Origin of the sequence: Corallococcus exercitus (assembly GCF_042231735.1) — a bacterium.
In the GTDB taxonomy this organism is placed as follows: Bacteria; Myxococcota; Myxococcia; order Myxococcales; family Myxococcaceae; genus Corallococcus; species Corallococcus exercitus_B.
Genome location: NZ_CP102577.1, coordinates 6,288,254 through 6,402,391 on the forward strand (window position 1 = coordinate 6,288,254; position 114,138 = coordinate 6,402,391).

At 70.6% G+C, this 114,138-nt stretch carries 96 protein-coding genes (2 of these 96 only partly in view); 39 read left to right on the forward strand and 57 right to left on the reverse strand.

What is annotated here, in order from left to right; genetic code table 11:
• Positions 1-1,443, forward strand: partial view of a hypothetical protein gene (locus NR792_RS24910; RefSeq protein ID WP_375755174.1) — the 3' portion only. The gene continues 927 nt to the left of window position 1, outside the view; 1,443 of the gene's 2,370 nt are visible here — the last part of the coding sequence; the start codon falls outside the window, past its left edge; the stop codon is at positions 1,441-1,443.
• A 56-nt stretch (positions 1,444-1,499) separates the two neighbouring features.
• Here the strand turns inward: NR792_RS24910 and ileS are convergent, their stop codons facing one another.
• From ileS to NR792_RS24950, 8 genes are all read right to left on the reverse strand, one after another.
• A complete protein-coding gene (gene ileS, locus NR792_RS24915) occupies positions 1,500-4,394 on the reverse strand; it encodes an isoleucine--tRNA ligase (protein ID WP_375755175.1) in 2,895 nt (964 codons plus the stop codon).
• 53 nt (positions 4,395-4,447) lie between these two features.
• A complete protein-coding gene (locus tag NR792_RS24920) occupies positions 4,448-4,744 on the reverse strand; it encodes a hypothetical protein (protein ID WP_375755176.1) in 297 nt (98 codons plus the stop codon).
• A gap of 29 nt (positions 4,745-4,773) precedes the next feature.
• Positions 4,774-5,463 (reverse strand): hypothetical protein, encoded by a 690-nt coding sequence (locus tag NR792_RS24925; RefSeq protein ID WP_375755177.1) that lies wholly within the window; start codon positions 5,461-5,463, stop codon positions 4,774-4,776.
• Positions 5,464-5,477: 14 nt separating this feature from the next.
• Positions 5,478-5,813 carry a hypothetical protein gene (locus tag NR792_RS24930; protein ID WP_375755178.1) on the reverse strand — a complete coding sequence of 112 codons (336 nt, stop codon included), beginning with the start codon at positions 5,811-5,813 and terminating at the stop codon, positions 5,478-5,480.
• A gap of 2 nt (positions 5,814-5,815) precedes the next feature.
• Complete coding sequence (locus NR792_RS24935) at positions 5,816-6,820, reverse strand: pilus assembly protein (protein ID WP_375755179.1); 1,005 nt, start codon at positions 6,818-6,820, stop codon at positions 5,816-5,818.
• Positions 6,820-8,499 (reverse strand): pilus assembly protein TadG-related protein, encoded by a 1,680-nt coding sequence (locus tag NR792_RS24940; protein WP_375755180.1) that lies wholly within the window; start codon positions 8,497-8,499, stop codon positions 6,820-6,822. Before NR792_RS24940 ends, NR792_RS24935 begins: the two co-directional genes overlap by 1 nt.
• Before the next feature lie 5 nt (positions 8,500-8,504).
• On the reverse strand, positions 8,505-9,314 hold the full coding sequence (locus NR792_RS24945) for a TadE/TadG family type IV pilus assembly protein (protein WP_375755181.1): 810 nt from the start codon (positions 9,312-9,314) through the stop codon (positions 8,505-8,507).
• A gap of 169 nt (positions 9,315-9,483) precedes the next feature.
• Positions 9,484-10,920 carry a sigma 54-interacting transcriptional regulator gene (locus tag NR792_RS24950; RefSeq protein WP_375755182.1) on the reverse strand — a complete coding sequence of 479 codons (1,437 nt, stop codon included), beginning with the start codon at positions 10,918-10,920 and terminating at the stop codon, positions 9,484-9,486.
• Positions 10,921-10,997: 77 nt separating this feature from the next.
• Here NR792_RS24950 and NR792_RS24955 point away from each other — a divergent pair, with 77 nt between their 5' ends.
• Positions 10,998-12,017 (forward strand): RimK family alpha-L-glutamate ligase, encoded by a 1,020-nt coding sequence (locus tag NR792_RS24955; protein ID WP_375755183.1) that lies wholly within the window; start codon positions 10,998-11,000, stop codon positions 12,015-12,017.
• A 190-nt stretch (positions 12,018-12,207) separates the two neighbouring features.
• The gene (locus NR792_RS24960; protein WP_375755184.1) at positions 12,208-12,879 is read left to right on the forward strand and encodes a DsbA family protein; all 672 of its coding nucleotides are present in this window, start codon (positions 12,208-12,210) and stop codon (positions 12,877-12,879) included.
• A gap of 65 nt (positions 12,880-12,944) precedes the next feature.
• On the opposite strand, the gene NR792_RS24965 is transcribed toward NR792_RS24960, so the two are convergent.
• Positions 12,945-13,928, reverse strand: coding sequence for a hypothetical protein (locus NR792_RS24965; protein ID WP_375755185.1), 984 nt, complete (start codon positions 13,926-13,928; stop codon positions 12,945-12,947).
• Between the two features lie 181 nt (positions 13,929-14,109).
• On the opposite strand from NR792_RS24965, the gene NR792_RS24970 reads away from it, so the two are divergent.
• From NR792_RS24970 to NR792_RS24985, 4 genes are all read left to right on the forward strand, one after another.
• The gene (locus tag NR792_RS24970) at positions 14,110-15,048 is read left to right on the forward strand and encodes a hypothetical protein (RefSeq protein ID WP_375755186.1); all 939 of its coding nucleotides are present in this window, start codon (positions 14,110-14,112) and stop codon (positions 15,046-15,048) included.
• A gap of 218 nt (positions 15,049-15,266) precedes the next feature.
• Positions 15,267-16,115, forward strand: a complete 849-nt coding sequence (locus tag NR792_RS24975; RefSeq protein WP_375755187.1) for a carboxypeptidase regulatory-like domain-containing protein — start codon at positions 15,267-15,269, stop codon at positions 16,113-16,115.
• 150 nt (positions 16,116-16,265) lie between these two features.
• On the forward strand, positions 16,266-18,242 hold the full coding sequence (locus NR792_RS24980) for a sensor histidine kinase (protein ID WP_375755188.1): 1,977 nt from the start codon (positions 16,266-16,268) through the stop codon (positions 18,240-18,242).
• A gap of 112 nt (positions 18,243-18,354) precedes the next feature.
• A complete protein-coding gene (locus NR792_RS24985; protein ID WP_375755189.1) occupies positions 18,355-19,539 on the forward strand; it encodes a Fic family protein in 1,185 nt (394 codons plus the stop codon).
• Between the two features lie 18 nt (positions 19,540-19,557).
• Here the strand turns inward: NR792_RS24985 and NR792_RS24990 are convergent, their stop codons facing one another.
• Positions 19,558-20,604, reverse strand: a complete 1,047-nt coding sequence (locus NR792_RS24990; RefSeq protein ID WP_375761689.1) for a TolB family protein — start codon at positions 20,602-20,604, stop codon at positions 19,558-19,560.
• 76 nt (positions 20,605-20,680) lie between these two features.
• Positions 20,681-22,297: an N-acetylmuramoyl-L-alanine amidase gene (locus NR792_RS24995; RefSeq protein WP_375755190.1), complete on the reverse strand. Its 1,617-nt coding sequence runs from the start codon at positions 22,295-22,297 to the stop codon at positions 20,681-20,683.
• A 435-nt stretch (positions 22,298-22,732) separates the two neighbouring features.
• Here NR792_RS24995 and NR792_RS25000 point away from each other — a divergent pair, with 435 nt between their 5' ends.
• Both NR792_RS25000 and NR792_RS25005 read left to right on the forward strand, forming a co-directional pair.
• Positions 22,733-23,470 carry a metallophosphoesterase gene (locus NR792_RS25000; protein ID WP_375755191.1) on the forward strand — a complete coding sequence of 246 codons (738 nt, stop codon included), beginning with the start codon at positions 22,733-22,735 and terminating at the stop codon, positions 23,468-23,470.
• Positions 23,471-23,584: 114 nt separating this feature from the next.
• Entirely contained in the window at positions 23,585-24,166 is a 582-nt protein-coding gene (locus NR792_RS25005; protein ID WP_375755192.1) for a DUF2378 family protein, read from the forward strand.
• A gap of 55 nt (positions 24,167-24,221) precedes the next feature.
• Here NR792_RS25005 and NR792_RS25010 read toward each other — a convergent pair whose 3' ends face one another.
• Complete coding sequence (locus tag NR792_RS25010) at positions 24,222-25,235, reverse strand: hypothetical protein (RefSeq protein WP_375755193.1); 1,014 nt, start codon at positions 25,233-25,235, stop codon at positions 24,222-24,224.
• A 411-nt stretch (positions 25,236-25,646) separates the two neighbouring features.
• Positions 25,647-27,644 (reverse strand): potassium transporter Kup, encoded by a 1,998-nt coding sequence (locus NR792_RS25015; protein ID WP_375761690.1) that lies wholly within the window; start codon positions 27,642-27,644, stop codon positions 25,647-25,649.
• A gap of 182 nt (positions 27,645-27,826) precedes the next feature.
• Between NR792_RS25015 and NR792_RS25020 the strand changes: the two genes are divergently transcribed.
• Positions 27,827-30,400, forward strand: coding sequence for a GAF domain-containing protein (locus tag NR792_RS25020; protein ID WP_375755194.1), 2,574 nt, complete (start codon positions 27,827-27,829; stop codon positions 30,398-30,400).
• Here the strand turns inward: NR792_RS25020 and NR792_RS25025 are convergent.
• The 7 genes from NR792_RS25025 to NR792_RS25055 form a co-directional block, all read right to left on the reverse strand.
• Entirely contained in the window at positions 30,397-31,413 is a 1,017-nt protein-coding gene (locus NR792_RS25025) for a hypothetical protein (RefSeq protein ID WP_375755195.1), read from the reverse strand. The genes NR792_RS25020 and NR792_RS25025 overlap by 4 nt on opposite strands.
• Complete coding sequence (locus tag NR792_RS25030) at positions 31,410-31,874, reverse strand: hypothetical protein (protein ID WP_375755196.1); 465 nt, start codon at positions 31,872-31,874, stop codon at positions 31,410-31,412. Before NR792_RS25030 ends, NR792_RS25025 begins: the two co-directional genes overlap by 4 nt.
• Positions 31,875-32,082: 208 nt before the next feature.
• On the reverse strand, positions 32,083-32,649 hold the full coding sequence (locus NR792_RS25035) for a hypothetical protein (protein ID WP_375755197.1): 567 nt from the start codon (positions 32,647-32,649) through the stop codon (positions 32,083-32,085).
• Positions 32,643-33,755 (reverse strand): hypothetical protein, encoded by a 1,113-nt coding sequence (locus tag NR792_RS25040; protein WP_375755198.1) that lies wholly within the window; start codon positions 33,753-33,755, stop codon positions 32,643-32,645. Before NR792_RS25040 ends, NR792_RS25035 begins: the two co-directional genes overlap by 7 nt.
• Before the next feature lie 74 nt (positions 33,756-33,829).
• Positions 33,830-34,375: a hypothetical protein gene (locus tag NR792_RS25045; RefSeq protein WP_375755199.1), complete on the reverse strand. Its 546-nt coding sequence runs from the start codon at positions 34,373-34,375 to the stop codon at positions 33,830-33,832.
• Positions 34,376-34,409: 34 nt separating this feature from the next.
• The gene (locus tag NR792_RS25050; RefSeq protein WP_375755200.1) at positions 34,410-34,955 is read right to left on the reverse strand and encodes a hypothetical protein; all 546 of its coding nucleotides are present in this window, start codon (positions 34,953-34,955) and stop codon (positions 34,410-34,412) included.
• Between the two features lie 102 nt (positions 34,956-35,057).
• Entirely contained in the window at positions 35,058-37,085 is a 2,028-nt protein-coding gene (locus NR792_RS25055) for a S9 family peptidase (protein ID WP_375755201.1), read from the reverse strand.
• Positions 37,086-37,419: 334 nt separating this feature from the next.
• Here NR792_RS25055 and NR792_RS25060 point away from each other — a divergent pair, with 334 nt between their 5' ends.
• The gene (locus tag NR792_RS25060) at positions 37,420-38,907 is read left to right on the forward strand and encodes a DUF4397 domain-containing protein (protein ID WP_375755202.1); all 1,488 of its coding nucleotides are present in this window, start codon (positions 37,420-37,422) and stop codon (positions 38,905-38,907) included.
• Between the two features lie 2 nt (positions 38,908-38,909).
• On the opposite strand, the gene NR792_RS25065 is transcribed toward NR792_RS25060, so the two are convergent.
• From NR792_RS25065 to NR792_RS25075, 3 genes are all read right to left on the reverse strand, one after another.
• Positions 38,910-39,572, reverse strand: coding sequence for an autotransporter outer membrane beta-barrel domain-containing protein (locus NR792_RS25065; protein WP_375755203.1), 663 nt, complete (start codon positions 39,570-39,572; stop codon positions 38,910-38,912).
• Positions 39,573-39,748: 176 nt separating this feature from the next.
• On the reverse strand, positions 39,749-43,339 hold the full coding sequence (locus NR792_RS25070; RefSeq protein ID WP_375755204.1) for a M1 family aminopeptidase: 3,591 nt from the start codon (positions 43,337-43,339) through the stop codon (positions 39,749-39,751).
• A complete protein-coding gene (locus tag NR792_RS25075) occupies positions 43,336-44,259 on the reverse strand; it encodes an ABC transporter ATP-binding protein (RefSeq protein WP_375755205.1) in 924 nt (307 codons plus the stop codon). The genes NR792_RS25070 and NR792_RS25075 overlap by 4 nt, the downstream gene beginning before the upstream one ends.
• Positions 44,260-44,473: 214 nt before the next feature.
• On the opposite strand from NR792_RS25075, the gene NR792_RS25080 reads away from it, so the two are divergent.
• Entirely contained in the window at positions 44,474-45,355 is an 882-nt protein-coding gene (locus NR792_RS25080) for an acyltransferase family protein (RefSeq protein WP_375755206.1), read from the forward strand.
• A gap of 4 nt (positions 45,356-45,359) precedes the next feature.
• Here the strand turns inward: NR792_RS25080 and NR792_RS25085 are convergent, their stop codons facing one another.
• The 9 genes from NR792_RS25085 to ureA form a co-directional block, all read right to left on the reverse strand.
• Positions 45,360-46,937 carry a response regulator gene (locus NR792_RS25085; protein ID WP_375755207.1) on the reverse strand — a complete coding sequence of 526 codons (1,578 nt, stop codon included), beginning with the start codon at positions 46,935-46,937 and terminating at the stop codon, positions 45,360-45,362.
• A 206-nt stretch (positions 46,938-47,143) separates the two neighbouring features.
• The gene (locus tag NR792_RS25090) at positions 47,144-47,512 is read right to left on the reverse strand and encodes a VOC family protein (RefSeq protein ID WP_171419214.1); all 369 of its coding nucleotides are present in this window, start codon (positions 47,510-47,512) and stop codon (positions 47,144-47,146) included.
• Positions 47,513-47,543: 31 nt separating this feature from the next.
• On the reverse strand, positions 47,544-48,317 hold the full coding sequence (locus tag NR792_RS25095) for a DUF6597 domain-containing transcriptional factor (protein ID WP_375755209.1): 774 nt from the start codon (positions 48,315-48,317) through the stop codon (positions 47,544-47,546).
• Positions 48,317-50,797: an ATP-binding protein gene (locus NR792_RS25100; protein WP_375755210.1), complete on the reverse strand. Its 2,481-nt coding sequence runs from the start codon at positions 50,795-50,797 to the stop codon at positions 48,317-48,319. Before NR792_RS25100 ends, NR792_RS25095 begins: the two co-directional genes overlap by 1 nt.
• A 71-nt stretch (positions 50,798-50,868) precedes the next feature.
• Entirely contained in the window at positions 50,869-53,349 is a 2,481-nt protein-coding gene (locus NR792_RS25105; RefSeq protein WP_375755211.1) for an ATP-binding protein, read from the reverse strand.
• A 74-nt stretch (positions 53,350-53,423) separates the two neighbouring features.
• Positions 53,424-54,140, reverse strand: a complete 717-nt coding sequence (gene ureG / locus NR792_RS25110; RefSeq protein WP_120526566.1) for an urease accessory protein UreG — start codon at positions 54,138-54,140, stop codon at positions 53,424-53,426.
• 25 nt (positions 54,141-54,165) lie between these two features.
• A complete protein-coding gene (locus NR792_RS25115) occupies positions 54,166-54,828 on the reverse strand; it encodes an urease accessory protein UreF (RefSeq protein ID WP_375755212.1) in 663 nt (220 codons plus the stop codon).
• Positions 54,829-54,840: 12 nt separating this feature from the next.
• Positions 54,841-56,556, reverse strand: coding sequence for an urease subunit alpha (ureC, locus tag NR792_RS25120; RefSeq protein WP_375755213.1), 1,716 nt, complete (start codon positions 56,554-56,556; stop codon positions 54,841-54,843).
• Positions 56,553-57,347 (reverse strand): urease subunit gamma, encoded by a 795-nt coding sequence (gene ureA, locus NR792_RS25125; RefSeq protein ID WP_375755214.1) that lies wholly within the window; start codon positions 57,345-57,347, stop codon positions 56,553-56,555. The genes ureC and ureA overlap by 4 nt, the downstream gene beginning before the upstream one ends.
• 71 nt (positions 57,348-57,418) lie before the next feature.
• On the opposite strand from ureA, the gene NR792_RS25130 reads away from it, so the two are divergent.
• Positions 57,419-58,144, forward strand: a complete 726-nt coding sequence (locus tag NR792_RS25130) for a hypothetical protein (protein ID WP_375755215.1) — start codon at positions 57,419-57,421, stop codon at positions 58,142-58,144.
• Between the two features lies 1 nt (position 58,145).
• Here the strand turns inward: NR792_RS25130 and NR792_RS25135 are convergent, their stop codons facing one another.
• Positions 58,146-58,988: an urease accessory protein UreD gene (locus NR792_RS25135; RefSeq protein ID WP_375755216.1), complete on the reverse strand. Its 843-nt coding sequence runs from the start codon at positions 58,986-58,988 to the stop codon at positions 58,146-58,148.
• Between the two features lie 211 nt (positions 58,989-59,199).
• On the opposite strand from NR792_RS25135, the gene NR792_RS25140 reads away from it, so the two are divergent.
• Positions 59,200-60,549, forward strand: a complete 1,350-nt coding sequence (locus tag NR792_RS25140) for a hypothetical protein (protein ID WP_375755217.1) — start codon at positions 59,200-59,202, stop codon at positions 60,547-60,549.
• Between the two features lie 224 nt (positions 60,550-60,773).
• The gene (locus tag NR792_RS25145) at positions 60,774-62,153 is read left to right on the forward strand and encodes a hypothetical protein (protein ID WP_375755218.1); all 1,380 of its coding nucleotides are present in this window, start codon (positions 60,774-60,776) and stop codon (positions 62,151-62,153) included.
• Positions 62,154-62,251: 98 nt separating this feature from the next.
• On the opposite strand, the gene NR792_RS25150 is transcribed toward NR792_RS25145, so the two are convergent.
• Positions 62,252-62,455 carry a YtxH domain-containing protein gene (locus NR792_RS25150; protein WP_375755219.1) on the reverse strand — a complete coding sequence of 68 codons (204 nt, stop codon included), beginning with the start codon at positions 62,453-62,455 and terminating at the stop codon, positions 62,252-62,254.
• Positions 62,456-62,679: 224 nt separating this feature from the next.
• Here NR792_RS25150 and NR792_RS25155 point away from each other — a divergent pair, with 224 nt between their 5' ends.
• From NR792_RS25155 to NR792_RS25165, 3 genes are all read left to right on the forward strand, one after another.
• Entirely contained in the window at positions 62,680-64,239 is a 1,560-nt protein-coding gene (locus NR792_RS25155) for an alpha/beta hydrolase-fold protein (RefSeq protein WP_375755220.1), read from the forward strand.
• Entirely contained in the window at positions 64,236-64,559 is a 324-nt protein-coding gene (locus NR792_RS25160) for a hypothetical protein (RefSeq protein ID WP_375755221.1), read from the forward strand. The genes NR792_RS25155 and NR792_RS25160 overlap by 4 nt, the downstream gene beginning before the upstream one ends.
• Before the next feature lie 99 nt (positions 64,560-64,658).
• Entirely contained in the window at positions 64,659-65,918 is a 1,260-nt protein-coding gene (locus tag NR792_RS25165) for a hypothetical protein (RefSeq protein WP_375755222.1), read from the forward strand.
• Here NR792_RS25165 and NR792_RS25170 read toward each other — a convergent pair.
• Positions 65,861-67,051: an alpha/beta fold hydrolase gene (locus NR792_RS25170; protein WP_375755223.1), complete on the reverse strand. Its 1,191-nt coding sequence runs from the start codon at positions 67,049-67,051 to the stop codon at positions 65,861-65,863. The two genes, NR792_RS25165 and NR792_RS25170, sit on opposite strands and share 58 nt — an antisense overlap.
• Before the next feature lie 425 nt (positions 67,052-67,476).
• Here NR792_RS25170 and NR792_RS25175 point away from each other — a divergent pair, with 425 nt between their 5' ends.
• Positions 67,477-68,556: a GntR family transcriptional regulator gene (locus NR792_RS25175; RefSeq protein ID WP_375755224.1), complete on the forward strand. Its 1,080-nt coding sequence runs from the start codon at positions 67,477-67,479 to the stop codon at positions 68,554-68,556.
• 20 nt (positions 68,557-68,576) lie between these two features.
• Here NR792_RS25175 and NR792_RS25180 read toward each other — a convergent pair whose 3' ends face one another.
• The 6 genes from NR792_RS25180 to NR792_RS25205 all read right to left on the reverse strand — a co-directional run bounded on the left by NR792_RS25180 (position 68,577) and on the right by NR792_RS25205 (position 76,106).
• Positions 68,577-69,707: a spore photoproduct lyase family protein gene (locus tag NR792_RS25180; protein WP_375755225.1), complete on the reverse strand. Its 1,131-nt coding sequence runs from the start codon at positions 69,705-69,707 to the stop codon at positions 68,577-68,579.
• Between the two features lie 86 nt (positions 69,708-69,793).
• A complete protein-coding gene (locus tag NR792_RS25185; RefSeq protein ID WP_375755226.1) occupies positions 69,794-71,560 on the reverse strand; it encodes an alpha-12C2-mannosidase in 1,767 nt (588 codons plus the stop codon).
• A 115-nt stretch (positions 71,561-71,675) separates the two neighbouring features.
• Positions 71,676-72,794, reverse strand: coding sequence for an aldo/keto reductase (locus NR792_RS25190; protein WP_375755227.1), 1,119 nt, complete (start codon positions 72,792-72,794; stop codon positions 71,676-71,678).
• 98 nt (positions 72,795-72,892) lie between these two features.
• Positions 72,893-73,477 (reverse strand): TetR/AcrR family transcriptional regulator, encoded by a 585-nt coding sequence (locus NR792_RS25195; RefSeq protein WP_375755228.1) that lies wholly within the window; start codon positions 73,475-73,477, stop codon positions 72,893-72,895.
• 63 nt (positions 73,478-73,540) lie between these two features.
• Positions 73,541-75,337 (reverse strand): amidase, encoded by a 1,797-nt coding sequence (locus NR792_RS25200; protein ID WP_375755229.1) that lies wholly within the window; start codon positions 75,335-75,337, stop codon positions 73,541-73,543.
• Positions 75,338-75,386: 49 nt separating this feature from the next.
• Entirely contained in the window at positions 75,387-76,106 is a 720-nt protein-coding gene (locus NR792_RS25205) for a sterol desaturase family protein (RefSeq protein ID WP_375755230.1), read from the reverse strand.
• A 130-nt stretch (positions 76,107-76,236) separates the two neighbouring features.
• Here NR792_RS25205 and NR792_RS25210 point away from each other — a divergent pair, with 130 nt between their 5' ends.
• Positions 76,237-77,091, forward strand: a complete 855-nt coding sequence (locus NR792_RS25210; protein ID WP_375755231.1) for a hypothetical protein — start codon at positions 76,237-76,239, stop codon at positions 77,089-77,091.
• 15 nt (positions 77,092-77,106) lie between these two features.
• On the opposite strand, the gene NR792_RS25215 is transcribed toward NR792_RS25210, so the two are convergent.
• The 5 genes from NR792_RS25215 to NR792_RS25235 form a co-directional block, all read right to left on the reverse strand.
• On the reverse strand, positions 77,107-77,586 hold the full coding sequence (locus tag NR792_RS25215; RefSeq protein ID WP_375755232.1) for a DUF4126 family protein: 480 nt from the start codon (positions 77,584-77,586) through the stop codon (positions 77,107-77,109).
• Positions 77,587-77,669: 83 nt separating this feature from the next.
• Positions 77,670-78,488, reverse strand: a complete 819-nt coding sequence (locus tag NR792_RS25220) for a hypothetical protein (RefSeq protein ID WP_375755233.1) — start codon at positions 78,486-78,488, stop codon at positions 77,670-77,672.
• A 9-nt stretch (positions 78,489-78,497) separates the two neighbouring features.
• On the reverse strand, positions 78,498-78,950 hold the full coding sequence (locus tag NR792_RS25225) for a type II toxin-antitoxin system RatA family toxin (protein WP_375755234.1): 453 nt from the start codon (positions 78,948-78,950) through the stop codon (positions 78,498-78,500).
• The gene (locus tag NR792_RS25230) at positions 78,947-79,387 is read right to left on the reverse strand and encodes a group II truncated hemoglobin (protein ID WP_375755235.1); all 441 of its coding nucleotides are present in this window, start codon (positions 79,385-79,387) and stop codon (positions 78,947-78,949) included. Before NR792_RS25230 ends, NR792_RS25225 begins: the two co-directional genes overlap by 4 nt.
• 7 nt (positions 79,388-79,394) lie before the next feature.
• The gene (locus NR792_RS25235; RefSeq protein ID WP_375755236.1) at positions 79,395-80,279 is read right to left on the reverse strand and encodes a 5'-3' exonuclease H3TH domain-containing protein; all 885 of its coding nucleotides are present in this window, start codon (positions 80,277-80,279) and stop codon (positions 79,395-79,397) included.
• A gap of 249 nt (positions 80,280-80,528) precedes the next feature.
• Here NR792_RS25235 and NR792_RS25240 point away from each other — a divergent pair, with 249 nt between their 5' ends.
• From NR792_RS25240 to NR792_RS25270, 7 genes are all read left to right on the forward strand, one after another.
• Positions 80,529-80,888: a DUF4398 domain-containing protein gene (locus tag NR792_RS25240; protein WP_375755237.1), complete on the forward strand. Its 360-nt coding sequence runs from the start codon at positions 80,529-80,531 to the stop codon at positions 80,886-80,888.
• Positions 80,889-80,921: 33 nt separating this feature from the next.
• Positions 80,922-82,226, forward strand: a complete 1,305-nt coding sequence (locus tag NR792_RS25245; RefSeq protein ID WP_375755238.1) for an OmpA family protein — start codon at positions 80,922-80,924, stop codon at positions 82,224-82,226.
• A gap of 111 nt (positions 82,227-82,337) precedes the next feature.
• Positions 82,338-83,927: a sensor histidine kinase gene (locus NR792_RS25250; protein ID WP_375755239.1), complete on the forward strand. Its 1,590-nt coding sequence runs from the start codon at positions 82,338-82,340 to the stop codon at positions 83,925-83,927.
• Positions 83,924-84,847 (forward strand): response regulator, encoded by a 924-nt coding sequence (locus tag NR792_RS25255; RefSeq protein WP_375755240.1) that lies wholly within the window; start codon positions 83,924-83,926, stop codon positions 84,845-84,847. Before NR792_RS25250 ends, NR792_RS25255 begins: the two co-directional genes overlap by 4 nt.
• An 11-nt stretch (positions 84,848-84,858) precedes the next feature.
• Entirely contained in the window at positions 84,859-85,452 is a 594-nt protein-coding gene (locus NR792_RS25260) for a GNAT family N-acetyltransferase (protein WP_375755241.1), read from the forward strand.
• Between the two features lie 163 nt (positions 85,453-85,615).
• Entirely contained in the window at positions 85,616-86,662 is a 1,047-nt protein-coding gene (locus tag NR792_RS25265) for a hypothetical protein (RefSeq protein ID WP_375755242.1), read from the forward strand.
• On the forward strand, positions 86,662-87,429 hold the full coding sequence (locus NR792_RS25270) for a hypothetical protein (RefSeq protein WP_375755243.1): 768 nt from the start codon (positions 86,662-86,664) through the stop codon (positions 87,427-87,429). Before NR792_RS25265 ends, NR792_RS25270 begins: the two co-directional genes overlap by 1 nt.
• Before the next feature lie 15 nt (positions 87,430-87,444).
• Here the strand turns inward: NR792_RS25270 and NR792_RS25275 are convergent, their stop codons facing one another.
• Positions 87,445-89,526: a prolyl oligopeptidase family serine peptidase gene (locus NR792_RS25275; RefSeq protein ID WP_375755244.1), complete on the reverse strand. Its 2,082-nt coding sequence runs from the start codon at positions 89,524-89,526 to the stop codon at positions 87,445-87,447.
• Between the two features lie 51 nt (positions 89,527-89,577).
• Positions 89,578-90,099: a hypothetical protein gene (locus NR792_RS25280; RefSeq protein ID WP_375755245.1), complete on the reverse strand. Its 522-nt coding sequence runs from the start codon at positions 90,097-90,099 to the stop codon at positions 89,578-89,580.
• Positions 90,100-90,514: 415 nt separating this feature from the next.
• Between NR792_RS25280 and NR792_RS25285 the strand changes: the two genes are divergently transcribed.
• The 3 genes from NR792_RS25285 to NR792_RS25295 all read left to right on the forward strand — a co-directional run bounded on the left by NR792_RS25285 (position 90,515) and on the right by NR792_RS25295 (position 95,784).
• Positions 90,515-91,597 carry an AI-2E family transporter gene (locus NR792_RS25285; protein ID WP_375755246.1) on the forward strand — a complete coding sequence of 361 codons (1,083 nt, stop codon included), beginning with the start codon at positions 90,515-90,517 and terminating at the stop codon, positions 91,595-91,597.
• Between the two features lie 17 nt (positions 91,598-91,614).
• Positions 91,615-92,229, forward strand: coding sequence for a DedA family protein (locus NR792_RS25290; RefSeq protein ID WP_375755247.1), 615 nt, complete (start codon positions 91,615-91,617; stop codon positions 92,227-92,229).
• Positions 92,230-92,424: 195 nt separating this feature from the next.
• On the forward strand, positions 92,425-95,784 hold the full coding sequence (locus NR792_RS25295; protein ID WP_375755248.1) for an ATP-binding protein: 3,360 nt from the start codon (positions 92,425-92,427) through the stop codon (positions 95,782-95,784).
• A gap of 11 nt (positions 95,785-95,795) precedes the next feature.
• On the opposite strand, the gene NR792_RS25300 is transcribed toward NR792_RS25295, so the two are convergent.
• Both NR792_RS25300 and bioA read right to left on the reverse strand, forming a co-directional pair.
• Positions 95,796-97,244, reverse strand: a complete 1,449-nt coding sequence (locus tag NR792_RS25300) for an FAD-binding oxidoreductase (protein WP_375755249.1) — start codon at positions 97,242-97,244, stop codon at positions 95,796-95,798.
• 153 nt (positions 97,245-97,397) lie between these two features.
• On the reverse strand, positions 97,398-98,729 hold the full coding sequence (gene bioA / locus NR792_RS25305) for an adenosylmethionine--8-amino-7-oxononanoate transaminase (protein WP_375755250.1): 1,332 nt from the start codon (positions 98,727-98,729) through the stop codon (positions 97,398-97,400).
• Between the two features lie 290 nt (positions 98,730-99,019).
• Here bioA and NR792_RS25310 point away from each other — a divergent pair, with 290 nt between their 5' ends.
• The 3 genes from NR792_RS25310 to NR792_RS25320 all read left to right on the forward strand — a co-directional run bounded on the left by NR792_RS25310 (position 99,020) and on the right by NR792_RS25320 (position 101,537).
• On the forward strand, positions 99,020-99,817 hold the full coding sequence (locus tag NR792_RS25310; protein ID WP_375755251.1) for an acyl-CoA desaturase: 798 nt from the start codon (positions 99,020-99,022) through the stop codon (positions 99,815-99,817).
• Positions 99,818-99,927: 110 nt separating this feature from the next.
• Positions 99,928-101,148, forward strand: coding sequence for a hypothetical protein (locus tag NR792_RS25315; protein ID WP_375755252.1), 1,221 nt, complete (start codon positions 99,928-99,930; stop codon positions 101,146-101,148).
• Positions 101,145-101,537, forward strand: coding sequence for a DUF3969 family protein (locus tag NR792_RS25320; RefSeq protein ID WP_375755253.1), 393 nt, complete (start codon positions 101,145-101,147; stop codon positions 101,535-101,537). The genes NR792_RS25315 and NR792_RS25320 overlap by 4 nt, the downstream gene beginning before the upstream one ends.
• Before the next feature lie 10 nt (positions 101,538-101,547).
• Here the strand turns inward: NR792_RS25320 and NR792_RS25325 are convergent, their stop codons facing one another.
• The 3 genes from NR792_RS25325 to NR792_RS25335 form a co-directional block, all read right to left on the reverse strand.
• Positions 101,548-102,405 (reverse strand): SDR family oxidoreductase, encoded by an 858-nt coding sequence (locus NR792_RS25325; RefSeq protein WP_375755254.1) that lies wholly within the window; start codon positions 102,403-102,405, stop codon positions 101,548-101,550.
• Between the two features lie 177 nt (positions 102,406-102,582).
• Positions 102,583-103,083 carry a serine/threonine protein kinase gene (locus NR792_RS25330; RefSeq protein ID WP_375755255.1) on the reverse strand — a complete coding sequence of 167 codons (501 nt, stop codon included), beginning with the start codon at positions 103,081-103,083 and terminating at the stop codon, positions 102,583-102,585.
• 10 nt (positions 103,084-103,093) lie between these two features.
• A complete protein-coding gene (locus tag NR792_RS25335; protein WP_375755256.1) occupies positions 103,094-103,984 on the reverse strand; it encodes a DUF2381 family protein in 891 nt (296 codons plus the stop codon).
• Positions 103,985-104,168: 184 nt separating this feature from the next.
• On the opposite strand from NR792_RS25335, the gene NR792_RS25340 reads away from it, so the two are divergent.
• Complete coding sequence (locus NR792_RS25340) at positions 104,169-104,639, forward strand: NUDIX hydrolase (RefSeq protein WP_375755257.1); 471 nt, start codon at positions 104,169-104,171, stop codon at positions 104,637-104,639.
• A gap of 41 nt (positions 104,640-104,680) precedes the next feature.
• On the opposite strand, the gene NR792_RS25345 is transcribed toward NR792_RS25340, so the two are convergent.
• Complete coding sequence (locus NR792_RS25345; protein ID WP_375755258.1) at positions 104,681-105,538, reverse strand: SDR family oxidoreductase; 858 nt, start codon at positions 105,536-105,538, stop codon at positions 104,681-104,683.
• Between the two features lie 106 nt (positions 105,539-105,644).
• Here NR792_RS25345 and NR792_RS25350 point away from each other — a divergent pair, with 106 nt between their 5' ends.
• The 3 genes from NR792_RS25350 (at position 105,645) to NR792_RS25360 (ending at position 108,131) form a co-directional block, all read left to right on the forward strand.
• Complete coding sequence (locus tag NR792_RS25350; RefSeq protein WP_375755259.1) at positions 105,645-106,055, forward strand: winged helix-turn-helix transcriptional regulator; 411 nt, start codon at positions 105,645-105,647, stop codon at positions 106,053-106,055.
• Between the two features lie 95 nt (positions 106,056-106,150).
• Positions 106,151-107,341 carry a GNAT family N-acetyltransferase gene (locus NR792_RS25355; protein ID WP_375755260.1) on the forward strand — a complete coding sequence of 397 codons (1,191 nt, stop codon included), beginning with the start codon at positions 106,151-106,153 and terminating at the stop codon, positions 107,339-107,341.
• A 94-nt stretch (positions 107,342-107,435) separates the two neighbouring features.
• Complete coding sequence (locus tag NR792_RS25360) at positions 107,436-108,131, forward strand: suppressor of fused domain protein (RefSeq protein WP_375755261.1); 696 nt, start codon at positions 107,436-107,438, stop codon at positions 108,129-108,131.
• Positions 108,132-108,150: 19 nt separating this feature from the next.
• Here NR792_RS25360 and NR792_RS25365 read toward each other — a convergent pair whose 3' ends face one another.
• Positions 108,151-110,148, reverse strand: coding sequence for an ATP-binding protein (locus NR792_RS25365; protein ID WP_375755262.1), 1,998 nt, complete (start codon positions 110,146-110,148; stop codon positions 108,151-108,153).
• Positions 110,149-110,344: 196 nt separating this feature from the next.
• On the opposite strand from NR792_RS25365, the gene NR792_RS25370 reads away from it, so the two are divergent.
• On the forward strand, positions 110,345-111,421 hold the full coding sequence (locus NR792_RS25370; RefSeq protein WP_375755263.1) for a dipeptide epimerase: 1,077 nt from the start codon (positions 110,345-110,347) through the stop codon (positions 111,419-111,421).
• A gap of 4 nt (positions 111,422-111,425) precedes the next feature.
• Here NR792_RS25370 and NR792_RS25375 read toward each other — a convergent pair whose 3' ends face one another.
• On the reverse strand, positions 111,426-112,610 hold the full coding sequence (locus tag NR792_RS25375; protein ID WP_375755264.1) for a S41 family peptidase: 1,185 nt from the start codon (positions 112,608-112,610) through the stop codon (positions 111,426-111,428).
• A 122-nt stretch (positions 112,611-112,732) separates the two neighbouring features.
• Between NR792_RS25375 and NR792_RS25380 the strand changes: the two genes are divergently transcribed.
• Positions 112,733-113,362 (forward strand): LuxR C-terminal-related transcriptional regulator, encoded by a 630-nt coding sequence (locus tag NR792_RS25380; RefSeq protein ID WP_375755265.1) that lies wholly within the window; start codon positions 112,733-112,735, stop codon positions 113,360-113,362.
• Positions 113,363-113,376: 14 nt separating this feature from the next.
• Here NR792_RS25380 and NR792_RS25385 read toward each other — a convergent pair whose 3' ends face one another.
• A protein-coding gene (locus tag NR792_RS25385) for a hypothetical protein (RefSeq protein ID WP_375755266.1) crosses the window boundary here: on the reverse strand, positions 113,377-114,138 show its 3' portion. 339 nt of this gene lie beyond the right edge of the window; 762 of the gene's 1,101 nt are visible here — the last part of the coding sequence; its start codon lies off the right edge, out of view; the stop codon is at positions 113,377-113,379.

Consider the following 114,138-nt stretch of genomic DNA (forward strand, 5'->3'; position numbering starts at 1 on the left):
AAGGAAGGTTCAACCGCGACCAGCTTCAAGCAGATCACCTTCCACGTCATCTCCTCGGAGGTTGAAGGCATTGCTTCAAACAGCCGGCGCTCTGCCCTTCCGTTCCCGGTTCCGCTTCCAGGCGTCTCCTACAAAGACCTCCAGTTCGAGCAACCCCGGAATGCCGCGCTTGGACTTGAGTTCGTCAGCGCCGCGACGGTGCAAACTCCCCTGGGGACCTACACCGAGGCCCAGGCTGAAGTGTCGTCATTTGACTTCGGGAGCTATGGGGAAGTCGTTGCCGAAGGACTGACCGAGGATGGAAAAGTCGTGCTCGCCGTGCTGGACGACCCTGCCAGCACCCCCGGCACTCCTCTTCCGTTCGTACCGGGCCCCCTGCTCATTCCCAAGCGCACCCCCACCTCCAAGATCGCGGACAAGTGGAAGAGCGACAACCAGAGCACCTCGCTCGCGGACAACGACGACTCTGACACCTTGGGCGCGGGTTTCGGAGACGGCCATGCGGGAGATGGCTTGACGCTGTACGAGGAGTACCGGGGATTCGTCCTCAAGGGGACGCACGTCCGCACCCGCAACCAAGACGTGGACTACTTCCTCAACAACAAGATGGGCAATGCCGTCGGGGGCGCGGAAAAGGCAGGCATCACTCTTTTCCAGAGCCTTACGGGACTCAAGGTCCATGAGGTTGGGAATGAAGACTTCGAGCTCACCACCCGCATCATCAACTCCGCCAGGGGTGCCCCCCATAACAACGACCAGCACCTGGTCATCATGGCGGACCGCGGACCGAAGCATGGCGTCTCACAGACTTCTGGAGGCCCAGGCACGCCCAAGGACATCCTGCTCGTGGCGATTGCCTCAGACACGCCAGCGCCCGCGCTTTCATTCGCGGTCGCTCACGAGCTCGCCCACACGGTCAATGTTCCCCACCACGGCGAAGGGGGGTACTTCACCGCGCTCTGGACCGCCGCAGCGAACGGCGTTGTGGAGGCGCAGTACGACCCACCCGGCTCGACTGTCGCGGGCAGGGTCGAAATCATCACTTCCGCACCGCTTCTGCCCACGGACGAGCCTCCGCTGGTGGGCGTCCCCATGGTCGCGACTCGATGCGAGGAGGACGGAACCGAATCCGTCTTTGGCGGAGCACACGACTGCATCATGCGCTACAGGGCGGACTACATGATCAAACTGACGCCAGTCAATGAGCGCCACTACCGCCATTCCCTGGATGGAAACAAAAAGGAAGACTACGGCACCAGCCTCTGCTCGGTCACCCATGGAACAGGGTTCAACGCCCAACTGGGTGAGAACCGGCACGGTGGAGCCGCCAGCGGGCGCGGTGAGTGCAAAAAGAAGATCTGCGTCAATGACAAGCACACCCACACCCCATGGGCGCAGAGGACGTGCACGCCCATTCGGACCGTGACCTCCTCGTTCAGGTAGTGTGTGCCAGGGCATCCACGCCATTGCGAGAGGTGGCGTGGATGCCTCCTGCGGACTCAGCCCAACGCCTCACGGCACTTGAGGCACACGTCCCCGCCCTGCCCCACCGCTTCGGAATACACCCAGCAGCGGGGGCACTTGGTGCCCAGCGCCGGAAGCACCTCCACGGAGAGCGAAGCGCCGTCACCGAAGGTCTGTGAAACGTCCAGCGCCTTCGCGGCCTCTGACGGAGCCTCCGCCAGCTCCACCTGGCTCACGATGAACAGCCCGGGCAGCTCCGCGAGGTGCGCCTCCAGCACCTCCCGCACCGCGCCCGTGGCGCTCAGCACCACGCGCGCCTCCAGCGACGCGCCGATGCGCTTGTCCCGCCGCGCCACCTCCAGCACGCCCTGCACCGCGCCGCGCACCGCGAAGAGCTTCGTGTAGCGCGCCTCCAGCTCCGGCGGCATCGCGGCCATCACCTCCGCGAAGCCCGCCAGGAACACGCTCTTCGCGCGCTCACCGGGCAGGTGCTGCCAGGCCTCCTCCGCCGTGAAGCTCATCACCGGCGCCAGGAGCGGCAGCAGCACCGTGAGCACCTCGTGGAGCACGGTCTGCGCCCCACGCCGCGCGGGCCCGTCCTGCTTCGCCGTGTAGAGCCGGTCCTTCAGGATGTCGAAGTACACGGCCGACAAATCATTGGCGCAGAAGTCCACCACCGTCGCGTAGACGAGGTGGAACTCATAGTCCTCGTAGGCCTGACGCACGCGCGCGGCCACCTGCGCCAGCCGTCCGCGCGCCCACTGGTCCAGGGGCAACAACGCCTCTGGTGCCACCGCGTCCTTCGCCGGGTCGAAGTCGTGCAGGTTGCCCAGCGCGTACCGCAGCGTGTTGCGGATCTTCCGGTAGCCCTCCGACAGCCCCTTGAGGATGCCGTCCGACAGGCGCACGTCGTTGCGATAGTCGCTCGCCGCCACCCACAGCCGCAGCACCTCCGCGCCGTACTGCTGGATGACCTTGTCCGGCGCCACCGTGTTGCCCCGGCTCTTGGACATCTTCTCGCCCTGGCCATCCACCACGAAGCCATGCGTGAGACAGGCCTTGTAGGGCGCCACGTCGCGCGTGCCCACCGACACCAGCAGCGAGGAATGGAACCAGCCCCGGTGCTGGTCGCTCCCCTCCAGGAACAGGTCCGCCGGCACGCGCTGCCGCTTCTCCAGCACCGCGGACGCCATGCACGCCGAGTCGAACCACACATCCAGGATGTCCGTCTCGCGGTGGAACTCGCCCTGGCCGCAGCGCGGGCACGTGAAGCCCTCCCCGAGGAACTCCTTCACCGGCGTGCGGTACCACACGCCCGCGCCCTCCTTCTCCACCGCCGCCGCCACGCGCTCCATCACCTCCGGGGACACCACCGCGTCGTCGCACCCGTCGCAGTACGCGATGGGAATGGGCACGCCCCAGCTGCGCTGCCGGCTGATGCACCAGTCCGGACGGCCCTCCAGCATGCCGCGGATCCGCGACTGTCCCCACGACGGCACCCACCGCACCTTGTCCACCTGCTCCAGCACCACCTGCCGGAACGTCTGCGTGCCGTGGAAGGGCGCATCCATCGGGATGAACCACTGGTAGGTCGCCGCCTGGATGACCGGCTGGTGGCAGCGCCAGCAGTGCGGATAGCTGTGCGTGACGGTGTCTGACTTGTCATTGAGCAGCGCGCCCCGCTGCACCAGCAGGTCCAGCACCACCGGGTTCACGTCGAACACGCGCCGGCCCGCGAGCACCTCGCCCACCGTGTCGTCGTAGCGGCCGTCCGCGCGCACCGGGTTGTAGATGTCCAGGCCGTACTTCAGGCCGACCTCGTAGTCCTCCTGGCCATGCCCCGGCGCCGTGTGCACCAGCCCCGTGCCCGCCTCCAGCGTGACGTGCTCGCCCAGCACCACGCGCCCCTGCCGTTCGTAGAACGGGTGCTGATACGTCACGTGCTCCAGGTCCTCGCCCGTCGCGTACGCGAGGATGCGGGAGGGATCCACCAGCGCCGGTGACGACACCTCTCCCGTGGGGAGCTGCACGTGCTTCACCGCGAGCTCGTCCGACTTCACCTCCGCCAGCACCTTCGCCAGCAGGTCCTTCGCGACACAGAGGACGCGGTCCTCCAGCCGGTAGAAGACGTATTCGAACGTGGGGTTGACGGCGATGGCCAGGTTGGCCGGCAGCGTCCACGGCGTCGTGGTCCAGATGACGAAGGACACGCGCTGCCCCTTCAGCTGCGGCAGCTTGTCCAGCAGCGCCGGTCCCGCGTCGAAGGCCACGTACACGGACGGCGACGTGTGCTCCGCGTACTCCACCTCCGCCTCGGCGAGCGCGGTCTGGTCCTGGAGGCACCACGCCACGGGCTTCTTGCGCCGGTACAGCATGCCCCGGCGCGCGAACGCGGCCAGCTCGCGCACCTCTTGCGCCTCGTAGCTGAAGTCGAGCGTCCGGTAGGGCGCGTCCCACGTCCCGAACACGCCCAGCCGCTGGAACTCCGCGCGCTGGATGTCCACGAACTCCAGCGCGTACTCGCGACAGCGCTCCAGCAGCGCGTCGCGCGACAGCGTGCGCTTGTCCAGCTTCTGTTCCTTGAGGCGCTTCTCCACCGCCTGCTCGATGGGCAGACCGTGGGTGTCCCAGCCGGGGATGAAGTCACACGGGCGCCCGGAGAGGTTCCGGAACTTCACCACGATGTCCTTCAGCACCTTGTTGAGCGCATGCCCGGCATGCAGGTGGCCGTTGGCGTACGGCGGCCCGTCCGCCAGCACGAAGGGCTCACGGCCCGCGTTCTTCGCGAGCAGCTGCTTCCACACGCCCTGCTCCTGCCACCAGGCGAGCAGGCGCGGTTCGAGCTGGCCCAGGTTCCCCTTCATGGGGAACTCCGTGCGCGGCAGGTGGACGGTGGCGTCGAGGTCCTTGCGGGAGGGGGCGTCGCTCATGGCTGGCAGCGCCCGTAACACCCTCCCGCCGGCCCTTCAATCCACGCGCGGACTCACTCGTCGTGGTGGTCGTCGCCGTGTTCGTGCGTGTGCGGCTGGGGCGTGGACTTGCCCTTGCCCTTGGGACACTTCTTGGTGCACTTGGCCTTCGCGGACTGGAAGGCCTTGGTGCACTTCTCATTGCACGACTTGTCCTTCGCGGGGCACTTCCTCACACAGGCCTGGAGCGTGGAGCCGGCGCTGACGGAGCACTTCTCGTCGCACGTCTGCGCAAGCCCCTGGGGCGCCACCAGCACCGCGCCCAGCGCCATCAGTCCCAACCAGCCCCGCACCGCGATTCGCGTCTTCATGTCGGTCTCGTCTTCCCTCTTCCAGGGCGTCATTCGCCCGGGGACAACCCGTCGTCCGGAAGTGCCGCCCGGCGGATGAGGCGCACCGCCACGGGGCCTTCCTTGGTGACGCCCACGTGCAGTTGGAGCTCTTCCCCGGAGGAGCGGAACAGGCGGGGCTGGACTTCCTTGAACCCGCGCCGGCCCAGCTCCTCCCGGTAGAAGGCGTCGACCTCCGCGACCGTCTTGCCCGTGACCGTATAGGTGGTCGTGCGGGTTCCCTCGGTCTCGGCGGTCACCTCCTTCGAACCGCCCGGCATGACCGGGAGCCCGGAAGCCCCTGGACGCCGGAACTGCGAGAAGTACGCCTCCCCCACGATGACGGTGGTCGTCCCATCCGGGTTGGGCTGGAGGATGGCCGTGTAGGAAATGAGCTGGCGCGTGTCGATGGCGGTGATCATCGGCTCACGCATCAACTGCGGCTGCTTGTGGCCTGGGGGCACGAGGAACCCCCAGTCCTCGAAGCGGTTCACCACGTGCTGGAGGATGACCTCCAGCTTCTCCTTGCTGCGCACCGCGCGCAGCTTCACGGGGACCCCGTTGGCGTCCACCGAGCCCGGGATGTCCACCACGCTCACCGTCTTGGGAACGTCCCAGGAGAAGTTGGCCCGCTGCGCCCAGGCCCCTTCCGCGCCGAGCAGCCCCCACACCAGCACCAGGCCTCGCAGGACCCGCTTCATTCCGGAGGCGCCTCTCATTTCCTGGAGCGCGCCGCGCGCACGGACTTGGCCTTCCGGGGCCCCTGACCATCCGGCGGCTTGGGGCAGCTGTCGCTGCAGGCCTTGAACTGTTCCTGGAACTTCGCCGTGCAGCGCGAGGCGCAGTTGCGAAAGCTGTCCATCTTCTTCGAACTGACGTCCCCCGGGGCGGGGCAGGCGCTCATGCAGTTCTGCAGCCCTTCCTGGTCCTTGCTGCTGCAGCGCATCTCACAGGACTCGTGGTCCGCGCGGGCCGCGGTCATGGCGAGGAGGACCCCCAGACCCAATGCCCGCGCCCAATGGCTCGCGTTGTTCCAATGCCAGGAGCGCATGCTCAGTCGCAATCCTTTCCCAGGAAACAGCCACCGTTCAGGGTCCGGTCCGCGTAGCCAAGCCCATACCCCGGAGAGGTGTAGCCCGCGATCGACCCCGGGCTGGTCGGCCAGGTCATGGAGATGGGGTCCATCAACGGCGGAGGAATCTGGATGAAGTGGGTCTCCTCACCCGCGGCGCTCATCCAGAAGGTCGCTTCCATGTCCTTCAGCGCCAGGGGCGGCAACGGGTTCCAGAAGAGCGCCTCCATCACGAGCCTGGAGGCGTGGCGCGGGATGAGGATGGCCGTGGGCTCGTAGACGGCGTGGGCCGCCAGGTAGAAGGGCACGTTCGTGCAGGGGAAGGGCTTGTCCTGGAAGAGGAGGCAGGTCGCGGATTCGACCTCGTTGGACAGCCCCCAGTCATCCACCAGCATGGAGAAGCGGCTGTTGCACTGGCCACCGACCGCGCGTCCCACCGCGCACACCTGGAGGTTGCTCTCCACGTCCGCCAGGTGCTGCTCTTTGTACAGGCCCCCTTCCGTCCCCTTGTCGAGGAAGGTCCGGGGGATGTTCCAGGCGCTCAGGGAGGCCTGGGCGTTACAGGCGGTCCCGCCCTCGTCCCGGTACACCAGCTGGGTGACCAGGGCGCCCGCCCAGTCCACGGCCCCGTTCTGTTCACAGCTCACCCGCATCCCCGTCCCCCGGGTGAAGACCTGGGTGATGCCGTTGCCGTGGTCGACGCGGGACAGGCCGTTGAAGTCCGCGTAGCGGCCCTGGGCGTTCTGGGCGGCATCCCGCATGGAGTCATGGGCCTCGCCATAGGTCGCCGGGATGTTGTGCATCTGCCCGTGCGTGCCGTCCCACAGCGCGGAGATGGCGGCCTCCTGCACCTTGAGGGACAGGAAGCCCACCTCGGCGAAGTGGATGCCGAAGATGAGCACCGTGATGAAGAGCGTCACCCCGATGGCGGCTTCGACGATGGACTGGCCTCGGGACGAGCGCGGCCCGCGAGCGATGGCATTCATCACTGGAACCCCTTGAAGCCGACGTCCCGGAGCGCTTCCACGGTCTGGGCGGAGACCGGGGAGCTGGCCCCCAGGCTGTTGATGGCGTCCTGCAGGCCCGTCTTGTCCGTGTCCACGGGCACCAGCGTGGCCCGCCAATAGGGGTTGAGCAGGTTGGGCGGCTCGCTCCAGTGGGAGAAGGAGAGGCTGCGTCCCCGGTGGTAGTAGGCGATGCCGGTGGACAGCGCGGTCTGCACGCCCAGCGGCGTGCCGTCCGCCATCGTGACGGAGCGGTTGTCGAACCGGCCCGCGTTCGGGTTGGGATTGGCCGCCTCGAAGCGGAAGCGGAAGGCGAGGTTCCAGGGGTCCTGCTGGCCGGCGGGCATCGCCGTGCGGTCGCGCTGGAGGATGGCGAAGTTCTTGGGCTGCCCGTAGTTGTTGTCGTCGCCGTTCGGGAACATCTCCAGCTGGTTGTAGTCCAGGAACGGCGGCCAGACGCCCATGCAGCTGGAGACACCTCCCAGACAGGGAGGCGTCAGGAAGTGGTTCATGAAGGGGTTGGGATCCGCGCCCAGCGACCAGATGTGCATGGGCATCGGGAACATCCCGCTGCTGTAGGCCACCTGGGCCATGACCGGGACGGTGCCTCCCGCCACCGGGGGGCACAGGACCGGGTCTCCGCCGTGCGCCACGTGGTTGTACGCATACGTGAGGACCCCTTCGTCCTGCGCGGTCACCGCGGGCGAGTAGGGCGGCAGCATCGGGTACTGGTAGCCGGGCTTGCCGAAGAAGCCGGCCCCCTGCGCGACCGTCACCTGCACACTGTCCGGCGGGAAGATGACGTAGAGCAGGTTCGCGTTGTGGGCGGCGTAGTCGCCCTGATCCACCCGCCGGGAGGTCACGAAGTGGAAGCCGCGGCTGCCCATGGCGGCATCCACCAGGTGGGCCACCGTCGCGGGCAGCGGATAGCACACGGCCCCATCGCCCACGCAGGACGTGTTGTTGGACAGCTCGTGCTTGGACGTGTTGCCCGCCGGCGGCACGCGCCACCCCGCGTCGCGCGGGTTCTGCCGGCCCACGATGTCCCCGAGGATCTTGCTGGCGAAGCGCTGGTCGTGGACCGTGTTCTCCAGGTCCTCGTACTCCTCCAGGGCCGACGCATAGAGCGCGCCCGCGGCGATATGGTGCATGCGCATCTGCCAGCCCACCATGGGGTCTGTCGCCTGGAAGACCGCCTCCAGGCGCGCATCCTCCAACTGCAGGCGGCCCATCAGCATGCCCAGGTCCGCCACGCCCAGGTTGCCGCACTGGCACCTGCGGAAGCAGACGCCGTTGTTCCACGCGCAGGGACACCCCGACGCGATGGAGGCCTGGTACGCGGGGAGCCAGGAGGCGAACCCCGCGTTGGCCGTGCGGATCTCCGCCCGGTAGAGGCTGGCCCAGCTCAGGAGGCTGGCGGCACCCGCTTCCGCCACCATGTGGGCAATCTCCGTGCGGTTGATGACGGCGATGTTGTTGAACGTGCGCGCCGTGGCCACCGCGTTGGAGTAGGCGGTCGCGTCCGCGACCGTCTGCAATTCGATGCGCTCACGGATCTTCATGGAGAAGGACAGCGTGAGGCCCACCATGAGGACCAGCAGCAGCATGCTGAGGACGAACAGCACCAGGGTCTGACCGCGCTGGGGGGAGGAGCGCTTCATGGCTTTCACCGGGGACAGGTCATGGTGGCGAAGTGGCGCGACTTCACGGGCGTCATCATCCGCATGGTGAACGTGGTGATGATGGGGAAGACGTACTGCCGGGCGTTCACGCGGTCCGCCAGCTCCGCGCCCAGCTCGCCGTCCAGGTCGTGCACCGCCGTCACGTCACTGCCGTTCCAGTTGGCGTCGCGCTCCGCGAGCAGCAGCGGGTTCGCGGCGCCCGTGTAGGAGCGCAAGCGGAAGTGCGCCAGGAACATGCGCGACATCACCCAGTTGGCGAATGGGATGCGCAGCGGGTACCAGAACACCAGCTGCACCTCCAGCCGCCGCAGGTGCCCCGGCCGGTCGAAGTCCCTGTCCTGGGGACTGTCGATGCCGCCGCCCACGATGTCCCGCAGAATCCAGACGATGCTGCGGTTGTGGGCGCCGTCCAGGCCCGGACCCGGGCTGCCGGAGCCCGCGTAGCGGTTGTTCATCCGCGCCGCGAACGCGTTCGCCAGCATCCGGGGCGCGTCCGAACCGGCGGCGCGGCCCAGCGGGCCGTTGAGCGACCCCGTCCCCGTCCCCAGGAAGGAATGGAAGGTCGGAATCAGCGCCAGGATGGCCGCGTGGGTCATCCGCTCGCAGTCCCCGTGCGCCACGCTGCCCGCGCGCGTCGCCCGGAAGGCCGCGTAGTGCGTCATCACCCGCGCCTGCATCATCAGGGAGAGCTGCAGCGCACCCAGAACCAGGAACACGACCAGTGGCAGCGACAGCGCGGCCTCCACCAGGGCCTGGCCGGACTCGCCTGCTTCACGGGGGGATCGTGCGCTCATACGGAAGCTCATCCTGCGGGACCGGGGAGTCTCGCAGTATCCGTCAAGTGACCGCCGACACACCGCGTCGGGGTCCAAAGGGGGACCTGGATTGTCGCAGAGGTCGGTCCTCCTTGGAAACTTCCCGGGGAAGACACACCCTCCGTGAAAACCATGCGACGGCGATGTTTCAGCGCGGCTTCAGGCCCTTGGCGTCGAGCTGATACTTCTTCACCAGCCGCTCGATGGACTTGCGGTGCAGGCCGCTCTCCCGGGCGGCGCGGGACAGGTTGCCCTCGCAGCGGGTGAGGACGCTGGTGACGTACTCGCGCTCGAAGTTCTCCAAGAGCTGCTCCTTGGCGTCCTTGAAGGCCAGGTGCTCGTTGAAGGGCAGCGGCCCCTCGCGGGCCTGGCCCCGGACGCGCGGGGGCAGGTGGGAGGGCAATATCTCCTCGCCCTCGTCGGAGAAGGTCAGCACGTGGGAGAGGACGTTCATCAGCTCGCGCACGTTGCCGGGCCACGCGTAGGCCATGAGCAGCCCCAGGGCCTCCGCGGAGAAGCGCTTGCGGCCGTGCGTCTCCACCACCTCCGGCTCCGCCAGCGCCCGCTTGAGGATGAGCGGGATGTCGTCCCGGCGCTGGCGCAGGGGCGGCAGCTGGATGTGGATGACGGACAGGCGGAAGTAGAGGTCCTCGCGGAAGTTGCCCGCGGCGATCTCCTTCACCAGGTCGCGGTGGGTCGCGGCGATGACGCGGCAGTCCACCTCGATGACGTCGTTGCCGCCCACCCGGCGCACCTCGCGGTTCTCCAGGACGCGCAAGAGCTTCGGCTGCAGGTCCAGGCGCAGCTCGCCCAGCTCGTCCAGGAAGATGGTGCCCCCTTGCGCGCGCTCGAAGGCGCCAGGGCGGCTGGAGGTCGCGCCGGTGAAGGCGCCCTTCTCATGGCCGAACAGCTCGCTCTCGATGAGGTTGGGCGGGATGGCGCCGCAGTCCAGCACCACCATGGGGCCCTTCTTGCGGCCGGACAGCTCGTGGATGGCGCTGGAGACCAGCTCCTTCCCCGTGCCCGTCTCCCCCTGGATGATGACGGACACGTCCATGGGCGCGATGCGCTTGATGAGCCCGAACACCTGCCGCATCTTCACGCTCTGGCCCACCATGCCGCACAGCTCGCCCTCGCGGTCGGGCTCCACCGCCACCTCTTCGTCCAGGGGGGCGAAGGTGATGACGGAGGAGCCGGCGCGGATCTGCGAGCCGGGGGACAGGTAGGCCCGCTCAATGCGCCGGCCGTCCAGGAAGGTGCCGTTGGTGGAGTTCAGGTCCACCAGGAGGTAGCCGCGCTCGGTGTACTGCACCTCGAAGTGGTGGCGGCTGGCGGTGCGGTCCTCCACCAGCACCAGGTCGTTGCCCGGGTGGGCGCCGCAGCGAAGCCGCTCCTTGTCGCTGGCCATGGAGCGCCCGGTGTCCGGCCCCGACGTCACCAGGAGCCGGCACTTGTGCAGCTTCACGGTGGCGCGCGGATCCACCACCTGCGTCTCCCCCAGCAGGGAGGACTGGGAGGACAGTTCGAGTCCGACGTCTCCTGGGTTGGTGTGGATGTCGTCGGGATGGGGGTTGGGGGCGGTCATCAGTGAACGCGAGGATAGCAAAGGGTTCCCCACTGCCGTGCCTCCTCGCCCGTGCGTGCTAGTGTCCCGCGCCCCGCATGCCCCCCCGAAAAGCCCAGCCGAAGAAGGCGCCGGTCCCGCCTGGCGCACAGGCACCCGAGCGCGGTGACGCGCCGCGACCCAAGCGGCCCCGCGCGAAGAAGACCGTGGCCATCCTGTCCCGCAAGCGCTCGCTGTACTCGACCCGCCGGCTGGTGGAGGCCATCAAGGCCCGGGGCCACCGCCCGCTCGTCTTCGACACGCTGCGCTGCTGCCTGTTGCTGGCCCGCGGCAAGCCGCGCATGACCTACCGCGGCGCGGAGGTGAAGGGCGTGGACGTGGTGATTCCGCGCATCGGCGCGTCCATCACCGCGTACGGCCTGGCGGTGGTGAACCACTTCGAGATGATGGACGTGCCGGTGCTCAACCCGCCCACGGCCATCGCGCGCAGCCGCGACAAGCTGCGCGCGCTCCAGTTCCTCGCCCGCGCGGGCCTGGACATGCCCCGGACGGTGATGGCGCATGACCGCGGCAACGTGCGCAAGCTGGTGCAGGAGGTGGGCGGCCTGCCCGTCATCATCAAGCTGATCAAGGGCACCCAGGGCGTGGGCGTGATGATTGCCCACACGCTGCCGGAGGTGCAGACCATCCTCGACACCTTCTGGGACCTGGGCCAGGAGATCGTCCTCCAGGAGTTCGTCGCGGAGAGCGAGGGCCGCGACGTGCGCGCGCTGGTGGTGGGCGACACCGTGGTGGGCGCCATGCGCCGCAAGGCGAAGAAGGGCGAGTTCCGCTCCAACATCCACCGCGGCGGCGAGGGCCGCGCCATCACCCTGCCCCCCGCCTACGTGGAGGCCGCGGTGAAGGCGGCGCGCATCATCGGCCTGGAGGTCGCGGGCGTGGACATGCTGGAGGGCCGCGAGGGCCCGCGCCTGATGGAGATCAACTCCAGCCCCGGCTTCGAGGGCCTGGAGGGCGCCACCGGTCAGGACATCGCGGGCAACATCGTGGAGCACGCGTTGGTGTATGCGGGGACCCGGGGCAGCGTGTTGATGGCCCGGGCGGGCCGCGCGTCCTGAGCCGTGGTGTGACAGCAGGCACGCAAGCAGTGTCCCTGTGCCTGCCCGCCTGCTTCATGGCGTGCGTGCGGGGCTTCACGGTGCGCACGGTGCCTTGGATGCTCCTCAGGAATACGGGAATGCATCCTGGCGCGGATTGTCCGGGGGTGTTGGCAGCGACGGGGATGCGCCTCTAATCTGGCGACCCCCGATGAAAACGCTGCACAAGCCGCTGCAGATCACCGTCTACCAGGATGTGCTTTGCGCCTGGTGCTACCTCGCCGACCAACGGTTGGAGGTGCTTCGCCAGGAGTTTGGCGACGCCGTCCGCTGGAGCGTGCGTCCCTACTCCCTGCGTCTGCACGACGTGCTGCCCACGGAGCGCGAAGTGCGCGGGCTGGTGGAGGAGGTGAAGCGCGCGCAGCGCGAACCCGACCCCACCGCCTCGCTGCTCTCCACGGACCTGTGGCTGGGCGGTGATCCGCCGCGCTCCAGCGTTCCGGCGCTGGCGGCGCTGGAGGCGGCGCGGTTGCAGGGGCCGCAGGCGCGGGCCTTCCTCGCCCGGGCCATGCAGCGCGCGGCGCTGGAGCAGGGCGTGAACGTGTCGCGCTCGGACGTGGTGTTCGAGCTGGCGTCGCGCGTGGGCCTGTCCATGAACCAGTTCTCCGCGGCCTTCCGTTCGGAGGAGACGCGCCGGCTCATCTACGACGAGCACCGGCTGGCCGGCAGCCGCGGCGTGCGCGGCGTGCCCACGCTGGTGATTGGCGGCCGGTGGATGCTGTGCGGCCTGCGCGAGCTGTCCGAGTACCGCGAGCACATCCTCGCGTGCCTGGGCAAGGTCGCCGCGCCCCGCTCGGGTTCCTCCGAGCGGCTGGTGCACTGAGGCCGGTGCTCCTCCGCGCGCCTTCGCATCCTTCGCGAAGGCGCGCTGTCCCTTCCCGTGAGGCCTCAGCCCGGGAAGGACTCCGCGCCAGCGTCGCGTGGAGCGCGCAGCGTCAGGTACATCCCCGCGACGAGCAGCTGGGCCAGCGCCATGCCGGGGATGAAGCCCACGCAGCACGCGAGGACCCCCGCCACCATGACGGCTCCCGCCGCGAGCCCCACGCCCAGCATGCCCAGCCGCTGGCCCCGCGCGGCCTCCCAGCTGCGGCGCAGCACCTCCACGGGCGAGGGCGGCACGTCGTCGTAGGTGAGCTCCGGCTGGACCAGGTACAGCGGCAGCAGCAGGTACGTGAGCGGCCCCACCAGCACCAGGAACCCCAGCCCCAGCACGCCCATGCCGCGCATCAGCCCTTCGGTCATCTCCTCCGTGGACACGCCCTTTTCGAAGCTGGGGAGCACGCCCGTCCCGACGGCCCCGACGACGACCAGCGCGACCACGATGATGACCGGCAGCAGGACGGCGAAGACGAGGAGCATCGTCAGCGCGTAGGGCACCGCCTTGTGCATCTGGCTGAAGAGGCGCGCCAGGTCCACGCGGCTGCCCTGCAGCACGTCGAAGCAGACGCGCAGGAGGCCCAGCTGCACCAGGCCCTGCACCAGCTGCTGCGCGACCAGCCCCACCAGGCTCAGCACCACGGTCACGACGGCGTTGTCCACCGCCACGCCGATGCCCGTGGCCACGTTGATGAGGAACTGCGCGCCGAACGCCGCGCCCAGGTAGATCAACACCGCGATCGACAGCATGCCCCACTCGCGCTGGAACGCCGCCCAGCACACGTCCCACAGCGCGCTGAAGGTCCACGTCTCCCGGTCCAGCGGGAAGGTGGCGCCGGAGCGCTCCCGGCACGAGGGACAGCGCGGCGACGTGCCGTTCAGGCTGCACGCGTCGCAGGTGAAGTTGCCGCAGCGTTCGCAGGTGCCCGAGGCCTCCCGCTGCGGGTGCAGCGCGCAGGAAGCCCCCATCGCGCGCCCGAAATCCACATCCGACATCCGCATGCCTCCCGGCGCGGCCCCCCAGAGGCCGCGACCCGGGTGTCATATCAGGTGGGCCCCTCCCCTTCCCGGCGGGCAGGCATCCCGGATGAATTAACAGCGCGTCCGGCCGTCGGTGGGGGCAGAGGTTGCGGAGCGGGACGCTTTGGGGGTCCACTTCCGCGCCAGGAGACCCGTCATGAACCGCTTGCTCGCCCTGGTCGTCCCCCTGGCCCTGCTGATGGGGACCGGCTGTGTCGTCGAGGCCCACTCGCATCGCCCCGTCCGTCGCGTGGCCTACGTCGCCCCCGTGGCGGAGTACCGGTTCGCCGGCGCGCACCCCGTCCCCGACGACTACGGCGGCGGCTGGTGCCCGGAGGACTACGCCCACGTCCACGACTACCAGCCGCCCCAGGCGTCCTACGTCTACACCGACAACGTCTACTACTACCGGGGCCCGACGGTGGTCTGGTACTGGGACTACCACCCCATCGCCAGCGGCGGTTACTGCAACCTCCACGGGCGCCACCAGCACGACTACTACCCGCGCGGCTCGTGGGGCGCGGGCTACTCCTACGACCGCGGCAGCCGCGGCTACCGCTGGAACAACACCCACGGGGCTTCCGCGGGGTACGGCCGCAACAACGCCGCCCCCTCGCGCCCCGCTCCGGCCCCCGTCCACCAGGGCCGCAACCCGCCCCCGGGTGGCAACGGCACCGGTGCCCGGCCTCCCAGCAGCTCCGGCGGTTGGGGCCGCAGCAACGCCGCCCCCGCCGCGAACAGCTCGCGTGACAACGACCGCGACGACAACAAGGGCGGCGGCTGGAACACCCCGGCCAGCAAGAGCCGCGACAACGACAACGACAACGACCGTGGCAACGGCGGCGGCTGGGGCAACAGCAACAGCGGGAGCAGCAACAGCGGCAGGAGCAACAGCGGCAGCAGCAACAGCGGCAGCAGCAGTGGAAGCAGCAGCGGTGGCGGCTGGAGCAGCCCCGGTGGCGGCAGCCGGAGCAGCAGCGGCAGCAGCGGGAGCAGCAGCGGCAGTGGCCGGAGCAGCGGCAGCAGCAGCGGCGGTGGCGGATGGAACACGGGCAAGAGCTCCGGCTCCTCCAGCAAGGGCGGGACGCGCTGGTAGGCGCTCCGCTTCCTCCTCCCTGGCGTGACTCGCGGCACCGGGCGCGGCCTTCCGTCCTCAGCGGAAGGCAGGCTCCCGGTGCCGACGTGTTTTCAACACCCGGAGGGCCCGGTGTCTGGTGCGTCCGGCCTCCTGGCGCGCCGGGGCGTCTTGAAGGGGACGGACGGTGCCGGGGGACGGATTGCGGTCGCCCCGGGCCGTGAAGATGTTGCGGCGCGATGAAACACTACATTCGGGCGGCGGGTGGTGCCGTGCTCGGGCTGTTGGCGATGGCCTGTGGCGACGGCGGCTTCACACCGGACCCCGGCGTGCGGACCGAGGACGCCGAGGCGGTGGATCTGGAAAACCTTCGCATCCTCGTGAGCGGCGAGGCACGCGTGTTCCCGGAGGCCGCGGGTGTGGCCGCCGCCCCCGCGTCGCTCACCGGAATGGCGCTCACCGTGGAGGAGCCCCTGCGCGTGGCCGTCAACGACTCGGCCGCCACCTTCGCCACCGGCGAGGTGTCCGAGGACGGCTCCTTCCGCATCACCGAGGTGCCCGTGCGTGACGTGCACCAGGGGCTCGCCGTGGGCCTTTCGCACGACGGCCTCGTGCGCAGCACCACGCTCGTCTACGACACCGCCTTCACCGGCACCCGTCCGCGCACGGACATCATCGACGCGCACGCCTGGGCCCTGCCCACCGCGTTCGTGGATCAGCTGGGCGCCGCCGTGGGTGCGCCGCGCCTCCAGGGCCACACCGGGGACCCGGCGGCCACCCTGGCCTCCGCGGGCTTCGTGCTGGGGCGCGTGGTGGACCTCAACGGCCAGCCCGTGAGCGGCGTGCGCGTGGCGCTGGACCGCGCGGAGCTGGCGGACCGCGTCTACTACCCGTCCGAGGACCTCGCGTCCGTGAACACCACGGGCACCGCGGGCCACGGGCTGTTCCTCTTCGTGCACTCCGGCGCCGGAGTGTCGTCCTTCGAGCTGTCCGTGGAGGGCACCACCCCCTACGTGCCACGCAACGTCGACGTGGGCCCTGGCCTGGGCGTGGTCCTCACCGTGTACCCGGGCCGTTACGCGCCCTGACCAAACCCTCGACAGGTCGGACATCCCTGCCTAGAACGGACAGGCGTCCAACCCCGGCGTCTCATTGCCGGGGTGCCCCAGAAGACGTGATGTTGTGGCAGGATGCAGGGCTGGCGTTCCGGGGGGACGCGGATGATGAGCGGCCGATCCATGCCACGAAGCACGGCGTTGGTCCGTGCCCTTGCGCGCAGCTCCGCGGTGGCCTCCTGCATGGTGGGGCTGCTGGTGCTGGTGGGCTGGGCGCTGGACGTCATGGTCCTCAAGTCCATGGGCGCCGCGCTTCCGGCCATGCGTCCCAGCGCCGCGCTCGGGTTGCTGCTGGGCGGGGCCGCGCTGGGGCTGCGGCTGCCGGCCACGCCCCGCCCCACCCGCCACCGGCTGGGCACCGCGCTCGCGCTGGCCACCGCCCTGCTGGGCGCGGCGAGCCTCGTGGACGGCGTCATCACGGGGGGGAACGGCGGCCTGGACGCGCTGTTCCTGCGCGTCTTCGGTGAGGAGGGCTTCGCGTCGTCCGGCGTCGCGCCGTCGCCCCTGACGGCGCTGTGCCTGATGCTCCTGGGGCCGGCGCTGGCGCTGGTGGACCGGGGCCACCCGGAGCGGCTGTCGTGGTCGGACGCGCTGGTGGTGCTCGCGCTGATGGCGGCGCTGACGGGCCTCAACGGCTTCCTGCTGGGCCCGCTGGTGACGCCCGCCGCCGCTCCGTTCTTCCAGGAGCGCAGCATGGGGCTGCACACCACCTGCGTGCTGATGCTGCTGGGCGTGGGCACGCTGTGCGCCCGGCCGGAGCTGGGGCTGATGGCGCGGCTCACGCGGGACACGCTGGGCGGCTTCGTGGCGCGGCGGCTGGTGCCGGTGACGCTGCTGGGGCCGCCGGTGCTGGGGCTGACGCTGGTGCTGATGCACCTGACGGGTGGGCTCAGCCACGACGCGAAGCTGCCCCTCTTCGCCACGGTGGTGGCCGCGGGCGGCGTCACGCTGGTGCTGCTGGCGGCGCGGGCGCTGGACGTGCTCGACAGGGAGCGCATGCGGGCCACCGCCGCGCTGGAGGCCTCCGAGGAGCGCTTCCGCACCTTCCTGGACACCGCCCCGGACCCCATGGTGGTGGTGGACGCCACCGGCCGCGTGCGGTTCGCCAACGCGGAGGCCGAGCGCGTCTTCGGCTACCGCCGGGAGGCCCTGCTGGGCCGCGAGGTGGAGCTGCTCGTGCCAGAGGGGCTCCACGGCCCGCCCGCCCCCGGCGAAGGCCTGGAGCGCGCCTCCGCCGGGCGGCTGGTGTCCGGCCAGCGTCAGGACGGCACCCCCGTGCCGCTGGAGGTGCGGCTGAGCCCGCTGGAGGGCGAGGACGACGCCACGCGCATCGCCATCCTGCGCGACGTCACCGAGCGCCGGGACCTGGAGAAGCTGCGCGAGGAGTACGTGGGGCTCATCTCCCACGACCTGCGCAACCCGCTGAACACCATCAACCTGCGCGCCCACCTGCTCCAGCGCGCGCTGCACGAGCGGAAGCTGGAGCGCGAGGGCCACATGGCCCAGGCCATCATCCACAACGTGGAGTGGATGAGCACGATGATCGAGGAGCTGCTGGAGGGCTCGCGGCTGGAGTCCGGCCGGGTGACGCTGCGCCGCGAGGCGCACGACCTGGGCCGCTTCCTGGAGGAGGTGCTGGAGCGCGACGTGCCCCCCGACGCGCGCGAGCGCTTCCGGCTGCACCTGGCGGCGGCCCTGCCCCCGGTGCCCATGGACGCCGCGCGCCTGGAGCGCGTGGTGACCAACCTCCTGACCAACGCGCTCAAGTACAGCCCCAAGGGGACGCCGGTGGACGTGCGCCTGGCCGCGGTGCACGACCACGCCGTGGTGTCGGTGACCAACCAGGGCACGGGGCTGTCCCCCCGGGACGCGGCGCGCCTGTTCGACAAGTACTACCGCACGGAGGACGGCCGCTCGCAGGACGGCAAGGGGCTGGGCCTGGGGCTCTACATCAGCCGGCTCATCGTGGAGGCCCACGCCGGCCACATCTGGGTGGAGAGCGAGCCGGACCGGGGCGTCACCTTCTTCTTCAGCGTGCCCCTGCAAGCCCCCCCTTCCGCCCCGCCGGAGTCCGAACCGCTGCGGCAGCGCGCCAGCTAGGTCTTTGGAATCACTACGGAAATGAGGCTTTTAAAGCCTGCTTTCCTTAGGCTGGACTCTATTTAAGCCAGAGCCATTTGACTTAAATAAGCGTCATCCGAATGCTGCTCGGATGACTGACGCCGCATCCACGCCTTCGAGGCTGGGCAGGTTCGTGGAGACCACCGCCGCGGGGGAGCGCGTGCGGTCATTCGTCCCGCCGCCCCTGCCGCCAGCCCCGCCCATCGATGTTCTGGGCCTGCTGGAGCATCTCAGCCGGGCCGAGCGGGCGCTGGGCCGTCTTGATGGAATCACGGTGCTCCTGCCGAGCCAGGAGCTGTTCCTTTACATGTACGTGCGCAAGGAGGCGGTGCTCTCCTCGCAGATCGAGGGGACGCAATCGACGCTCTCCGACCTGCTCCGCTTCGAGCTCGGGGCCCAGGAGGGGCAGCCCATCGATGACGTCCGCGAAGTCTCCAACTACGTCGACGCGATGATGTACGGGCTCGAGCGGCTCAAGGAACTGCCACTCTCACTCCGGCTGATCCGCGAGATGCATGCGCGGCTGCTGCAGAGCGGACGCGGAGGCACGATGGATCCAGGTGAGTTCCGTCGCTCGCAGAACTGGATTGGAGGGACGCGGCCCGGCAATGCGCTGTACGTGCCGCCGCCGGTGACGGAGCTCGACGGCTGTCTCAGTGCCCTCGAGAGCTTCATGCACGAGGAGCAGTCCCGGCTGCCGGCCCTCGTCAAGGCGGGGCTCCTGCACGTGCAGTTCGAGAGCATCCATCCCTTCCTCGACGGCAATGGCCGCATCGGACGCCTCCTCGTGACGCTCTATCTGTGCGTCCACGGCGTGCTCCGCAAGCCGTTGCTGTACTTGAGCCTCTACCTGAAGACGCACCGGGCTGATTACTACCGGCTGATCCAGGAGGTCCGCGAGCGGGGCGCGTGGGAGGCCTGGCTCGAGTTCTTCCTCGAGGGCGTCGAGAAGACGGCGAACCAGGCGTTTGAAGCGGCGACAAGGATCGCCGAGCGCTTCAAGCATGACCGCGAGCTCATCAACACCCAAAGCGAGCGCACCAGCTCAGCACTCCGCGTGCACGAACTCCTGCAGGCTCAGCCGTACCTGACCTCGAACCAGCTCGTCGCTCGGACCGGACTGACCGCCCCCACGGTGAACGCGGCGCTCGCGGACCTGGAGCGTCTGGGCATCGTGGAGGAGGTCACCGGACGCAAGCGAGGCCGCGTCTTCGCGTATCGCGGCTACCTGGCCATCTTGAACGAGGGGACGACTCCGTTGCAGGGGACAGCGTAAGGATGTCCGGGCAGGGAGCTAGCGCGGCGTGAACCAGCGCGGCAGCCAGTCCGCGCCCTTCGCCGTGGTGAGCCGCGTCTGGCCCGTGCCGTCCGGGCGCATGAGGTACAGGTCGGTGTCGCCGTCGCGCTCGGAGACGAACACCAGCGCCTTGCCGTCCGGGCTCCACGCCGGCATGTCGTCGCGGTGCTGGCCGTCCGTCAGCGCCACCGGCGCGCCGCCCGCCACGTCCACCACCCAGATGCGGCTCTTGCCGTCCTCGAGCCGGGCCACGTACGCCATGCGCTTGCCGTCCGGGCTGAAGGCCGCCTCGCGCTCGTCGCCCGCGAAGCCCTCGCCGGACAGGGCCCGCAGGTCCCCGCCGTCCGCGCGCACCAGGTACACGCGCTCCTTGCGCTCGCGGTTGCTCACGAACGCGAGCCACTTCCCATCCGGGCTCCACTGCGGCGCCCGGTCCTCCAGGTAGAACGTGGTGATGCGGCGGGGCTCGCCCGTGCCGTCCGCGCGGAAGACGTAGACCTCCGGGTCCCCCTCACCGCTGCACACGCACGCCACCTCCGTGCCGTCCGGGGAGACGGCGGGCTCGAAGCAGCCCGCCTTCACCTGCGTCAGCTGCGTGTCCGCCGCGTTCGCCTCGGGCCGCACGCGCACCACGTCGCTGAAGCCCTGCGCGTCGGACTCCGCGACGAGCCACGTGCCGTCCGGCGCCCAGCTCGCGTTGCGCGCGCGGGGCCGGGGCGGATGCAGCGCCACCGAGGGCCCCCCTCCGAGCGGCTGGACACGCAGCTGCTGGAAGACGCGCCCGCTCGCCTCGCCCGACGCAATCACCAGCAGCGACCGGCCGTCGGGCGACGGCGGGCCGGGGTACTCGTCCTCCGGCGCGGAGGTGACCTGCGTCTCTTCTCCGGCGGGCGTCACCCGCCAGACGTCCTTCTGTCCCGCCCGCTCGGAGAGGAAGACGATGGTGCCCGGCAGGGCCCGCCGCTCCGCCTCCGACAGGGCGCCGGGCGCCGGGACCGCGGCAGCGCCGCCGCAGCGGCCCTGACAGCCCATGGCGCCCAGCAGGGCGAGCACGGCCCACCCCCACCGTGCCCGCGAGGGCCCGGAACGTTTCCGCTGTTCAAGGCCCTGGTGCATCACGTCAGCGCACCCGGACGGCGTCCGCCATGACCACCGAACCCGGGGTCGTCCAGCGGCTCAGCTGCACCTTGTTCCAGCCGGCGCTGAAGCTGTACGTGCCCAGCTGCACCCACTTGCCGCCGTTGATCTGCTGGTTCATGGACACGCGGCCCACCTCGGAGCCCGCCGCGTTGTAGGCGATGAACGGCGCCGTGGTGGAGCGGTTCGTGCCCGCCACCCACCACGCGTCCACCGTGCGCGTCTGCGCGGTGGGCAGGTAGAACCAGAACGTGGCCGGCGCGGAGACCGCCTCCGTGGACGCGAAGTAGTAGCCGCTGCCGTAGTAGCCGGCGCTCGAGCCCGCCGTCCACGCGCCCGTCAGCTCGAAGCGCGCCTTGGCCGCGTCGTTGTTGGCGCTGTTGCTGTCGATGATGATCTCACCGGTCGGCGTCGTGCCGCCGCAGTAGCTGTTGATCTTGCTGATGTACGTGGACCACGGCCAGTTGGGCCCCGGGTCCGTGCGCGTCGCCGGCTGCAACCGGCCGTGCGCCACGATGTGGTAGCTGTCCTTGACGATGGCGTTGTCGCGCGCGATGTCGCACGACAGCTTCGCGGACGCGTCAATCTGCCCGGCCGGGAAGGACGTCTGGCTGGCGTAGCCCCCGTGCTCGATGCCGATGGTGAAGTGGTTGGCCGACACGCCGTTGAGCCAGCACTCCCTGCTGCCGTTGAGCCCGCAGTCGTAGGTGGCGCCAATGTGCCACCCGCGGCTGGCCTCACGCACCAGTTGGGAGACCTCGCTGCCGCTCTCGTTCACCACGTAGTGCGCGCTCACGCCCGAGGCGCTGTTGGTGAGCCAGCTCCAGCAGGACGAGTAGCTGCCCTCGCAGGTGTGGATGATGATCATCGACGGGTCGCCCGTGCTGCCGGTGGGGCGCGCGTTGTAGTTGGGCGACGGGCGCCACACGGCCGCGCCGTAGTCCGGGCCCGCCGCCATGGCGCGCACCTGGGGACGCGCGAACTTCGCCTCCACCCGCACGGGCTCCAGCGACGCGGCCACCGAGCCGTCCTGGTTGAGCGCCACCGCGCCCTGGTTGATGACAGCGTACACTTCGCGGTGCACGTACTCCGCCTGCGCCTCCGGGTTCGTGATGCCGCTCAGCTGGGCCACCACCTGCGCCCACGCGCCCAGGTCCCCGCGCTCCACCTTCGCGTCCGTGGCCAGCTGGGACAGCCGCGCCGCGCCCGCGCGCAGGTTGGACAGCGCGTCCGTGCGCGCCGCCTCCACCGTCACGCCCGCCAGCGCCGCGCCCTGCTCCAGGTCCTCACCGCGCAGCGCCATCAGGCCGGACGCGGGCTGCTGGCCGGGGAACTCCGCCTCGCCCAGCACCATCTGCCAGCGCGTCTCCGCGTAGGAGACCGCCTTGAGCAGCTCCACCGGGACGTTGAACTCCTGCGCGGCCTGCGCGAACAGCGGATCCAGCTCACGCGGCAGCGTGCTGCCGGCCGTGTCCGTCGACGGCTGCGACGGCGTCTCGGCGGGGGGCGCTTCCGAGGGCTGCTGCTGCGCCTGGGGGCCGCACGCGGACAGCACCAGGGCGGCGGCGGCCGCCGCGAGGGGATTGCGGAAGATGGACATGAGGGGACTCCAAAAAGTCGGGGGAGGAACTCCACGGCCCGTCCCCGCTTGCCTACGGAGACGGCTGGACCCGCCTTCTCAGCACCATGCGTGCCAGCCCCCTCCAGCCCATCACCTTCGTCCAGTTTTCTTCCGCGACCGGTGCATGCATGCTCCACTCGCACGAAGCGCGCGGTGGTCCTTGCGACCTCAAGCACCTGAAATCACGGAATTACCTACATCCCAGGACCCGCAGTTTACACGCGGAGTCCGGCATGGTGCATGGATGCCGCACTGCCGTGTTTCAGGACATCCGTGATGTAACGGATTGTTACACGATTTCTTGTATTAATCACTATTTGAACCCTTGGCGGACCCTGGGGGAAGGCCGTCCGGGCAGCGGGCACGCTGGAAGGGCCGACACAGGGGCGGGCCATCCGCTATGACGCCAGCACCATGCGGCTCTTCGGTATTGGCGACACGCACCTGCCCTCCACCCGGCAGAAGGACATGCACCGCTTCGGCTGGACGGACCACCCGCTGCCCCTGCAGCGCGCGTGGGACGAACGGGTGCGGCCGGAGGACGCGGTCATCGTCGCGGGCGACATCTCCTGGGCCACCCGCCCCCACGAGGTGATGGAGGACCTGGCGTGGCTGGACGCGCGGCCGGGGCGCAAGGTGCTGGTGCGCGGCAACCACGACTACTGGTGGGGCGACTCCGCGTCCAAGCTGCGCAAGCTGCTGGAGCCCTTCCGCACGCTGGAGGGCTTCCTGCACAACAACGCGGTGGTGCTGGGGCCGTGGGTCATCGCCGGCACGCGGCTGTGGACGGCGCCGGAAGCGCCGCCCATGCCCGGCGGGGAGATGGGCGACGAGCAGGGGGACTCGGGCTACGTGGAGCGCGAGACGCGCCGGCTGGCCACGTCCCTGGAGGACGCGCGCAAGAAGGAGGCGGCGCACCCCACGCCGCTGACCCGCATCGTGGCGGTGCACTTCCCGCCCGTGTACGCGAACGAGCGGGCCACCGCCTTCAGCGACCCCATTGAAGCGTTCGCGCCCAAGGTCTGCGTGTACGGCCACCTGCACTCGAGCGGCATCCCCGCGGGCTTCACCGGAGAACGGGCGGGCGTGCGCTACGTGCTCGCGTCGTGCGACGCGGCCGGCTTCGCGCCGGTGCTGCTGGACGAGCGCTGACGTCACGCCCGCCATCAGGGCAGGCGTGACGCGGAGTGAAGCGCTTTGTCGACAGGGGGAAGGGGACCGTTAAGCTGCCCTCGGGTTCGCCCCTGAACCAAGGAGTTGGAAGTCATGCCGTCGGACAAGGCCGAACTCGCCGCCCGGATCGCCAGCCTCCAGCCGGGGGACTCCATCCGCGGCCTCATCTTCAAGTCCGTCTTCGGCCTGGTGCAGCAGCACGCGGGCGCGAACGGCATGGAGACGCTGCGCAAGGGGGAGCTGGACCACGACTACGCGGAGCTGCGCTCGTACCCGGCCCGGGAGTTCCTCACGCTGCTGTTCGGCGCGGCGGACCTGCTGGAGGGCGCGCTCGGCCCGGCGGACGCGGTGTTCCACGCTTGCGGCGAGGTGAGCATCACCCGCTACTCCACGGGGCCGGGGATGCTGGTGTTCGGCATCATCTCCCGGGGGGACCCGCAGAAGCTCTTCGCGGGCGCGCAGATGGCGTACAGCGCGGCGGTGTCCTACGGCAACCGCGAGTACCTCACGACGGGCCCCAAGTCCGGCACGCTGCGCATGCGCCGGGACATGATGCCGCCCGCGTACCACGTGGGCATCCTCACCGGCTCGCTCAAGGTGCTGGGGCTGACGGGCAAGGCCACCGCGAAGCCGCAGGGCATCGACCGCGTGGACTACGACATCGAGTGGGCCTGAAGCGGGACGCGGGGCCGCGCGTCACCCAGGCATCAGGCCACGGTGCGTCCGTGCTTCAGTCGACGCGGGTGTAGGTCACGTCCAGCTGCGCCACCACGCGCTCGCCCACGGACGCCCAGCAGGCGAAGGTGTGGTCCGCGCCGCGCACGCGGGTGCGGCGCGCGCCGAACACCACCGTCTGGCCCGCGTAGGCCAGGCTGTCCGCGGACAGCTTCACGTCCCTGGCCACGAAGCGGGCCTCGGCGTTGCGCTCCAGGTCGCGGCCCAGCGTGGTGGCCATGCGCGTCATGCCGCCCGCCACGACGGCCACCGGCATCACCGGGTGCATGGCGAAGTGGCCCTTGCACAGCTCCGGGGTGACGACCAGCGACGAGCGCAGGCTGTCCCCGTCCGTCTGGAAGTCCTTCAGCTCCAGCGGCTTGCTGTACGGGTTCTGCCGCAGCTTCGCCCACTCCTCCGGGGTGCGCTGCACGGTGTCCGCGGGGCGCGGCTCGCGGCGCATCTCCTGGCGCGCCTCGCCGAACAGGCGGGTGAAGGCGGCGGCGGACAGCACGTTGTAGTCCACCTCCAGCCGGAACAGCGGCGTGCCGTCCGACGAGGACAAGAGCGTGCGCGCCGTGCAGGTGCGCTTGCCGGTGTACTCCGCCTGCGCCAGCGCCCAGAGCATGTCCGTGGCGCGCTCCTGCGCGGAGGGCTTGAGCCACTGACCGCGCGCCGCGCTGGCCAGGTAGAAGTGCTGCCCGTCCTTGGGCGCCACCAGCGCCGCGCCGCACGAGCCCAGGATGGCCAGGTGCCGGCCCGCCTCGCCCAGGCCCAGCGGCATCGCCTCCGCGTCCGGCGCCATCTGCACCGGCACGCGCGCCACCACCTCACCCGGCAGCACCGTCACGTCCTTCAGCGCGAAGTACGGGTCCCGCACGCAGATGCGCGGGTACAGCTCCTGTGCGCTCAGCACCGTGTACGGCGCCGCCTCCGACAGCGGCATCCGGGGCTCGGCCATCCACGGCATGACCGACTTCACCGGGGAGACCGGGGACGACACGGGGGCGGGGGCGATGGCCTGGAGCATGGAAGGTCTGACCTCGTTTCGGACGCCGGGTGCCGGGGGACACCTGGCCGCAGGGTAACCGAGTTTTATTGCGCTGGGACAGTACTTTTCTCTGCCCCGCGAAAAGATTCTCGATTCATCGGCGAAAGTGTTGCTGCCCTGCCGTATTTTTATGCCTGAGCAGGAAAAAACGGGCGGGGGGAGGTGCAATGTGGAGCAGGCAAGCCCCTGCGTAAAGGGCTGTCTGGCAGCCACTGTCCACCATCGGTGGGTCAATCTGACCCCCTGGCCAAAAATCCTACCTCTGACTTTTCAGGGGGTTACGAGGCTGAAAACAGCCCAAGACCGGGAAAACACGCGCAGTGTGGGCTGAATAGATTTTCTACTCGTGGGGTGAAGTTCCGGCACGGCCGGCCGGAACCTCCGCTGGGACTACAGCTCCACCTGGCTGCCCAGCTCCACCACGCGGTTGGGCGGGATGCGGAAGTAGGCGGTGGCGCTGCGGGCGTTGCGGCTCATCCAGGTGAAGAGGGCCTCGCGCCAGACGGCCATGCCGGGCTTCTTGGTGGGGATGAGGGTCTCGCGGCCCAGGAAGAAGCTGGTGCCCATGAGCTGGAACTGGAGCCCCTTCTCCCGGCAGCGCTTGAGGATGTCCGGGATGCTGGGGTTCTCCATGAAGCCGTAGCGGGCGACGACGCGCACGAAGCCCTGCTCCAGGGGCTCCACCTCCACGCGCTCCTGGGCCACGACGTGGGGAATCTCCTCCGGGATGATGGTGAGCAGCACCACCTGCTCGTGCAGGACCTTGTTGTGCTTGAGGTTGTGCAGGAGCGCGGGCGGGGTGCCCTCCGGGTTGCCCGTCATGAAGATGGCGGTGCCGGGCACGCGCACGGGCGGGTGGTCCCCGAAGCTGCCCAGGAGGTCCTTGAGGCCCAGGCTGGCCGCGCGCAGCTTGCCGGCGAGGATGTCCCGGCCGCGCTTCCAGGTGGTCATCAGCGTGAAGATGCAGACGGCGAGCAGCAGCGGGAACCAGCCGCCGTCGGGAATCTTGGCCGAGTTGGCGCCGAAGAAGGCCAGGTCCACCAGCATGAACACGCTGGCGATGGGCAGGGCCACGGCGCGGCGGACGCCCCAGCGCTCGCGGGCCACGACGTAGGCCAGCATGGTGGTGATGCCCATGGTCGTCGTCACCGCGATGCCGTACGCGGCCGCCAGCCGGCTGGAGGAGCCGAAGCCCAGCACCAGCGCGATGACGCCCACCAGCAGCGCCGCGTTGAGGCCGGGCAGGTAGATCTGCCCCATCTCCTCCGCGGACGTGTGCACCACCTCCATGCGCGGGCTGTAGCCCAGCTGCATGGCCTGCCGGGTGGTGGAGAAGGAGCCGGAGATGAGGGCCTGGGAGGCGATGACGGCGGCGGCGGTGGACAGGGCGACCAGCGGGTACAGGGCCCAGTCCGGGGCCAGGAGGAAGAAGGGGTTCCTGGCGGCCTCCGCGTGGCGCAGGAGCAGCGCGCCCTGGCCCAGGTAGTTGAGCACCAGCGACGGCAGCACCAGCATGAACCAGGCCCGCCGGATGGGCCCCGCGCCGAAGTGGCCCATGTCCGCGTAGAGCGCCTCGCCGCCCGTCACCACCAGGATGACGGCGCCCAGCACCAGGAAGCCGCGCCACCCGTTCTCGATGAAGAAGTGCGCGCCGTGCACGGGCGACAGCGACCAGAGCACCGAAGGGTTGTGCAAGAGCTCCTTCACGCCCAGCACCGCCAGCACCAGGAACCACACGGTCATCAGCGGGCCGAACACCGAGCCGATGCCCGCCGTGCCCTTGCGCTGCACCATGAACAAGAGCAGCAGGATGACGAGCGAGATGGGAATCACGTACGGCTCGAAGACGGGGGTGGCCACGCTCAGGCCCTCCACCGCGCTCAGCACGGAGATGGCCGGGGTGATGACGCCGTCGCCGTAGATGAGCGCCGCGCCGAAGAGGCCCAGGGTGATGAGCACCGGCCGGGCGCGGTGCGCCTGTCCCCGGGGCCGCTGCATCGCCAGCGCCATCAGCGCGAGGATGCCGCCCTCGCCCCGGTTGTCCGCGCGCATCACGAAGATGAGGTACTTCACCGACACGACGATGATGAGCGACCACACGATGAGCGACAGCACGCCCAGGACGTTGGCCGGCGTCGGGGGGACGCCGTGCACTCCGGTGAAGCATTCGCGCAAGGCGTAGAGCGGGCTGGTGCCGATGTCTCCGTAGACGATGCCCAGCGCGCTCAGGGCCAGCATCGCGACGCGTTTGGGAGAGTCCGGCCCGTCCGTGGGGGCGGCCGGTGATTCCGAGGGTGCGTTCACGGCCCCCGCTTTAGCCGAACCCGGGCCCGCCGCAACGACTGCCGTGACGCTCCTTTGCTTTCCAACCGCTTGGGGTGCTCCCATGTGCGCGCTCGGCCCCCTGCCCCCGAGGGTGCCGGTCCGCGGAACGAGGCAGGTGCCCGTCACCAACGCTTCCGGGGGGTGGGTGTCGAGCATCCGCAGAAATCCGGGATGGCGGGACCTGGGACGCAGAGCGCCGCGGGCGGGGGCGTGCTCCCATGGTGGATGCAACGGGGGGACGTCGCATGACGATGGTCGCAACCAGGCTGGGGGAGGCGCGGCAGTACGGAGCGCGGCTTCCGGAAATCGAAGAGCGGCTGGCGCTGCTGGCGGAGGCTTCGCGGCTGCTGGCGGACGCGTCGCTGGAGCCCCCCGCGGTGATGGAGCGGCTGTGCGGGCTGGTGGTGCCGCTGCTCGGCACGGCGTGCGCGCTGCGGTTGTTGTCGGAGGATGGGCTGTGGCTGCGCACGGTGGCGTCAGCGGCGGAGGTGCCGGAGGCGCGGGTGCGGCTGCAGGCGCTGTTCACCCATCGCATCCGCGCGGACGAGGGCGTGGCGGCGGAGGTGCTGGCCACGGGTGAGGCGCAAAGCGTGGAGGCGGTGCTGGTGCTGCCGCTCAGGGCGCGGGGGCGCGCGCTGGGCACGCTGACGGTGTGGCGGGAGGCGCCGGAGCCCGAGTCGTTCGAGTCCGGGGAGCAGCTGCTGCTCCAGGAGCTGGCGGACCGGGCGGCGCTGGCGCTGGACGTGGCGCGGGCGTACGCGTCCGAGCGCAAGGCGCGGCAGGCGGCGGAGGTGGCGGCCGGAAGGCTCGCGCGGCTGCAGCACGTCACCGCGGAGCTGTCCGAGGCGCTCACCGCGGCGCGCGTGGCGGAGGTGGTGCTGGAGCAGGGGCTGGCGGTGGCGGACGCGAAGGCCGGGGCGCTGTGGGGCGTGGAGCCGGACTCGACGAGCGCCACGCTCTTGCGCTGCGCGGGCTGCTCGCCGGACGCGGCGGAGCGGCTGAAGCGGCTGCCCCTGGAGGGGGACTCGCCGGTGGCGCGGGTGCTGCGCGAGTCGCGCCCGGTGTGGCTGATGGCGGAGGACGCGCTGTCCGGGTCGGAGCGGCCGGCGCCCTCGTCCGCGTGTCTGCCCCTGGTGGCGGACGGGCGGGCGCTGGGGGCGCTGGTGTTCACCTTCGGCCTGCCGCACGGGTTCGACGACGACGAGCGGGCCTTCCTCCAGCTGGTGGCGCACCACGCGGCGCAGGCGCTGGCGCGGGCGCGGCTGTTGGAGCGCGAGCAGCGGGCGCGGGCGGCGCTGCGCGAGGCGCACGGGACGCTGGAGGCCATCATCCAGGCGAGCCCCACGGCCATCATGCTGCTGGACCCGGACGGCACGGTGCGGCTGTGGAATCCGGCCGCGGAGCGGATGCTGGGGTGGACGGCGGAGGAGGTGATGGGGAAGGTGTTGCCGGCGGTGCCTCCGGAGCACTGGGAGGCGTTCCGCCACGGGCTGGAGCGCGCCACGCGGGGCACGGTGATGGACGGCGCGCCCATGGCGGCGCGGCGGCGCGACGGCAGTCCGGTGCAGGTGGCCATGTGGACGGGGCGCGTGCACCCGGCGAGCGGCCCGCCGCAGTGCCTGAGCGTGATGGTGGACATCACCGAGCGCCAGCGCGGCGAGGCGGCGCAGCGCTTCCTCGCGGAGGCCGGCGGCGTGCTGGCGGGGAGCCTGGAGGAGGAGGAGACGCTGGAGCGCGTGGCGCACCTGGCGGTGCCGGCGTACGCGGAGGTGTGCGGCGTGTTCCTGGAGGACGAGTCCGGCGGCGTGCGCTGCGTGGCCACGGCGGGCGGCGGCGAGGACGGCGAGGTGCCGCCCCCGGGGCTCGCGGTGGTGGCGCGGGTCATCCAGTCCGGGAGGCCGGAGACGCGCTCCGGGCTGTCGGAGGCGGACCCGGCGAGCGCGCGGGCAGGCGGGACGTGCGCGTACCTGTGCGTGCCGCTGCGGGTGCGGGGGCACACGCTGGGGGCGCTGACGTTCGTCACGTCGAAGCGGGCGTACGACGCGCAGGACCTGGCGCTGGCGCAGGAGCTGGCGCGGCGGGCGGCGCTGGCGCTGGACAACGCGAGCCTCTACCGGGACGCGCGTCAGGCCATCCGCCTGCGCGAGGAGTTCCTGTCCATCGCGAGCCATGAGCTGAAGACGCCCATCAGCGCGCTGCAGCTCCAGGTGCAGAGCCTGCTGGCGGGGCTGAACCGGTCGGGGGCGGGCTTCGACCTGGAGCGGCTCAAGCGCGGCCTGGAGCGGGTGGACCGGCAGGTGAAGCGGCAGACGCTGCTGGTGAACGACCTGCTGGACGTGTCGCGGCTGAGCGCGGGGAAGCTGGAGCTGGTGCTGGAGCCGCTGGAGCTGGGGGCGCTGGTGCGGGAGGTGGCCGAGCGCTTCGAGCAGGAGTACGCGCGCTCGGGCACGCCGCTGGAGCTGTCGCTTTCGACGGAGGTGCGCGGAGAGTGGGACCGGCTGCGGTTGGATCAGGTCTTCACGAACCTGTTCTCCAACGCGCTGAAGTACGGGCGGGGCAACCCGGTGCACGTGTCGCTGGAGCTGGAAGGAGACCGCGCGCGGCTGCGGGTGCGGGATGGCGGCATCGGCATCGCGAAGGAGCACCTGCCGCGCCTGTTCCACCGCTTCGAGCGCGCGGTGTCCGAGCGCAACTACGGCGGCTTCGGGCTGGGGCTGTGGATTGCCCGCCAGATTGTCGAGGCGATGGGCGGCCACATCGAGGTGGAGAGCGTGCTGGGCGAGGGCTCCACGTTCATCGTGGAGCTGCCGCGTGGCTAGCGGTGGAAGGCGGGGAGGCCTTCGGCGATGAAGCCGCAGCCCCGCTGGGATTCGCGGCGGTGGAGGACGTGGCAGCGCTCGGGGGTGGGGCAGTCGGTGTCGAGGGTGCAGGGCTGGAAGCAGTAGCCGCTGGTCTCGTCGCAGGTGAGGCCCTTCGCGCAAGGGGCCTTGGCATCACAGCGGGTGCGGCACTCGAAGGCCTCGGTTTCGAGGGTGGGCTCGGCGAAGCCGCGCAGGCAGTCTTGATTGGCGGCGCAGGGCGCGGCGTCCAGGCAGGCGGGGCCGATGAAGGGGCGGCAGATGGGGACTTCGCCCGCGTAGTCCGTCTCGCAGCGCTCGCCCTGGGGACAGGCGCGGTCGCGGCAGCTGGGGACGCAGGCGCCGAGGACTCGGTAGGGATTGGGGGCGCACTCGGTGCCGGAGGCGCAGGCGTCCGGGTCGTGCACGTTGCATGGGGGGCCGCAGAACTCGTGGACGCAGAGGAGCCCCGGCGCGCATTCGCCCTCCAGCCCCCGTGCGTAGCCCGTGCACCGCGCCCCGGCGGGCAGGGCTCCGCGCGGCACGCAGCGGCGGAGGGCCTGACCCGAGGCGGAGGTGTCCACGGGGTGGCAGACGTCGGAAGCGGTGCAGTCCGACGCGTCGTCGCAGTAGCGATGCAGGGGCAGACAGTCGCGGAAGCCGAAGTCCGGATGGTGCGCGCACACCCTGTCGGCGGGGCACGCCGCGTCCGAGTCGCAGCGGTCCTCGCAGAGGAGGGAGCCCCGGGTGTCGGCGCGGCAATGGGTGGGGATGTTGGTGAGCCGGATGCCGTTGCTCAGCACGACGACGTCGGGAGGTTCGCTCGCGTCGCTGTCCGGGTCGTCGCTCGCTTCGAAGTTCAGGTGGACCGGGTCATCCGACAGGTCCGCCTGCGCGGTGAGGTCCGGCCCGGGCCACGCGAGCCACACCGCCGTGCCCACGGCGGTCACGAACGCGGCGAAGGCAATGAGGAGACAGAGCGTGCGCGGAGTCACTGGCCGAGCACCTGTTGCATCCAGCGCTGACTCTCCTCGTCCCGGGTCACGAGTCCGTCGAAGCGGCCCGCGCGCATCATCTCCACGAGGGCCGTGTCCTGGGCGATGAGCCCTGCCGCGACGAAGGGGAACGTCGTGGTCGAGCACCTGCCTGGGACGAAGTCAGGCTCCCCCGGCAGCAGGTCCATGAACCGCGCAAGCTGGGTGAACAGCCAATCCACGCTGGAAGCCACCGGCACCACATGCAGCTCCTCCTGCGTGTCGATGTAGAGCACTGGCTGGACTCCGCGCGCATCCGCCAGCGCCGGCACGACGCCGTAGTAGTACGCGAGGTTCGAAACCTGCCCGAAGAGAACGCATGAAGGGAATGGAGCCTGTCCCCTGCCCCGCAGCCATCCGTTCACGTCCAGGACCCCATCCGGGCCGGAGCCTGGGCGGTACAGCACGAGGTCTCCCAGCATGGCGCGGCCCGCCCTCGAATAGAGCCCGGCGAGTATCGGGTCGAGCGGATGCCCCAACAGCGTTGAGCCGGAGCGAGGTGCATCGGCCGATGGGGGCTCCACGCTGACGCGGAAGCCATGGCGACGGCAGGCCTCCGTCAGCCTCGTCCACCCAGTCCCTTCCGCATCCAGTCCCGGCAAGCGAACGCGCCTCCTGCAACGTCAGGACCTACAAGCCCAGCACAGCCGCGACTTCCTTCAGCGCGGCCTTCTCCGCGGAGGCCAGCGCTGCTCCCGACTTCGACGGATCGTACAGGACGTGAAACCACCGTCCGAAGTGCTTCTGCGTGATGCGAGCGATTTCCTGCACCTCTTTCGCGGAGACGTTCTTCGCGTTCGTGCGCACCAGGGTCCAGACCGAGTTGACGCTCGAGTGGACCTCCCGTGCCATGCCCACCAGGTTCTCCGCCGCGTTGATGCCGCGGGTGGGAAACAGATGGGCATGCTCGATGGGCACCAGATGGTGCACTTGGTACGTCCCCAGGCGGTCCGCCCCCAACGCTTGCGCCAACCGGGGCTGATGCACCTCGAAGTACTCCTGCCGGGCCCACTCCCGGAGCTTGTCCTTCGAGTACTTGTCCGTGATGGGCTTTCTGAGCCGGTGCTCCAGCCCCTTCAGCAATGACTGGAGCTCGGCCTGTTCACTGGCCTTCAGCGCCGCCAGGCCCTCCGCCTCCGCCTTCATCCAGATGCGCTGGAGGGCTTCACGCTCGGCGGGCGGCGTGCGGATCAGCACCGTGCGGAACCACTGGGCGGCCTTCGCCCCGCCCCGCCCCGCCCCAGCACCGAGGCCACCGTGGGCGCGACGGCCTCCATCGCTCCGAGCGCTCCCTTCGCGATGAAGCCCCCCACGTACCAGTACGCGAGCTGCTCGAAGGACCAGACTCCCGCGAGGCGTGCACTGTCCTTCACCTCCTGACGCCAGTGCCGGAGGATGTCCTCCTGCATCGCCCGGTACTCCCTGGCGATGTCCTCCATCGCCTCGGGAGGCTCGGAGGGCTCGAGCGTCGTCGCGGCCACCACCCGCCAGCGCGGCTCGGCTTCACCGCGCACGTGCCGCCCCTCCAGCTCGACTTCGACCGTGCGGCTTCCCACCGCGTTCGCGAAGGGCTGCAGCGCCTGGACCACCGGCATCCGGAGGTCCGCGCTCCCGGGTGCGCTCCGGCGGCCCGAACCTTCCTGGACCTCGAAGTCACGCAGCTCCGCTTCCGTGTGCAATCGCAGGCCCTCGAACTGGAGCCGCGCCCGCTCACGCACCCTCCCCTCCCAGGGGATGCGCCCCGCGGGCAGCAGCTGCCGGGCCACCGTCAGCGCATCGGACAGCAGGGGCCCGGATGCGCCCGGCAGGGACTCTGGCACCGTTCGCGCGTGGGCCGCGACCTGCCCCCGGACCGTCTCCAGGTCGAAGCGCCAGCGCTCCAGCCCCCGCTCCAGCGTGAAGCGCACGCGTCGCGGCTTCACGCCCACCAGCGTGGACAGGCTCCGCGTCAGCTCACGGGAGAACCCATTCCACTCCACGGCGGAACCCGCGCCTTGCCCCGTCGCCGTACGCCGGAAGGACAACAGCGTCAGCGCGCCGCCGTGCACCTGGTAGTTGAAGGTCCACGCCTCTCCGGGCGTGCCGCGCTCCCCCGCGACCTCCCAGAGCTCGCGCACCACCCGAGCCGCTTCCGCCTGCCGGGCGCGCTCATCGCCCACGGGCGCGGCACGCTCCAGCAGTCCTTTCCGTGTGAACCCGAGGCCCTCGCGCTCGGCCGGGGTGTCCTCCTCCCCCGGCGCCTCCTCGAAGGAGCCATCGCTCGCGCACGCGGCGAGCGTGAGCATCCACAGCAGTCCCAGCACCGGCAGTCTCCGGTGCCAGGACCTCACTCCACCTGAAGCGAGACGCGCCATGGCGTCCCGAGCCTATGGGGAAACTACAACGCCAGGAGCAGCACCGAGGCCTGCTCCGCGGGCGAGGCCGCGAGGAAGGCGTCCGGCAGCCGGATTTCCGTGGGCGGCGTGAGCGCGCGGTCGCAGCTGCGCGGTCCCTCGTAGATGCGGCCCGGCTCCTTCGCCTTCAGCCGGTACGTGCAGTCGCGCACATACACCGTCAGCTCCTGCGGCGACAGCGTCAGCGTGACCGGACGGCCACCGAAGCCGCCCTTCGCCTTCACCGCGTCGCCGTCCTTCTTCACGTCCAGGTTCACCACCGAGGACCCGATGTTGCCCTTCACCTTCTCGTCCTCCAGCTTCAGCGCCACCGGGACGTCCGCCACGCGGCCGCGCAGCTCGCCCGGGACCCGGGACACCTGGAACGCCTGCCCGGTGACGTTGTCCGCGGTCATCCGCAGGTTGAACTGCGTCCGCGCGATGTTGAAGGAGAGCTGATCCTGCTCGGAACCCGCGAACGCGCCGCCCGCCCCCGCGAGCACCGCCAACACTCCCACACCCCGACGCAATGACTGGCCGTAGCGCTTCATGGACTCATCCCTTCCGGCCCTCGGGCCGCGAAAACTAGAGCGTCAGCAACAGCAACGACGCCTGCTCCTCGGGCGAGGCCGAAAGGAACAGGTCCGGCAGCGTGAGGGTCATGGGCGGCTGGAGACGGGAGTCGCAGCTGCGCGGTCCTTCGTAGATGCGGCCCGGCAGGAGCGCATGCAACCGATACGTGCAATCCCTCACGTATACCGTCAGCTCCCGGGGCGACCAGCTCAGCGTGACCGGGCGGCCCCAGAAGCCGCCCTGCGCCTTCAACACCCCGTCCTCCTTCTTCACGTCCAGGTTGACCAGGCTCTGGCCGATGTTGCCCTTCACCCGCGCATCCTCCAGCCGCAGGGACACGAAGCTCCCGTACACCCGGCCGCGCAGCTCCCCGGGCAGGCGCGAGAGCTGGACGCTCGAGCCCGTGACGTCGTCCTCGGAGATCAGCAGGTCGGCCAGGAACCGCGAGGTGCGCGGGGGGAGCGGCTCCGGAGGGAGCTCCGCCACCGCGACTCCCGCTCCCGCCAGGACTCCCACCAGCACCGCGCCTCGCCACCACGACCGGATGTCACGCTTCATGGACACGGCCCTCCGGAGCCCCCACATCGCCATCACTGACAATGTGTAACGTCCCCGGAGCGCCGACATATCGGCCGTGGCCCGGCCCCTGTGCGGCGGGGGCTACTTTCCGCCCGCCGCCCCGCTCGCCTGCCCCGCGGCCGGGCCCAGCAGGTGTTTCTCGAAGAACATCAGCGCCGTCGTCTGGGCCAGGTCCCGGTTGGTCTTCTTCTGGAAGCCGTGCCCCTCGTCCGTGGCCAGCAGGTACCAGACGTCCGAGCCCTTCTTGCGCACCGCCTGGACGATCTGCTCCGCCTCCGACTGCGGCACGCGCGGGTCGTTTGCTCCCTGCTGCACGAAGAGCGCCGCGCGAATCTTGTCCACCGACCCCAGCGGCGAGATGCGCTCCTGCACCTTGCGCACCGCCGGGTCGCGTTCATCGCCGTACTCCGCGCGCCGCAGGTCCCTGCGGTACGCCTGGGTGTTCTGCAGGAACGACGGCAGGGAGGAGATGCCCACCACGTCCACCGCCGCCTTGATGCGCTCCGGGTAGAAGGCCACCGTCGCCAGCGTCATGTAGCCGCCGTAGGAGCCGCCGTAGACGCCCACGCGCGCCGCGTCCAGCTCCGGCCGGGAGGCGACGAAGTCCAGCGTGGCCCCGATGTCCGCCAGGCTCGCCTCGCGCTTCACGCCGTCATCCATGGCGCGGTACGCCTTGCCGTAGCCCTCCGAGCCGCGCACGTTGGGCAGCAGCACCGCCAGCCCCAGCTCCTTCGCCATGAGCTGGATCTGCGCGCTGAAGCTCGGCTGGCTCTGGCCTTCCGGCCCGCCGTGGAACATCACCACCACCGGCACCTTCCCCTTCACGTTCTTCGGCAGGTACAGGAACGCCGGCACCTTCACGCCGTCCGTGGACGGGTAGCGCACCAGCTCCGGCTCCACGAACGTCTCCGGATCCAACCCGCCGACCTCGGAGCGCGTCCAGCGCGTGGTCTTCTTCGTGCCCAGGTCCACCGTGAAGACGTCCAGCGGCACGCGCGCCGACGTCAGCGAGAACGCCACCCGGTCCGACCGCTTCGCCGGGAAGAGGATCCGCGCAATCACCCCGCGCGGCGTCTCCACCGGCGACAGCGCCTGCGTGCGCGTGTCCAGGAGGTACAGCCGGCCGTAGCCCTCCTCGTTGACGGCCACCGCCAGCTTGCGCCCGTCCGGGGACAGCTCCAGGTCCTGCACGTTCCAGCGCACCGACTTCGTCAGCGACGGCGGCGCCGCCGGGGGCGCGCCCGTGAGCGGCAGCCGGTACACCTCCGAGAAGTCGCTGTAGCGGTCCGTGGCCACGTACACGCCCTGCCCGTCGTGCGTGAAGACGGCGGACTCCACGCTGCCCTTGCCCTCCTTGGGCGTGAGCTGCGTGCGCGCGTTCGTCTTCAAGTCCACCACGCTCAGGTCCGAGTCATCCGCCGCGCGGAACTGGCGCACCAGCAGCTTCGAGCCGTCGTCGGAGAACTCCAGCGGCGCCCAGCTGCCCTCCACCTCCGTCACCCGCTTCGCCTGCTTGGGGTCCGCCGTGGGCGCCACGTACACGTCGGTGTCCTTGCCGTTGCGCCCCGTGCCCGCGTACGCGAGCCAGCGCCCGTCCGGCGACACCACCAGCCCCTCGTGCCGGCTCTTGCCGTCCGTCAGCAGCTCCGAGCGGCCCGTGCGCCGGTCCAGCTTGAGCACCTGGAAGAACTCTCCGCCGCCCGTGTCCTGCAGGTAGAAGATGACCTGCGGATTGCCCGGCAGGAAGCGCGCCCGGTTGATGGGCTCCTTCGTGAAGGTGAGCTGCGTGCGCGCGCCCAGCGGCATCTCCACCACGTGCAGCTGGTTGACGTCCGCGAAGCGCGTGGAGAGGAGCACCTGCTGACCATCCGCGCTCACGTCCAGCAGCTGCGCGGAGCGCGACTCCAGGTACTGCTGCACGCGCTGGGAGAGCGCGGGCGGCACCGGCGGCACGCCGCTCACCCACAGGTTGGGCAGGCCGGGCAGCGGGGCGATGCCGGGGACGGCGGACGGTGCCTTCGCGGCGGCCGGCGCGGGGGGCGGCTTCGACGGCGCGGGCGTCTGCGCCACGAGCAGGGACACGATGAGCGGAAGGGACGCGAGGGTCATGGTGCCTCCGAACCTACCAGCGCCGTCGCTCTTCCCGGCACCCACGCGATGACGCGTTTTGAACAGGCGCTGGACCCGGGCCGGTGATGCGGTGCGGCGGCCGGGCAGGCGGGGCGGTGTCGCGCTCCGCTCCCGGATGATCGCACCCGCGGTCCTCGCGGAGGCCCCCGCGCCCGTGATGCCCGGGGGTTGTGACGTGCACCGGTGCACACCGTCGGAGGCGGACAGTGGCCCTTGCGTGGGGGTTCGCCCGCGTGGAGGTGATGCCCACCCTTACCCCTGTCGACATCGGTGCCGAGCCGCGTCCGCGGCCCGCCGAGGAGGGGACTTCGACATGGCCTGGATGCGGGGGAAGACACTGCTCGTCGTCGCGCTCACGTCGCTGGGGGTGTTCGCGCCCGCGTGCGGAGGCGGCTCGGCGGAGGACTCCGACACGCCTCCCACGCAGGACGGCCCGGTGCTCGTGCCGCCCACCCAGGCGCAGCTGCGCATCGTGCAGGCCGCGCCGGGCGCGCCCGCGATGGACGTCTACCTCGCCGGCAACCCCACGCCCGTGGCCCGGGCCGTGGCCTATGGCGCCACCACGCCCTACCTCACGCGCGAAGCGGGCGCCGTCACCGTGGAGCTGCGGCCCGCGGGCGCGGCGGCGGACTCGCGGCCCGTCGTGTCCCAGCCGGTGGGCATGGAGGCCGGGACGCGCTGGACGGTGGTGGCCGCGGGCGCCTTCTCCTCTTCCGACTCCGACGCGGCGCTGCGCTCGCTGCTCCTGCGCGACAACACCGTGCCCGCGGACGGCGGCCAGACGCGCGTGCGCATCGTCAACGCCGGCACGGACGCGCCCACGGTGGACGTGGACCTGGGCAATGACGGCTCGGTGGAGGTGGCGTCGCTCGCGCGCTTCAAGGACTCCGGCGAGGAGGCGTGGGTGCTGCCTTCAGGCGCCGCGTTCCAGGTGGGCCTTCGCACCGGTGGCCGGGCGCTGACGTCCTTCACCGTGCCCGCGGCCGGCTCCGGCACCGACACGCTCATCGTCGCCACCGGCCTCATGTCCGCCCCCGCGCGCGCGGGCGACGGCTTCTCCCTGCTCACCGCGGGCCGCGACGGCACGCTGGCCATCCTGCGGCAGAACCCGACGGTGTACGTGCTGCACGCGTCTCCGGATGCTCCGTCGCTGGACCTCTTCGCCAGCGACCGCGAGCTGTCCGGAGGCCTCTCCTACGGCGCGCTGTCCTCGCCGCTCCAGGTGCCGCCGGGCACGTACACGCTGGACTTCTTCGCCGCCGCGCCCGGGACGGAGCGCCCCACGAGCGCGCCGGTGGTGACTGCGACGACGCCCACGCTGGTCCCCGGCGAGCGCTACCTGATGGTCGCCTCGGGCTACCTCGCGCCGCCCCGGCCGGCGGCGTCCCCCTTCACGCTGCTGCCCCTCACGGACCGCTTCGCGAGCGACCCCTCCAACCTGCGCCTGCGCTGGGTGCACGCCGCGGCGAACACGCCCGCGGTGGACGTGGGGCCGCTGGGCTCGGAGCGCCGCGTGCTGCCGGACGCGCCCTTCCTCGACGTGCCCTTCGCCGCCGCTACCGCGCAGGACGGCCTGCCGCTGCCTTCCGGTGGCACCGTCACGCTGGGCGTGGTGCCGTCCAACGACGCCAACCGCGCGCCGCGCACGAGCTTCTCCGTGACGCCCCGGCCGGACACGCGCGTCTTCGCCGTCGCCACCGACACGCCCGGCGCCGCGCCCGGAAGCTGGGACCTGCAGCTCTTGTGGGTGGACACCACGCGCACGCCGTGGACCGTGAGCACGCAGGCCGACGCACCCTGACGTCAGAAGGCCCAGCCCACGTTGAGCAAGATGCGCTGGGAGAGCAGCCACGTCGACTGGTGGATGCGCTCCAGTCCCGCTTCTCCCTCCGCGCCCAGGCGGAGGGCGTCGTACGCCAGCGCTTCGCGGCGGGCCCCGAACCCCACGCCGCCCTGCAGCGTGAAGCCGGGCTCCAGCACCACGCTGTACCCCAGGACCGCCGACCCACCCACGGACCAGGAGTCCGCATCGCTGTCATGGCTCACCGGGTCGTCCGGGAGATTGCCCACCAGCGCGTTGGAGCTCCGTCCCACCCCCACCTCCAGGCGCGGTGCCAGCCACAGTCCCTGGGGTGCCCGGCCCGTCAGGTAGAAGCGCACCGAGGGCGCCAGGCCGAACTGATAGGACGTGCGATTGAAGCCCTCCAACCCGCTGGGCTCCGCCTCCTCGAACCGCGAGCGGTCATGGTTGAAGGACGCGAACACGCCCAGTCCCACGGAGAAGCGCTCCCCCATCACGCGCTCGCCCTCCAGCGACAGCTGATTCAGGTTCTGGATGGGGACGGACACCGTCACCACGTTGCGCCGCTCCACCGGGAACGACCCCGTGGTGACGCCCTCCTGCGCGAACGCCACCGCCGACAACAGCACCAGCGACACACCCAGCTTCCACTGCGTCGAGACCATGTGATGAACCCCCGTCATGAAGCCGGACCCCCAAGGTCCGCCATGCCGGGGAAGGCCCATCGCAATCGATGTGCCAGCCTGCTCCCAGAGGGAGCCGCGCGCCGGTGAGGCCTGACACCGTGACAACGTGTCTCCGGAGCTCGGAGACGCGCATGTCAGCGTGTCATGTCATCGCGTCACGGCGGCGTGAGCTGTGCCTGGGCCTGCTCGCGGCGCAGCTGGAGCACGCGCACGTCCGGGTCCACCACCAGCCGCTCCGGCGCGAACTCCGAGCGCAGCGTCACCTGCACGGCCGCGCCCGCGCCGGGCTCCACGCGCGTCACGGCCCTGACGGACCCGTCAGGCCCAGCGGGCGCGGCGGCCTCCGCGGCCTTCGTCACCGCCACCTCCACCGGCATGCGGCCCGTGCCCACGTTCGTCACCGTCGCCGTGGTCACCCACTGGCCGCCCTCCTTCGTCACGCGCGCGTCGGTGACGCGGTACTCGGGCACCACGACCTCGAAGAAGGCCTGCCGGGTGAAACGGTCGAAGGCTTCGGGAGACGGCGCGAAGGGGCGCAGCACCGCGAGGAAGTCCTGCAGCACCGGATGGTCCGCGTTGTTCATGTACTGCTTCAGGAAGGCCTGGAGCCCCGCGTGCATCGCGTCGCGGCCCATCAGGTCCTCCAGCATCCAGAACGTCCACCCGCCCTTCTCGTAGAGGACCACCGTGTCACCGTCGCGCGAGCCATCCAGCTTCACCAGCGGCTGCTCCGCGTCCACGCGCCGGTCCTTGCCGTAGCGCTCCTCCATGCGCTTCGCGGTCTGCCTGCGCGCCTCCTGTCCGTCGAGCTGTTCGATGAGCTTCAACGCCGAGTAGTGCGACAGCCCCTCCGACAGCACGTTGCCGCCGGGCCCCTTGCCAGGGATGAGCAGGTTGCCCCACCACTGGTGCGCGGCCTCGTGCGCGGTGACGAGCAGCACCGCGTTCGACTCCGGCGTCGTCTGCGTGAGGAACCCGATGGACTCCGAGAAGGTGATGTCCGTGGGGAAGCCCTGCGCGTAGGTGTCCAGGCCGGCGAACTCCGACAGCTTCAGCTCCGCCCACGGGAACGGGTGGAACCACTCCGAGTAGTACCGGCGCGCGGCCTCCAGCCCCCGCATCATCTCCGGCACGTTGTAGCCGTGCGCGGGGTCGTGGAACACCACCGTGCCCGCGCCCTCCACGCGGGTCCACTTCCCCGCGATGACGTTGAAGAAGCTCACCGGATGGTCGCTCCGCCACACCGTGGTGCGCCGGCCGTCCTTCACCGTGTCGCTCTCGCGCACGCCCACGGAGTTGAGCGTGTAGGCCTCCGGGCCGCTCACGCGGATCCGGAGGGGGAACGGCATGTTGCTGCCCCAGGCGGACTCCGTGGGTCCTTCGTAGAAGTCGTCCGTGTACACGCGCGGCTCGTACTTGTTCTCCTTCGGGTCGATGCCGCGCTCCTCCTCGTAGCCCACCACCGGCGCGAACGTGGGCGTCTCGCTGGTGAGCACCACGCCTGACGGGAGGATGAACTCCTTGAACGCGCCGCCCGCGCGGGACACGCCCGCGGGCACGTGGCCCGCGTACTGGAAGCCCACCGTGACCTTCGCCCCGGGCGCCAGCGGTGCGGACGGCGTGAAGACATACAGCCCCGCGCGGTCCTCCGGTGTCACGTCCCTGCCGTCCAGCGTCCAGCGCACGTCCGTCCAGCCATCACCGCCGCTGAGGGCGAAGCGCGGCAGCGCCACGGCGTGCCGGTTCATCAGCGTGTACGTGCCCTTCATGCGGAAGGCGCTCGCCTCCGGCTCCAGGTCCACGTCCAGGTCCACGTCCGCCAGCATGGGCTGCGGCGCGTCCTTCCACGTCGCCAGGTTCTTCTGCCAGTACTCCTTCGCGCGCTTCTTCGCCGCCGCGCCCTGGTGGCCCTGCCCCACGAGGATGCCCAGCCACACCAGCGCCACCGCCGGCACCGCGAGGTACGGCGCCAGCCGCCACAGCCCGCGCGCGAGGCCCGCGGGCTTCAGTCCCTCCAGCGTCGTCACCGAATCGCGGACGCGGCGGCGGTCCAGGCGCACCGCCAGCGCGGTGAAGAAGACGGCCCCGCCCAGCGCGGCCACGCGGTTGAGCACCAGCGCGGCGCGGTCCACCTGGAAGGCGCCCAGGTCGGTCCACCGCACCGCGTCCCACAGCGGCCAGTTCGTCACCCAGGTGAGGTCGCCCCGCACGGCGAGGTAGCCGCTGAAGCCCAGCGCGGCCAGGGCCAGCGCGTAGGTGCCGAAGCGGCCTCCCGTCACCGCGCGTGCGGCCAGGATGAAGCCCGTCCACAGCAGGAAGGTGGGGAACAGCAACAGCCCCCACACGAGCACGTACGGCGTCAGCGACAGCGGCACCTTGCCCTGTGACACCTGCACCAGCGTGCCCGCGAGCGCCATGGCCGTCAGCAGCACCACCGCCACCAGGCTGTTCGCCAGCGCCTTGCCCAGGAGCACCGACAGCGTGCGCACCGGCGTCGCGTCGTGGATGGGCGCGAAGTGGGAGGCCTGCTCGCGCTCCAGCGACTCCACCACGTAGAACATCAACAACAGACACACGAGCACCGACGCCTGCGCCATCGTGCGCACCGCGAAGCGCCCGGGCACCAGCAGGAGGCTCGTGTCGAAGGGGCCCACCGCCGTGGCGCCCTGGGACACCATCTGCAACATCAGCAGCGGCAGGAACAGGTAGAGCCCCGGCTGCGACAGCAGGCCCCGCCCTTCCGCGCGCGTCACCGTCCACAGCCCCGTCCAGAAGCCCGGCGGCCGCACGCCCATGCGCAGCGCGGACAGCGGCGCCTCCGCGTGCGACAGCGCCACCTGCCTGGGAGGCGCGTCGAGGACGGCGCCCTTGCGCGGGGCCTTCGTGCGCACCTCACCCCGGAGCGCGCGGCGGAAGTGGCGCTCGCTCCAGGCCACCGCGCCCAGGCCCAGGGCCATGAGCACGAAGCGGCTGGTGACGAAGAGGGCGTCCAGCCCCACGGGCTGCGTGTTGTAGAAGTCCACGCCCCGGTCCACCTTGATCCACTCTTCCGTCAGCCACCGGAAGCCGCCGGGGTCCAGGGCCATGAGGAACCGGTTCACGCGGGGGTCCAACCAGCCGGGGGACCAGTCCCAGAGGAAGAAGGCGCAGAGGAAGAACAGGCCCACCGGCAGGAAGTACACCGGCACCGCGCGGCGCGTGCGCTCGCCCGTGGCGAAGGCCGCGCCCGCCATGAAGACGATGAGCGGCAGGCCGAACCACACCGCGGCGCTCACGTAGTTCCCCAGCGCGAAGGGCCCCCGGAACTCCGCGTCCGCGCCCGCGGGCACGACGTGGTGGAAGAAGACGAGCAGCCCCATCATCCACGCGAGCGCCAGCACGTACGCGCCCAGCACGCCCGCGAACTTGCCCCACACGTACTCCGCGGACGTCAGCGGCGTGGTGTGCAGGAGGGGCTGCACGCGGGCCTCGTCGTCGGAGATGACGGACATGCCGGCGCCCACCGACACGAAGAAGGTGAACAGCAGGAAGGTGAGCAGCAGCACCGTCTGCGCGACGGCGAAGGCGCTGGTGATCCACGCCTTCTTGCCGCCCACCTCCGTGCTGCCCGCGTCGATGGTGACGTTGCCGGAGGACACGCCCCACACCACGGCCACCAGCAGCACGAGCAGCACCCAGAACAGCGGGCGCCGGGTCTGGTGGCGCCACTCGGTGCGCGCCACGCGCCAGAGCCGGGACGCGTTCACGCGCTCACCGCCGGGGCGGGGACTGGAGCCGCGGAGGCCGTGGGCTCGGGCGCGTCCTTCATCAGGAGGAGGTAGGCGTCCTCCAGCGTGGGCGGCGTGCGCTCGAAGCCGGGGGGCACGGGCGTGCCCGGGGCCGCGTGGATGCGCACGCGGTTCTTGCCCTCGAAGAGCACGGCCTGGGTGACGCGGTGCGCTTGCTGGAAGGCGGCCATGTCGGCCGGGGGGACGGTGCCCTCGAAGAGGGTGTCGTGGAGGGCGGCCTTCGCTTCCGTGGGGCTGGTGATGGCCACCACGCGGCCGTGGCGGATGACGGCGAAGCGCGGGCAGAGCATGGCCACGTCCTCCACGATGTGCGTGGACAGGAGCACCGTGCGCTCGTGGGCCACCTCCGCGAGCAGCCGGTAGAAGCGCTGGCGCTCCTCGGGGTCCAGGCCCGCGGTGGGCTCGTCCACGATGAGCAGCTTCGGGTCTCCGGCCAGGGCCTGCGCGATGCCCAGCCGCTGCCGCATGCCGCCGGAGTACTCCTTCACCTTGCGCTTCGCCGCGAAGGTGAGGTTTACGCGCTCCAGCAGCTGCGCGCACAGGGCCTTCAGCCCCTGCGGCGCGGTGACGCCCTTGAGCTCCAGCAGGTAGCGCAGCATGTCCTGGCCGGAGAGGTACGGGTAGAAGCCGAACTCCTGCGGCAGGTAGCCCAGGTGCGGGCGCAGCGCCTCCGGGTGACGCACGAGGTCCAGGCCGTCCAGCGTCACCTCGCCGGAGGTGGGCTCCAGCAGGCCGGACAGAATCTTCATCAGGGTGGACTTGCCCGCGCCGTTGGGCCCGAGCAGGCCGAACATCCCCTTGGGGACGTCCAGGTCCACGCCACGAAGGGCCGTCACCGGGCCCGGATACACCTTCACCAGGTTGCGCAGGCTGAGCATGCGGCCCGTTCTACGCCGAAGTGGGGGCTCCATTTCCGGCTTCACGCACAAAGGGAGAGTCCCGCGGGGACTCCCCGTCCGCGCCGCACCGCGCGAACCTGTCCGACTGTCGGACAGGTTTTGGAAGACCGCGCGTCGGGCGGCCGGGCGGCCGGGACCGGGCCCGATTGAGGGAGCCCCGGCGGGGCTGCACGGGCTGCTGGACAGCGGGTACGTGGGCGTCAGCTTCTTCTTCGTCCTGTCGGGCTTCATCCTTGGGTACAACTACCTGGAGCGGCCGCCGGACACGCACGAGGCGCGCAAGACGCTGCGGGTCCAGAGCTGGACGCCGTGGACGGCGATGGCGTGGAACGGCGCGGGCTGGTCGCTGGCGGTGGAGGCGGTCTTCTACGCGGCCTTCCCCTTCCTGGCGGGACGGCTGAACCGGCTGGGGAACCGGGCGCTCGCGGTGGGCGCGGCGGTGGCGTACGGCGCCGCGCTGCTGTTCCCGGCGCTCTACATGGTGGTGGATCCGGACGGCACCGGGGGCACGGCGTCCGCGTACGACTCCGGGCCGTGGATGCTGGCGCTGCGGTTCAATCCGCTGGCGCGGCTGCCGGAGTTCATCCTGGGCCTCCTCGCGGCGCGCTTCTTCGTGCTGCGGGCCGGAGCCGCGCCGCGCTCGCATCCGGTGGCGCTGGCGGTGGTGGGCGGAGGGGTCATCGCGGCGCTGATGGGGAGCCCGTCGCTGCCCTTCCCGCTCTTGCACAACGGGCTGTTGGCGCCGGTGTTCGCGGTGCTGATCCTCCTGCTGTCGTGGAGCCAGGGGACCGTGGCGTGGGTGCTGGCCTCACGGCCGCTGCTCTTGCTGGGGAAGTCGAGCTACGCGCTCTTCCTCCTGCACATGCCGGTGCTGTTCGCCTGGAAGTCCGTGCTCAAGCGGCTGGGAGCGGCGCCCACGTCCGCCTGGGCGGTGGCGGCGTTCATCGTGGGCGCGGTGTGCCTGAGCGTGCTCGCGTACGAGCGCGTGGAGAAGCCCGCCCAGGGATGGATCCGCGACCGGTGGGCGCGCCGGGGCACGGAGCAGCGCGCGCCGGGACTCCAACCCCGGGCGTGAAGCCCTACGCGCTCTTCGCCTGGAGCCGGCGGGGCGTGCCGCGCTTCACGGGGCCCAGCTGCGCGAGCACGCGGCCGATCTCCACCAGCTCCACCGGCTTGACCAGGTGCAGGTCGAAGCCCGCGTCCTCGCTGCGGGTCCGGTCCTCCGGTGCTCCGTAGCCCGTGAGCGCGATGAGGTGCGCGTCCGACTCCACGCGCCCTCGCAGCTCCTGCGCCACCTGATAGCCGTCCAGGCCCGGCAGGCCGATGTCCAGGATGATGACGTCGTAGGTGCCGGGGGTCGCCATGGCGAGCGCCTCCGGACCGTCCGCGGCCACCGCGACGGTGTGGCCCCACATCTGGAGCATCTCGCGCAGGCCCTCGCGCGCGTCGGGGTTGTCGTCGACCAGGAGGATGCGCCACTCGCCCCGGCGCGACTCGATGCGCTCCACGGTGGCCTCGGGCCTCGCGGCGTCCGTGAGCAGCGGCAGCGTGACGGTGAACGTGCTGCCCTGGCCCGGGCCCTCGCTGAAGACCTCCACCTGGCCGCCGTGCTCCTCCACCAGGTTGCGCACCAGCGTCAGGCCAATGCCCAGCCCGCCCCGGCTGCGCGCGAGCCCCGCGTCCAGCTGCGCGAAGAGCTCGAAGATGCGCTCCTGGTCCTCCTGCTTGAGGCCGATGCCCGTGTCCTGCACGGACACGCGCACGCGGGAGTCCTCGGACAGGTGGGCGCCCACGGTGACGATGCCGCCCTCGGGGGAGTACTTGGAGGCGTTGTCGAGCAGGTTGGTGAAGACCTGCTCCAGGCGCGTCCGGTCGCCGTCCACCCAGCAGGGTTCCGAGGAGAGGGCTTCGCGCAGGACGAGCCCGCGCTCCTCCATCACGGGCCGGGCGGCGGCGAGCGAGTGCTGCAGCACGGTGTTGAGGTCCAGCGGGCCACGGCGCAAGGCGTACTTGCCCCGGGTGATGCGGCTGACGTCGAGCAGGTCGTCCACGAGGTGGCGCAGGTGGCTCACCTGCCGCTCGATGATGTCGCGGCGGCGTGCGTCGGCTTCGGACAGGCCGTTCGAGTCCTTCTGCCCGAGCAGCTGCACCGCGACGGAGATGGCGGCCAGGGGGTTGCGCAGCTCGTGGGCGAGCATGGCGAGGAACTCGTTCTTCTTGCGGTCGGCCTCTTCCAGGCGGGCGGCGTTCGCCAGGGCCTCGCGCTCCACGCGCCGCAGGCGCAGGACGCTGTTGACGGTGGCGATGAGCTCTTCCGGGTCGAACGGCTGGGTGAGGTAGACGTCCGCGCCCGCGCGCAGGCCCGCGACCTTCTTCTCCGCGGTGATGAAGGTGGCGGAGGTGTGGATGATGGCGACCTCGCGGGTGCGCGGATCCTCCTTCAGGAGCCGGCACACGTCATAGCCGCTCATGTCGGGGAGCTTCACGTCGAGCACGACGACGTCCGGGGGCGCGTCGAACGCGATGCGCAGCGCTTCGCCGCCGGTGACCGCCTCCAGGATGCGGTAGCCCGCCTGGCGCAGCGAGAAGGAGCCCAGGTAGAGGCTCGCGGGCGTGTCGTTGACGTGGAGGACGGTGGCGGGGGCGGTAACGAGCACGGGCGACATTCCCAGGGAGGTTCCGGACCCGATTTCTACCGCGCGGCATGAACGCACGCGAACCGGGATCACCCCACCGGCCGCCACCATGCGCACCGCGCATCACGGCAGGACGGAGAGTGTTGGAACCGAGACAGCCCGCCCGGTGACCGGGCAGGGAGACAGCCTGATTGCCTTCCCCGCCCCGGCCCCCGTTCTTCAGCGCTTCAGGAAGGCTCGGTCCACACGGCCAGCTCGTTGCCGGTGGGGTCGGTGAAGTGGAAGCGCTTGCCTCCGGGGAAGGAGAACGTGTCCTTCACGATGCGCCCTCCGGCCTCGCGCACCTTCGCCAGCGTCGCGTCCAGGTCCTTTGAATAGAGCACCAGCAACGCGCCCCCCTTCGACACCTCGCGCTCCTTGTCGAACCCTCCGTTCAACCGCCCGTCCATGAAGCTCGTGTAGTCCGGGCCGTAGTCCTCGAACCTCCAGCCGAACACGGCGCCGTAGAAGCGCTTCGCCTCCGCGATGTCCTTCACGGGAAGCTCGATGTAGTCGATGCGGTGGTGCTGCTCGGCCTGCTGCGGTGCGGTGGACATGGCTGCCTCCTCAAGTGGGAACACCCCCACCTTACGCACCCGCCCCCTCCAGGGATTGGACGAATCCGACCTCCGCCTGCTCGCGCACGTACGCCCCCGGCGTCAGCCCCGTCAGCGCCCGGAATTCCCGCACCTGGTGCGCCTGGTCGTAGTACCCCGCCGCCAACGCCCACTCCGCCCCCTGCAGCCCCCGCGACAGCTCCACCGCGTGCTGCAACCTCGCGATGCGGCACAACACCTTCGGCGACAACCCCACCGCCGCGTGGAAGCGCCGCTCCACCTGCCGCGCCCCCACCCCCATCACCTCCTCCAGCGAACGCACCGGCACCTGCCCCCTCGCTCCCAGGATGAGGTCCACCGCGTGCCGCACCCCCGCGTCCCCCTCCCGCCCGGGCAGCCGGTCCAGCAACAGCCGCTCCAGCAGGGCGAAGCGCGCCGCCGTCCCCGCCACCTCGCCCAGCCGCTCGCGCCACTCGCGTGCCTCGCGCGGCCAGAGGTCCTCCAGCGCCACCGTCGCGTCCGTCAGCTCCAGCAGCGGCAGCCGCAGGAAGGGCTGCGCGCCCCCGGGCCGGAAGCGCACCGCGACGAAGACCGCACGCTCGGACAACGGCACCACCTCCGCCGCCCGCATCGCCCCCACCACGCGCACCCCCACCCCGTCCGTCAGGTCCACCAGGATGTCCAGACACCCGTCCGGCAACACCCGGTGCACGCCCACCGGCACCGCCCCCGACAGCTCCAGCGCCCAGTAGCACTGGACGTACGGCGCCAGGGCGGCGCACGGCTTGACCTCCACGTAGCGCATCAGGCCGCGTCCGCGACGGCGGCCCGGGGCAGCCACACCGTGAAGCACGTCCCCTGGCCCGGCCCGTCACTCTTCACGCCGATGCGACCGCCGTGGCGCTCCACGATTTCACGGCAGATGGCCAGGCCCAACCCCAGTCCCCCGGCGTAGTGCTCGGCCGCGTTGCGCGCGCGGAAGAAGGGCGTGAAGAGCTGCGGCACGCTCTCCTCCGGAATGCCGATGCCCCGGTCCTCCACCTCCACCCGCACCCCGTCCGCATCCTCGAGCACCCGCACGGCCACCGGCGTCCCCGGCGGCGAATAGCGCAGGGCGTTCTCCACCAGGTTCGTGAGGAGCTGATCCAACCGCTGCTCGTCCCACCGGCCCATCAGCGACTCGGCCGTGGCCTCCAGGGACAACAAGCCCTGCCGCTCCGGCCGCGTGGACTGGATGCGCTCCACCACCTCGCGCGCCAGCGCCACCAGGTCCATGGGCGCCACCGTCAGCGTGAAGCGCCCGGACTGCAACCGCGACACGTCCAGCATGTCGCCAATCAGCCGCGTCAGCCGGTCCACCTGCCGGTTCAGCCGGGCGATGGTGTCCCGCTGCCGCTCCGGATTCATCGCCGGGCCGGAGCCGAGCTGGCGGACGAGCAGGTCCAGCGTCGCCTTCAGCGGCGTCAGCGGCGTGCGCAGCTCGTGGCTCGCCATGGACAGGAACTGGTCCCGGATGGCGATGGCCTCGCGCAATTCCTTCTGCGTGCGGTCGATGCGCGCCGCCATCTCGTTGAAGCCCGACGCCAGCTGCGCGACCTCGTCGTCGCCCTCGGCCCGCACCCGCTGCTCCTGGGCGGGCGTGCCCAGCGCGGCGAAGCCGTCCCGGAGGCTCTCCAGCCGCTGCGCCACGTCCTGGCCCACCCACTGCGACAGCACCAGCGCGATGGCGCCCGCGAGCACCGCGATGACCACCACCCACCCACCCATGCGCGTCACCGGCGCGAACGCCTCGCGCAGGCGCGTCGTCACCACCACCGTCCAGGGCGTGCCCTCCACCCGCGAGTGCGCCACCAGCAGGCGACGCCCTGACGCATCGAGCGCCTCGCTCATCCCCTCCGGTGCCGCGAGCGTCTCCTCTCCCAGGAGCTCCAGCAGGGGCGCGCGGGTGAGCACGTCGCCGCGGTCCGTCTCGCGCAGCAGCGTCCCGTCGCGCCGGTCGAACAGCTCCACGTGGTAGCTGCGCGAGGCGAGCGTCGGCTGCAAGCCCAGCCGCTGCAACGACAGCCCTCCCACGAGGACGCCCCGCGTGCCGTTCCCCGCGTCCACCGGCACCGTGAACACGACGAAGGGCAGGCCCGCGCGGGTGAGGAAGGGGCGCGACAGGAGCACCTCGTCACCGCCCTTCAGCGCGTCCTGGAAGTAGTCCCGCTGCGCGAAGTTGCCGGCGATGCGGTTGAGCCGCACGGAGGGCACCAGCGTCTCCCCGGCGGAGTCCAGCAGCCACGCCGCGTCGAACAGCGCGACCTCGCTCTCCAGCAACTCCACCGTCTCCCGCATGCGCTGGCGGTCCCCGGCGCGCACCGCGGCGATGAAGCCCGCGTCCCGGCTCTGCGCGCGCAAGAGCGAGCGCGCCAGCGTGACCGTCTGCTCCAGCCACGCCGTCTCCGCGGTCACCGCCTGCCGCGCCTTGCCGCGCAGCTCCTCCTCCAGGGCCCGCTGCGCCAGGTACGACGTCACCGCGCCCACGCCCAGGATGGGCAGCACCGACGCCAGGGCCATGCCGCGGAACAACCGCCAGCGCACCCCGCTCAGCACCGGCACCTGGCGCATCCCCAGCAACACCCCGCAGGCCAGCGACAGCACGCCGTACACGCCCACGCCCGTCCACGAGCCGCGCGCGCCCAGCACGACCGTCATGTAGAGGAAGGCGGCGCTCTGCCCCCCCAGGGCCACCCGGCAATACCCCGGCAGCCGGCGCCACAGCCCCACCGACAGCAGGGCGCCCGTCAGCAGGAGGACCGCCCCCAGCGGCCGGACCCCTGCCCCGGCCCCGTGAAGGGAGAAGCGGTGGAAGCCCTCGGGGCTCAGGAGCATCAGCGTCCCGAAGCACAGCGACACGCTGGCGACGAGCACCGTCAGCAGCCCGCGCCCCTGGAAGCGGGCCGTGCGCTCCAGGAGGAGCGTGGCCGCGATGAGCGGATAGAAGAGGGCTCCTGTCCGGCTGAGGAACAGGATGTTGGCGGACCACCAGTAGAACGCCACCGCGCCCAGGAAGAGCGCGCGCCCCCCCCACCCCACGATGCCGGGCCAGGCGGGGTACAGCAGCGAGGCCAGCATCGTCGCCGAGCCCACCAGGAACAGGCTGCCGAGCGGGCGGACGTACGGGTAGATGAGCTGGAAGATGGCGGCCCCGAACTCGTAGGGCACGAACACCATGGTGGTGCCCACGACGAGCCCGAAGGCCGCCGCGAACCACTCCACCCGTGCGCGCTCGAGGATGCCCACGGGGGCAGAGTACACAACCCCGGCGGGAGCGTACGGTCCGGTTGTGGCCGCTGCGCTCGCCCTGTCGCGTATCAGGCCGCTTCCGCGACGGCCGCCCGGGGCAGCCACACCATGAAGCAGGTGCCCTGGCCCGGCCCGTCACTCTTCACGCCAATGCGGCCGCCGTGGCGCTCCACGATTTCACGGCAGATGGCCAGGCCCAATCCCAGTCCCCCGGCGTAGTGCTCGGCCGCGTTGCGCGCGCGGAAGAAGGGCGTGAAGAGCTGCGGCACGCTCTCCTCCGGAATGCCGATGCCCTGGTCCTCCACCTCCACCCGCACCCCGTCCGCATCCTCGAGCACCCGCACGACCACCCGCGTCCCTGGCGGCGAATAGCGCAGGGCGTTCTCCACCAGGTTCGTGATGAGCTGTTCCAGCCGCTGCTCGTCCCACCGGCCCACCAACGGCTCCTGGGGGAGCTCCAGCGACAGCTGCTCCGCGCGCTCCGGCCGCGTGACCTGGATGCGCTCCACCACCTCGCGCGCCAGCGCCACCAGGTCCATGGGCGCCACCGTCAGCGTGAAGCGCCCGGACTGCAACCGCGACACGTCCAGCATGTCGCCAATCAGCCGCGTCAGCCGGTCCACCTGCCGGTTCAGCCGGGCGATGGTGTCCCGTTGCCGCTCCGGGTTCATCGCCGGGCCGGAGCCGAGCTGGCGGACGAGCAGGTCCAGCGTCGCCTTCAGCGGCGTCAGCGGCGTGCGCAGCTCGTGGCTCGCCATGGACAGGAACTGGTCCCGGATGGCGATGGCCTCGCGCAGCTCCTTCTGCGTGCGGTCGATGCGCGCCGCCATCTCGTTGAAGCCCACGGTGAGCTGGGCAATCTCATCATCGCCCCGGGCCGGCACGCGCCGCTCCACCGACGGCGTGCCCAGCACGGCGAAGCCGTCCCGGAGGCTCTCCAGCCGCTGCGCCACGTCCTGGCCCACCCACTGCGACAGCAGCAGCGCGATGGCCCCCGCGAGCACCGCGAGGGCCACCACCCAGGCGCCCATGCGCGTCACCGGCGCGAACGCCTCGCGCAGCCCCGCCGTCACCACCACCGTCCAGGGCGTGCCCTCCACCTGCGCGTGCGCCACCACCATCCGGCGCCCCGTGTCGTCGAACGCCTCCAGGAGCCCCTCCGGCCGCGTCAGCGCCTGCGACCCCAGCAGGTCCAGCACCGGCGCCCGGGCCAGCACGCTCCCCCGCTCCGTCTCGCGCAGGAGGCTGCCATCGCGGCGGTCGAAGATCTCCACATGGTAGCCGTGCGAGGTGAGCGCCGGCTGCAGGCCCAGCCGCTTCAACGACAGCGCGCCCACCAGGAAGGCGCGCCGGCCCGAGCCCAGGTCCATGGGCACCGTGAACACGACGAAGGGCAGGTTCACGCGGGAGAGGAAGGGGCGCGACAGCAGCACCTGGGCACCGCCCTTCCGCGCGTCCTGGAAGTAGGTCCGGTACGCGAAGTTGCCGCTCACCCAGCTGAGCCGCACGGGGGTCATCAGCGTGTCGCCGGATTCATCCAGCAGCCAGGCCGCGTCGAACAGCCCGGACTGGCCCTCCAGCATCGCCAACCGCTCCTGCATGGCCTCGCGGTTCCCCGCGCGCACCTGGGCGACGAAGGCCGGCCCCTGGCTGTACACGCGCAACATCGAGCTCGCCATGGCGGCCGTCTGCGCCAGCCACGCGGTCTCCGCGGCCACCGCCTGCCGCGCCTTGTCGTGCAGCTCCGCCTCCAGCGCCTTCTGCGCGAGGTATGACGCCACCGCGCCCACGCCCACGATGGGCAGGACCGACGCCAGCGCCATGCCGCGGAACAGCCGCCAGCGCACGCCCACCAGCGCCGGCCACTGGCGCACCCCCGCCAGCAGCAAGCACACCAGCGTCAGCACGGCATACACGCCCATCCCCGACCACGAGCGCCGCGACGCCACCCCTGCCGTCATGTGCAGGAACAGGAGGCCCAGGCCCCCCAGGGCCACGCGGCAATGGAGCGGCTTGCGGCGCCACAGCCCCACCGCGAGCAGCGCCCCCATCAGGAAGAAGAGGACGCCCGCCCACCGCACGTAGGGCCCCATGGCCGCCAGGGCGAAGCGCCGGAAGTCCTGGGGCGCCCAGACCATCAGCGCCCCGAAGCACAGCGTCACGCTGGACAGGAACACCAGCAGCAGGCCCTGTCCCCGGCGCAGGGTGCGCCGCTCCATGACGAACAGGACCATCAGGAACAGATAGAGGAGGGTGCCGGTGAGGCTGACGGGCAGGACGCAGACCGCCCACCAGTAGACCGCGACCGCGGCCAGCACCAACGCGCGGCCCACCCGCCCCACGAAGGCGGGCCACGCCGGGGACATCAGCGCGACGAGCATCAATCCCGCGCCGACGAGGAACAGGCTCCCCAGCAGCCGGACGTGGGGATAGATGTATTGGAAGAGGACGGATCCGAACTCGTAGGGGACGAACACCATCGAGGTGCCCACCACGAGACCAATCGCCGCCGCGACCCACTCAACGCGTGCCCGCTCCAGGAGTTCCACGGCGCGCACCCTGGCACAACCCGCTTTGAAGCGTCGGGCGGGTGTCTCGGGTGAACGAACCGTTCGTCCAGTGCTTAGCGCCTGCGCCAGGCGTCCAGCAGGTGGCCCACCACCGCGTCCACACCGACATCCCGTGTGACCTGGGTGAAGACGAACGGCCCCTCGCCTCGCATCTTCCGGGCGTCGCGCTCCATCACGCCCAGGTCCGCCCCCACGTGCGGTGCGAGGTCCGTCTTGTTGATGATCAAAAGGTCCGACTGCGTAATACCCGGCCCGCCCTTTCGCGGCACCTTGTCCCCGCCGGCCACGTCGATGACATAGACGGTGTAGTCCGCGAGCTCACGGCTGTACTGCGCGGCCAGGTTGTCGCCGCCGCTCTCCACGATGAGCAGCTCCGGGTGCAGCTCCTCCATCAGCTGCTCCAGCGCGAGCAGGTTGTGGCTGATGTCCTCGCGGATGGCCGCGTGGGGGCAGCCGCCCGTCTCCACCGCCTTGATGCGCTCCGGGGACAGGGCCTGGTTGCGCACCAGGAACTCCGCGTCCTCCTTCGTGAAGATGTCGTTGGTCACCACGCCCAGGCGGTACTGCTCGCGCAGCTTCTTGCACAGCGCCAGCACCAGCGCCGTCTTGCCGCTGCCCACCGGTCCGCCAATGCCAATGGTGAAGGCGCGCTGGGAGTAGTCGCGCCGGTGGGGCTTGTCGCGCGCGTCGAAGTGGCCCGGGTGGTCCCAGTCCTCGTGGGTGTGCTCGTGCCCGTCCTGCCCATGGCCGCGGTGGTCGTCGTCGTGCATGTCGCGCTTCCTTTCGTGTCGGGTTTCAGGACAGGAACAGCCGGGAGTACAGCCGGTCGTGCGTGGCGCCCACCAGGTCCCAGAAGGGCGCGGGCTGTGCCAGGTCCTCCACGCCCGATGCCTGGCATTGCTCCAGGACGGCGTCCAGCAGCGGCGTGGCCGCGTGCTGCACCTGGTGGGACTCATGCGTGCCGATGACGCCCATGCGCACGCCCGCGGACAGCGCGCCCCGCAGGGTGAGCGACAGGAAGAGGCGCTGCGCGTCCTCCCGCTCCACCTCCAGCGCGCGCAGCACCGCGCCGAACACGGGCGCGTGGTGGAACTTCACGCCGGCCGCGCGGGCCGCCTCGCGCACCGGCCCCACCGCCTCCGGGAAGATGCGCGCGCAGGTGTCCAGGAAGGCCCGTCCTTGCGTGCGGCTGGCCCGGTTCGCGACGTGGTTGGTGAGGAACGCGTCCGCGCGCGCATCCAACGCCGGCAGGGCGCCGGGCTCGCGCCACGCCGCGCCCAAGAGCGGCAGGCCGCCCAGGCCCGCCTGCCACACCAGCGCCTCCACGAAGCGCCGCACGTCGGCCGCGCCGCGCACCTCGCCGGCCTGCACCGCGGCCTCCAGCCCGCCCGAGTGCGCGAAGCCCCCGGTGGGAAAGCCCGAGTCCGCCAGCTGCAACACCCTCCAGCCGGAAGCCATGGCGTGCCCCCTTCAGAACAGTGAGTAGCGCTGGGCCAGGGGCAGCCAGGTGGCGGGCTCGCAGCGCAGGAGCTCTCCGTCCGCGCGGACCTCGTAGGTCTCCGGGTCCACCGTGATGACGGGCAGCGCGTCGTTGAGGCGCATGTCCTTCTTGCCCAGCCTGCGGCAGCCCACCACCGCGGACAGCCGCTTGGTGAGCCCCAGCCCCTGCACGGTGCCTTCCTTGAGCGCGCGCCCGGACACGAAGGCGAGGCTCGTGGAGCCCCTCGCGCGCCCTCGCGCGCCGAACATGGGGCGCATGAGGTACGGCTGCGGCGTGGGGATGGACGCGTTCGCGTCCCCCATCTGGCCCCACGCGATGAGGCCGCCCTTGAGCACCAGCTCCGGCCTGGCGCCGAAGAAGGCGGGCCGCCACAGCACCAGGTCCGCGAGCTTGCCTGGCTCCACGGAGCCCACCTCGTGGGACAGCCCGTGGGCGATGGCCGGGTTGATGGTGTACTTCGCCACGTAGCGGCGGATGCGCAGGTTGTCGTTGTCGCCCTGCTCGCCGGGGAGCCGCCCGCGCTGCTCGCGCATCTTGTGCGCCGTCTGCCACGTGCGGGTGATGACCTCGCCCACGCGGCCCATGGCCTGGCTGTCGGAGGCCATCATGCTGATGGCGCCCAGGTCGTGGAGGATGTCCTCCGCGGCAATCGTTTCTCCGCGGATGCGGCTCTCCGCGAAGGCCACGTCCTCCGGAATCTCGCGGTCCAGGTGGTGACACACCATGAGCATGTCCAGGTGCTCGTCCAGCGTGTTCACCGTGTACGGCCGCGTGGGGTTGGTGGAGCTGGGCAGCACGTTGGGCGCGCCACACACGCGGATGATGTCCGGTGCGTGCCCGCCCCCCGCCCCTTCCGAGTGGTACGTGTGGATGGTGCGGCCCTTGAACGCGGCCAGCGAGTCATCCACGTAGCCGGACTCGTTGAGCGTGTCCGTGTGGATGGTGACCTGCACGTCCTCCGCGTCCGCCAGCGTGAGGCACGTGTCGATGGCGGCGGGCGTGGTGCCCCAGTCCTCGTGCAGCTTCAGGCCGATGGCGCCCGCGCGGACCTGGTCCAACAGGCCGTCCGGCAGGGACGTGTTGCCCTTGCCGGTGAGGCCGATGTTCAGCGGCAGCGTGTCCGTGGCCTCCAGCATGCGCGCCAGGTTCCACGCGCCCGGCGTGCAGGTGGTGGCGTTGGTGCCGGTGGCGGGGCCGGTGCCGCCGCCCACCCAGGTGGTGATGCCGCTGGCGATGGCCTCATCCGCCTGCTGCGGGCTGATGAAGTGGATGTGCGTGTCCAGGCCGCCCGCGGTGAGGAGGAGCCCTTCGCCGGCGATGACCTCCGTGATGACGCCCACCACCATGCCCGGCGTGACGCCCGCCATGACGTCCGGGTTGCCCGCCTTGCCGATGGCACGGATGCGCCCCGCCTTGATGCCCACGTCCGCCTTGAAGATGCCCGTCCAGTCCACCACGAGCGCGTTGGTGATGACGCAGTCGAGCGCGTCCGCGTCCCCCGCGCCCGCGCGCTGGCCCATGCCCTCGCGCAGCACCTTGCCGCCGCCGAACTTGCACTCGTCGCCATACACGGTGGCGTCGCGCTCCACCTGGAGCCACAGGCCGGTGTCGCCCAGCCGCACCCGGTCTCCGGTGGTGGGGCCGAACATGTCCGCGTAGTGGCGTCTGTCCATGGTGCGGCTCACGGGCGGCCCTCCCCTTCCTGCTCGTCGCGCTCGGCCTCGTGACCGAAGCCCTGCGCGCGCACGGCCGCGAGCAACTGCCCGCGTCCCGCGTCGGACACCCTGCCGCTGCCCAGCGCGTTGCCGCCGCGCACCACCTGTTCCCCCGCGATGGGGACCAGCGACACGGTCTTCACCTCGCCGGGCTCGAAGCGCACCGCGGTGCCCGCGGGGATGTCCAGCCGGTGGCCGTAGGCGCGACCCCGGTCGAACACCAGCGCGCGGTTCGTTTCCGCGAACGGGTAGTGGCTGCCCACCTGCACGGGCCGGTCGCCCCGGTGCGTGACGCGCAGGGTGATGGCCTTGCGGCCCGCGTTGAGCTCCAGCGCGCCTTCCGCCGCGCGCACGTGTCCGGGCGGCCCTTCCGGCGACGCGGCGGGCACGGTGAAGCGCTCCAGCGGCGGCACCGGCAGGAAGCTGCCGTAGAGGGCCAGCGACAGGTCCCCGTGCTCCGCCACCACCGGGTGGTGCACGGTGACGAGCTTGGTGCCGTCCGGGAAGGTGCCCTCCACCTGCACCTCCGCGAGCATCTCCGGCACGCCGTCCATCACCTGCGCGCGGCCCAGGAACCGGCGCCCCAGGTCCATCAGCTCCGCCACGCTGCGGCCGTCACGGATGTACTCCAGCAACTGCGTGGCGATGAGCGCCACCGCCTCCGGGTAGTTGAGGCGCAGGCCTCGCGCCAGCCGCTTCTGGGCGACGACGCCCGCCTGGTGCAGCACCAGCTTGTCCACGTCACGGGGGGACAGATGCATGGGTCCGACTCCCTCGGTTCTTCCGGGTGCGGGATGCGACGGCGGGCCAGACCCTAGCGCGATGCGTCAGCGTGGGCCAGGATGGGGGCCTCCTCGCGTTCAAGCCGTCCGGCAGTCCCCAGGCCTCCGAGTGGATCCGCACCGGCATCGAGGCGGGCGGTGACCCGCTGAAGGGCTCGCAGGCGTTCGGCAAGCTGACGGACAACCCCTTCGGGAAGCTCGTCGACAAGCAGCACGCCGAGCACCCGCGGAGCGACGCCCTGACGAAGCTCAACGGCGCGCACCTGGCCGGCATCGAGAAGCTCCAGGACGGCGTGGAGCAGCTCAAGGGCAAGAGCGCCCAGCGCAAGCAGCTCAACGAGCTGCTCACCAACCCCGGCCCGTCGCTGGAGCAGCGCCAGGGCTTGGAAGCGCAGCGCGGCCAGCAAAAGGACGACATCGCCCGGAAGCAGGAGGCCATCTCCGACCTGGTGGGCGACTGCCGCACGGGCCGTGGCGGCGGTCACCCGGGCGTGAAGGTGCAGGACTTCGAGCCCATCCCCCCCGACACCTTCGCGCAGAAGCTGTACGACGGCACGAAGGACAACGGCCACTACCGCATCGGCCTGCGCAAGTCGGGCGAGTCCGCGGAGGGCCACGTGCTCGGCCTGCACAAGACGGACGGCCCGAACCGCCAGCTGGACGCGAACACCGCCGAGTGGAAGACGAACAACCCCAAGGACGCGATCAACCTGACGGCGGCTCACATCGACCCGCTGTACAAGGACTACAGCACCTTCGACATCACCCGCTATTGAGTCACACCCGCCGGGCCCACGGGTCGTCACCCAAAAGACCCGGCAGGAACGACAGCCAGTCGCGCGTGGTGGACAGCAGCGTCTCCAACGACACGGCCGCCACGCGCAGCAGCAGGCCGTCCTCGCCCAGGGGGCTGGCGGAGATGACCTCCCGGGCGCGGGGCTTCACCGGCAGGGCCGCCACGCGCTCGGCCAGTGCCTGGCGCGCGGAGGCCAGCGCGGGCCCCACCAGCAGCACGGATGCCAGCGCGTCGAAGCGGCCCAGCCGCTCCGGCAGCGCGCCGTGCGCGGGGTCCAGCACCCACTTCTCGTCCACCAGCGCGCGCCCTTCCCGCGCGACGCACAGGCGCGAGGCGTAGTGCAGGAAGGCCCAGCGCTCGCCCCGCGCGCTGCGTCCCGCCGTCACCACGTCCGCGAGCACCAGCGACGCGCCGGGCGAAAGCGTCACGTCCAACGTCTGTGAATAGCGGGCGCCGGCGAAGCAGACGGTGGGGTCCGGCACCCACGCCAATAGCGCGTCCCGCCCCACGCGCGCACAGAGGTCGCTGCGGCAGCCGCGGGGCGAGCGATAGACGCGGTTGGCCCCCTGCGTGGCCAGCAGCGCGGAGGCGCCGTCCGCCACGTCCACCTCCAGCCGCAGGTGGTCCCCATCCACCAGCCCGCCGCCGAAGGAGCTGGTATAGGCCCACGCCGCGTGGCCGTGGTTGCGCGGCGTGAGCAGCCGCAAGGGGCTGTGCGCCAGCGCGGTGCGCACCACGGTGCGGGGACCGGAGCGCTCGAACGCGAGCCGCGCGACGCCCGCGCGGGCTGCCTCCAAGCCCGGGCCGGGAAGGGCGGGAGTCACCCGCCCCTTCTAGCACGGCGCTGGCGCACCGGGACCGCTCCGGGCCGCGGCCGGCGCCGGCCCGGGTAGCGTTTCGCGCTACAAAAAGCCGTCAGGCGCCCCACCCCGCACAGGCGTCAATGACTGGCACGCAACCTGCTCTTGGGGCGGCCCGCCAATTCTGACATCGCGTGTCAGCAATGGCGGAACCTTCTTCCCTAGGGACTGCACCATGCACCGTCGTTCCCCCCTCGCCCCCTCCTGGCTTCGCGCCCTGACCCTCTCCTCGTTCGCCATGGGCGGCCTGCTGGTGGCCGCGCCCGCCCACGCCGCTGAATCAGATGAGGCCCCCGCCACCATCGTCGACGTGTCCATGCAGGACGGCGAGCTGACCGCGCGCATCCGCTGGGCCGCGGAGTCCAAGTCCCTGCCCGAGGAGGTGGAGGTCCTGTCCTATGACGGCACGGACAAGCCCACCGCGGGCGAGCGGGTGACGCCGAAGGCCGGCGAGGAGCTGGAGGTGAAGCTGTCCGGCGCGGTGCAGGAGCCGTGGGAGACGGGCTGGGCCCAGCGGCTCGTCGTGCGTGAGGCCGAGGGCCGGGAGCTGGCCAGCCAGCCCTATGACGTCAGCCTGGCCTGCGAGGACGAGAAGACCTGTCAGCTGACGGCCGCCCCGGGCATCTCCGCCAGCCGCGAGGTCCTGCACGTGAGCAACGCCCTGCAGAAGACCCTCGACACCCTGGAGAAGGAGCTGGGGGAGAAGGAGTTCGACCTGGTGCACGAGGTGGCCCGGCGCGAGCCCGCGCTGTTCGGTGAGGTGCTGAGCTACGCCCAGGGCCTGACCCGGTACGGCCCCGCCGAGGGCTGCCGGTGCTCCTGGGAGACGTCCCATGCGCGCAGCAACACCTCGGGGACGAGCCTGGGCGCGGCGCACGACCTGTACGCGCGCCCCCTGCGCATGACCCAGGCCTCGAACGCGCGCCTGTCCACGCAGGGCAGCAGCCGGGTCACCCTGACCCTGCGCTGCACGTCGCTGATCTCGATCCTCAACCAGCACATCGGCATCCGGCAGCCCGGCGGGCTGGTGAAGCCCGTGCTCATGCCCCAGCCCGTCTACAGCACCTGCGCCGGAACGTGCAGCGGCCGGTTCAGCCACTTCGGCCGCATCACCGGCCTCGCGACCGCGCAGAGCACCACGCCCTTCCCCCCGCCCACCATCCTCAACGCCACGGCCAGGGAGCAGAGCCGGTACCACCTGGGCAACAGCCTGAGCCCGCTCCTGAACGAGACCCGCTACGCACCCGCTGACAGCGGCTTCGACGTGTCGACCACCGCGGACAACATGGGCAGCGGCTCCGGCTACGTCCAGACGTCCGGCGAGGCCTTCTACGCCTACAACGGCAACGCCGCCACCTGGCAGCCGCGCGGCCGCGCGCAGGGCGGCTACGCCATCGCCGTCCAGGGCATCGCGGTGTGCCCGGGCGGAGGCCTGAACCCCCTGGGCCGCGCCTGGGACACCGCCACCACCCTGGGCAACCAGACCAGCCTGACCCAGAGCATCAACGCCTTCTTCGGCCTGTAGCCCTCCGCGCTACACCCGGCGGGGTTCGCGTAACGCGAAGGGATACATCCCCCGCTCAAGCAAAGACTTCGTGAATATAGCGGAAAACCACGCTTTCCGTCCGAAGTCCGCAGCAAAGACAGACATGGCGCAATCCCTGGCACGGGACCTGCTCTGAAGGCAGACCGCCCTCCGGCCTGCCCGGGTCGGAGGGCGGACCCCGTTCTCCGCGAAGGGATTGCCCCATGCCCCATCACTCCTCGCGAGGCCCGTCAGGCCTCGTTCCCTCCTGGCTGCGTTCGCTGACCCTCTCCTCCTTCGCGCTGGGAGGCCTGCTGGCCGCGCCGGCCCAGGCCGCGGGGAAGGAGGAGCCTCCCGCGGTCGCCACCCTCCTCGAGGTGACCCTGGAGGACGGCGAGCTGACCGCGCGCATCCAGTGGACGGACCAGGAGGAGGACCTGCCCGAGTCCACGAAGCTCGTCTCCTATGACGGCAAGAACAGCCCCAACGCGGGCGTGGAGGTGACGCCGAAGGCGGGCGAAATCTCCCTCGTGAAGGTCTTTGGCGCGCTGGACAAGCCCTGGGAGACGGGCTGGGCGCAGCGGCTGGTGCTGGAGGACGCGAAGGGCCAGGTGCTGGCCACCCAGCCCTATGACGTGGGCCTGGACTGCGAGGACGACAAGGAGTGCGGCCTCACCGTGTCCCCGGGCATCCAGGCGGACGGCGACGCCGCGCACGTGAGCGGTGAGCTGGACGACGTCCTCACGAAGCTCGAGGAGCAGTTCGGCAAGGGCGAGTACGACCTGGTGGAGGAGGTCAGCAAGCAGGCCCCGCACCTGCGCGACGAGGTCACGGTCTACGCGCACCGGCTGTTCCCGGTGCGCCCCCTCTTCGGCCCCTGCACGTGCAGCTGGCAGCCGTCGAGGACGCGCAGCCCCTCCGTCACCCAGCCCATCTCCTTCGCGTACCCGGGCCGCTCCCTCTACGGCTGGAACGGGGTGGGCGCGAAGCACACGCTGAGCGCCACCGCCCTCAACACGGTGTTCCCGGCGACCCTCAACCAGACCGTCTCCGGCTCCAGCCGGCTGACGCTGCGGCTGAGCTGCTCGCGCTGGGTCTACATCTCCTGGTGGGACCTCGTCATCCACCGGCCGGGCGGGCCGGTCATCGTCCCCTTCCCCCGCCCCTTCACCCTGCCGTGCGCCTCGCCGTGCCAGGCCCGCTTCGACCACATGGCGCGTGTCACCGGCCGGACGACCATCAGCGGCGTGGCCACCGCGCGGGAGCAGGGCACCTGGAGCGTCAACGGCGGGAGCTCCATCGTCAACCAGCTCATCACCCAGAACAACCAGTTCGACGCGGATGGGGTGTACACCACGTACTCGAACACCAGCGGCTACAACACGGTCAGCACGACCGGCCGCGTGACGGTGTCCGCGTTCTCCAGCATGGCGAGCGCCATCACCACCAACGGCTACGCCCAGGCCATCCACGGCGGGCTGTCCTGCCCCAGCATCCCCGCCCTGCCCGGCCTGACCATCACGGACCTCGGCACGACGCAGGGCACGACGCACCTGAACAGCCTGAACTCGAGCCTCCAGGACTTCGCGGCGAACTTCCCGTAGCCCGTGGCTGAAGCGCTGTGAATGACAACACCCCGGAGGCCGGCACCGTGAAGGGTCCGGCGTCCGGGGTGCTTGCGGCGTGTCTCCGCGCGCGCGGACTAATTGTCGGTCGCGTCCTCGACCTTGTCGCCGGCCTTCTCCACGGCGTCGCCCGTGGCGTCGGCGGCGTCCTCGGCCTTGTCCTTCGCCTTGTCGCCCGTCTCCTCCATGTCGTCCTTGGCGGCCTCGCGGGTGTTGCGGTGACAGCCCGTGCCCACGGACAGGGCGCCCAGAGCCAAGGCCAGCAGCGTCAGCTTCTTCATGCGGTACGACTCCTTCGCTTGAGGGGGCTGGCGGCATGTGTCCCGCCCTCCCCGGTGCGCGGCGCAAGGTAGGCACTGTCCACCAGCTGCCAAGTGCCTGCCCCCGGGATTGCCCACACCGGACGTCCGGGTCATCCGGGCCTTCCTGAAGGTGTCGGGACGCGCTGCTAGGGTGCGCCTTCACGAGGGGGCCTGTCTTCGCGCCCCCGGAGGCCCATCCACCCATGGCGTTGTCGTCCTTCCGGCCCTCGCGGCCCACCACCCTGTTGCTTGTCCTGGCGCTGACGGCCCTCTGGGGCTGCAAGTCCGATGGCCCGAAGCCCGTCGAGCAGCACTTCTCCGACGTGCAGTTCGACCTCACCGTGCCGCCGGAGACGCCGGCCAACGCGGAGCTCTTCCTCACCGGCCCCAGCGCCACGTTCGGCGGCACGGACGGGCGGGGCCTGGAGCTCGTCTATCAGGGCGGCCGCGTGTTCAGCCTGAAGGCCCGGCTGCCCAAGGACACCGCCTTCACCTACGCGGTGCGGATGACCGCGCCCACGGCCCAGGTGGCGCTGGACGCGCAGGGAGCGCCGGAGGCCGAGCGCACCGTCACCGTCCATGAGAACGAGGAGAATGTCGCCCTCACGGTGGAGCGCTTCGGCGCGGAGGGGGGGGAGACAGGCGCGAAGACCGTGTTCATCGTCCAGGTACCGGACATCACGCCGCCCGATGCCAAGGTGTGGCTGTCCGGAAACCAGCCGGAACTGGGGACCTGGAATGGCGCGGAGGTGGAGCTCTACAAGGCCGTGGACAGCGCCTACGCCGGCGCCGTCACCTTCGCCACGGGCACGGGGCTGGAGTTCAAGGTGACGCGCGGCTCGTGGGACACGGTGGAGAAGAGCGACACGGGCGCGGAGGTGGCCAACCACACCTTCACCACCAGCGGCGGCTTCGAGCGCGTGCCCGTGGTGGTGAAGGGCTGGGCGGACCTCTCCACCCCTCCGCCGCCCCCGCCGCTCACCGGCGACGTGCGCTACCTGCGCAACGTCGTGCCCTCGGACTCCACGCTCAAGCCGCGCGACGTCATCATCTGGCTGCCGCCCGGCTACGAGGCGGACGCCGCGCGCCGCTACCCGGTGCTCTACATGCACGACGGCCAGAACCTGATGGACGTGAGCACCGCGTTCGCCGGGGAGTGGAACGTGGATGAGACGGCGCAGGCGCTGGTGGAGTCCGGCCAGGTGGAGCCGCTCATCATCGTGGGCGTCTACAACACCAGCGACCGCATCGCGGAGTACACGCCCGTGCCCTTCCCGCCGGAGTACCCGAACGCGGGCCGCGCGGACGTGTACGGCAAGTTCCTCATCCAGGAACTGAAGCCGCGCATCGACGCGGAGTTCCGCACGAAGCCGGAGGCGGAGTTCACCGGGCTTGCGGGCTCGTCGCTGGGCGGGCTGGTGTCCCTGTCGCTGGGGCTCAAGCACCCGGACGTCTTCAGCCGCCTGGGCGTGGTGTCGCCGTCGGTGTGGTGGGCGGACCGGGAAATCCTCTCGGAGGTGAACGCGCTCACCACGAAGCCCGCGCTGCGCATCTGGGAGGACATCGGCACCAACGAGGGCTCCGGCAGCCAGGCGGAGACGGTGGCGGATGCCCAGGCGCTGCGCGACGCGCTGGTGGCCAAGGGCTGGGTGCTGGACACCGACCTCAAGTACACGGTGGTGGAGGGAGGCCAGCACAACGAGGCGTCGTGGAGCGCTCGCTTCGGAGACATCCTGCGCTTCCTGTATCCCGTCAAGCAGTGACGAAGCCGCCGCCCACCACCACCCCGGATGGACGCTACCTGGTGGTGGAGGGGCGGCTGTGGCGCCGCTCCAACCCGGCGCTCGGGCCCCGGCAGCGGGATCTGCTGGTGGCCGCGCTGATGCGGGCCCGCGCTGACGTGGGCCGGGCGAAGCGCGCGCACGACGTGGCCGCGGAACGCCGCGCCCGTCAGCGCGTGCACCGCGCCAAGGTGGGCCTGGGGGAACGGGGCCCGCCGTGGTGGACGGACGGGACGCCGGACCTCAACCGGCGCCTCGTGCGCAACACGCCCTACGCCGCCTGGTTCCAGGGCCTGCCTTGAGGCCCCGTGAACCGGTGGTGACTTGAACGCCTACCTCCGGGTGTGAAACACGCCTCCCTGTCTCAACCCTGTATTCCCCCCAAGACAAGGAAGTGCTTCATGCGTCACGCCTGGAATCGGCTGTGGTGGCTGGTGCCGTCGTTGCTCGTGGCGGCGTGTGGTCCGTCGCAGGAGCCGGTGGCATCTCCGGAGGTGCCCGCGGAGGTCGGTGCGAGCACGCAGCCGGTGCTGTACCCACCGCCCGCGCCCGCGAGCGGCAACATCGTGGACAGCACGGCGTACCTGGGCCCGGTGGGGCTGAACGGCGCGGTGCAGACGCGGTTCACGACGAACCCGCAGTATCTGTCCTTCAGCTTCACCGTGTCCGCGGGCGCGCAGGTGAGCCTGGAGGTGACGCACCTGGGCAGCAGCATGTACCTGGACACGGGCCTGTTCATCTACGGCCCGAGGAACGCCCATGGCAGCTATGGCACCACGGTGCTCGCGCAGGACGACGACGCGGGCTACGGCCAGCTGTCCAAGGTGGCCGGCCTGACGCTGGCGCAGGGCGGCGAATATCTGGCGGTGGTGAGCACCGGCACGGGCGCGGGCAAGCAGTTCCGCCTGGCGCTGGGCTGTCTCAACAGCGCCTGCGCGCAGGATGACTTGTTCACCGCGTGCGACCTGGACGTGGCCACGCGCATCGAGGTGTGTGACGAGAGCGTGGTGGAGACGCAGCAGGTGACGCCCGCGCAGGCGCTGCCCCAGTGCACGGACGCACAGGACGCGCACAACGCCTGGCTGTCGCAGTGCGCGGTGTCCTCCGGCCAGAAGCCCTGGTGCGCCAACGGCGAGGCGGCCTTCACGTCGCGCATGTGGCCGGTGTGCAAGGACTTCTACCAGAAGTACTACGGCGCGGGCCCGCTGCCCCTCACGGAGCTGGAGGACAACGACGCCATCAACGAGGCCCGGGCCACGGGCCACACGTGGTGCAAGACGGGTGAGAACTACTGCGACGAGTTCCTCTGGACGTTCAACGTGCCCTCCGTGGCGGGCACGCAGGCCACGCAGCTGGACTGGGTGGTGGAGGGCGCCTTCGCCACGCTGCCGGAGCTGTCGTCGAACCAGCGCGTGCAGTTCACGCGATATCCGAACCTGACGTACGCGGACTTCGCGGGCCGCATCGGGTGGGCCTTCCCGGACCTGGCGCAGGTGCTGCCCCAGCAGCTGGGCAACGGCACGGAGGTGCCGCAGGTGGCGCACTTCTATGACGACCCGCTGGTGGCCGCGGGCGCGCACGACTTCCACAACCTCTACATCGTCTACTTCCCCGTGTCGCACCGCACGGCGGTGTTCTGGCTCATCCAGCACGAGTACTGAGCCTGAGCCGGGCCGCGCGCCGCCAGCGGCAGCACGTCCTGAACGAGGTGGAGGAGCACGCGTCCGGGCTCCTCCACCATCATCATGTGGGCGGAGTGCTCGAACCAGACGAGCTGCCTGGCTGGCGCGCGCACCCGCTGGAGCCAGTCCGCCGCGACCTGCGAGGGCGCCGTCGTGTCGTGCCGCCCCGCGAAGAGGATGACCGGGCAGCCGAAGTCCGTGACCCGAAGGAAGTCGAACCGTGCAAGGTCTGGCAGCAGGCGCGGCAACGACAGCTGGGAACCCAGGTCCATCGCCGCCACGTCCCGGGCGGTGTAGTCGGGGGAGAGTTCGGCCAGATTGAGGTAGTGGAGGATGCCGTCGCGGCCATGCACCAGGCCGCCAAACGCGTTGGACCACTTGCGCTCGATGCCTATCTTCTGGAGGGGCAGCGACCCGTCCGCCTCCGGATAGGGCGCGAGCGCCTTCAGCTCCTGGAGGGCTTCCGTGTGGTGGGCCGCCTCCGCCGCGGCGAGCGTGAGGGCATAGCTGACGCGCTCGTTCTCCTGACCGCTGATGACCTGCCCCATCCCCACGTAGGCGAACAGCAGCTCGGGATGGCGGTGGGCCAGCTCCAGCCCGACGAGGCTCCCCCAGGAGTGCCCCAGGACGAAAACCTTCTCCTTGCCATAGCGGCTTCGCAGGTATTGGACGACCTCGACAGCGTCCTTGGTGATGCGGTCGAGCGACAACGTGGGGGCGATGCGGGCGGGGTCGTTCGCGGTGTACGTCTTGCCGCTGCCGCGCTGGTCCCACTGCACGACGGTGAAGAAGTCCTCCCAGCCGCCCTGGAAGGCCCAGCTCGTCGGGAGCTCCGGTGAGGCCGGTCCCCCGTGGATCATCAGCAGGAGGGGGTTGTTCCGGTCACGCCCCCGGACGGAGATCCACTGCTCCGTCCCGCCCACCGGAATCTTGAGCAGCTCCTCCACCCCATTCCGCGTCACGATCTTCCGCGCGTCCGCGATGATGGCCCGCGCGTCCACGGCCGGCGCGGGCGGAGTGGCAGCACACGCCACCCCCAACGCGAGGCCACAGACCGCGAGGCACCGCGTGAGCACGGTGAGGCAGCGGCGCGATGGCGAAGTGGGCGGCATTTCGGGCGCTCCTCCATGAGACGCAGCGGACAGCTGGGAACGCATCGGCTTGATGGAAAGCCTCCTGGTCGTCGCGGGCGCACCGCGTCAGTCGGTCATCTCCGTAGTCCGCCAGAAGCTCGTTCACAAATACTGAGAACCGAAGTGCTTCATGAGGACACGTGCCGCGCGGAGCGCAGCGGTGGACCGCGGCGTTGTGCCCGAGCCGGACACCAAGGTGAGTGCCCACGGGCAGAGGCGCCCGCCGGGAGCGCTTTGCGCAAACCTGTCCGACTGTCGGACAGGTTTTTGCCGCAGGGGCCCCGGGGGCGCGCTGTCGCGGCAGGTGACGAGGACGGTGGGCCTTCGCGTCCATGTCAGACCCATCTGGTTGGATGGGCGTGGCTTGGGCGAGAAGGGTGGCGGCAATGGTGAGGAGAGGACTCGTGGCGTACGTGGAGGCGCAACTCGAGCGCGCGATTGCGCTGGGGATGCTGCCAAGGGGGCAGTTCGGCTCGGAAGAGAAGCTGGCGCGTGAGTTCGACTGCTGCCGGGGCACCGTGCGCGAGGCGCTGCGGCGGCTGGCGGCGCGGGGGCTGGTGGTGCAGCGCTCCGGACGCAAGACGCGAGCCGTGGCGCTGGATGAGTCGCTGACGCTGGAGAATCTGGGCCTGGCGCTGCATCACCGGCACTCCGAGGAAGGCCGACGGCTGCTGGAGGGCTTCTTCAGCCTCAAGCGGCAGGTGCTGGTGGAGCTGCTGGCGGACTGCTGCGCGAAGGCCTCCGAGGCGCAGGTGAGCCAGTTGGAGGCCACCTGCTACGCCCTCTGGGACGCGGCGCACTGGCATCCTGGGGAGCGCTGCGCGCAGCTGGAGTTCGAGTTGCTGCGGCTGGCGGCCCATGCGGCGGCCCGTCCCGGGCACCTGCTCCTCATTCAGTCGCTGCAACGGGCCCTGAGGGGCAACGCGGCCCGGATGCTGTCCTTCATGGGCGGAGAGTCGCTGCGCGAATGGGCCATGTGCGCGATGCATGCCCTGAGCGAGCGCGACGCGCGGGCGCTGACGCACCAACTGCCGGCGCTGCTGAAGGCATGCGATGAGGGTGTGCTGGACGCTTTCGCCCCCGTCCCCCAGGAGCATGCGTCCCCTGAGGCTTCTGGCGCGGAGGAGAGCCTCCCCGCAGCCCCCGCGTCAGACACCGAGGCCGCTGACGACACCCCGGCGCGCCAAGAAGCCTTCCGTCCCCATGCCGAGGCGCTCTCCTCGGAGTCCGACACAGGGGCGCCGTTGCTTCCAGCCGCCCAGGAGCTCGCCTCCCGCGAGCACAGTGGGGAGTGCACTGGAGGGGACATCCAACCCGAACCTCCACCCACCACCGGGCCGGCGGACTGCGTGCCTCTGGCTTCTCCATGGCCCGCTCTGGAGGACCCACTGCTTCGTGAGCAGCCACAGGCCATCGCGCCCTCTGTCGCCCAGGAAGCTCCGTCCTCCCACTCCCGAGGAGAATTGCCCGCGCCGGACTCGTGAAGGAACTCCCAGCGCCCCGGTCAGAAGGCGTACCGCACGCGGCAGTACGGCAGGTGCCTGGCGAGCAGGGCCTTGAATTCCGCCACGTGGCGGCCCTTGAAGCCGGTGCGGTAGCGCACGTTGACGCCGCCGCCCTGGGACACCTTCGTCTCCTGGATTTCAGGCCGCCACAGCAACTCCTCTGCCTTCGGGTGCCAGCCCAGGTTCACCTCGTGCAGGCCCGCGTTGTGCGTGAGGAAGATGATCTCGCACGCGAGCTGCTTCTTGGCTCGCTCGCTGATGCCGGCGTCCACCTGCTGGAACAGCTCCACGTAGCCGTCCTGCCAGCCCTCGTGGAGGATGACGGGGGAGAAGTTGAGGTGCACCTCGTAGCCGGCGGCCACGAAGTCGTCGATGGCGGCGATGCGCTCCGCGATGGGGCTGGTGCGCACGTCCAGCAGCTTCGCCGGTGCGTGCGGCATCAGGCTGAAGCGGATGCGCGTCCTGCCCTTGGGCTCGTAGGTGAGCAGCTCGCGGTTGACCAGCTTGGTGGCGAAGCTGGCCTTCGCGTTGGGCAGCGTGGTGAACAGCCGTACCAGGTCCCGCACGTTGTCACTGATGGCCGCGTCCGCCGAGCAGTCGCTGTTGCACCCGATGTCGTAGACCCACGCGTGGGGGTCCACCGTGTTGGGCTCCAGCTTGGGCCCTCGCTTGTGCGCGTGCCTGCGCACGGCCTCCTGGATGCGGTCGATGTTCACGAACACCGTGACGGGGTTCGCGTAGCCCTTGTTGCGCGGCACGTAGCAGTACGCGCACGCCATCACGCAGCCGTTCGCGGTGGAGGGCGCGATGAAGTCCGAGCTGCGGTCGTTGGCGATGAAGGACAGCGTCTTCTTCACGCCCAGCACCAGGGTGCTGCCCTTGATGCGGTTCCACGCCTCCACGTTGCCTTCGTTGCCGAAGAGGCCGGGGATGTGCTGATGCGAGGCCACCTCCACCCGCTCCGCGTCCGGGTAGCGCGCCAGGATCTCCCGCCCGCGCGCGTGCTCCATCACGGCGGGCTCCAGGTAGATGCGCGACACCTTCAACAGCCGGTCGAGCGGGCCGGGGCCCGCGGGGACGGCGGCAGGACGCGGGGCGGGTTCCGGGAGGAAGAGGTCCAGGTTCGTCACCTGGCGGATGTAACCGCGTTCCGTCCCGCATGCACCCGCGGTGGCCCACCGTGACGCCGGGCGGGCCACCGGGCAGGCGCCCGCTGTCAGCGCTCGGACGGAACGATGGGGCCCCGGGAGATGCGCTCGGGGGCGTCCAGCTCCCGCCACAGGGCTTCCGGCAGCGGGGCCGGGGCGTCCAGCGCGGCCGCCACGCTGGCGGTGGGCGCGTAGACGCGGTGGTTGTTCACGCGGAAGTCGCTGTCCTCCACCGTGGAGATGACCGCCGCGCGGCCCACGTCATTGATGGGCGGCGCGTCCGTCCGGAACGCGGCGCGGTCCACGAGCAGCAGCTCCGCGGAGCCGGGCGGCGTCACCCAGACGGTGTAGCGCTGCGCGAGCAGGTCCACGTTCATGCGGAAGTGGTACGTCTGGCCGCGCACGTACGGCACCCGGCGGATCCACGAGTAGCCCCCGCCGTTGCGCACCTGGAAGATGCCGTCCTCGCTCATGCGCACCGCCATGTTCAGCCGGTTGAAGGCTGTCACTTCCGTGGAGCTGTCCGTCCAGCCCACCACGCCGCCGCCCAGGTTGTCCCGGAGCGGCGTGAGGTCGAACTCCACGAAGCGCGTGCCCGTGTTGTTCGTGCCCAGCAGATGCTGGCCGCGCGGGATGGTCAGCTTCGAGTACCAGGGGTAGTTGGGGCGCGGGTTGAAGCGCAGCAGCGCCTCCAGGAGGTAGTAGTCGCCGTAGATGAGGCTGACGTTGATCTCCTGGCCCGCCGGGTAGTTGCCCACGCCGTGCAGCAGCAGGCCCGGGCTGTTGGTGCCCTGCGCGAAGTACGCGGGCGACACCAGCGAGTCGAGCATGGCCAGCGCGGCGTTGCGGTAGGTCGTACGCCGGGCCGCGTCCGTCTCCAGGGTGCTCAGCTCCAGCAGGGCGGACGCGACGATGGCGGCGGCGGAGGAGTCCTTGGACTGGCTGGGCGCGTTGAAGTCCCAGTTGGGCACGCGGTCCGCGGGCAGGTTCGCCAGGTACCAGTCCGTCACGCGGCGGGCCGCGGTGAGGAAGCGCGCGTCGCCGGTGTAGCGGTACACCATCGTGTAGCCGTAGATGAGCCACGCCTGCCCTCGCGCCCAGGTGGAGCTGGCGGAGTAGCCCTGGAAGGTGCCTCGCGAACGGATGGTGCCGTTGTTGTTGTAGTCCACGTAGTGGAACGAGCTGCCGTTGGCGCGCACCGCGTCCTGGAGCGTGCGGAGCGCGTGGTTCACCGCCATGGTGCGCCACACCGCGGGGCCGCCGTTCTGGGCGCCCCAGAGCAGCAGCTCGATGTTGACCATGGTGTCGGTGACGAGTGGGATGTTCCAGCTCGAGTTCCAATCACAACAGTCGATGATGCCCACCGTGCTGTTGTAGCGCGTGGCCAGCGACGCGGCGGAGGTGAGCAGCACGTCGCGGTAGTAGGGATTGCCGGTGAGCCGCCAGGCATTGCCGTAGCTCAGGAACATCTTGAAGCCCAGGTCGTGCGTCTCCGTGTTGGTCCGCTGGACCTCCAGGGGGCGCGTCCACAGGTCCGCGCGGTCGCGCCAGTAGGGCTCGCTGGCGACCTGGAACATGAACCACATGCTTCCGGGGAAGAAGCCCTGCGTCCACGCGATGCGGTCCGTGTTGGCCACCGTGGTCCACGTCCCATTGGACAGGGACGCCTTGGGAGACCGGTTCACGTTGGGCAACTCCAGGATGGTGTCCGCGAGCTGCGCGCGAGCGAACGTGAACACGCGCACCGCGTCCGCGTCCGTGAAGGCATTCGCCACCGGCGCCACCAGCAGCGCCAACACCCACCACAGCGTCACTCCCGGCCTGGACAATCGCATACACCCTCCTTGTCTGACAGGCGCGGAAGGTGCCGGTGTGCCACCCCGAGGACCAGCGGCCCCGGGGTCGCAAGCGGCCCGTTCCCCCCACCCTGGCGGAGGGACGGGATGTGCCCTACCCGACCCGAGGCACCGTCCCGGTGAACACGGGCTGCGCGTAGCCGGCGGGCTTGTCCCCCACGGCGGTGTTGCCGTGCAGGTGGAGCTGATAGGGATTGGAGAACATCCCGTGGGGGAACGGCACGGGCGGAGCGCTGGCCTCGTCCAGCTGGCGGCGCAGCCCGGCGGGAATCGTGAAGTCCAGCGCCGCGAGGTTGCCGTCCAGCTGCTTGGAGTTCGTGGCGCCGATGATGACCGAGCCCACCCCGGGCTGCGTGGCCACCCAGTTGAGCGCCACCTGGGACATGTCCCGGCCCAGCTCCCTGGACACCTGCTCCAGCGCGGTGACGATGCGCCAGTTGCGCTCCGTGAACATGCCCAGCTGCTCACCGCCCAGGGCGGAGGTGAGGCGGCCATCACCCCGGGGGGCGCCTTCGCTCGGCCGGTACTTGCCGGAGAGCAGGCCCATGCCCAGCGGACTCCAGGTGGTGATGCCCAGGCCCAGCGTCTGGGCCAGCGGCACGTACTCGTGCTCCAGGCTGCGCTCCACCAGCGAGTACTGGAGCTGGAGGTTGATGAGCGGCGTGAGCGCGTGCGCCTCCGCCCAGGTCTGCGCGCGCGCCGCGTACCAGGACGGCACGTCGGACAGGCCCGCGTAGCGGATCTTCCCCGCGCGCACGAGGTCGTCGAACGTGCGGACCACCTCCTCCGCCGGGGTGAGCCGGTCCCAGGTGTGCAGCAGGTACAGGTCGATGTAGTCCGTGCGCAGCCGCTTCAGCGACGCCTCCACCGCGCGCAGCATGTTCTTGCGGCTGTTGCCGCCCGCGTTCGGGTCCCCCGGCCGGGTGGCGTTGTACGTGTACTTGGTGGTGAGGACGACGCGGTCCCGGTCGCCGCGCTCCTCCAGGAACTTCCCGATGAGCGTCTCGCTGGTGCCGTGCGTGTAGAGGTCGGCGGTGTCCACGAAGTTGCCGCCCGCGTCCAGGTAGCGGTTGAACAACGTCCGGGACACGTCCTCCGTGGAGCCCCAGGGGCCGCCATGCGGCCCGTCCTTCCCGAACGTCATCGTCCCCAGCGACAGCGGACTGACGCGCAGCCCCGAACGGCCCAGCAGGTAGTAGCGATCCATCGACATGGTGTGGCTCCCTTCCAGCGGCTTATTTGGACTGAACAATCCAGATACAGACACGCGAAGACGGCGCGGGGTGGCCCCCGCTCCGGAACAGGGGCGCGTTATTGGGCCTTGAGGCCCGCGAGGGTGAAGTCCACGACGTCGCGCAGGGCCTCGGGCGGGGTGCCGGCCTTGGCGCTCAGGCGCAGGCCTCCGATGGCTGCCAGGAGGAAGCTGGCGGCGACGCGGGGGTCCAGCTTCGGGCTGAGCTCGCCCTTGCGCTGGGCCTCCTTCACGACGCGCTCCAGCGCGCCGTGGCCCACGGCGCCGCCGCTCTTGATGAGCGTGGCCACGTCCGCGTCCGTGTGCGCCAGCTCCGCGGTGGCGTTCACGGAGAGGCAGCCCCGGGCGCGGGCCCTCTGCGTGCCATTGGGGATGGAGAGGAGGTACTCGCGGATGGCGCCCAGGGGTGATGGGTGCGAGCGCAGGCACTCCATCAGGTTGGCGCTGTACTCCGCCTGGTAGGCGCGCAGGGCCTCCAGGTAGAGGCCGTGCTTGTCCCCGAAGGTGTCGTACATGCTCTGCCGGCCAATGCCCATGGCGCGCAGCAGGTCGTCCGTGGAGGTGGCCTCATAGCCCTGCTCCCAGAAGACCTGCATCGCCCGGCGCACCGCCTCGTCGCGGTCGAACTCCTTCGTGCGTGCCATGCCCCCGACGTAATGATTCTGGACTGACCTGTCAAAACAATCGGACCGGGGGCTTCCGGGTGGCTAGAAGCCGGGCGGGCGCTCCCCGGCGACGCCGGAGGCCCGCTCCAGGGCGATGCCCACGCGGCCCAGGGTGCCCTCGTCGAAGAGCTGGCCGATGAGCGTCACGCCGTGCGGGACGCGGCGCGGGGTGGCGAAGGTGGGCACGGGGCGCTTCGGGTCCGGGGCCCAGTCGCTGCGGGCCTTGGACACCTCCACGAAGCCGGTGCGCAGCGTGAGCGACGGGTGGCCCGTGTGGTTGGTGATGGTGAGGGCCTCGTCGCGCAGCGACGGCACGAGCAGCACGTCCACCTGCGACATGATGCGCGCCATCTCCAGGGCCACCTTGCGGCGCAGCCGGTCCGCCTGGACGTAGTCCACCGCGGACAGGAAGCGGGCCTGGCGGAAGAGGTTGGGCCACGCGTCGGGCGTCTGCATCTTCAGCGCGTCCACGCCGTGGGTGAGCGTGAGCTCCTCGAAGGCGGCGGCGGCCTCCGCGAAGAGGAGGACGTTGAGGGCGGAGTACGGCCAGTCGGGGAACTTCACCTCCACCGGCGTCAGGCCCAGCCCCTTGAGCGCCTCCAGCGCCTGGCGGTCCACGTCCGTGGCGGGGTTCTCCTTCATCCACGCGGGCACGTAGCCCACGCGCAGCCCCTTCACGGGCGCGTTCGCGTCGAAGTCCAGCTTCGCGGGCACGCTCGCCACGTCCCCCGCGTCCGGGCCGTTGAGCGCGGCGAGCACCAGCAGCGAGTCCTCCACCCCGCGCGTCATGGGCCCCAGCTTGTCCAGCGACCAGCACAGCGTCATGGCGCCCGTGCGCGGCACTCGGCCGTAGGTGGGGCGCAGGCCGGTGATGCCGCAGCGCATGGACGGCGACACGATGCTGCCGCCCGTCTCGCTGCCCAGGGAGAAGCCCACGAGCCCGGCCGCCGTCGCCGCGCCCGGCCCCGCGCTGCTGCCCGAGGAGCCCTCCTCCAGCAGCCACGGGTTCTTCGTCTCGCCGCCAAACCAGACGTCGTTGAGCGCGAGCGCGCCCAGGCTGAGCTTCGCCACCAGCACGGCGCCCGCGCGGTGCAGCCGGGCCACGGTGGTGGCGTCGGTGGTGGGGACGCGGTCGCGGAACGGCTCGGCGCCGTAGGTGGTGCGGATGCCCGCGGTGTCCACCAGGTCCTTCGCTCCCCAGGGGATGCCGTGCAGCGGCCCCTTGTAGCGGCCCGCCGCGATGTCCCGGTCCGCCTGGCGGGCCTGCCGGAGCGCCAGCTCCTCCGTCAGCGTGATGACGCACTGGAGCTTGGGGTCATGGCGCTTCAGCCGGGCAAGGTAGAGCTGCGTGAGCCGCTCCGACGTGATGGCGCGCGACTCCACCCAGCGCGCCAGCTGCGTGAGCGGCGCGAAGGCGAGGTCCTCCTCCTTCGAGGGCAGCGGCACCTTCGCGTCGCGGCTGCGCACGAAGCGGTCCTTCGCGGGGGCGGTGGGCTTGAGCCCCGGCAGCGAGGGGTTCCACTGCGAGGCGGGCGACAGCTCGGGCTCCAGCGCGAGCTTGCGCGGGCCCGTGCGACGCTCGTGCAGCGGGGCCAGGGACACGCGCCAGTTGCCCGCGGCCTGGGTGCGCTCGGCGGGCGTGAGCTGGACCTGCATCAGCTTTTCGGCCTCCGCGAAGGTGGTGGGGCTGACCTCCGGGCCCACCGTGGGGCCCGCGCCGAACGTGGGCGGCGCTCCTGCGGGCGGCGCGGACGTGCCCGCGTCCGGCGCCGCGGAGGCAGCGGTGCTCGCGAGTCCAATCACGGTGTGGGTCAGGAACTGCCGACGCGAGCTGGCCATGGCGCGAAACCTCACGGAGGAAGCGAAGGGGGCGCCAGTGTGCCACCGCCTACGAGCGGTGCACGTCGCGGAACGCGAGCATGGCGCCCAGCTGTTGCTCCCGCGCGTCGTCGAAGCCACACGTGGCGTCCCAGGTGGCGGGGTTCTCGTAGGTGCCGAACAGCATGTCCCAGACGGGCAGGTCTCCGTAGTTGTTCCGGTGCTTGCCGTACTCGTGGTGGATGCGGTGCATCTCCGGCCGCTGGAAGAACCAGCCCACCCAGCGCGGGGTGCGGATGTTGGTGTGGTAGAAGTATTCGCCCAGCGCGCAGCAGGCCGTGTAGATGGCGCCCGCCGCCGGGCTCAACCCCAGCACCGTGTAGACGAGCAGCCCGCCAATGAGGCTGTTGGCCGCCATCTCCAGCGGGTGCTTGTAGAAGCTGGTGATGACCTCCAGCCGCCGCGGGCTGTGGTGGATTTGATGGAACAGCCGCCAGAGCACGTCGCTCTCGTGGCGGGCGCGGTGCCACCAGTAGAAGACGAACGTGGCGATGAGGTAGGCCAGCACTCCGCCCGCCACCGGGCCCACGTGCCGGGACAGGTGGAAGAGCGAGTGCGCGGAGAACCACCGGTCCCAGGTGTACCCGCCCAGCACCACCACGCCCACCTGCGCCAGGTTGATGAGCACCACGCGCAGGTGCCAGCCGCGCACCCGGGGCAGCTTCCAGCCGAGTGACAGCCGTTCAACGAGGAAGCAGACACCCGCGATGAGGACGAGCCAGGGCAGCATGGGAACCCCTTTCGTGACTTCGGACCGTCCCTTCTACGGGTGATGTGGCCGCGGATGTCTTTCGTCCGGGCAGACACTGTCACCTGGGATGGATGGGACGGGAGGGGCGGAGGCTGGCATCCTCCTGGCCATGGCTCGGAACAGCACCCTGACGGCGCGGTTGGGATACATCGACACGCAGGCCACCTTCGTGCAGGCGGCCCTGCTCGCGGCGCATGGGGCGGGGGCTCGCGCGGGCGGCTTCCGAGTGTCGGACGTGCGCTTCTTCTTCCTGCTGTTCACCAACTGGGTGGAGCACGACGTCACCCGGCCCTCGCAGGACATCGACCTGACGCAGGTGCGGCGCACGCTGGAGCGGCTGGTGCGCGCGGGCCACGCGGAGGCGAGCACCAGCGCGCCAACGAAAGGCCTGCCCCGGGGCCGCCGGTACGTGCTCACGGGTGAGGGGCTGTGCTCGCTGGCGGAAGGGCTGGCCGCGCGCGAGCGGGCGCCGCTGGAGGAGGCGCTGTTCGCGGTCTGCTTCGCGGCGAGCTACCGCGACGCGGTGCTGTCGCGCGTGGAGGGGCGGGCCCGGGCGCTGTCCCCGGCGGTGCGCAGGCGGGTGGAGCGGGCGTTGGATCCGCTGCGGCTGGTGAAGGAGGCGCAGCGCACGTCGGCGGCGGTGCTCGCGGACCTGGAGGAGCGCGTGGAGGCGGGCCTGCGGTACGAGGAACAGTCGCGCAAGGCGCTGGCCCGCGCGGAGCCGGTGGCGGACGTGGTGCGCGCGTTGGAGGCGGCGGGGTCGTACCAGCTGCACCGGGTGCGGCCGCTGGGCGAGGTGCTGCTCACGCTGCCGGAGGACCTGCGCCAGTTCGAGCTGACCGAAGGCATGGGCCTGCGCTCGCGGCTGCTCTTCGCGCCCCTGGCGGAGCGGGCGCGGGCGGAGCATGCGGTGCTGACGCGGCTGGAGGCGCGACTCACCGCCGGCAAGGCCGCGCCGGGGTGAGCCTTGGAGCAGGGCCTAACGCAGCGCTCGGGTGAGGCGTGAGCCCAGGGCCATCGTCAGGCCGTCCTCGACGAGGCCCGCGGCCAGGTTGGGCACGCGCAGCCGGTGCGTGACGAAGCGGCGGAGGCCGTAGAAGACGTAGCTGGAGGCGATGGCGGCGGCGGCGCCGACGAGCGCATAGCCGAGCTTCGCCCCCTTGCGGTCGCGCGACACGGCGGCACCGCTGATGGCGCCCGCGAGGATGCGTCCGGTGAGGGGCGGGAACGCGATGCGCGCCGGGGTCTTGGAGGACTTGTCCGCCACCAGCTCGCCGAGCGCCAGGAAACCCAGGCGCTGCGCCACCTTCTTCGACGTGAGGCCCGGCAGGGACCGCTTCAGCGCGCGGGTCGGATTGCGCGACAGCTCCCGCGTGAGGAACGCGGGCGCCGTCATGCTGCGCATCCCGGCAAGGACGCCGAAGCCCGCCGCCATCAAGATGTCCTGGTTCGTTCGCATGGTTCCCAACCCCCAGTCCGGGTGATGAAAACTGGAGGGTGGGGGCGCGGCGCCCGTCCGGCCACCGCCGGGCGGGCAGGCACTCAGGCGGCTGGTGTGCTGGAAGGCGCAGGTTTCTTCGGGACGCGGAGCATCAGGCCCGCGAGCAGCGCGCCCACCGCGGCCGTCAGCGTTCCCCAGTGCTGGTAGTAGTGCATTGGGAGCAGGCCCAGCACGAAGCCCACGGCACCCACCCCCAGGAAGCCGCGCCGGGACAGGGTGCGCTCCCACGCCGTCGTCGCGAGGGCCGTGGAGAAGTAATAGAGGACCGTGGCGATGGCGACCTGCCCCCAGGGAACCAGGGGCCGCAGGGACCACCACACATCCTTCTCCAGCCGGAGGAGCGTGGCCTCCACCCAGCCCTGGCCCCGCAGATGCGGCAAGGTGGGGTCTCCCGCCAGTTGATCCGCGGTAAGCCCGTGGAACATGTGCCGCATGTCGTCCGCGAGCACGAAGCAGACCGCCTGGACCAGGGTCGCCATGAGCAACACCGTGAGCATCCACCCCTTGGGCGCGGGCGGCACGGAGGGCTCGGATTGCTTGCGCAGGGCCTCCAGGTGCTCCGGGAGAACTTCCAGCGGGTGCGGATAGGACAGGCTCACCAGGGCCTCCGTCGCGGCGACGCTGACCGGCGTGCCTTGCTCATCCACCAACTGCTTCGCGTCCTCCTTCGCAAGCAACGCCTGCAACACGGGCGCGAGCGTCGCCGGGGCCTCCGTCTTGACCAGCCGCGCGATGATGGCGTTGAGGTACCCGGCCTTCAGGGCGCGCGTGGAGCCCTTCGTCCTCAAGGCCTCCTCGAACAGAGGCACCAGCTCATCCACGGACGGAGTGACAGGGGACGGCTGTAGCTGCGTGCTCATACCGGGAGTCTATGCCGGGCCAGCGACATCCGTGTCCAGCCGCCGCTTCAGGTCCTCCAGACGACCCCGGACCTCGCGGGTCAGGAGCCACTTGAGCAGCGGCGTGAGCCCACCGAAGGGACGCCGCAGCTCAAAGGCATACGTGAAGGTGACGCGCGTGACGCCGGGGCCGTCCTCGTCGAACCGCCACGACCCCGCGAAGCTCTCGAACAGGCGCGGGCCCCGCGTCATCTTCACCGCCGTGACGGCGGGCGGCTGGAAGGACACGTACTCGGTCTCCATCCCCAGCCCGTGCCACGACACGCACCAGGCCTTCACGCCCGGCCCGGCCTCCGTTGCTCCGTCCATCAGCACCGCCTCGCGCAGGAACGTGTCCCAGACGAGCCGCTGTCCGTAGTCCTGCGTGTACGCGAAGACGCGCTCGCGCGGACAGGTGATGCGGATGGACTCCGTGAACCTCATCCTTCCGTGTTGCGCAGGAAGTCCGCCACCTGGGCGAAGCGGTCATCCAGGAAGCTTCGCAGGCCGCCGGTGATGCCTCGCTGGTCCATGGCCTTCTGCATGCACCGCAGCCATGCGTCCCGCATCGCCGTGTCCACCGGCAGGTGCCCGTGCCGCATGCGCAGCCGGGGGTGGCCGTGCGTCGCGCTGTAGTGCTGCGGCCCGCCCAGCCAGCCCACCAGGAACATGCCGAAGCGCTGGCGCGTGCCCCGGTTCACCTTTCCTTCCGCGTCCAGCTCGTGGATGGCCGCGAGCGCGGGCTCCTCCGCGTCCATCACGTCGTAGAAGGCCTCCGCCAGCGCGTGGACGGGCGCCTCGCCGCCCATGCGGGTGAAGGGGGTGTCGTCCAGCGTGGGGACCCAGCCGTCCGACGGCGGGGGCTTCAATTCCATGCTCATGGCTTCCTCATGCCGCCCAGCGCTTCGGCCGGCGCTGGAGGCTCTTCAATCCCAATCCTTCACAGAACGCCTTGAAGCGCGCTTCCGGCACGCCCTTCCACTCCAGGTCCGCGAGCGACGCCGTGCCCGGCAGCGGCGCGTCCTCCACCAACGTGGCCAGCGTGCGGTACAGCCGCGCGTCCTCGCGGTGCGCCTTCAGCGTCGCCGCCAGCTTGTCCGCGCCCCGCACCTTCACCGTCCACTCCGCCGCGCTGTCCGGGATGGCCTCCAGGTGTCCATACGCCTGGAGCACCGCCGAGGCGCCCTTCGCCCCGAAGCCCGGCAGCCCCGGGATGCCGTCCGCGTCGTCGCCCATCAGCGCCAGCAGGTCCGGCACGCTCTCTGGCGCCACGCCCAGCTTCGCCTTCACCGCTTCTGCGTCCATCACCTTCTGCTGCCGCCGGTCCACCTGCACCACGCGCTGGCCGCGCACGCACTGGCCCAGGTCCTTGTCCGGCGTGAGCAGCCGCACCTGCTCCACCTCGCCCGCCCAGCGCGCCGCCGCGGTGGCCAGCGCGTCGTCCGCCTCCTGGTCCTTCATGGACCAGACGCGCACGCCCAGCGCCGCCACGGCTTCCTCCACCAGGTCGAACTGCGCGCGCAGCTCCGGCGGCACGCCCTCGTCCCCCTTGTAACCGGCGAACAGCGCGTTGCGGAACGAGCGGATGGGGTTGTCGAACGCGACCGCCACGTGCGTCACGGCCTCCTGCTCGTCGTGCAGGAGGGCGAGCAGGGAATCCATCACGCCCGCCGTGGCCTTCACGTCGCGACCGTCCGGCGCGGTGGTGCCCGGCCGGGGCGAGTAGTGGGCCCGGTACAGCTCATACGTGCCGTCCACGAGGTGCAGGCGCATGCTCCTCCTCTAGCGTCCCTCCCGCCGCGCGGCCAGCAGCCTGTACGGGGCCCTGACGGGAACCGGCCCTGCGCGGCGTCTCCCGCCTGTGCGCCTCGTTCCCTACACGACGCCTGTCAACCCCCTTGGCCAGCGTGCCTGGCGGGGACGGGTCGCCGATGCCGACTGCGTGCACACCGCCCATTTTCTGACCGACTCCCTCTGGGCCGCGCCGGAGCGTCCCAGCATTCCACCGGCATGAGGTGATCCATGCGCCCGAAGCTGTTCGCCGCCGCCCTGCTCTGCGTCGCGGCCCTTGGCTGTGCCAGCAAGCAGGTGATTCCCACGTCCACCCATCAGCAGCGCGTCCAGGCGGAGGCCGCGCTCCGCTCGGCGGAGAACTCGCAGGCGCCGAACGTGCCCGAGGCCGCGCGGCACCTGGAGTTCGCCCGCCAGCAGATCGCCGACGGTGAGCGGCTGATCCAGGAGGGCGAGCAGGAGGCCGCGGAGCTGCGCTTCCGTCAGGCGGCGGCGGACGCGGACCTCGCGGCGGCGCTGGCGCGCGCGGTGCCCCTGAAGAACGAGGCGCGGCGGGCTTCCGAGCAGGTCGAGTCCATCCGCGGTCAGTGAGTCCCCTACCTCTAGCCTTGTGAGGAGCGAGTCATGCAGCGTTGGAAACTTGGATGGTTGGCGGTCGCGGGAGCCTCGGCGCTCTCGGTGGGGTGTGCCCACGGTCCTCCGCCCAGTGAATTGACCGCGGCGCGCCAGGCCTACCGCGAGGTGTCCACGAGCCCCGAGGGCCGCGAGCGCCCCGCGGACGTGGCGGCGGCCCGGGCGGCCCTGCAGGAGGCGGAGAACGAGTACGCGGAGAGCAAGGGGTCGGTGAAGACGCGCTCGCTGGCGTACGTGGCCCTGCGCAAGGCGGAGATCGCCGAGGCGCGCGGCGAGGCGGACCTGGCGGCGCAGCAGCGGGCCCAGGCGGAAGCGGCCCTGCGCCAGCAGCAGGAGGCACGCGCGCAGACGCTCACGCGTCAGCAGGAGGAGGAGCGCGCGAGGTACGAGCAGCAGCGCCAGCTGTATGAGCAGCAGCGCCAGCAGTTCGACCAGCAGCGCCAGCAGCTCGAGGCCCAGCGCGCGCAGGAGGCCGAGCGCATGCGCACCGCGGACGCGCAGCAGCGTCAGCAGATGGAAGCGGAGATGCAGCAGCGCCTGCAGCAGCAGCAGGCCGAGGCGCAGCGGCTGGCCGAGCTGAACCAGCAGCTCCAGCAGCGCACGCAGGAGCTGGAGCAGGAGCGCCAGGCGCGGCTCCAGGCGGAGCAGCGCGCGTCGCAGGCGCTGACGCGGCTGCAGGACGAGAACGTGAAGGTGCGCGAGGAGGCGCGCGGCACGGTGGTGACGTTGTCGGGCAGCGTGCTCTTCGCGACGAACGCGACGGAGCTGTTGCCGGCGGCGCGCGACCGGCTGTCGGACGTGGCCACGGCGCTGAAGGAGTCGAAGAACCCGCTGCTCATCGAGGGCCACACGGACTCGCGCGGCACGGACGACTACAACGAGCAACTGTCGGAGCGCCGCGCGGAGAGCGTGCGGAACTTCCTGGTGAACCAGGGCGTGCCGGCGGAGCGCATCCAGATCCGCGGCATGGGTGAGGAGCGGCCGGTGGCGTCGAACGGCACGGCGGAGGGCCGCGCGAACAACCGCCGCGTGGAGATCGTGGTGGAGCGCAACGTGGCCGGAGCGCAGCCGTCGCGCTCGGGCGGCGTGGGAGGCAGCGGCGCCGAGCAGCCGCCGCCCCAGGGCAACCATGAGCAGGGCCAGAACGCGCAGCCGGACAGCACGGGCGGCAGCGGCAACCCGGCCGAGCCGCACGGAGCCGGCATCGACCATCAGAGCCCGCAGCCCGAGCAGGGCACGGGTGGCGGCGGCGCCGAGCAGCAGGTGCCGCAGCAGCCCATGGACCACGGGCAGTAACGGTGTGAACTAGAGGGTTGGATCTGGGGGCTCGTCGCGGAAGGAACGCGGCGGGCCCCTGCTGCATCATCCGTGAGCAAGCGCGCGTGCTTGGTGGGAGGATGCCGGTCCATGAGCTTCATCGAAGAACTGAAGGAGCATCTTCAGAACGTGCGCTCGGCGCAGGACGGCCATCCGGCTCCACGTCTCTTCGTGCCAGAAGCCAGCTGGGTGCGGGCGGAGTTCATCCGGCTCGTCGAACATTTCGAGCGGGAACCCGGAGAACTTCCTACCGGACGCCTGCTCCAGCTCCATCAAGAATGGACCGCGGATGATCACGTCGTGAGCTTCGCCCGCAACCTTGCCATCCTGCTTCAGGAAGGCTTCCTGCATGGCGAGTCGCGCGATGTCATTGAAGAGCATGTGCTCATAGGAATGACTCGCCGCATGGGAATCAGCATGCGGGCCTCATCCCTGACTCGCCAATTGGAAATCGACCGTCTGGCCGCCAAAGCATGGCATCAGGGGCCTCGAGGTACATCCCAACTCAACGGGCTCGCGAAGTACGCCATGGAGGTTCGTGCTGTTCGCAAGATGGCGAATCGCCAGGAGGTAGGTCCCATTGGAGACGTCCTCCTAGGCTTGAGCGGCCGAGATGCCATCCAATGGCTTCTTCAAGTCGAGGCGGCTCAATCCATAGGCCCCATCGACGACTGGCGGCTGAGCAGGGAAACCGCTGGTTACCTTCTCCAAAAACCGGAGGACGTTCGCACCGAAACCGACTGGGAGGTTTCTGAACTCGCACACTCCTGGGCGACCCTCAGGAGACTTGGGTCGCTGGGCATCCTTGAAATCGTAGAGGAAGTCCGGGGTCCGCATCGGAGCGTCTTCAACGGTTACAGGCTCTTGAACGAGGGAAAGCGCCTTCTGGAAGTCCTGCTTGCCCCCATGGAAACGCCCTTCTCCGTCCTGGCGGCCACGCTCAGCCAGGACGAGTCGCTGACTGCATTGGAGAAGGAAGGTGACGGCAAACCCGGTCTCGACACGGTCTTCAGTTCCTCGGCTATTGCAACTGCTCGGCAAGCCCGGCTGGTCGTCCACGAAATAAGGAATGCCCTCATCCCCGCGCAGATCGCCCTGGGGGCGCTCTACAACTCCATGATGGGAAGTCAGAGCGAAGCGGAGATCTCCCGCTTTCGCCCTCGCATCGACCCTGGCATTGACCGTGCGCTGAAGTTCGTTACGGACCTGCTCAAGACCTCCGAGTTGGCAGCACGCGCTCGCGAAGACTTCAACGTTCTCCGAGTCCTCGCGGACGCGGTCGCCAGCCTCGCCACGTCACTGCGCATCCAGCTTCATGTGGCCCCGGATCTCCCTTCCTTGTCGGGTTACCGGGAGCGCTTCGTGCTCGCCATCGTCAACCTGCTGCGCAACGCCGAGCAGGCCGGTGCGCAGCAAGTCCTCATCGACTGCGTCCTGGAGGACAATCAGCGAAACCTCCTCCTGACCGTGGACGATGACGGCCCTGGCATCCGCCCCGAGGACCATGAGCGCATCTTCCAGCGCGGCATCTCCCTCCGCTCCGGCGGCGCAGGAGAGGGCTTGGCCCTGGTCAAGGAAGTCGTCGACGAGTTGCGCGGCAAGGTTGTCTGCGTGGACAAACCCGATGGCGGTGCCCGTTTCCGGATGCGCCTGCCTGTGGCAGAGAGGACCCCACGATGACTCCTCCAGGCACCGTATTGGTCGTCGACGACGAGCGGCCCTTCTTCGAGACCTATCAGGACATCCTCGTCCCCGAGGGCTACCGCGTCGAATGGGCCCCTGACAAGAAGACCGCCCAGGCCCGCATCCAGGAGTCCTCCTGGGACGTCGTCGTGCTCGACCAGCGCCTCCAGGGCTCCTCCGGAGGAGACTCCGGCATCGACCTCATCTCGGAGATCGTCCCCACGGGCGCCAAGGTCATCGTCGCGACCGCCTACGCCGATGCGAAGATGATTGAACGGGCCTTCAAGGACGGCGCCTACGACTACCTGGAGAAGGTCCCCACCCTTCCCATGATGTTGCGCATCAAGGTGCGCAACGCCTCCGAAGCCGTGCGGGAGCGCCGCCTCGCCTCGCTCACCCAGGCCCAGAGGGAGAAGGAGATCCAGGACCTGTGGGCCGCCTGCCAGACTGAAACCAACGGCAACCGCAAGGGCCTCCTGCTGGAGGAACTCATGGTCCTCCTGTTCAAGACCGTGCCGGGTCTGATGAACACCAACACGCGCCAGACCAGCGTGGACGAAGAGATCGACATCACCATCCGCAACGAATCCCAGGACCCGTTCTGGGCCCGCGAGACCAGCGCCTACATCCTCGTCGAGTGCAAGAACTGGTCGAAGCACGTGGGACCCAACGAGCTGATCATCTTCCGAGACAAGCTCGTGAACCGGGGTGGACGCTGCCGACTGGGCTTCTTCGTCGCGGCCGGAGGCTTCACCGAGGGCTTCCACAGCCGCTCCGCCACCTTCCGGAAGGACGACCACCTGGTCGTCGCCATCGGTCCGGCGGAACTGGATGCACTGGTGCGTTCCACGAACCGGAACGAGACCTTCAAGAAGCTCCACGAAGACGCCGTCATGAGTGGTAACGGCCCGGCCTGACTCAAGCCCCCATGACCGACAAGTCGCCCGTCCTGCTCACCACCGAGCGCCTGCACCTGATGCTGCTGCCGCCCGACGCGGCGGAGCGCGTCTTGGCGTACCACGTGGCCAACAAGGACCACCTGGGCCCGGTGTCCCCGGCCCGTCCGGCGACCTTCTTCTCCACCGCCTACTGGCGCACGCGCCTGGCCCAGGACCGCGAGGACTTCCGCCACGACGTGTCCCTGCGCGTGTTCCTCCTCCCCAAGGGCCAGTCCCTGGCGCTCGCGCCCGTCATCGGCAACGCCACGCTCGCGCACATCCGCCGGGGGCCGCTCCAGGCCGCGGACCTGGGCTATGGCCTGGACCACCGCCACGAGGGCAAGGGCCTCATGACCGAGGCCCTCCACGCCTTCTGCGACTTCGCCTTCGGCGCCATGGGCCTGCACCGGCTCCAGGCCAGCCACCTGCCGGAGAACCTGCGCAGCGCCGCCGTCCTCCGCCGCCTCGGCTTCATCCCCGAGGGCTACGCCCGCGACTACCTCCTCATCAACGGCCAGTGGCGCGACCAGGTGCTCAATTCGCTCGTGGCCCCCGCCGAACCCGGCGTCCGCGGCGGCCCCTGACCTTTCCGCCAATTCTGTCGATATTGCCCATAGTGAGGCCGTTAAAGCCTACTATTTGAGGCCCAAGCTCCAATATCGACAGAATTGAATGAGACCCGGTCCTTCCCACTTCCGTGACGAGTTCTGGCGGAATCCGCCGCCTCTCCCGCGTGGCGTCAAGCTGGTGCACCAGGAGGCAGTCGTGGTGTCCCGGGTGGGCCCCAGGGGGGAGTCCCTCTACGACCTCGCGGAGGTCCAGCTCCCGGAGGTTCGTGTTCCCGTGTTGTTGGGGTATCGCGCCCCCTTGTTCCCAGCAGACGTGCTGAGCCAACGCGAGAAGCTGCTCGCCCTGCGCGAGCAGCTCCAACGCAGGGACGCGGATCCGCGCTCGCTGCCCACCTTGCGACTTCCGCTGCTCGTCACGGACTCAGCCTCCGCCAACGTCATCGACCTCTGCGAGCGCGAGGAGTTGGGCCTGATCGACATGCGCGGAACGCTCTTCCTGCGCACGGGAAGCACCTTCATCCGGGTGCAAGGGCACCGGCCCCTGGAGCGAACGCCTCGCGAGCCCCTGTTCCATGGCAAGGGATGCCGGCTCGTGCGCGTCCTGCTCCAGTCCCCCGACCAGCGTTGGACCATTCGCGCGCTCTCCGAGCAGACCCAGACGAGCTACTCCTACGCGCATGGGGTCACGACGAGACTCTTGAAGGAGGGCTTCGTCGAAGGAGGCCGCAGCGTCGGCTTCCGGCTTCGTGATCCGGCGTCACTGCTGAGGGCATGGCTGACGAGCGACAAGCCGACGGCCGTCACCCGGGAAGGGTTCAACGCTCCCTCCACGACGCCGGACCTGCTCCACAAGGCCCATGCCTTGCTGACCTCCCAGGGCATCCGCTCCACCTTCACGCTGGCAAGCGCCCTGCGACCCGACGAACGGTCCGTCTCCGGAGTCCCCCACGGCATCTACCTGTCGGGCTCCCTTGAGGCAGCCGTCTCAGCTTTCGGACTGCGCCGGATGACCCCACACAACTTCTTCGTGCTTCGCCCGGAGCCAGCCGCCGAAACCGACGCAGGCGGCATCTACCATGCACAGCGGCTGCTCCCGCACGGTCCAGCGGTCGCGCTGCCCCAGCTGGCCGTGGATTTCCACCAGAGTGGCGGCAGGGGAACCGAACAGGCGGAGGAGTTGGTGCGGCGCTTCGCACGGACCCTCCCTCTTTCGGACGAGCCTTGATGACGGACGAAGAGCGCTTCGACGAGATCCTCGGTGAGCTGGGCGAGCTGATGCTCGACCTGGGAGACCTTTCCAGCCGCGTCATGCTCATTGGCGGGCAGGTCCTCGCGCTGGAGTCCCGCCAGCGGGGTGGAACCGGGGTCATCTCCATCGAGACCGATACCGGCATCGTGGTCGAGCGAGGCTTCTCATACGAGCCGGATCTGTTGTTCGACCTGGACGGCGCGGACTTCATGGCCGAGCGCCTTCCGGATGTCCTCAAGCAGCGGGGCTATGCGAGGACCCGGGAGTTCCGCTGGTCGAAGACCCTGCCCGGTGGGCAGATGGACGTGGATCTCTTCAGGCCCGAGGACGTCGAGCCCGACGAGCTGCCCACCCGCATGACGCCGCTGCCGGACGCACGGGTGGCACTTCGTCGAAGTCACCCCGTGGTCCTTGTCGAGGGGAAGCCGCCGCGGATCCTGCTACCGGATGCCGTGGGCTTCCTCACGATGAAGGAGCGAGCCAAACGCGAACAGCGCCCCGACAAGACGAAGGACAGCTTCGACATGTTCGCCTACGTCAAGCTCGTGGGTACCCAGACGGTGCGGGCATCGCTGCAGCAGGCGGGTGAAGTGGGGCAGGCGCTCCGGGACAGGTTGCTCAGCCTCTTCTGGAACACCGAGGCACCAGGGCCTCGGGACGTCATCGCTTATGCCGCGAGCCTGGAAAAGGAAGAGCAGGCCTTGCTGGCCCAGGCGGCGGTCGACCTGTTCGCGGAGCTCTGAACCCCCAGCACGAGCTCAGCGCGCCGGCGCCCGCACCTTCGGCTTCGACTCCGCCGGCGCGGGCAGGTTCGCGTCGAACCAGTCCAGCGTGCGCAAGAGCCGGTCCTTCTGGTGCTCGGGCTTGCGCAGGCCGTGGCCTTCATCCGCGTAGATGACCAACTGGGTCTTCACCCCCAGCGTCTTCAGCGCCTTGTGGAACTCGTAGCCCTGCGACGCGGGCACCTCCACGTCCCGCTCGCCGTGCAGCACCAGCGTGGGCGTGCGCACCTGCTTCACGCCGTTGATGGGCGAGGAGCGCGTGTACACCTCCGGCTCGTCGTACACCGACGCCCCGAAGTACGGCAGCATCCACGTGTCGATGTGGTTCGTGCCGTAGTAGCTCTGCCAGTTCGCGATGCCCGCGCCCGCCACCGCCGCCTGGAAGCGCTGCGTCCGCGTCACCGCCCACATCGTCAGGAAGCCGCCGTAGCTCCACCCCGTGATGCCCTGCCGCGCCGGGTCCACCGGCGCTGACGCCAAGACGGCATCCAGCCCCGCCAGCACGTCGTCGAAGTCCCCGAAGCCGAAGTCCCGGCGGTTCGCCTGCACGAACGCCTCGCCCTGGCCATAGCTGCCGCGCGGGTTGGGCATGAACACCGCGTAGCCCCTCGCCACGAACAGCGCCGTCTGCGGACTGAACGCCGACAGCACGCCCGCCGCCGGCCCCCCGTGCACCACCGTCACCATGGGCGCCTTGCGGCCGGACGCGTCCGGCACCGGCAACACCAGCCAGCCCTGCACGGACTGCCCGTCGCGCGTCCACGTCACGCTGCGCACGTCGCCCACCTGCACGCGCACGCCCGCGTTGAGGCGCGTCAGCGGCTTCCACGCCCCCACCGGCCCCGTCCACACCTCCGGCGGCTGCGTGAAGGAGTCGCGCACCACCGCGCTCGTCACGCCGTCCTTCCCCAGCGACACCGCCACGTGCTCGGGCCCCTTCCACAGCGTCGTCACCTCCCCGCCGCCCGGCGCCACCGCCATCAGCGCGGCCTCGCCCTGCGCCTGCGCCCCGAACACCAGCCGCTCCGCCGTGGGCCAGAAGAGGTCCGTGGCCGTCGCCTTCAACCCGTCAGTCACGTTGCGCGCGGGCGGAACCTTCGGAGGCAGCACCGCCTTCTCCCCGAACCGCACCTTCGCCGCCAGCCGCTCCGGCACCGACACCACGAGCACGTCCCCGCCCGTGTTGCCCTCGTCGCTCATCAGGCCCTCGATGAACGCGAGCCGCCGGCCGTCCGGGCTCCACGCGGGCTCCGCCACCTGCCACCGGGGCGCGTGCAACAGCGACGTCTCCCCCGTCCCCGCCTCCACCGCGTACACCCGCGCGGTCCACCAGTTCGCATCCCCCGGCGGCAACGAGGCCGTCACCGCCACGCGGGCGCCATCCGGGCTCCACGCGTACTCGTGGATGAACAGGCCCGCAGGCGACACGAGCCGCAGCCGCGCGTCCTCCGCCGTCACCACCGCGAAGCGCTTCACCGGCGGGGACGCCTGCACCACGCCCGTCTCCCGCGCCGCCGGTCCCCGCGGCCCCAGCGCGTCCTCCGAGCCTTCAATGACGAGCAGCCCCACGGCCTTCCCGTCCGGCGACCACTTCGGCGCCGCCAGCACGCCCTTCAACGTCGTGAGCCTTCGCGCGGGCCCGCCCGTCCCCGACGCGTCCGCCACGTAGAGCTGCCGCGCGCGGCCCTCGCCCGCCGTGGAGAGGAACGCGAGCTGCCGGCCGTCCGGGCTCCACGACAGCGAGCCCTCCGCGCACGGCGCGCCGTCCTTCGACGCGGTGACGCGCACCGGGGCCCGCTCCGGGTGCGCCAGCTCCCGCACCTGGAGCCGCGCGGCCTCCGCGGTCCCCGGCACCGACTCCACCCAGGCCACCCGCGTGCCGTCCGGCGACAGCGACACCTCCCGGATGCGCACCATGCGCTGGAGCGCGTCGTACGCCGCGCTCGCCTCCAGCCGCGCGGGCGCGGGCGTGGACGCGGGCGGCCCGGGCACCGCCCCGGACGCCAGCGCGCCCCACACCCAACAGCCCACCGCCACAGCCAGGCTCGCCACTCGCATCCGCCGCCTCCAAAAGAAGACCCAGGCGGCGGAGTGTAGCGGACCTCCCGCTCAGTGCAGCTGCGTGGGCAGCATGGGCAGGCCGTGGAAGAAGCGCCGCCCGCTCTCGAAGCGGTGGTGGAAGGTGACGCGCTGATCCAGGTACAGCCGCGCCATCTCCTCCTCGCCGTACGCGCGGAAGAACGCGGCGCGCGCCTCGTCACACGCCCGCTCGTACTCCACGCACAAGGCCTCCCACTCCTCCGGCGGAAGGTCACCCTCCGGCCAGCCCTCGCCGGTGAGGCCGTAGTCGCGCTCCATCGCGTCCAGCTCGCCCGCGCGCAGCCGCACGCGCGGATCCTCCGCGATGGCCTCGTCCGCCATCGCCGTCAGGATGTGCGCGACGAGGAAGAAGCCCGCGTCCGGCGGCACCGCGCCCGCGTCCCGCGCGCTCCGGAACGTCACCAGCAGCTGCGCGTCCATCTCCTCGCCGCCCAGCTCCGCCAGCTTGTTCGCCAGCCCACGCCACCGGGCTTCCGTCTCGAGGGCCTCCCGCCGCACCCCTTCCAGCTCCTGCTCACCCATCTTTTTCATGGTGTCCTCTCCCGGCCCGCGAAAGTCCCTTCCCACGAAGGTTCCCATCCCCGTCTGACGCGCGGGCCCGGCAAAGCGTGCTGTCCCCTTTTTCCAAGACGTCCCGGCGCGTCAGGTGCCGGACGCCCCGGCGCGGCGCCGTCGCGTCGCGGACGCGCAACCGGCCTTGGGGGGACGGACGGGCCAGCGGCCAGGCCGGGCCATTCCGGCTGTCCGGGTGACGAACCACCGGGCCGGTGATTGCGTCCGGCGGAGCCTCTTCGCGGCTGGCGGGTGTCACCCTCCGGACGCTTGGAGCGGGCCCGGGCCCGGCGCGCGCACTTGGAAGACGACGGTGGTTGCCCCCGGGCGGGGGATGTCGCATCCGCAGGGCATGGGGCCCGAAGCCGGTGGCCCGCCCCGGGGAGCTCCACTGGTGTCCGCGCCCGAAGTCCGTCCGCAGCCGAAGTCCCAGGTGTCCCCCCGCACGGTGTTCACCGTGTGCCTCGTGGTGCTGGGCGTGATGGTCCTGGTGGTGCTCGTCGCCAAGACGCGCGTGGCGCTCACGCTCACGGGCATCGCGGCGATCATCGCGCTGTCGCTGGAGCACGGCGTGTCGCGGCTGGAGAAGCGCGGCCTCAAGCGGTGGCTGGCCATCACGCTGGTGCTGTTCGCGCTGTTCGTCGCCATCACGGCGCTGGGCCTGCTGGTGATTCCGGACCTGGTGGCGCAGGTGGACGCGCTCGTCACGCAGTGGCCGCAGCTGTGGAAGCAGATCCGCGGCACCGGCATCCTGCGCGCGCTCAACCAGCGGCTGCACAGCCTGGGCTGGAGCGAGCGGCTGGAGGAGGCCACGCCGGAGCTGGCCGGGCCGCTGCCCTCGCTCATCATGAGCGCCATCGGCGGCGTGGTGGGCCTCCTGGGCGGCATGCTCACCGTCTTCTTCCTGGTGGTGTTCATGCTGGTGTTCGGCGGCGGCGTGCTGCGGCGCCTGCTGGACCTGGCCCGGCCCGACCACCGGCTGCGGTACGTGCGCGTGCTGCGCAACGTGTACAGCGCGACGGGCGGCTACCTGTCCGGCATCACGCTCATCTGCGCCATCAACGCCACGCTCACCACCGCCATGCTGGCGGTGCTGGGCATGCCCTTCTACCTGCCCTTGGGCGTGGCCAGCGGCTTCTCCAGCCTGGTGCCCTACGCGGGCCCCATCATCGCGGGCGGCATCATCACGCTGCTCACGCTGGCCACCGGCGGCCTGTGGAAGGCGCTGGCGGTGTTCATCTACTTCCTCCTCTACGGCCAGCTGGAGGGCAACGTGATGGCGCCGCTGGTGTTCAAGCGCACCGTGCACGTCAACCCGCTCGTCACCCTGCTCGCCGTGCTCTTCTGCGTGGAGCTGGCGGGCATCGTGGGCGCGGTGGTGGCCGTGCCCGTGGCGGCCACCGTGCAGATCATCGTCCGGGAGGTCCTCCTCTTCCGCCAGGAGCGCCGCGCCGGCGCCGTCCTCCCCGAGCCCTGACGGGCCGAGGAGCCCTGATGACCGCTTCGCCGCTCCAGCTCTTGCTGACGCACGGCTCCGGCCCGCTCATCTTCCTCGTGCTGGTGGGGGGCGGACTGGGGCTGCCGTTCCCGGAGGACCTGGTGCAGCTGGCGGCGGGCGTGCTGTCGCACCGGGGGGCCATGCCGCTGCCGGCCGCCATCGCGCTGTGCTTCGTGGGCGTGCTGTGCGGGGACACCGTCCTCTTCCTCATGGCGCGGCGGCTGGGGCAGGCCCTGTACACGCACCGGCGCACCCGCCGCCTCTTCCCGCCCGAGCGCCGCGAGCGCATCCAGGGGCTGTACGCGAAGCACGGCCCCCGGGTCGTCTTCATCGGCCGGTTCCTGTCCGTCCTGCGCGTGCCGGTGTTCGCCATGGCCGCGGCGGAAGGCATGCCCCTGCGCCGCTTCCTCCTCTGGGACGGGCTGGCGCTGTGCCTGAGCTCGCCCCTGGTGGTGACGCTGGGCTACCTGGGCTCCGCGAGCGTGGACCGCGTGGCGAAGGGCGTGGGCCGGGTGGAGCACTTCCTCGCGCTGGCGGGCGTGGCCGCGCTGCTCGTCGTGCTGGCCGTGCGCCACGCGCGGGAACGGCGCCGGCCCCAGCCCTCTGCCTGAGCTCCACCGGGTGCGGAAGCAAGCAAGCTCACACTTGCTCCATCCGGTCCGGTCCCCCGCTGGAGATTTTCGCTATCTCTTGAATGGTTTCATTGGACGAACATCCCAGTCCGGCGCCCCCCCCTCCGAGGCCTCATGAGACACCCCAGCACTCCCCAGGCCAGTCCCACGGCGGTGCCCACCCCGGAGGCTGGGATGGACTGGCTGTCGGGCGGCGGGGAGATGGGCCGGTTGATCCGCTCCATGGACTGGTCGAAGACGCCGCTCGGGCCGGTGGAGACGTGGCCGCAGAGCCTGCGCACGACCGTCAGCCTGTGCCTGTCCTCCACCTTCCCCATCCTCATCGCGTGGGGACCGGAGCGCGTGCAGCTCTACAACGACAGCTACCGGCCCATCTGCGGCGCGAAGCACCCGGAGTCCATGGGCCAGCCCTTCCGCGACTGCTGGGCCACGGCGCTGCCGGTGGTGGGCGGCGTGTTCGAGAAGGCGGGCACGGGTACGGGTTCGTACATCGAGAACCAGCGCATGTTCCTGGACCGGTACGGCTACCTGGAGGAGGCCTTCATGACCTTCTCCTTCAGCCCCATCCGCGACGAGTCCGGGGGCGTGGGCGGCCTCTTCCACCCCATCACGGAGGTGACGGAGAAGATGCTCAGCGCGCGGCGCACGCAGACGCTGCGCGAGCTGTCCGCCCTGCTGGGCAAGGTGAAGACGCTGGAGGACATCAGCGCCGCGCTGTCGCAGCTGCAGCCGGACGCCACGCTCGACGTGCCCTTCCTCCTCTTCTACCGCCGCGACGAGGCCGCGCCCCGCGTCCGGTGGGTGGGCGGCGTGGGCCTGCCCCCGGGCACCGCGTGGAGCCCGGAGGAGACCGGGCTGGACGGGCCGTGGCCCTTCGCCACCGCGGGCGCGGACACCGTGAGCGTCCCGCGCGAGCCGCTGGACGCGGGCACGAACCTGGGGCCGTACGAGGAGCCGCCCGTGCACGCGCGCGTGCTGCCCATCCACCCGGCCGGCATGGCGGAGCCCTTCGGCTACCTCGTGGCCGGCGTGAGCCCCCGCCGCGCGCTGGATGACGCCTACCGCGGCTTCTACGAGCAGCTCCAGGCCACGCTCACCAACGCCGTCGTCAGCGTGCGCGCCTACGAGGCGGAGGCGCAGCGCGCGGAGGCGCTGGCCGCCATCGACCGGGCGAAGACGGCGTTCTTCTCCAACGTGTCGCACGAGTTCCGCACGCCGCTCACGCTCATCCTGGGCCCGCTGGAGGAGTCGCTCGCGGACACGTCCGCGCCCCTGCCGCCGGCCCAGCGTGCGCGCCAGGAGCTCACCCACCGCAACGCGCTGCGCCTGTTGAAGCTGGTCAACTCGCTGCTGGACTTCTCACGCATCGAGGCGGGCCGGGTGAAGGCGAGCTTCCACCCCACGGACCTCGCGCGGCTCACCGGGGACCTGGCCAGCGTCTTCCGCGCCGCGATGGAGAAGGCGGGGCTCCAGTACACCGTGGACGCCCGGGACCTGGGCGAGCCCGTCTACGTGGACCGGGACATGTGGGAGAAGGTTGTCCTCAACCTGCTCTCCAACGCGTTCAAGTTCACGCTCGACGGCGGCGTCACCGTGCGGCTGGAGCGACAGGGCGCGAAGGCGCGGCTCACCGTGCGGGACACCGGCACGGGCATCCCGGAGGCGGAGCTGCCGCGCGTGTTCGAGCGCTTCCACCGCGTGGAGTCCTCGCGCGGGCGCACGCACGAGGGCACCGGCATCGGGCTGGCGCTCATCCAGGAGCTGGTGAAGCTGCACGGCGGAACGCTGGGCGTGCGGAGCACGGAGGGCCAGGGCAGCACCTTCTTCGTGGAGCTGCCGCTGGGCAGCGCCCACCTGCCCGCCGAACAGGTCCAGCAGGAGGAGGGGGCCACGCACGCGGGCAAGCTGGGGCCCGCCTTCAGCGAGGAGGCCCTGCGCTGGCTGCCGGACGCGCCGGAGTCCATCCCGCTGTCGGTGCCGGAGCTCGTGACGCCTCCCACCCGGGCCAACGCGCTGGGGGAGCTGGGCGCGGGGCTCGCGCTGCCGCAGGGGCGCGGGCGCATCCTCGTCGCGGACGACAACGCGGACATGCGCGCGTACGTGAGCGGCCTCCTGGCGCCGCACTGGAGCGTGCGCGCGGTGGCGGACGGCGAGGCGGCCTTCGCGGCGGCGCTCGAGCTGAAGCCGGACCTCATCCTCAGCGACGTGATGATGCCCCGGCTGGACGGCTTCGGGCTGCTCCAGAAGCTGCGCGCCGACGTGCGCACCAGCGGCATCCCCTTCATCATGCTGTCGGCGCGCGCGGGCGAGGAGGCCCGCATCGAAGGACTCCAGGCCGGCGCGGACGACTACCTGGTGAAGCCCTTCTCCGCGCGCGAGCTGCAGGCGCGCGTGGACAGCCAGCTCCAGCTGGGACGCGCGCGCCAGCAGCTCTCCGACTTCTTCATGCAGGCGCCCACGGCCATGTGCGTGATGACGGGACCGGACCTCATCTTCACGGTCATCAACCCGCTGTTCGCGCACCTGATGGGCCGGGACATGCTGGGCAAGTCCGCGCGCGACGCGCAACCGGAAGGCGGGCACGGCGTGCTGCTCCAGCACCTGGAGCGCGTCTACCGCACCGGCGAACCCTTCGTGGGCCGCGAGGTGCCCGCGCGCCAGCCGGACGGACAGGGCGGCCTCAAGGAGCTGCTGCTGGACATGGACATCCACGCGCAGCGCGACGGCGAGGGCCACATCCTGGGGCTGCTCGTCGCGGTGCAGGAGGTGAGCGAGCGGACCCGCGCGCGCCAGCAACTGGAGGCCCTCACGCACGACCTCCAGCACGCGCTCTCCGCGCGCGACACCTTCCTGGGCGTGGCGTCCCACGAGCTGAAGACGCCCGTCACCGCGCTGATGCTGCACCTGGAGATGACGCGCCGGCGCCTGTCCCCCAAGCGCGGCGAGCCGCCCTCCCCGGAGAAGCTGACGGCGGCGATGGAGTCCGCGCAGCGGCAGGTGGAGCGGATGTCGCGGCTGGTGGACGAGCTGCTGGACGTCTCACGCATCCGCGCGGGCAAGCTGGACTTCCACATGGAAGAGAGCGACCCGATGGAGCTGGTCCACGAGGTCCTCGACGCCTTCCGCGAGCAGATGGAGCAGGCCCGCTGCATCCTGCAACTGCGGGCGGAGCTGAACCTGCGCGTGTGGTGGGACCGCTCGCGCATGCAGCAGGTGCTGACGAACCTGGTGTCCAACGCCATCAAGTACGCGCCGGGCACGCCGCTCGGCATCGGGCTCGGGAAGCACGGCGACCGGCTCATCCTCTACGTGTCGGACGGTGGCCCGGGCATCCCGCCCGAGCACCAGGACCGCGTCTTCGAGCGCTTCGAGCGCGGCGGCCCGCCCCGCTCCGTGCACGGCCTGGGGCTGGGCCTCTTCATCGCCAAGCAGATCGTCGAGGGCCACCACGGCAAGCTGGTCCTGCGCAGCGACGCCGGCCAGGGCGCCACCTTCCTCATCGACCTGCCGCTCCCCCCCAAGGCCCAGGCCTGAGCGCGCGCCTTTCAGTGCGCGACGCTCGGGGGCTTCACCGGCCCGGGCAGGATGTTCTGGTTCACGTGGAAGAGGTTGCCGGGGTCGTATTGCTGCTTCACCGCCACCAGCCGCGGGTAGTTGTCGCCGTAGGTGGCCTGCACGCGCTCCTGGCCCTCCTCCATCATGAAGTTCACGTAGGCGCCGCCCGCGGAGTACGGGTGCAGCGCGCTCCAGTAGTCCTTCGCCCAGGCGGAGATGACCCCTGCCCGCTCCGGTGACGGGTCCACCCCGACGATGACCTCCGACCAGCGCGCGTCGCGGAAGCGGAAGGCGGTGTCGTTGGGGCCCACGCGGTGCGCCGCCCCGTCAATGGGGTAGAGGTGCATGGTGGACTGCATGGACGGCAAGCGGCTGGCGAAGTCCACGTGGCGCTCGATGGCCGCGTCCGGCAGCTCGCGCACGAAGTCCGCGCGCCAGTACCACTGGTGCCCCGGCGGATAGAGCGCGTCGAAGACGCTCTGGAGCATGGGGAAGGGCATGGGCATCACGCCGTGCAGCGCGGGCTTGAGCGCCTGCACCGGCGCGAACAGCGCGTCCGCCTTCGCGGGGTCGCCCGTGTAGCACCACACGACGGCGCACATCTTCTGGAGGTGCAGCTCCTCCGGGAAGGGCGGCGCGGGCGGCACGGTGAGGAAGGCGAAGAAGCCGTTCAAGTCCTCCGGCGCGTTCGGGAGGAACTCGCGGTACCAGCGCATCACCTCCGCCGCGCGGTCCAGGGGCCAGAGCGTGGGGCCGCCGAGGATGGTGTCCACGGGGTTGGCCCGGAAGAGGAACGACGTCACCACGCCGAAGTTGCCGCCCCCGCCGCGCACCGCCCAGAACAGGTCCGGGTGCTTGTCCTCGCTCGCGGTGACGAAGCGCCCGTCCGCGAGCACCATGTCCACGGCGAGCAGGTTGTCGATGGTGAGGCCGAAGCGGCGCGTGAGGTGTCCCAGGCCGCCGCCCAGCGTGAGCCCGCCCACGCCCGTGGTGGAGATGATGCCGGAGGGCACCGCGAGCCCGAAGGCGTGGGTGGCGTGGTCCACGTCCCCCCAGACGGCGCCGCCGGAGACGCGCACCGTGCGGGCCTCGGGGTCCACGCGCACGCCGCGCATGCGCGACAGGTCGATGACCAGCCCGTCATCCACCAGCCCCAGGCCGCCGCCGTTGTGGCCGCCGCCGCGCACGGCCAGGGGCAGCTTGCGCTCACGCGCCAGGGCCACCGCGGCGATGACGTCCGCCACGTCCGCGCACCGGGCCACCATGGCCGGATGCTTGTGGATCATCGCGTTGTACAGCTGGCACGCCTCCGCGTAGTCGGCGTCTCCCGGCTGGATGAGCGTCCCGCGCAGCTGCGCCCGGAACAGCTCCACGCTGTCCGGCGTCAACCCGGCGGGCAGGCCGGGGCCCGTCTGCGGACGGTGGGTTTCGAGTGTCACGGCGGTTCCCTCCGAAAGACGGCACCGGCACGGCGCCTGACTCACGGATGCGCACGGTGATGGCCTCGCAGCACCGGGAGGCGGAAGGGGGCTTCCCGGCACGCGCCGGGTGGCGGGAGCGGACGCAGCGCTCCGCCACTCCGCCCCCCGGAATCAGCCCGCGGCCACCTCGCGCAGGCTGTCCTCCACGCCGGCGAGCAGCAGGTCCAGGTCCGCGTCCGGGATGTTGAGCGCGGGCGCGATGTAGACGGTGTTGCCCATGGGGCGCAGGTACAGACCGCGGCGGCGGGCGGCCTCGTACACGCGCCAGCCGCTGTCGGCGAAGTAGCCCCCGCCGCCCAGGTCCACCGCGCCCACCAGGCCCACCGCGCGCGGGCGCACCAGCCCGGGGAGGGTGGCGGCCATGCGCTCGAAGGCGGCCTTCACGCGCGGGGCCTTGCGCTGCACCTGCCCCAGCACGTCCTCGTCGCGGTACACGGCCAGCACCTCGCGCGCCACGGCCGCGCCCAGCGGGTTGCCGCAGTACGAGTGGCCGTAATAGAGCGCCCGGTCCTTCGCCCCCAGGAAGCCCTGGAAGATGCGCTCCGACGCGAGCGTGGCGGCGAAGGGCAGCAGGCCCCCGCTGAGCGCCTTGGCCAGGCACAGGAGGTCCGGCACCACGCCGGCCAGGTCCACCGCGAAGCGCGCGCCGGTGCGGCCCATGCCGGTGAAGACCTCGTCGGCGATGAGGAAGGTGTCCACCGCGCGCGTGGCCGCGCGCACCTCGCGCACGAAGTCCGGCGACGACATCCACATGCCCGCCGCGCCCTGGATGACGGGCTCCAGGATGACGCCGGCAATGCCATCCGGGTCCGCCGCCAGCGCGGCCTTCACCTGCGCCAGGGCTCTCGCGGGGCCGTCGGGTTCGGCCGGGGACGGCACGTGCACCACGTCGAAGAGCAGCGGGCCGAACACGTCGCGGAACTCGTGCACGCCGCCCACGCTGGTGGCGCCAAGCGTCTCGCCGTGGAAGGCGCCGGTCAGCGTGATGAAGCGGGTGCGGCGGGGGCGGCCGTTCTGCGCCCAGTACTGCGCGGCCATCTTGATGGCCACCTCCACCGCGGTGCTGCCGTTGTCCGAATAGAAGACGCGCGACAGCTTCTGTCCGGCGGGCACGTCCGCCCGGTCCGCGCCGGGGGCCAGCGCGGTCAGCTCCTCGCCCAGCCGGGCCGCCGGGCCGTGGGTGATGCCCGCGAGGGAGACGTGGGCCAGGCTGCCCAGCTGCTCGGTGAGTGCGTGCACGAGGCGCGGGTGGCGGTGTCCCAGGGTGGACACCCACCAGGACCCGTTGGCGTCCAGGTAGCGCTGGCCGTCCGCGTCATGGAGCCAGACGCCCTCCGCGCGGACGATGACCAGCGGATCCGTCTTCGCGATGTACTGCTCCATGGCGGTGTAGGGGTGCCAGACGTGCTGCTTGTCGAGTCCGACGAGGGTTGACCGCTCCACGGTGGAGGCTCCTGGGCGCATGGGGAGTGAAGCCCGGGGTGACGCGCCGCGTGCCCTTCTGCCCTCCTTTGGGGAGGGCCCGCAACGTCGCGGTGAGGCGCGTGGGACGGGGGCGAATGGGTGGCCGCACGGGGGCTTATCCACCAGCGGACAGGTGGGGGAATGGGACGCTCAATGGCGTGCGTCCGGGAAGGGACGCAGGGGCAGGGGCGGTGCCGGTGACGTGGGGAGCGCTGACATTGCCGTGACAGCGGGGGTGTTAGCCCTGTGTCTGTCAGCACGGGAGAGTCATGGCCATCGTCATCTTCTTCATCAGTCACTGGCTGCTCTGCGTCTTCTTCCAGAGCTTCTTCCAGCACCGTTACGCGGCGCACCGCATGTACAGCATGGGGCCGCGCACGGAGAAGGTGATGCACCTGCTCACCTACCTGGTGCAGGGCTCGTCGTACCTGTCGCCGCGGGCGTACGCCATCCTGCACCGCGAGCACCACGCGTTCTCCGACACGGAGAACGACCCGCACTCGCCGCACTACTTCAAGGACGTGCTGCGGATGATGTGGCACACGAAGGAGCGCTACTCGGGCATCCTGACGCGCAAGATCCAGCCGGAGCCGCGCTTCGAGGGTGGCTATCCGGAGTGGAAGCTCGTGGACGAGACGCTGGGCCAGTCCTGGTGGGCGGTGCTGGGCTGGGTGGCGCTGTACACGGCGTTCTACGTGACGTTCGCGACGTCGCCCTGGCAGTTCCTGCTGTTGCCGGTGCACTTCGTGATGGGGCCGGTGCACGGCGCCATCGTGAACTGGTGCGGGCACAAGTACGGCTACCGGAACTTCAAGGGCAGCGACAAGTCGCGCAACACGCTGCCGGTGGACGTGCTGTGCATGGGGGAGCTGTTCCAGAACAACCACCACAAGTACGGCAGCAGCCCGAACTTCGCGGCGCGCGCCTTCGAAATCGACCCCACGTGGCAGGTGATGCGCGTGCTGTCCAAGCTGGGCGTCATCCGCATCACCACGCCCCAGCGCGCGGTGTACCCGGAGCCGCGTGAAGTGGCCCGCCAGAGCGGCGCCGGAGCGCAGACGGCCTGAGGCCGTGAATCATCCGGGGCATACCCTGCCCCGGCGGTTGTCGTGGTACGGCCGTGGATGTCAGTCCCCGCACGCATGCTTCCCGTGAGGATGCGTGCCGGGAGGACGACATGAAGCAACGCGGCGTGGGCCTTCTGCTCCTGGGACTGCTTTGCGTGGGGTGTGCAACCTCCCGCGTGATCCAGTTGGACACGGGTGATGGCTCCCCCATCGTCTACACGCCTCCCCGGAGTGTGGATCCCATTCCCATACCCGAGGACGGATTCCGGGAGGTGTTGCTCCAGCTCGTGCTGGAGATGCGCTTCCCCCTCCAGGCCGAGCAGCAGCCCCGCTCCCGCCTCCAACTCGCTTCCTGGGGGCCTGCTTCGCGTGAGCAGAAGCTTGATCCGACGGAGTGGTGCTCCCGTCAGGAGATGCCAACGGAATGCCTGTCCTTGCTGGACGACGGCTTCTCCTTTCTGGACGTCAGTGCACGCAGAAGGCTGGCGCTGTCCTTCGCCTGGGACGGCGTCTGGGATGGCGTACAGGGGGCCGTGGTGGAGGTGGTCAACCCCCTGATGCTCAGGGCCATGATCTCCACGGCCATGGCGGCCTATATGGCCCTGCTCGTGATGCCCGAGCCCATCACGAAGCTCGTTGCCATCGCCCTCACCACCTACGTCATCGCGTACGTGGGGCTGGAGACCTTCGTCCAACTCGTGAGGGGCTGGGAGCGCCTGTCCAACGAGGCTGAGCGGGCGGTGACCTTCGAGGAACTGGAGGATGCAGGGCACCGCTTCGGCAAGGTCATGGGGACCAGCGGTGCCAGGATTCTCATCCTGGCGCTCACCGCGGCCCTGGGCGGAGGTGCTTCGAACGTGGCCGCGAAAGGCCCCATGCTTCCGGGCTTCGCGCGGGCAGCCCTCGCGGCGGAGACCAACGCCGGACTCCACCTGACCGCCGCGGCCTCCGGCGGGGTCCGTTCCATTTCGCTCGCGGAGGGCGTCCTCACCATTGGAGTCGCATCCACCGCCGTGGCCGCGACTGCTTGGGAAGGGGCTGGGAACCCGTCGCCTTCAGGTGGGAACGGCGGAGTGGCTTCCGTTTACGACGGCGTGAAGAACGCTCCCGGGTATCCTTCCGGATTCAAGGCCGTCCAGAATGGGACGACGCGGAACACCGTGTCCAACAAGGCACTGTTGGAGAAGCTACGGGAAGTCGAGCCTGGGACCTGGGCCAAGGTCTACAAGGATGGCTGGGTCGGAAGCGAGAAGGTGTCCCTCCACTACTTCGAAAGTGCGTCCGGAAAGGTCTTCGACTTCAAGGTCAAACCCGGATGGAGCAACCTGTGAATCCTCCGCACCCGCCCCATGAGTCCCCGTCTGAAGCCATCGTCCTCCAGGCAGCAGGCCTCGACGAGTTGCAACGCTTCGTGACGATCACGGCTCTGGGCATGTGCCGGGTGATTTCCCTGGGTACATTGTCTCCCGCCTATGCATGCAGCCGGCTTCTCGGGCCGGCGCTTCTGTCCCGCCTTGATGCAATGGAGGTACACTCCGAACTCCGTCGCGCCATCCACCTTGCAACGGAGCTTGAGGATGTGGCCCAACTCGCACCTGAGGCGCTGACTGACTCCCTTACGGAGATTGAAGGCAAGCTCTTGAAGGTGCTCGCGGACCTGCCACCTCCTCGTTCCCATGGCGAAAAGTGGCTCGTGATGCCTCGATACCAGGAAGAGTAAATCCGTGGCTTCAGCCCTGCGGGAGCGCGGTGCGCAGTGCCTCGGCCAGCGTCGTGGTGGGCCGGCTGATGAGTCGGCTCAGCGTGCGGCCCGTGTCGTTCAGGTCGCCCCGGGCGATGCCTTCGTCCGCGTTCGCCAGCACGTCGGCGTAGCCCTTGGGCAGGCCTGCGTGCATGAGCGCGGACGCGAACTCCGCGGGTGGCAGGTCCTGGTACGTCACCGTCCTACCGGACTGGCGTGACAGCTCCGCCGTGTACTCCGCCAGCGTGAAGCCGGTGTCGCCCGCGAGTTCGTACACCTGGTGCTCGTGGCCCGTGCCGGTGAGCACCGCGATGGCGGCGTCCGCGTAGTCCTGGCGGGTGGCCGGAGCGACACGGCCGTCCTTGGCGCAGCCCCGGAGCACGCCCTGCTCCAGCGTCCGCTTCGCGGCCTCCGTGTAGTTCTCCAGGTACCAGTTGTGCCGCAGGAACACGAACGGAACACCCGATGCGCGGATGGCCTTCTCCGTGTCCAGGTGCTCCGGTGCCAGCACGATCCGCGACGTGTCCGCGTGCAGGATGCTCGTGTAGGCCAGCAACTTCACGCCCGCCTTCTTCGCCGCGTCCACCACGGTCTGGTGTTGCTTGCGGCGCTGGCCCACTTCGCTCGAAGAGATGAGCAGCACCGTGTCGCCTTGCGAGAACACGCCTTCCCACGTCTCCGGGTGGTTGTAGTCCGCCTTGCGCACCTGCACGCCGCGCGCGGCCCACGCCGCGGCCTTGTCCGGATTGCGCACCGCGACCGCCACCTGGTTCGAGGGGACCTTCTTCAACAGGCCCTCGATGACGAAACGGCCCAACCGGCCCGTGGCTCCCGTGACGACGATCATGGCTGCCTCCGTGTCGCGCGTAGCAAGAAGTGCCCCAACCGCCCGACATGCCTCCAGTCCACCTCCTGACCGCCGCGGCTTCAAAACCTGTCCGACTGTCGGACAGGTTCGTGCGGTGCGCCCCGGCAGGGTGCCCCCTCCGGGTTCTCACCTTCTCATCCATGGGGGCCCGAGGGCCTAGAGGAACTCGTCCACGATGAAGACGCCGCCAATGGAAAACTCGAGGACAGCGGTTCCAGGCAACGACTCAGGACGCTTCCGGAGCTGGTTCATCGCCGTCCGCGCCACCGCACAGATGGGCACCCGCTGTGCTGCACCCGGCGGAAGTGCCTCGTAGTAGCGGATGACCGCCTGAGGTCCGCTCGTCCAGACGTACCCATAAAGGCGCGTCGGTGACTCCAGCGTTCCAAGGTCGTCGAGCAACACGCTCTCCACACGACCCTCGTACAGGGTGATGGGGCGGGCATCCATCTGGTTCGCGTCGAGCTCGGCGGTCGCACCATCCCCCACGCCCAATCGCAGATAGCGCATCGCCTTGAGCGCTTCTTCCGGGCACTTCTCGGGCCCAGGGGTTCCATCGGGCCGCAGGCTCACCTTCCCTGTCGCGGAACCAGCGCAACCCGCGATCAGGACGACGAGGATGAGACCGCACGCGAACTCAAGCGTCCTGGAGACCATCCTGCGGCTCTTACTCACGCACAAGACGAGGGTCCAGGACCACATAGCCATGGCGGAGGCCGTCATACCGGTAGATCTCCAGCATCAGGGTCTCCAGATGCCCTTTGGCATCAAGGAAGGCGCTCCGATCCACCACGAAGGCAAAGGTGCCTGACTGCCCCGCTGTGAGCAAAGCGTGTTCGGAACGGACAGCCACCGTTCGCGGCTCCTGGCTCTTCAGCGAGGACAGCTTCGCTCGGACCGTCCGCCACGGGCGTTCCTCACTTTGATTCCTCACGGCGATGGTGACCGCGGCCTTGCCCTTGCCCGAGTAGAGCTTCATCGAAAGCTTGGAGCCCGCTTCCACTGCTTCCCAGGATTTGATCAGCCGGAACGGCGTCTGCGCCTCGGCCCCTGAAACCAGCAGCGCGGCCAGTGCATGGTCCGCGGAGGTCTCCTCCTCACGCAACCGCGCGTTCTCCTCCTCCAACGCATTCTTCGCCTTGAGCGTACGCGCCAGCACGGAGACGAGGGCCTGATAGCTCTCGCGGTCCTTGAAAACGTCCACCTGCTGATCCGCCCGGCCCCATTCCTCCACGGGCGGCCGGAGCAGGAACGACAACTCCGTCCCGTCCGCGAGCTTCACAAGCAGGGGAACACTTTCATCCGCCGCCAGGGCCCGGAGGGGCTCGATCACCACCCGCTTCCCCTCGACCACCAGCGGCTCGAAGCGCCCCTCCCACCCCAACAGCTTCGTCTTCAACGGGTCGCAAGGCTGCTCGAAGCGAAGCACCGTGACGATCTGCCCCACCACATGGATGCGATGGGCCGCGTCGTCCGGATGCTCCGACAGCACCAGGGTCCGGACCTGCGCCTTCTCTCGCGGCCCCGCCAGGGCTGGAGCGGCCGCGAGGACAAGCAAGGCAACGAACCAGCCAGGTAGGGTGCGTGGCATCGAACCTGGACCCTACCCAAGCCGCCCGTTCCACGCCAATCTTCCGGACCGGCCCTCATGCACCGGGTAACGTCCACGAACATGCAGTGGCTGCTGGCGAAACTCTCCGCCCACCACTTCCCCAATCCACCCGCCACGCCCGGAGAAGACGATGAGCAGCGGAGATGCATGGAGGGGCAACATCAAGGCACGCCTGTACGAACGAGTCCGCGCGCGCGGCTTCGACTCGCTCACTGCCTTTGCCGATGCGCGCCCTGCTGTCCCGCTGTACGCGCTGGCCGACGAGCTTGGCAACGATGACGTTGCCGCAGTGCAGGTGTTGAGCGGGTTGCTCGCAGAGGCGGAGCAGTGCAAGCAGGTCACGCGCTTTGTCCGAGATGTTCTCGTGCGCCTCTTGTCCCAGAGCCTTCCCAAGGGTTGGCCGGCCGTGCTGGATGACGCGAACCGATTCAAGGTAGCCAAGGCACTCGGCTCGTGGTTCGCCTACACCCCAGAAACTCACAAGGAGCGCGTTGATCAGGCCAGCGATGCGCTCCTCGCCCATCCGCCACCGCCCGGCTGGCAACCGCTCGGGCACGATGACGAACTGCTCCGCCGGCTCTTGCCTGACGAGGAAGCCTGACCCGCGAGGTGACCTCGCGGGCCAGGGGCGCAACCCGAACCTCAGCCCTGCTTCAGCGCCGCGCCAATCGCATTCGCGAACGGCGCCGTGGGCCGGCCGATGAGGCGGCTCAGCGTGCGGCGGGTGTCGTTCAGCTCCCCGCGCGACAGCCCCGCGTCCGCGTCCGCCAGCGTGTCCGCGAAGGGCTTGGGCACGCCCACCTGCTGGAGCGCCGCGGAGAACTCCGGCACCGGCAGGTCCACGTACTTCACCGGCTTGCCGGACTGGCGCGACAGCTCCGCCACGTACTCCGGCAGCGTGAAGCCCGCGTCCCCCGCCAGCTCGTACACCTGGTTCTCGTGGCCCGTGCCCGTCAGCACCGCGACCGCCGCGTCCGCGTACTCCTGGCGCGTCGCCGTCGCCACCCGGCCCTCCTTCGCGCTGCCCTGCACCACGCCGTACTGGAGCGCCGGCCCAATGTGCTCCGTGTAGTTCTCCACGTACCAGCCGTTGCGCAGGAACACGAACGGGATGCCCGACGCGCGGATCGCCTCCTCCGTCGCCTTGTGCTCCCCCGCCAGCGACAGGCCGCTCGTGTCCGCGAACAGGATGCTCGTGTACGCCAGCAGCTTCACGCCCGCCTTCTTCGCCGCTCCAATCACCGCCGAGTGCTGCGGGAAGCGCTTCCCCACCTCGTTCGCGGAGATGAGCAGCACCGTGTCCCCCTTGCCGAACACCCCGTTCAGCGTCTCCGGCCGGTCGTAGTCCACCTTGCGCACCTGCACGCCGCGCTCGGCCCAATCCTTCGCCTTGTCCGGATTGCGCACCGCCACCGCCACCTGGCTCGCCGGCACCTTCTTCAGCAGGCCCTCGATGACGAACCGACCCAGCTTCCCCGTGGCTCCCGTGACAACGAACATGGCTCCGCCCTTTCCTTGCTCGCGCTCCAGGCGCGAATCGATTGGGCTTACCGTAACGGGGGTACTCACTTTTCGTAAGTACGTACCTCGTGGTAAGTGTCCCCTCATGAAGGCACGCAAGGGCAGTTCACTGCTGGAGAAGGTGAAGCAGCGCGGGGACCTGTACCAGGCCATGTGCCCCTCGCGCGGCGTCCTGGAGCACGTCACCAGCCAGTGGGGCGTGCTGGTGCTCGTCGCGCTCAAGGAGGAGGGCACCCACCGCTTCAGCGAGCTGCGCCGCAAGGTGGGCGGGGTGAGCGAGAAGATGCTCGCCCAGACGCTCCAGGCGCTGGAGCAGGACGGCTTCGTCCACCGGGAGGCCCACCCCGTGATTCCCCCCCACGTCGACTACAGCCTCACGCCCCTGGGGGAAGAGGTGGCCGTCCACGTGGAGGCGCTGACCTCCTGGATCGAGGACAACCTCCCCCGCGTGATGTCCGCCCGGACCAGGGCCCCGCCCCGCAAGAAGGCCTCGTAGGGCGCCGGGCCTCGGGCCCCGGGCCCCCTCGCCCGGGTGCCCTCCAGCGGGACGAACGGGAGCGAAGGAGACAGGCCCGCGTTAAGACTGCCCCCGTGCCCGCTGACACCCCGCTCCAGGTCCGCATTCTCGATGCCATCCGCGATGTCCCGGCCGCCCAGTGGGATGCCCTGGTCGCCGAGGGCGCGCCCCCCTTCGTGCGCCACGCGTGGCTGTCCGCCATGGAGGAGAGCGGCAGCGCCACCGAGGACACCGGCTGGGCCCCGCACCACCTGACGCTGTGGCGGGGCAAGAAGCTGGTCGCCGCCGCGCCCGCCTACCTCAAGTTCCACAGCATGGGCGAGTACATCTACGACTTCGGCTGGGCCAACGCCGCCGCCCAGCTGGGCGTGGAGTACTACCCGAAGCTGCTCGTGGGCGGCCCCCTGTCCCCCGCCACCGTGCCGCGCTTCCTCACCGCCCCGGGCGAGGACGCGGGAAGCCTGCGCCGCGCGCTGCTCCAGTCCGCCGTGGAGAGCGCCCAGGAGCAGGACTGCTCCGGCGTGCACGTGCTCTACCCCACGGAGGAAGAGGCGGACTTCCTGGAGGAGGCCGGGCTCGCGCGCCGCATCACGCTCCAGTTCCATTGGAAGAACCCGGGCTACCAGCGCTACGACGACTACCTGGCCCGCTTCGACTCCAAGCGCCGCAACCAGCTCAAGCGCGAGCGCGCCGCCGCGGCCACGCAGGGCATCCAGCTGCGCACCGTGCGGGGCGCGGACCTGACGGTGGAGCACGCCCGGCGCGCGTACACCTTCTACACGTCCACCTGCGAGCGCCACGCCTGGGGCCAGGTGCAGCTCACCCCGGGCTTCTTCGAGCGCGTCTTCCGCGACCTGCCCCACGCCGTGGAGATGGTGGAGGCGGTGAAGGACGGGCAGGTCATCGCGGGGGCCTTCAACCTGGCCACGCCGGAGCGGCTCTACGGCCGCTACTGGGGCTGCACGCAGGAGCACCCCTTCCTGCACTTCAACGTCTGCCTGTATCACTCCGTGGACGACTGCATCCGCGCGGGGCGCAAGGTCTTCGAGCCCGGCGCGGGCGGCGAGCACAAGGTGTCGCGCGGCTTCGAGCCCACCGCCGTGCACAGCGCCCACCTGATTTTCGACAAGCGCCTGGACAAGGCCGTGCGCAGCTTCCTGCGCATGGAGCACGCGCGGCTGGCGCCCGCCGTGGAGGAGGCGGAGCGCATCTGCGGCCTCAAGCCGTGGGGCGCCCTCCCAGCCCCCGGGTCCACCGGAACCTGAAAACCTGAACGTCTGTCCGCCAGCCCACCGGCCAATGGACGTCCGCGCTCGGTTCAAGTTGTGAAATCGGGGTGAACCTCTAGAGTCCGCCCCCATGAAAGTCCCGGAGACAGAGGAAGACTTCATCCAGTGGTACGAAGACTGCTGGGCGGACCGCGACGAGGTGGAGTACCCGAAGCTGTTCGGCGCCATCCGTGAGGAGGTGGACCTCCTGGAGGGCACGGGCGTGCTGGAGGGGTGGCTGGAGAGCGAGCTGGCCCAGGGCACGGAGATGGATCCGAACTGGCTGCCCATGGGCGTGCGCGTGGCGCCTCCCAGCCCGGAGCACCCGTACTGGACCTACGTGACGAGCGGCCTGTCCAACCCCTTCACGGTGGCCCCCGGCGAGGAGCTTCCGGACGACGCCCGCAGCGGTCTGGGCTACGAGATGGTCATCCACACGCCCGAGGAGGAGCGCTGGCCCATCCTGCGCCTCCTGGACATGATGGCCTACAACCTCGTGTGCGCGCGGCTGTTCGCCATGGGGCACCGCTACCCGGTGGACGGCACGCTCACCGGCGGTGAGACGAAGCTCGCGGGCTTCGTGTTCGTGAAGGACGCCAACCGCCCCAGCCACTTCACCCTGCCCAGCGGCCAGGTGGAGCTGCTCACGCTGGTGGGCGTGACGAAGAACGAGATGGCCTTCGCGCGCTCCAACGGCATGGACAGCCTGATGAAGCGGCTGACCGACCCCGCGAACCCCACCACCGCGTACATCACGCGGCCGGAGCGCGACGAGGTGAAGCTGTAGGCCCCCTCCCGCCGCCGCGCTAGCCGGTGCGCGGCGGCGAGGACTCCACCAGCGCGTGCAGCACCCCGGGCTCGAAGGGCTTCTCGATGCGCGGCAGCGGCACGGCCTGGAGGAAGGCGCGGGCGCGGTCCGTGAAGCTGCCCCCCGTCATGAACACGAAGCGCGACAGGAGCTGCGGCCGGCGCCGCGCCAGCTCCGCGTGCACGTCCATGCCGGTGAGGTCCGCCATCATCAGGTCGCAGAAGATGCGGTCGAAGGCGTCGTCCTGCTCCAGCAGCGCCAGCGCCTCCCGGCCGCTGTGCGCCACCACCACGTCGTGCTGCCGGCCGAGGATGCGCCGGAGCACCGAGGTGAGCTGCGGCTCGTCGTCCACCACCAGCACGCGCTTGCGGGAAGCGCCCTCTTCCGCGCGCGCCACGGGCACGCCCGGGTTCACGAACCGCTCCGCGATGGGCAGCCGGACCTGGAAGGTGCTGCCCAGGCCCGGGATGCTGGTGGCGGTCAGCTCGCCGTGCATGCTGCGCACGAGCCCCAGGCAGATGGACAGCCCCAGGCCGCTGCCCTCGCCCACGGGACGGGTGGTGAAGAACGGCTCGAAGGCGCGCTGGAGCACCTCCGGCGTCATGCCCATGCCGGTGTCGGACACCTCCACCAGCACCCACGCGCCCTCGCGGCGGGTGGTGAGCGTCACGCGGTGGCGGTCGAAGGCGCCGGAGGGGATGGCGTGCGCGGCGTTGATGAGCAGGTGGAGGAACACCTGGCCCAGGCGGGCCTCGTGCGCCAGCGCGGGCGGCACCTGGCCGTAGCTGCGCTCCAGCTGGGCGCGGCTGCGCAGGTGGGTCATCGCCATGGTGACGCCGAACTCCAGCGACGCGTGCACGTCCACGGGCCCCAGGCGCAGCTCGTCCGCGCGGGCGAAGGTCTGCAGGTCGCGCACGATGACGCGGATCCGCTCCGCCCCCTCGCGCGCCTCGCGCAGCGCCTCCAGCGCCTCGTTCAGGGCGTCCTGGACCCCGGGGCCGGCGTCCGGACGGCGGGCGAGCGGCATGAGCTGCTCCACCGCGAACTGGAGGTTGCCGCTGACATAGGACAGGGGGTTGTTGATTTCGTGGCCCACGCCCGAGGCGAGCTGGCCCGCCATGGCCAGCTTCTCCGACTGCACCAGCCGCTCGCGCGCGGCCATCAGCTCGTGCGTGCGGCGCTGGGCGAGCGCCTCCGCCTCCAGGCGGCCGGAGCGCTCGCGGGCGAGCAGCGCGTCGCGCTCCGCCTGCACGCGCTTCTTGTCCGTGATGTCGCGCGCGTAGGTGGAGATGTTGCGGCCGCTGGACCAGACGTGCACGTCGTGCCAGCGGTCCCGGCCGGTGCGCAGCTCGAAGAGGCGGTAGCTCTCCTCGGCGGCCACCTCGCGCAGCGCGCGCTCGAACGGGGTGCCGCACAGCTCCGGGCACGCGTCCCACAGCACCCGGCGGAAGAGCTCCTCCTGCGAGCGGCCGGTGAGCGCGGCGGCGTTGCGGTTCACGTAGGTGAGGCGCCAGTCCGTGTCCACGGTGAAGAAGGCGTCCGGCATGCTCTCCAGCACGTCGCGCACCCAGTCCAGCGTCTCGCGCAGCCCCTCCTCCACCCGCTGGGCGCTGGTGACGTCACGCAGGCGCAGCAGCACCCCGTCACGCAGGGGCACCGCGGTGCCCTGCATCAACACGTCCCCTTCGGTGAAGTTGTCCGCGTGCGGCCGTCCGGACTCCACCACCTGGCGCAGCAGGTCCAGGCGGCCGGCGATGCCGTCCTTCGAGGCCACCTCGCCCAGGCGCCGGCCCCGGAGGAACTCCGGACCACGGCCCAGCGCGCGGGCGGCGGCGGGGTTCGCCCACAGCCACTCGAAGTCGAGGATGGCCCCGCTGCTGGAGCGCACGGCGCGCAGCACCATGCACGCCTCGGGGTGCTCACGCTCGGCCTCCTCCAGCGCGGCCAGGAGTGAGTCCGGGAGCGGAAGGGCCACGGTCGTATCGGTCGCGGACATCCGCCTCCTCGCGGCCCCGGCACTGCTCACCCCTCGGGGCGCCCGCATGTCGCCACGAATCGCACGGCGGCTCAAGTCAGCCTCAACCTTCGTATCTTTCTAAACTTTCTTGAATTACAGACAAATGAAAGTGAAAGCGGTAAGGAGTCAGAAGGACCGACCCATCGATGGGGAGGTCGGCCACACTCGTCCCGCCATGCGCCCTACCCTCATCACGCACGTCGCGTTCGAAGCCCTGCACCTGCCCCTGACGGAGCCCTTCGCCATCGCCACCGGCGCGCAGCACGCGGCGGAGAACGTGCTCGTGCGAATCACCCTCGCGGACGGCACGGTGGGGCTGGGGGAAGCGGCGCCCTTCACCGCGGTGAGCGGGGAGACGCAAGCCAGCACGCTCGCCGCGCTGGAGCCGGTGCGCGGGCTGCTGGTGGGCCGCGACGTCCAGGCGTGGCGGCCGGCGTCGGAGGCGCTGGGGGATGCGCTCGCGCTGGCGCCTTCCGCGCGGTGTGGCGTGGAGATGGCGCTCTTGGACGCGCTCACGCGGCACCACCGCATCCCGCTGCACGCCTTCTTCGGCGGGGCGGGGATGGCGCTGGACATCGACATGACGGTCACGGCCGGGGACGTGGCGCACGCGGTGGCGTCCACGCGGGCCATCCTGGGGCGGGGCATCGACACGCTGAAGGTGAAGGTCGGCGCGCTGTCACCGGACGCGGACGCGGCGCGGCTGGTGGCCATCCACCAGGAGGCCCCGAAGGCGCGCCTCTTCGCGGACGCGAACGGGGGCTACGACGTGGCGGAGGCGCTGGCGTTCCTCAAGGAGCTGGAGCGCGCGGAGGTGCCGCTGGCGCTGTTCGAGCAGCCGGTGCCGCCCTCCGACTTCGCGGGGCTCGCGGAGGTGACGCGCCGCTCGAAGGTGCCGGTGTGCGCGGACGAGTCGGCGCGCTCGGTGAAGGACGTGCTGCGGCTCATCCGGGAGAACGCCTGCCACGGCATCAACATCAAGACGATGAAGTGCGGGATGGTGGAGGCGGTGACGATGTGGAGCCTCGCCCGGGCCGCGGGGCTGGAGCTGATGGTGGGCGGCATGGTGGAGAGCGTGCTCGCGATGAGCGCGTCCGCGCACCTGGCGGCGGGGCTGGGCGGCTTCACCTACGCGGACCTGGACACGCCGCTGTTCATCGCGAGCCACCCGTTCCAGGGTGGCGGGACGTACGCGGGCGCGCGGCTGACGTTGGACCCGGACGCGCCGGGGCACGGCGTCACGCTGCGCTGACGCTTCAGCCCTTCACCTGGGAGGCGGCCACGTCGAGCGCCTTCTCCTTCTGCGGATCCGCGCCGGCCGCGTACGGCAGCGCGTCCGGGACCTCCACGTCCACCGGGACGCCCACGCCTTCGATGCGCTCGCCGTCCACCGTCACGTCCATGACGGCGAGGTAGAGCAGGTCCCCGTTGGCCAGCTTCTGGGGACCGCCGGCCAGCACCGCGCCCGCGGTCCGCTCGCCCACGAGCGTCGCCAGCCGGTGGCGCTTCATCGCGAAGGCCACCAGCTCCTTGCCGCTGCGCGAGTTGCCGTTGACGAGCAGCACCACCGGCTTGCGCCATGACGGCGCATAGGGGTGCGTCTTGCCATCGCGGCTGATGTTGAGGAGGAGGGAGACCTGGGGGTTGAAGAGGTTGATGAAGGCCGGGCTGCAGCCGCCCCAGCCGTCGCGGAAGTCGATGACGAGCGCGTCCGCGTCCGCGAAGGCGTCCTGGAGTGCCTCCTCCAGGGCCTGCTGGAACTCCTGGCCCGCGCACGCGTAGAGGTGCTGGTAGGCGACGCGGCGGCCCTGGCGCTCCACGACCTGCCCGCTGGCCTTCTGGACCGCGAGCCATTCCTTGCGCGGGTTCATGCGACGGGGCGTGACGGTGAGCGACAGGGGCTCGGCGCCCTTCACGCGCTCCACGGTGAGGCGGGTGGCGCGGCCCGCGCGGTTCGTGAAGGCGTGCCAGGGATGGAAGGGCCTGCCCTCCACGGTGACGAGCCGGTCCCCGCGCAAGAGGCCCGCCTTCGCGCCAGGGCCGTCCGCGAAGACGTGGCGGACGAAGAAGCCCTCCGGGGTCTCCCGCACGTCCACGCCGATGCCGGTGGCCTGTAGGTTCTGTTGCTTGAGGAAGACCTCGAAGATGGAGGTCACCGCCGCGTGGTCGGGGCTCTCCTTCGGGTAGTAGGCCGTGTGCGAGACCTTCAGCTCCGCGAGCGCCGCGTTCGTGCGCCGGGTGAAGTCCTCCACGTCCTTCGCGTCGGCGGCGTAGCCCTGGTGCGCGTCGGCCCAGGCGGCGCCCTTCGCCGCGTCGAAGAAGCGGGTGCGCACGAGGTTGACGATTTCGTCGCCGCGCTTCGCGTAGGGGGCCGTCGCTGCCTGGACGCTGCCCGCGAGGAGCAGCCCCACCACCCACCACCGCGCTGTCCGGACCGCCATGCGTGCCCCTCCCAGGAGGACTTCACGATTCTTCACAGGAGCGGCTCCCAGAGGGAAGCAAAGGCGTCCTGGCGCCGTGCGGTGTGGCGAACCCGGCGGGGGCGGTTAGGGATGAGGGGCCCATGTTGGATGCGCCCTCGTCATCGCCCAGGCTCGCGCTCGTCTCCGAGGACCCCCTGGCCCGGGGTGCGCTCGCACGGGCGCTGAGCGACCAGGCGGAGGCCTGGACGGTGGTGGCGGCGGGCACGCAGGTGGAGCTGGAGGCGACGCGGGGCGAGCCGCCCGACGTGGTGCTCTGGGACACGGGCCTGAGGCTGGAGGAAGGCGCGGCGCCGGACCTGGGCGCGCCGGTGCTGGCGCTGGTGGCGGACGAGGCGGCGGGAGAGCTGGCGCTGGGCGCGGGCGCGAGGGGCCTGCTGTTCCGCGACGTGGCGCCGGGGATGCTGGGCGCCGCGCTGCACGCGGTCGCGCGAGGCCTCACGGTGTTCGAGCCGGGCCTTTCTCAAGTGCGAGCCGCGCCAAGGAGCACGGCGCCGACGGGAGCGCCGGGGCCGGACACGCTGACGCCGCGCGAGCGCGAGGTGCTGGGGCTCCTGGCGGAGGGCCTGTCGAACAAGGCCATCGCGGACCGGCTCGCCATCAGCGAGCACACCGCGAAGTTCCACGTCAACGCGGTGCTGGCCAAGCTGGGCGTGCAGCGCCGCACCGAAGCGGTGGTGCGCGCGGCGCGGATGGGGCTGGTGACGCTCTGAGGTGAGGCCTCGCGTCAGGGCGCGACGAGGGCGCTCAGGTGCGTCCACTCGTTGTCCAGCGAGGCCTTCAGCCAGTCGCGATGGAGCGAGGGAAGGGGCCACCCACCGAGATGAATCTGATTGGACGCGACGACCATCGCCCGGCCCCTGGCGAGGTCCGCGGCCACCTGCGCGCGCTTCGCCTCGAAGTCTGGCAGCAACCCGGCGGCCTGCTCCATCTGGCGCAGGCCCGCCAGTCGCTCGATCAGGGTGTTTCCTTCAGCGATGCGTTCACCCAGGGTCCACAGGGCGCGTCCCAGCCGGATCCGGTCCTTCTCTGGCAGCTCCGTCGTGGCTTTCACCCGCTTGAACAGGACCATGGGGCCCACCAGCGCCAACTCGCCTACCGCGGCCATGAAGGCGCCTTCGACCGGCGCCTGGATTCCCGCCACCTTCAGGCGCCGCTCCGCATCCGCATACAGCCGGGCAAAGGAGGTGGTCCGGTACCTGGGCAGGGCGGCGATCCGCTCCAGCGCCTGAAGCTCCTCCTTCGTGAGCGGTGCCTCCTGTGACGTCTGCTCCAGGAGCATGAGCAATGGCAGCTGCGATTCCTTGGACTCGGCGGCGAGCGGGGTCAGCCGTTCCCGCAGCGAGGCCTGGATCTGCCGCCGCGCCGTTTCATCCATGACTTCGCTGTGGAAGGTCTCGAGGATCGCACGCAGCATGTCGGGATCCGCTACCTCGGAAAGGTGACGCGCGACCCATCGCTGCTGCTCCTGCGAGGGTCCCCCCATCAA

What these genes read in the sequence shown, in the direction of transcription:
- NR792_RS25225 (WP_375755234.1), bottom strand. Translation starts at nt 78,950, where the DNA reads ATGAGGTTCACGGAGTCCATCCGCATCACCTGTCCGCGCGAGCGCGTC.
- NR792_RS25155 (WP_375755220.1), top strand. Translation starts at nt 62,680, where the DNA reads ATGGCGTTGTCGTCCTTCCGGCCCTCGCGGCCCACCACCCTGTTGCTT.
- NR792_RS25060 (WP_375755202.1), top strand. Translation starts at nt 37,420, where the DNA reads ATGGCCTGGATGCGGGGGAAGACACTGCTCGTCGTCGCGCTCACGTCG.
- NR792_RS25050 (WP_375755200.1), bottom strand. Translation starts at nt 34,955, where the DNA reads ATGAAGCGTGACATCCGGTCGTGGTGGCGAGGCGCGGTGCTGGTGGGA.
- NR792_RS24920 (WP_375755176.1), bottom strand. Translation starts at nt 4,744, where the DNA reads ATGAAGACGCGAATCGCGGTGCGGGGCTGGTTGGGACTGATGGCGCTG.
- NR792_RS25030 (WP_375755196.1), bottom strand. Translation starts at nt 31,874, where the DNA reads ATGCTGGGAGACCTCGTGCTGTACCGCCCAGGCTCCGGCCCGGATGGG.
- NR792_RS25250 (WP_375755239.1), top strand. Translation starts at nt 82,338, where the DNA reads ATGAGCTTCATCGAAGAACTGAAGGAGCATCTTCAGAACGTGCGCTCG.
- NR792_RS25115 (WP_375755212.1), bottom strand. Translation starts at nt 54,828, where the DNA reads ATGGCTTCCGGCTGGAGGGTGTTGCAGCTGGCGGACTCGGGCTTTCCC.
- NR792_RS25140 (WP_375755217.1), top strand. Translation starts at nt 59,200, where the DNA reads ATGCACCGTCGTTCCCCCCTCGCCCCCTCCTGGCTTCGCGCCCTGACC.
- NR792_RS24965 (WP_375755185.1), bottom strand. Translation starts at nt 13,928, where the DNA reads ATGTCGGATGTGGATTTCGGGCGCGCGATGGGGGCTTCCTGCGCGCTG.
- NR792_RS25380 (WP_375755265.1), top strand. Translation starts at nt 112,733, where the DNA reads ATGTTGGATGCGCCCTCGTCATCGCCCAGGCTCGCGCTCGTCTCCGAG.
- NR792_RS25005 (WP_375755192.1), top strand. Translation starts at nt 23,585, where the DNA reads ATGCCGTCGGACAAGGCCGAACTCGCCGCCCGGATCGCCAGCCTCCAG.
- NR792_RS24980 (WP_375755188.1), top strand. Translation starts at nt 16,266, where the DNA reads ATGCCACGAAGCACGGCGTTGGTCCGTGCCCTTGCGCGCAGCTCCGCG.
- NR792_RS25000 (WP_375755191.1), top strand. Translation starts at nt 22,733, where the DNA reads ATGCGGCTCTTCGGTATTGGCGACACGCACCTGCCCTCCACCCGGCAG.
- NR792_RS25315 (WP_375755252.1), top strand. Translation starts at nt 99,928, where the DNA reads ATGAAGCAACGCGGCGTGGGCCTTCTGCTCCTGGGACTGCTTTGCGTG.
- NR792_RS25095 (WP_375755209.1), bottom strand. Translation starts at nt 48,317, where the DNA reads ATGCGCTACGTGGAGGTCAAGCCGTGCGCCGCCCTGGCGCCGTACGTC.
- NR792_RS25325 (WP_375755254.1), bottom strand. Translation starts at nt 102,405, where the DNA reads ATGATCGTCGTCACGGGAGCCACGGGCCGGTTGGGCCGTTTCGTCATC.
- NR792_RS25230 (WP_375755235.1), bottom strand. Translation starts at nt 79,387, where the DNA reads ATGAGCATGGAATTGAAGCCCCCGCCGTCGGACGGCTGGGTCCCCACG.
- NR792_RS25190 (WP_375755227.1), bottom strand. Translation starts at nt 72,794, where the DNA reads ATGTCGATGGATCGCTACTACCTGCTGGGCCGTTCGGGGCTGCGCGTC.
- NR792_RS25295 (WP_375755248.1), top strand. Translation starts at nt 92,425, where the DNA reads ATGGACTGGCTGTCGGGCGGCGGGGAGATGGGCCGGTTGATCCGCTCC.
- NR792_RS25185 (WP_375755226.1), bottom strand. Translation starts at nt 71,560, where the DNA reads ATGCGATTGTCCAGGCCGGGAGTGACGCTGTGGTGGGTGTTGGCGCTG.
- NR792_RS25215 (WP_375755232.1), bottom strand. Translation starts at nt 77,586, where the DNA reads ATGCGAACGAACCAGGACATCTTGATGGCGGCGGGCTTCGGCGTCCTT.
- NR792_RS24930 (WP_375755178.1), bottom strand. Translation starts at nt 5,813, where the DNA reads ATGCGCTCCTGGCATTGGAACAACGCGAGCCATTGGGCGCGGGCATTG.
- NR792_RS24960 (WP_375755184.1), top strand. Translation starts at nt 12,208, where the DNA reads ATGAAAACGCTGCACAAGCCGCTGCAGATCACCGTCTACCAGGATGTG.
- NR792_RS24950 (WP_375755182.1), bottom strand. Translation starts at nt 10,920, where the DNA reads ATGACCGCCCCCAACCCCCATCCCGACGACATCCACACCAACCCAGGA.
- NR792_RS25235 (WP_375755236.1), bottom strand. Translation starts at nt 80,279, where the DNA reads ATGCGCCTGCACCTCGTGGACGGCACGTATGAGCTGTACCGGGCCCAC.
- NR792_RS25220 (WP_375755233.1), bottom strand. Translation starts at nt 78,488, where the DNA reads ATGAGCACGCAGCTACAGCCGTCCCCTGTCACTCCGTCCGTGGATGAG.
- NR792_RS25090 (WP_171419214.1), bottom strand. Translation starts at nt 47,512, where the DNA reads ATGTCCACCGCACCGCAGCAGGCCGAGCAGCACCACCGCATCGACTAC.
- NR792_RS25330 (WP_375755255.1), bottom strand. Translation starts at nt 103,083, where the DNA reads ATGGTCTCCAGGACGCTTGAGTTCGCGTGCGGTCTCATCCTCGTCGTC.
- NR792_RS25015 (WP_375761690.1), bottom strand. Translation starts at nt 27,644, where the DNA reads ATGGGAGCACCCCAAGCGGTTGGAAAGCAAAGGAGCGTCACGGCAGTC.
- NR792_RS25145 (WP_375755218.1), top strand. Translation starts at nt 60,774, where the DNA reads ATGCCCCATCACTCCTCGCGAGGCCCGTCAGGCCTCGTTCCCTCCTGG.
- NR792_RS24975 (WP_375755187.1), top strand. Translation starts at nt 15,267, where the DNA reads ATGAAACACTACATTCGGGCGGCGGGTGGTGCCGTGCTCGGGCTGTTG.
- NR792_RS24955 (WP_375755183.1), top strand. Translation starts at nt 10,998, where the DNA reads ATGCCCCCCCGAAAAGCCCAGCCGAAGAAGGCGCCGGTCCCGCCTGGC.
- NR792_RS25290 (WP_375755247.1), top strand. Translation starts at nt 91,615, where the DNA reads ATGACCGCTTCGCCGCTCCAGCTCTTGCTGACGCACGGCTCCGGCCCG.
- ureA (WP_375755214.1), bottom strand. Translation starts at nt 57,347, where the DNA reads ATGCATCTGTCCCCCCGTGACGTGGACAAGCTGGTGCTGCACCAGGCG.
- NR792_RS25270 (WP_375755243.1), top strand. Translation starts at nt 86,662, where the DNA reads ATGACGGACGAAGAGCGCTTCGACGAGATCCTCGGTGAGCTGGGCGAG.
- NR792_RS25340 (WP_375755257.1), top strand. Translation starts at nt 104,169, where the DNA reads ATGAGCAGCGGAGATGCATGGAGGGGCAACATCAAGGCACGCCTGTAC.
- ileS (WP_375755175.1), bottom strand. Translation starts at nt 4,394, where the DNA reads ATGAGCGACGCCCCCTCCCGCAAGGACCTCGACGCCACCGTCCACCTG.
- NR792_RS24985 (WP_375755189.1), top strand. Translation starts at nt 18,355, where the DNA reads ATGACTGACGCCGCATCCACGCCTTCGAGGCTGGGCAGGTTCGTGGAG.
- NR792_RS25075 (WP_375755205.1), bottom strand. Translation starts at nt 44,259, where the DNA reads ATGCTCAGCCTGCGCAACCTGGTGAAGGTGTATCCGGGCCCGGTGACG.
- NR792_RS24995 (WP_375755190.1), bottom strand. Translation starts at nt 22,297, where the DNA reads ATGTCCATCTTCCGCAATCCCCTCGCGGCGGCCGCCGCCGCCCTGGTG.
- NR792_RS25065 (WP_375755203.1), bottom strand. Translation starts at nt 39,572, where the DNA reads ATGGTCTCGACGCAGTGGAAGCTGGGTGTGTCGCTGGTGCTGTTGTCG.
- NR792_RS24935 (WP_375755179.1), bottom strand. Translation starts at nt 6,820, where the DNA reads ATGAATGCCATCGCTCGCGGGCCGCGCTCGTCCCGAGGCCAGTCCATC.
- NR792_RS25370 (WP_375755263.1), top strand. Translation starts at nt 110,345, where the DNA reads ATGCGCCCTACCCTCATCACGCACGTCGCGTTCGAAGCCCTGCACCTG.
- NR792_RS25240 (WP_375755237.1), top strand. Translation starts at nt 80,529, where the DNA reads ATGCGCCCGAAGCTGTTCGCCGCCGCCCTGCTCTGCGTCGCGGCCCTT.
- NR792_RS24940 (WP_375755180.1), bottom strand. Translation starts at nt 8,499, where the DNA reads ATGAAGCGCTCCTCCCCCCAGCGCGGTCAGACCCTGGTGCTGTTCGTC.
- NR792_RS24925 (WP_375755177.1), bottom strand. Translation starts at nt 5,463, where the DNA reads ATGAAGCGGGTCCTGCGAGGCCTGGTGCTGGTGTGGGGGCTGCTCGGC.
- NR792_RS24970 (WP_375755186.1), top strand. Translation starts at nt 14,110, where the DNA reads ATGAACCGCTTGCTCGCCCTGGTCGTCCCCCTGGCCCTGCTGATGGGG.
- NR792_RS25260 (WP_375755241.1), top strand. Translation starts at nt 84,859, where the DNA reads ATGACCGACAAGTCGCCCGTCCTGCTCACCACCGAGCGCCTGCACCTG.
- NR792_RS24945 (WP_375755181.1), bottom strand. Translation starts at nt 9,314, where the DNA reads ATGAGCGCACGATCCCCCCGTGAAGCAGGCGAGTCCGGCCAGGCCCTG.
- NR792_RS25170 (WP_375755223.1), bottom strand. Translation starts at nt 67,051, where the DNA reads ATGCCGCCCACTTCGCCATCGCGCCGCTGCCTCACCGTGCTCACGCGG.
- NR792_RS25200 (WP_375755229.1), bottom strand. Translation starts at nt 75,337, where the DNA reads ATGGCCAGCTCGCGTCGGCAGTTCCTGACCCACACCGTGATTGGACTC.
- NR792_RS25195 (WP_375755228.1), bottom strand. Translation starts at nt 73,477, where the DNA reads ATGGCACGCACGAAGGAGTTCGACCGCGACGAGGCGGTGCGCCGGGCG.
- ureG (WP_120526566.1), bottom strand. Translation starts at nt 54,140, where the DNA reads ATGCACGACGACGACCACCGCGGCCATGGGCAGGACGGGCACGAGCAC.
- NR792_RS25350 (WP_375755259.1), top strand. Translation starts at nt 105,645, where the DNA reads ATGAAGGCACGCAAGGGCAGTTCACTGCTGGAGAAGGTGAAGCAGCGC.
- NR792_RS25345 (WP_375755258.1), bottom strand. Translation starts at nt 105,538, where the DNA reads ATGTTCGTTGTCACGGGAGCCACGGGGAAGCTGGGTCGGTTCGTCATC.
- NR792_RS25375 (WP_375755264.1), bottom strand. Translation starts at nt 112,610, where the DNA reads ATGGCGGTCCGGACAGCGCGGTGGTGGGTGGTGGGGCTGCTCCTCGCG.
- NR792_RS25245 (WP_375755238.1), top strand. Translation starts at nt 80,922, where the DNA reads ATGCAGCGTTGGAAACTTGGATGGTTGGCGGTCGCGGGAGCCTCGGCG.
- NR792_RS25205 (WP_375755230.1), bottom strand. Translation starts at nt 76,106, where the DNA reads ATGCTGCCCTGGCTCGTCCTCATCGCGGGTGTCTGCTTCCTCGTTGAA.
- NR792_RS25255 (WP_375755240.1), top strand. Translation starts at nt 83,924, where the DNA reads ATGACTCCTCCAGGCACCGTATTGGTCGTCGACGACGAGCGGCCCTTC.
- NR792_RS25275 (WP_375755244.1), bottom strand. Translation starts at nt 89,526, where the DNA reads ATGCGAGTGGCGAGCCTGGCTGTGGCGGTGGGCTGTTGGGTGTGGGGC.
- NR792_RS25010 (WP_375755193.1), bottom strand. Translation starts at nt 25,235, where the DNA reads ATGCTCCAGGCCATCGCCCCCGCCCCCGTGTCGTCCCCGGTCTCCCCG.
- NR792_RS25020 (WP_375755194.1), top strand. Translation starts at nt 27,827, where the DNA reads ATGACGATGGTCGCAACCAGGCTGGGGGAGGCGCGGCAGTACGGAGCG.
- NR792_RS25360 (WP_375755261.1), top strand. Translation starts at nt 107,436, where the DNA reads ATGAAAGTCCCGGAGACAGAGGAAGACTTCATCCAGTGGTACGAAGAC.
- NR792_RS25045 (WP_375755199.1), bottom strand. Translation starts at nt 34,375, where the DNA reads ATGAAGCGCTACGGCCAGTCATTGCGTCGGGGTGTGGGAGTGTTGGCG.
- NR792_RS25210 (WP_375755231.1), top strand. Translation starts at nt 76,237, where the DNA reads ATGGCTCGGAACAGCACCCTGACGGCGCGGTTGGGATACATCGACACG.
- NR792_RS25365 (WP_375755262.1), bottom strand. Translation starts at nt 110,148, where the DNA reads ATGTCCGCGACCGATACGACCGTGGCCCTTCCGCTCCCGGACTCACTC.
- NR792_RS25310 (WP_375755251.1), top strand. Translation starts at nt 99,020, where the DNA reads ATGGCCATCGTCATCTTCTTCATCAGTCACTGGCTGCTCTGCGTCTTC.
- NR792_RS25165 (WP_375755222.1), top strand. Translation starts at nt 64,659, where the DNA reads ATGCGTCACGCCTGGAATCGGCTGTGGTGGCTGGTGCCGTCGTTGCTC.
- NR792_RS25150 (WP_375755219.1), bottom strand. Translation starts at nt 62,455, where the DNA reads ATGAAGAAGCTGACGCTGCTGGCCTTGGCTCTGGGCGCCCTGTCCGTG.
- NR792_RS25055 (WP_375755201.1), bottom strand. Translation starts at nt 37,085, where the DNA reads ATGACCCTCGCGTCCCTTCCGCTCATCGTGTCCCTGCTCGTGGCGCAG.
- NR792_RS25280 (WP_375755245.1), bottom strand. Translation starts at nt 90,099, where the DNA reads ATGAAAAAGATGGGTGAGCAGGAGCTGGAAGGGGTGCGGCGGGAGGCC.